Annotated in this window: 100 protein-coding genes and 3 pseudogenes (1 of these 103 running past the window's edge); 48 read left to right on the forward strand and 55 right to left on the reverse strand. The window is 56.1% G+C overall.

Annotated elements, in window-relative coordinates; genetic code table 11:
* Positions 1–38 precede the first annotated feature (38 nt).
* Both ACOTYN_RS13600 and ACOTYN_RS13605 read left to right on the forward strand, forming a co-directional pair.
* Positions 39–1,493, forward strand: a complete 1,455-nt coding sequence (locus ACOTYN_RS13600) for a tagaturonate reductase (protein ID WP_421634754.1) — start codon at positions 39–41, stop codon at positions 1,491–1,493.
* A gap of 201 nt (positions 1,494–1,694) precedes the next feature.
* Entirely contained in the window at positions 1,695–2,609 is a 915-nt protein-coding gene (locus tag ACOTYN_RS13605; protein WP_014883840.1) for a bestrophin family protein, read from the forward strand.
* Here the strand turns inward: ACOTYN_RS13605 and ACOTYN_RS13610 are convergent.
* Positions 2,597–3,145: a GNAT family N-acetyltransferase gene (locus ACOTYN_RS13610; RefSeq protein WP_071922236.1), complete on the reverse strand. Its 549-nt coding sequence runs from the start codon at positions 3,143–3,145 to the stop codon at positions 2,597–2,599. The two genes, ACOTYN_RS13605 and ACOTYN_RS13610, sit on opposite strands and share 13 nt — an antisense overlap.
* 134 nt (positions 3,146–3,279) lie before the next feature.
* Between ACOTYN_RS13610 and ACOTYN_RS13615 the strand changes: the two genes are divergently transcribed.
* The 6 genes and pseudogenes from ACOTYN_RS13615 to ACOTYN_RS13640 all read left to right on the forward strand — a co-directional run bounded on the left by ACOTYN_RS13615 (position 3,280) and on the right by ACOTYN_RS13640 (position 8,901).
* Positions 3,280–3,864 (forward strand): hypothetical protein, encoded by a 585-nt coding sequence (locus tag ACOTYN_RS13615; protein WP_071922235.1) that lies wholly within the window; start codon positions 3,280–3,282, stop codon positions 3,862–3,864.
* Between the two features lie 52 nt (positions 3,865–3,916).
* Positions 3,917–4,353: pseudogene (locus tag ACOTYN_RS13620) on the forward strand (GNAT family N-acetyltransferase).
* Positions 4,354–4,499: 146 nt separating this feature from the next.
* Complete coding sequence (locus tag ACOTYN_RS13625; protein ID WP_071922234.1) at positions 4,500–5,495, forward strand: alpha/beta fold hydrolase; 996 nt, start codon at positions 4,500–4,502, stop codon at positions 5,493–5,495.
* Between the two features lie 44 nt (positions 5,496–5,539).
* Entirely contained in the window at positions 5,540–6,280 is a 741-nt protein-coding gene (locus ACOTYN_RS13630) for a response regulator (protein ID WP_014883845.1), read from the forward strand.
* Positions 6,277–7,575 (forward strand): ATP-binding protein, encoded by a 1,299-nt coding sequence (locus ACOTYN_RS13635; RefSeq protein ID WP_071922233.1) that lies wholly within the window; start codon positions 6,277–6,279, stop codon positions 7,573–7,575. The genes ACOTYN_RS13630 and ACOTYN_RS13635 overlap by 4 nt, the downstream gene beginning before the upstream one ends.
* Before the next feature lie 135 nt (positions 7,576–7,710).
* Positions 7,711–8,901: a cytochrome c biogenesis protein/redoxin gene (locus ACOTYN_RS13640; RefSeq protein WP_071922232.1), complete on the forward strand. Its 1,191-nt coding sequence runs from the start codon at positions 7,711–7,713 to the stop codon at positions 8,899–8,901.
* Between the two features lie 8 nt (positions 8,902–8,909).
* On the opposite strand, the gene tam is transcribed toward ACOTYN_RS13640, so the two are convergent.
* Positions 8,910–9,668, reverse strand: coding sequence for a trans-aconitate 2-methyltransferase (gene tam / locus ACOTYN_RS13645; protein WP_014883848.1), 759 nt, complete (start codon positions 9,666–9,668; stop codon positions 8,910–8,912).
* A gap of 83 nt (positions 9,669–9,751) precedes the next feature.
* On the reverse strand, positions 9,752–10,336 hold the full coding sequence (locus ACOTYN_RS13650) for a GDP-mannose pyrophosphatase nudK (protein ID WP_014883849.1): 585 nt from the start codon (positions 10,334–10,336) through the stop codon (positions 9,752–9,754).
* A gap of 86 nt (positions 10,337–10,422) precedes the next feature.
* Between ACOTYN_RS13650 and ACOTYN_RS13655 the strand changes: the two genes are divergently transcribed.
* Positions 10,423–11,184 (forward strand): DeoR/GlpR family DNA-binding transcription regulator, encoded by a 762-nt coding sequence (locus tag ACOTYN_RS13655; RefSeq protein WP_213784301.1) that lies wholly within the window; start codon positions 10,423–10,425, stop codon positions 11,182–11,184.
* A 32-nt stretch (positions 11,185–11,216) separates the two neighbouring features.
* On the opposite strand, the gene ACOTYN_RS13660 is transcribed toward ACOTYN_RS13655, so the two are convergent.
* Both ACOTYN_RS13660 and ACOTYN_RS13665 read right to left on the reverse strand, forming a co-directional pair.
* Entirely contained in the window at positions 11,217–11,579 is a 363-nt protein-coding gene (locus ACOTYN_RS13660) for a DUF4406 domain-containing protein (RefSeq protein WP_023330429.1), read from the reverse strand.
* A gap of 149 nt (positions 11,580–11,728) precedes the next feature.
* The gene (locus ACOTYN_RS13665; RefSeq protein WP_058690774.1) at positions 11,729–12,172 is read right to left on the reverse strand and encodes a PACE efflux transporter; all 444 of its coding nucleotides are present in this window, start codon (positions 12,170–12,172) and stop codon (positions 11,729–11,731) included.
* A gap of 381 nt (positions 12,173–12,553) precedes the next feature.
* Here ACOTYN_RS13665 and ACOTYN_RS13670 point away from each other — a divergent pair, with 381 nt between their 5' ends.
* A complete protein-coding gene (locus ACOTYN_RS13670) occupies positions 12,554–13,123 on the forward strand; it encodes a hypothetical protein (protein WP_071922231.1) in 570 nt (189 codons plus the stop codon).
* Between the two features lie 42 nt (positions 13,124–13,165).
* Here the strand turns inward: ACOTYN_RS13670 and silA are convergent, their stop codons facing one another.
* Genes silA through ACOTYN_RS13690 form a run of 4 tightly spaced genes read right to left on the reverse strand, consistent with a single transcriptional unit; the run spans position 13,166 to position 19,334 of the window.
* The gene (gene silA / locus ACOTYN_RS13675) at positions 13,166–16,306 is read right to left on the reverse strand and encodes a Cu(+)/Ag(+) efflux RND transporter permease subunit SilA (RefSeq protein ID WP_332957969.1); all 3,141 of its coding nucleotides are present in this window, start codon (positions 16,304–16,306) and stop codon (positions 13,166–13,168) included.
* A gap of 10 nt (positions 16,307–16,316) precedes the next feature.
* Positions 16,317–17,567: an efflux RND transporter periplasmic adaptor subunit gene (locus ACOTYN_RS13680; protein WP_071922229.1), complete on the reverse strand. Its 1,251-nt coding sequence runs from the start codon at positions 17,565–17,567 to the stop codon at positions 16,317–16,319.
* Positions 17,568–17,578: 11 nt separating this feature from the next.
* Positions 17,579–17,920, reverse strand: a complete 342-nt coding sequence (gene cusF, locus ACOTYN_RS13685; protein ID WP_063861368.1) for a cation efflux system protein CusF — start codon at positions 17,918–17,920, stop codon at positions 17,579–17,581.
* A gap of 28 nt (positions 17,921–17,948) precedes the next feature.
* Positions 17,949–19,334: an efflux transporter outer membrane subunit gene (locus ACOTYN_RS13690; protein ID WP_071922228.1), complete on the reverse strand. Its 1,386-nt coding sequence runs from the start codon at positions 19,332–19,334 to the stop codon at positions 17,949–17,951.
* Between the two features lie 162 nt (positions 19,335–19,496).
* Here ACOTYN_RS13690 and ACOTYN_RS13695 point away from each other — a divergent pair, with 162 nt between their 5' ends.
* Positions 19,497–20,180, forward strand: a complete 684-nt coding sequence (locus ACOTYN_RS13695; RefSeq protein WP_014883860.1) for a copper/silver response regulator transcription factor — start codon at positions 19,497–19,499, stop codon at positions 20,178–20,180.
* A complete protein-coding gene (locus tag ACOTYN_RS13700) occupies positions 20,170–21,624 on the forward strand; it encodes a Cu(+)/Ag(+) sensor histidine kinase (protein ID WP_047027006.1) in 1,455 nt (484 codons plus the stop codon). The genes ACOTYN_RS13695 and ACOTYN_RS13700 overlap by 11 nt, the downstream gene beginning before the upstream one ends.
* 4 nt (positions 21,625–21,628) lie before the next feature.
* Here the strand turns inward: ACOTYN_RS13700 and ACOTYN_RS13705 are convergent.
* A pseudogene (locus ACOTYN_RS13705) lies at positions 21,629–22,529 on the reverse strand (LysR family transcriptional regulator).
* 117 nt (positions 22,530–22,646) lie between these two features.
* Here ACOTYN_RS13705 and ACOTYN_RS13710 point away from each other — a divergent pair.
* Positions 22,647–24,065: an MFS transporter gene (locus ACOTYN_RS13710; RefSeq protein ID WP_332957964.1), complete on the forward strand. Its 1,419-nt coding sequence runs from the start codon at positions 22,647–22,649 to the stop codon at positions 24,063–24,065.
* Between the two features lie 79 nt (positions 24,066–24,144).
* Here ACOTYN_RS13710 and ACOTYN_RS13715 read toward each other — a convergent pair whose 3' ends face one another.
* From ACOTYN_RS13715 to ACOTYN_RS13725, 3 genes are read right to left on the reverse strand one after another with little or no spacing between them, the layout of a single operon-like run.
* Positions 24,145–25,140 (reverse strand): DUF2891 domain-containing protein, encoded by a 996-nt coding sequence (locus tag ACOTYN_RS13715; RefSeq protein ID WP_071922226.1) that lies wholly within the window; start codon positions 25,138–25,140, stop codon positions 24,145–24,147.
* A 9-nt stretch (positions 25,141–25,149) separates the two neighbouring features.
* On the reverse strand, positions 25,150–26,136 hold the full coding sequence (locus ACOTYN_RS13720; protein ID WP_023330441.1) for a DUF979 domain-containing protein: 987 nt from the start codon (positions 26,134–26,136) through the stop codon (positions 25,150–25,152).
* The gene (locus ACOTYN_RS13725; protein WP_014883866.1) at positions 26,133–26,855 is read right to left on the reverse strand and encodes a DUF969 domain-containing protein; all 723 of its coding nucleotides are present in this window, start codon (positions 26,853–26,855) and stop codon (positions 26,133–26,135) included. Before ACOTYN_RS13725 ends, ACOTYN_RS13720 begins: the two co-directional genes overlap by 4 nt.
* Before the next feature lie 198 nt (positions 26,856–27,053).
* Here ACOTYN_RS13725 and ACOTYN_RS13730 point away from each other — a divergent pair, with 198 nt between their 5' ends.
* Positions 27,054–27,599: a winged helix DNA-binding protein gene (locus ACOTYN_RS13730; protein ID WP_014883867.1), complete on the forward strand. Its 546-nt coding sequence runs from the start codon at positions 27,054–27,056 to the stop codon at positions 27,597–27,599.
* A gap of 2 nt (positions 27,600–27,601) precedes the next feature.
* On the opposite strand, the gene glgX is transcribed toward ACOTYN_RS13730, so the two are convergent.
* From glgX to treZ, 3 genes are read right to left on the reverse strand one after another with little or no spacing between them, the layout of a single operon-like run.
* Positions 27,602–29,677, reverse strand: a complete 2,076-nt coding sequence (glgX, locus tag ACOTYN_RS13735) for a glycogen debranching protein GlgX (RefSeq protein WP_071922224.1) — start codon at positions 29,675–29,677, stop codon at positions 27,602–27,604.
* A gap of 15 nt (positions 29,678–29,692) precedes the next feature.
* Positions 29,693–32,161, reverse strand: coding sequence for a malto-oligosyltrehalose synthase (gene treY, locus ACOTYN_RS13740; RefSeq protein WP_088126735.1), 2,469 nt, complete (start codon positions 32,159–32,161; stop codon positions 29,693–29,695).
* Positions 32,158–33,945 carry a malto-oligosyltrehalose trehalohydrolase gene (gene treZ / locus ACOTYN_RS13745; protein WP_071922222.1) on the reverse strand — a complete coding sequence of 596 codons (1,788 nt, stop codon included), beginning with the start codon at positions 33,943–33,945 and terminating at the stop codon, positions 32,158–32,160. The genes treY and treZ overlap by 4 nt, the downstream gene beginning before the upstream one ends.
* A 132-nt stretch (positions 33,946–34,077) precedes the next feature.
* On the opposite strand from treZ, the gene ACOTYN_RS13750 reads away from it, so the two are divergent.
* Positions 34,078–34,605 carry a GNAT family N-acetyltransferase gene (locus ACOTYN_RS13750; RefSeq protein WP_023337318.1) on the forward strand — a complete coding sequence of 176 codons (528 nt, stop codon included), beginning with the start codon at positions 34,078–34,080 and terminating at the stop codon, positions 34,603–34,605.
* 60 nt (positions 34,606–34,665) lie between these two features.
* Positions 34,666–35,652, forward strand: coding sequence for an MBL fold metallo-hydrolase (locus ACOTYN_RS13755; RefSeq protein ID WP_023330446.1), 987 nt, complete (start codon positions 34,666–34,668; stop codon positions 35,650–35,652).
* A 13-nt stretch (positions 35,653–35,665) separates the two neighbouring features.
* Here the strand turns inward: ACOTYN_RS13755 and ACOTYN_RS13760 are convergent, their stop codons facing one another.
* Entirely contained in the window at positions 35,666–36,550 is an 885-nt protein-coding gene (locus tag ACOTYN_RS13760) for a LysR substrate-binding domain-containing protein (RefSeq protein WP_071922221.1), read from the reverse strand.
* A gap of 112 nt (positions 36,551–36,662) precedes the next feature.
* Between ACOTYN_RS13760 and ACOTYN_RS13765 the strand changes: the two genes are divergently transcribed.
* The 3 genes from ACOTYN_RS13765 to ACOTYN_RS13775 all read left to right on the forward strand — a co-directional run bounded on the left by ACOTYN_RS13765 (position 36,663) and on the right by ACOTYN_RS13775 (position 39,866).
* Positions 36,663–38,150, forward strand: a complete 1,488-nt coding sequence (locus ACOTYN_RS13765; protein WP_332957957.1) for a UbiD family decarboxylase — start codon at positions 36,663–36,665, stop codon at positions 38,148–38,150.
* Positions 38,151–38,278: 128 nt separating this feature from the next.
* A complete protein-coding gene (locus ACOTYN_RS13770) occupies positions 38,279–38,566 on the forward strand; it encodes a VF530 family DNA-binding protein (protein ID WP_014883875.1) in 288 nt (95 codons plus the stop codon).
* A 7-nt stretch (positions 38,567–38,573) separates the two neighbouring features.
* Complete coding sequence (locus tag ACOTYN_RS13775) at positions 38,574–39,866, forward strand: glycoside hydrolase family 10 protein (protein ID WP_071922219.1); 1,293 nt, start codon at positions 38,574–38,576, stop codon at positions 39,864–39,866.
* A 42-nt stretch (positions 39,867–39,908) separates the two neighbouring features.
* Here the strand turns inward: ACOTYN_RS13775 and dsbG are convergent, their stop codons facing one another.
* From dsbG to ACOTYN_RS13845, 14 genes are all read right to left on the reverse strand, one after another.
* Positions 39,909–40,667, reverse strand: a complete 759-nt coding sequence (dsbG, locus tag ACOTYN_RS13780) for a thiol:disulfide interchange protein DsbG (protein ID WP_014883877.1) — start codon at positions 40,665–40,667, stop codon at positions 39,909–39,911.
* Positions 40,668–40,708: 41 nt separating this feature from the next.
* Positions 40,709–41,320 (reverse strand): DsbA family protein, encoded by a 612-nt coding sequence (locus tag ACOTYN_RS13785; protein ID WP_071922218.1) that lies wholly within the window; start codon positions 41,318–41,320, stop codon positions 40,709–40,711.
* Between the two features lie 7 nt (positions 41,321–41,327).
* Complete coding sequence (locus tag ACOTYN_RS13790; RefSeq protein ID WP_071922217.1) at positions 41,328–43,352, reverse strand: protein-disulfide reductase DsbD family protein; 2,025 nt, start codon at positions 43,350–43,352, stop codon at positions 41,328–41,330.
* 48 nt (positions 43,353–43,400) lie between these two features.
* Positions 43,401–43,769 carry a hypothetical protein gene (locus ACOTYN_RS13795; RefSeq protein ID WP_014883880.1) on the reverse strand — a complete coding sequence of 123 codons (369 nt, stop codon included), beginning with the start codon at positions 43,767–43,769 and terminating at the stop codon, positions 43,401–43,403.
* An 87-nt stretch (positions 43,770–43,856) separates the two neighbouring features.
* A complete protein-coding gene (locus ACOTYN_RS13800; protein ID WP_014883881.1) occupies positions 43,857–44,417 on the reverse strand; it encodes an RNA polymerase sigma factor in 561 nt (186 codons plus the stop codon).
* A 5-nt stretch (positions 44,418–44,422) separates the two neighbouring features.
* Complete coding sequence (locus ACOTYN_RS13805; protein ID WP_220419653.1) at positions 44,423–44,842, reverse strand: hypothetical protein; 420 nt, start codon at positions 44,840–44,842, stop codon at positions 44,423–44,425.
* Between the two features lie 198 nt (positions 44,843–45,040).
* Positions 45,041–46,591 (reverse strand): methyl-accepting chemotaxis protein, encoded by a 1,551-nt coding sequence (locus tag ACOTYN_RS13810; protein ID WP_071922215.1) that lies wholly within the window; start codon positions 46,589–46,591, stop codon positions 45,041–45,043.
* Between the two features lie 89 nt (positions 46,592–46,680).
* Positions 46,681–47,697: a LacI family DNA-binding transcriptional regulator gene (locus ACOTYN_RS13815; RefSeq protein WP_047027019.1), complete on the reverse strand. Its 1,017-nt coding sequence runs from the start codon at positions 47,695–47,697 to the stop codon at positions 46,681–46,683.
* 28 nt (positions 47,698–47,725) lie between these two features.
* Positions 47,726–49,132 (reverse strand): sucrose-6-phosphate hydrolase, encoded by a 1,407-nt coding sequence (locus ACOTYN_RS13820; protein WP_014883885.1) that lies wholly within the window; start codon positions 49,130–49,132, stop codon positions 47,726–47,728.
* Positions 49,132–50,502, reverse strand: coding sequence for a sucrose-specific PTS transporter subunit IIBC (locus ACOTYN_RS13825; protein WP_014883886.1), 1,371 nt, complete (start codon positions 50,500–50,502; stop codon positions 49,132–49,134). Before ACOTYN_RS13825 ends, ACOTYN_RS13820 begins: the two co-directional genes overlap by 1 nt.
* Positions 50,503–50,569: 67 nt before the next feature.
* On the reverse strand, positions 50,570–52,087 hold the full coding sequence (locus ACOTYN_RS13830; RefSeq protein ID WP_023338338.1) for a carbohydrate porin: 1,518 nt from the start codon (positions 52,085–52,087) through the stop codon (positions 50,570–50,572).
* 173 nt (positions 52,088–52,260) lie between these two features.
* Positions 52,261–53,151, reverse strand: coding sequence for an aminoimidazole riboside kinase (locus ACOTYN_RS13835; RefSeq protein ID WP_071922213.1), 891 nt, complete (start codon positions 53,149–53,151; stop codon positions 52,261–52,263).
* An 89-nt stretch (positions 53,152–53,240) separates the two neighbouring features.
* A complete protein-coding gene (locus tag ACOTYN_RS13840) occupies positions 53,241–54,452 on the reverse strand; it encodes a diguanylate phosphodiesterase (RefSeq protein WP_023338340.1) in 1,212 nt (403 codons plus the stop codon).
* Positions 54,453–54,542: 90 nt separating this feature from the next.
* Positions 54,543–56,024: an alpha/beta hydrolase gene (locus ACOTYN_RS13845; RefSeq protein ID WP_332957947.1), complete on the reverse strand. Its 1,482-nt coding sequence runs from the start codon at positions 56,022–56,024 to the stop codon at positions 54,543–54,545.
* A 266-nt stretch (positions 56,025–56,290) separates the two neighbouring features.
* Between ACOTYN_RS13845 and ACOTYN_RS13850 the strand changes: the two genes are divergently transcribed.
* The 7 genes from ACOTYN_RS13850 to ACOTYN_RS13880 are packed head-to-tail and all read left to right on the forward strand — an operon-like array spanning position 56,291 to position 63,124.
* Positions 56,291–57,145, forward strand: a complete 855-nt coding sequence (locus tag ACOTYN_RS13850) for a MurR/RpiR family transcriptional regulator (protein WP_014883891.1) — start codon at positions 56,291–56,293, stop codon at positions 57,143–57,145.
* A gap of 12 nt (positions 57,146–57,157) precedes the next feature.
* Positions 57,158–57,733, forward strand: coding sequence for a D-alanyl-D-alanine dipeptidase (gene ddpX, locus ACOTYN_RS13855; protein ID WP_014883892.1), 576 nt, complete (start codon positions 57,158–57,160; stop codon positions 57,731–57,733).
* A 15-nt stretch (positions 57,734–57,748) separates the two neighbouring features.
* Entirely contained in the window at positions 57,749–59,281 is a 1,533-nt protein-coding gene (locus ACOTYN_RS13860) for an ABC transporter substrate-binding protein (protein WP_048996757.1), read from the forward strand.
* A 22-nt stretch (positions 59,282–59,303) separates the two neighbouring features.
* Positions 59,304–60,326, forward strand: a complete 1,023-nt coding sequence (locus tag ACOTYN_RS13865; protein WP_014883894.1) for an ABC transporter permease — start codon at positions 59,304–59,306, stop codon at positions 60,324–60,326.
* A complete protein-coding gene (ddpC, locus tag ACOTYN_RS13870; protein WP_014883895.1) occupies positions 60,323–61,219 on the forward strand; it encodes a D,D-dipeptide ABC transporter permease in 897 nt (298 codons plus the stop codon). Before ACOTYN_RS13865 ends, ddpC begins: the two co-directional genes overlap by 4 nt.
* Positions 61,216–62,202, forward strand: coding sequence for an ABC transporter ATP-binding protein (locus ACOTYN_RS13875; RefSeq protein ID WP_332957945.1), 987 nt, complete (start codon positions 61,216–61,218; stop codon positions 62,200–62,202). The genes ddpC and ACOTYN_RS13875 overlap by 4 nt, the downstream gene beginning before the upstream one ends.
* Positions 62,195–63,124, forward strand: coding sequence for an ABC transporter ATP-binding protein (locus ACOTYN_RS13880; protein ID WP_332957943.1), 930 nt, complete (start codon positions 62,195–62,197; stop codon positions 63,122–63,124). The genes ACOTYN_RS13875 and ACOTYN_RS13880 overlap by 8 nt, the downstream gene beginning before the upstream one ends.
* Here ACOTYN_RS13880 and ACOTYN_RS13885 read toward each other — a convergent pair.
* A complete protein-coding gene (locus tag ACOTYN_RS13885) occupies positions 63,121–63,870 on the reverse strand; it encodes an SDR family NAD(P)-dependent oxidoreductase (protein ID WP_047624928.1) in 750 nt (249 codons plus the stop codon). The genes ACOTYN_RS13880 and ACOTYN_RS13885 overlap by 4 nt on opposite strands.
* 133 nt (positions 63,871–64,003) lie before the next feature.
* On the opposite strand from ACOTYN_RS13885, the gene ACOTYN_RS13890 reads away from it, so the two are divergent.
* Positions 64,004–64,909 (forward strand): LysR family transcriptional regulator, encoded by a 906-nt coding sequence (locus tag ACOTYN_RS13890; protein WP_332957939.1) that lies wholly within the window; start codon positions 64,004–64,006, stop codon positions 64,907–64,909.
* 23 nt (positions 64,910–64,932) lie between these two features.
* On the opposite strand, the gene ACOTYN_RS13895 is transcribed toward ACOTYN_RS13890, so the two are convergent.
* On the reverse strand, positions 64,933–65,361 hold the full coding sequence (locus tag ACOTYN_RS13895) for an OsmC family protein (protein ID WP_014883900.1): 429 nt from the start codon (positions 65,359–65,361) through the stop codon (positions 64,933–64,935).
* Positions 65,362–65,436: 75 nt separating this feature from the next.
* Positions 65,437–66,318: a LysR family transcriptional regulator gene (locus tag ACOTYN_RS13900; protein WP_332957937.1), complete on the reverse strand. Its 882-nt coding sequence runs from the start codon at positions 66,316–66,318 to the stop codon at positions 65,437–65,439.
* 110 nt (positions 66,319–66,428) lie between these two features.
* On the opposite strand from ACOTYN_RS13900, the gene ACOTYN_RS13905 reads away from it, so the two are divergent.
* From ACOTYN_RS13905 to adhP, 6 genes are all read left to right on the forward strand, one after another.
* Positions 66,429–67,280, forward strand: coding sequence for a Vmh family MBL fold metallo-hydrolase (locus tag ACOTYN_RS13905; RefSeq protein WP_032628979.1), 852 nt, complete (start codon positions 66,429–66,431; stop codon positions 67,278–67,280).
* 232 nt (positions 67,281–67,512) lie between these two features.
* Positions 67,513–67,728 (forward strand): biofilm-dependent modulation protein, encoded by a 216-nt coding sequence (gene bdm / locus ACOTYN_RS13910; protein ID WP_014883903.1) that lies wholly within the window; start codon positions 67,513–67,515, stop codon positions 67,726–67,728.
* A gap of 95 nt (positions 67,729–67,823) precedes the next feature.
* The gene (gene sra, locus ACOTYN_RS13915) at positions 67,824–67,961 is read left to right on the forward strand and encodes a stationary-phase-induced ribosome-associated protein (protein WP_008501714.1); all 138 of its coding nucleotides are present in this window, start codon (positions 67,824–67,826) and stop codon (positions 67,959–67,961) included.
* 176 nt (positions 67,962–68,137) lie between these two features.
* The gene (locus ACOTYN_RS13920; protein WP_023330463.1) at positions 68,138–69,835 is read left to right on the forward strand and encodes an NAD-dependent malic enzyme; all 1,698 of its coding nucleotides are present in this window, start codon (positions 68,138–68,140) and stop codon (positions 69,833–69,835) included.
* Positions 69,836–70,179: 344 nt separating this feature from the next.
* On the forward strand, positions 70,180–71,889 hold the full coding sequence (locus tag ACOTYN_RS13925) for an ABC-F family ATP-binding cassette domain-containing protein (RefSeq protein ID WP_047624934.1): 1,710 nt from the start codon (positions 70,180–70,182) through the stop codon (positions 71,887–71,889).
* Between the two features lie 196 nt (positions 71,890–72,085).
* Entirely contained in the window at positions 72,086–73,096 is a 1,011-nt protein-coding gene (adhP, locus tag ACOTYN_RS13930; RefSeq protein ID WP_023330465.1) for an alcohol dehydrogenase AdhP, read from the forward strand.
* Positions 73,097–73,136: 40 nt separating this feature from the next.
* Here the strand turns inward: adhP and araJ are convergent, their stop codons facing one another.
* Positions 73,137–74,312, reverse strand: coding sequence for an MFS transporter AraJ (araJ, locus tag ACOTYN_RS13935; RefSeq protein WP_045133992.1), 1,176 nt, complete (start codon positions 74,310–74,312; stop codon positions 73,137–73,139).
* A 166-nt stretch (positions 74,313–74,478) separates the two neighbouring features.
* Between araJ and ppk2 the strand changes: the two genes are divergently transcribed.
* Entirely contained in the window at positions 74,479–75,297 is an 819-nt protein-coding gene (gene ppk2 / locus ACOTYN_RS13940; protein ID WP_332957934.1) for a polyphosphate kinase 2, read from the forward strand.
* 60 nt (positions 75,298–75,357) lie between these two features.
* Here the strand turns inward: ppk2 and fdnI are convergent, their stop codons facing one another.
* From fdnI to fdnG, 3 genes are read right to left on the reverse strand one after another with little or no spacing between them, the layout of a single operon-like run.
* A complete protein-coding gene (fdnI, locus tag ACOTYN_RS13945) occupies positions 75,358–76,014 on the reverse strand; it encodes a formate dehydrogenase-N subunit gamma (RefSeq protein ID WP_014883910.1) in 657 nt (218 codons plus the stop codon).
* A complete protein-coding gene (gene fdxH / locus ACOTYN_RS13950) occupies positions 76,007–76,891 on the reverse strand; it encodes a formate dehydrogenase subunit beta (RefSeq protein WP_023338350.1) in 885 nt (294 codons plus the stop codon). The genes fdnI and fdxH overlap by 8 nt, the downstream gene beginning before the upstream one ends.
* An 11-nt stretch (positions 76,892–76,902) precedes the next feature.
* On the reverse strand, positions 76,903–79,950 hold the full coding sequence (fdnG, locus tag ACOTYN_RS13955) for a formate dehydrogenase-N subunit alpha (RefSeq protein WP_100246819.1): 3,048 nt from the start codon (positions 79,948–79,950) through the stop codon (positions 76,903–76,905).
* A 221-nt stretch (positions 79,951–80,171) separates the two neighbouring features.
* Here fdnG and yddG point away from each other — a divergent pair, with 221 nt between their 5' ends.
* From yddG to ACOTYN_RS13970, 3 genes are all read left to right on the forward strand, one after another.
* Positions 80,172–81,050, forward strand: a complete 879-nt coding sequence (yddG, locus tag ACOTYN_RS13960; protein ID WP_071922209.1) for an aromatic amino acid DMT transporter YddG — start codon at positions 80,172–80,174, stop codon at positions 81,048–81,050.
* A 589-nt stretch (positions 81,051–81,639) separates the two neighbouring features.
* Complete coding sequence (ompC, locus tag ACOTYN_RS13965; protein ID WP_014883915.1) at positions 81,640–82,722, forward strand: porin OmpC; 1,083 nt, start codon at positions 81,640–81,642, stop codon at positions 82,720–82,722.
* Between the two features lie 77 nt (positions 82,723–82,799).
* Positions 82,800–83,240, forward strand: a complete 441-nt coding sequence (locus ACOTYN_RS13970; protein WP_014883916.1) for a GFA family protein — start codon at positions 82,800–82,802, stop codon at positions 83,238–83,240.
* 34 nt (positions 83,241–83,274) lie between these two features.
* Here the strand turns inward: ACOTYN_RS13970 and ACOTYN_RS13975 are convergent, their stop codons facing one another.
* A complete protein-coding gene (locus ACOTYN_RS13975) occupies positions 83,275–84,762 on the reverse strand; it encodes an MFS transporter (RefSeq protein ID WP_071922208.1) in 1,488 nt (495 codons plus the stop codon).
* A 116-nt stretch (positions 84,763–84,878) separates the two neighbouring features.
* Here ACOTYN_RS13975 and ACOTYN_RS13980 point away from each other — a divergent pair, with 116 nt between their 5' ends.
* From ACOTYN_RS13980 to narI, 6 genes are all read left to right on the forward strand, one after another.
* Positions 84,879–85,454, forward strand: coding sequence for a TetR family transcriptional regulator (locus ACOTYN_RS13980; protein WP_014883918.1), 576 nt, complete (start codon positions 84,879–84,881; stop codon positions 85,452–85,454).
* A gap of 210 nt (positions 85,455–85,664) precedes the next feature.
* A complete protein-coding gene (locus tag ACOTYN_RS13985; protein ID WP_071922207.1) occupies positions 85,665–87,044 on the forward strand; it encodes a NarK family nitrate/nitrite MFS transporter in 1,380 nt (459 codons plus the stop codon).
* 73 nt (positions 87,045–87,117) lie between these two features.
* Entirely contained in the window at positions 87,118–90,858 is a 3,741-nt protein-coding gene (locus ACOTYN_RS13990) for a nitrate reductase subunit alpha (protein WP_014883920.1), read from the forward strand.
* On the forward strand, positions 90,855–92,399 hold the full coding sequence (gene narH, locus ACOTYN_RS13995; protein ID WP_032636429.1) for a nitrate reductase subunit beta: 1,545 nt from the start codon (positions 90,855–90,857) through the stop codon (positions 92,397–92,399). Before ACOTYN_RS13990 ends, narH begins: the two co-directional genes overlap by 4 nt.
* Entirely contained in the window at positions 92,399–93,094 is a 696-nt protein-coding gene (gene narW, locus ACOTYN_RS14000; protein ID WP_071922204.1) for a nitrate reductase molybdenum cofactor assembly chaperone, read from the forward strand. Before narH ends, narW begins: the two co-directional genes overlap by 1 nt.
* Positions 93,091–93,771, forward strand: coding sequence for a respiratory nitrate reductase subunit gamma (gene narI / locus ACOTYN_RS14005; RefSeq protein ID WP_014883923.1), 681 nt, complete (start codon positions 93,091–93,093; stop codon positions 93,769–93,771). Before narW ends, narI begins: the two co-directional genes overlap by 4 nt.
* A gap of 87 nt (positions 93,772–93,858) precedes the next feature.
* On the opposite strand, the gene ACOTYN_RS14010 is transcribed toward narI, so the two are convergent.
* Entirely contained in the window at positions 93,859–94,308 is a 450-nt protein-coding gene (locus tag ACOTYN_RS14010) for a hypothetical protein (RefSeq protein ID WP_047344336.1), read from the reverse strand.
* Positions 94,309–94,400: 92 nt separating this feature from the next.
* Positions 94,401–95,246 carry an N-hydroxyarylamine O-acetyltransferase gene (gene nhoA / locus ACOTYN_RS14015; protein WP_071922203.1) on the reverse strand — a complete coding sequence of 282 codons (846 nt, stop codon included), beginning with the start codon at positions 95,244–95,246 and terminating at the stop codon, positions 94,401–94,403.
* 107 nt (positions 95,247–95,353) lie between these two features.
* On the opposite strand from nhoA, the gene ACOTYN_RS14020 reads away from it, so the two are divergent.
* Positions 95,354–95,926 carry a flavin reductase family protein gene (locus ACOTYN_RS14020; RefSeq protein WP_023330480.1) on the forward strand — a complete coding sequence of 191 codons (573 nt, stop codon included), beginning with the start codon at positions 95,354–95,356 and terminating at the stop codon, positions 95,924–95,926.
* 35 nt (positions 95,927–95,961) lie between these two features.
* Here the strand turns inward: ACOTYN_RS14020 and fusA are convergent, their stop codons facing one another.
* Positions 95,962–98,061, reverse strand: coding sequence for an elongation factor G (gene fusA, locus ACOTYN_RS14025; protein WP_071922202.1), 2,100 nt, complete (start codon positions 98,059–98,061; stop codon positions 95,962–95,964).
* Positions 98,062–98,222: 161 nt separating this feature from the next.
* Between fusA and ACOTYN_RS14030 the strand changes: the two genes are divergently transcribed.
* Positions 98,223–98,522, forward strand: coding sequence for a helix-turn-helix domain-containing protein (locus ACOTYN_RS14030; protein WP_332957921.1), 300 nt, complete (start codon positions 98,223–98,225; stop codon positions 98,520–98,522).
* 62 nt (positions 98,523–98,584) lie between these two features.
* Here ACOTYN_RS14030 and ACOTYN_RS14035 read toward each other — a convergent pair whose 3' ends face one another.
* Complete coding sequence (locus ACOTYN_RS14035; protein WP_023337343.1) at positions 98,585–99,040, reverse strand: GNAT family N-acetyltransferase; 456 nt, start codon at positions 99,038–99,040, stop codon at positions 98,585–98,587.
* Positions 99,041–99,204: 164 nt separating this feature from the next.
* Here ACOTYN_RS14035 and ACOTYN_RS14040 point away from each other — a divergent pair, with 164 nt between their 5' ends.
* Positions 99,205–100,701: a PLP-dependent aminotransferase family protein gene (locus ACOTYN_RS14040; protein WP_014883930.1), complete on the forward strand. Its 1,497-nt coding sequence runs from the start codon at positions 99,205–99,207 to the stop codon at positions 100,699–100,701.
* Between the two features lie 82 nt (positions 100,702–100,783).
* Here ACOTYN_RS14040 and ACOTYN_RS14045 read toward each other — a convergent pair whose 3' ends face one another.
* From ACOTYN_RS14045 to ACOTYN_RS14095, 11 genes and pseudogenes are all read right to left on the reverse strand, one after another.
* Positions 100,784–101,785, reverse strand: a complete 1,002-nt coding sequence (locus ACOTYN_RS14045; RefSeq protein WP_023337344.1) for a Kdo(2)-lipid IV(A) acyltransferase — start codon at positions 101,783–101,785, stop codon at positions 100,784–100,786.
* Positions 101,786–101,978: 193 nt separating this feature from the next.
* Positions 101,979–102,209, reverse strand: a complete 231-nt coding sequence (pptA, locus tag ACOTYN_RS14050) for a tautomerase PptA (RefSeq protein WP_014883932.1) — start codon at positions 102,207–102,209, stop codon at positions 101,979–101,981.
* A gap of 37 nt (positions 102,210–102,246) precedes the next feature.
* Complete coding sequence (locus ACOTYN_RS14055; protein ID WP_071922201.1) at positions 102,247–102,864, reverse strand: glutathione S-transferase family protein; 618 nt, start codon at positions 102,862–102,864, stop codon at positions 102,247–102,249.
* 41 nt (positions 102,865–102,905) lie between these two features.
* Entirely contained in the window at positions 102,906–103,793 is an 888-nt protein-coding gene (locus ACOTYN_RS14060; protein ID WP_023330487.1) for an ABC transporter substrate-binding protein, read from the reverse strand.
* A 9-nt stretch (positions 103,794–103,802) separates the two neighbouring features.
* Positions 103,803–104,576 carry an amino acid ABC transporter ATP-binding protein gene (locus tag ACOTYN_RS14065; RefSeq protein ID WP_071922200.1) on the reverse strand — a complete coding sequence of 258 codons (774 nt, stop codon included), beginning with the start codon at positions 104,574–104,576 and terminating at the stop codon, positions 103,803–103,805.
* Positions 104,560–105,486, reverse strand: coding sequence for an amino acid ABC transporter permease (locus tag ACOTYN_RS14070; protein WP_071922199.1), 927 nt, complete (start codon positions 105,484–105,486; stop codon positions 104,560–104,562). Before ACOTYN_RS14070 ends, ACOTYN_RS14065 begins: the two co-directional genes overlap by 17 nt.
* 9 nt (positions 105,487–105,495) lie before the next feature.
* Positions 105,496–106,005, reverse strand: a complete 510-nt coding sequence (locus ACOTYN_RS14075; RefSeq protein WP_014883937.1) for a GNAT family N-acetyltransferase — start codon at positions 106,003–106,005, stop codon at positions 105,496–105,498.
* A 9-nt stretch (positions 106,006–106,014) separates the two neighbouring features.
* Positions 106,015–108,278, reverse strand: a pseudogene (locus ACOTYN_RS14080) (NtaA/DmoA family FMN-dependent monooxygenase).
* 17 nt (positions 108,279–108,295) lie between these two features.
* On the reverse strand, positions 108,296–109,417 hold the full coding sequence (locus ACOTYN_RS14085) for an amidohydrolase (protein WP_332957907.1): 1,122 nt from the start codon (positions 109,415–109,417) through the stop codon (positions 108,296–108,298).
* Positions 109,414–110,415 carry an LLM class flavin-dependent oxidoreductase gene (locus ACOTYN_RS14090; RefSeq protein ID WP_023330493.1) on the reverse strand — a complete coding sequence of 334 codons (1,002 nt, stop codon included), beginning with the start codon at positions 110,413–110,415 and terminating at the stop codon, positions 109,414–109,416. Before ACOTYN_RS14090 ends, ACOTYN_RS14085 begins: the two co-directional genes overlap by 4 nt.
* Before the next feature lie 110 nt (positions 110,416–110,525).
* The gene (locus tag ACOTYN_RS14095; protein ID WP_071922196.1) at positions 110,526–111,065 is read right to left on the reverse strand and encodes an AAA family ATPase; all 540 of its coding nucleotides are present in this window, start codon (positions 111,063–111,065) and stop codon (positions 110,526–110,528) included.
* 417 nt (positions 111,066–111,482) lie between these two features.
* On the opposite strand from ACOTYN_RS14095, the gene ansP reads away from it, so the two are divergent.
* Positions 111,483–112,979, forward strand: coding sequence for an L-asparagine permease (gene ansP, locus ACOTYN_RS14100; RefSeq protein WP_014883943.1), 1,497 nt, complete (start codon positions 111,483–111,485; stop codon positions 112,977–112,979).
* Between the two features lie 93 nt (positions 112,980–113,072).
* On the opposite strand, the gene ACOTYN_RS14105 is transcribed toward ansP, so the two are convergent.
* Positions 113,073–114,134 (reverse strand): YncE family protein, encoded by a 1,062-nt coding sequence (locus ACOTYN_RS14105; protein ID WP_045135531.1) that lies wholly within the window; start codon positions 114,132–114,134, stop codon positions 113,073–113,075.
* Positions 114,135–114,377: 243 nt separating this feature from the next.
* On the opposite strand from ACOTYN_RS14105, the gene pqqU reads away from it, so the two are divergent.
* On the forward strand, positions 114,378–115,343 hold the 5' portion of the coding sequence (gene pqqU, locus ACOTYN_RS14110; RefSeq protein WP_248180365.1) for a TonB-dependent receptor PqqU. 1,149 nt of this gene lie beyond the right edge of the window; 966 of the gene's 2,115 nt are visible here — the first part of the coding sequence; it begins with the start codon at positions 114,378–114,380; its stop codon lies off the right edge, out of view.

Below are 115,343 nucleotides of genomic sequence, written 5' to 3' on the forward strand. Positions count from 1 at the left end.
CGGGCATCGTTAACTTAAGATACAAAAGCTGTCCGGAAATGGCGGGTCAAGATCACCGTCGTGATTTTCCCGGTGCTCAATACCCTGAACGCATCATCCAGTTTGGTGAAGGCAACTTCCTGCGTGCGTTTGTCGACTGGCAAATTGACCTGCTAAATGAACATACCGATCTCAATGCCGGTGTGGTTATCGTTCGCCCCATTCAGAGTGCTTTCCCGCCCTCGCTGAGCACCCAGGATGGCCTCTATACCACCATCATTCGCGGCCTGAATGAGCAGGGCGAAACGGTAAGTGAGAGCCGTCTTATCCGCTCGGTTAACCGGGAGATCGACGTCTACAGCCAGTACGATGCGTTCCTGAAACTGGCCCACAACCCCGATATGCGTTTTGTCTTCTCGAACACCACCGAGGCTGGGATCGGCTATCACGCGGGTGACAAATTCGACGATGCGCCTGCCGTGAGCTATCCTGCGAAACTGACGCGCCTGCTGTTTGAGCGCTTCAGCCACTTCAATGGTGCGACCGATAAGGGCTGGATCATCATTCCGTGTGAGCTGATAGACTACAACGGAGACGCCTTGCGTGAACTGGTCTTGCGTTATGCGCAGGAGTGGGCGCTGCCTGCCGCTTTCATCCAGTGGCTAAATGAAGCAAACCATTTCTGCTCAACGCTGGTTGACCGTATTGTGACCGGTTACCCGCGCGATGAAGCGGCCGCGCTGGAAGCTGAGCTGGGATATCACGATGCATTCCTGGATACGGCAGAACACTTCTATCTGTTTGTCATTCAGGGGCCTGCATTCCTTGCTCGAGAACTGCGTCTGGATAAGTATCCGCTTAATGTGCTGATTGTGGATGACATCAAACCCTACAAAGAACGTAAAGTCGCCATCCTGAATGGTGCGCATACGGCACTGGTGCCGGTCGCGTTCCAGGCGGGGCTGGATACGGTCGGTGAGGCGATGAATGATGCCGATATCTGTGCTTTCGTCGAAAAAGCGATTTATCAGGAAATTATTCCGGTCCTCGATCTGCCACGTGATGAACTGGAATCTTTCGCCAGCGCGGTAACAGGGCGTTTTCGGAACCCTTACATCAGACACCAGTTGCTCTCGATTGCGCTCAACGGCATGACTAAATACCGCACCCGCATTCTGCCGCAGCTGTTGGCCGGGCAGAAGGTCAGGGGGCAGTTACCATCCCGTCTGACGTTTGCGTTAGCGGCCCTGATTGCGTTTTATCGCGCGGAGCGTAACGGGGAGGGCTATCCGGTACAGGATGATGCGAACTGGCTGGAATGTTATCAGCAGTTATGGGCGCGGCACCGCGATAATCAGATAAGTACCCGTGAACTGGTGCAGGCTGTGTTGAGCGAGAGAGAGCACTGGGAGCTGGACCTGACGCAGGTGAACGGCCTGGTGGACCAGGTGACACTGGATCTTGATGCCATTCTGCTGATGGGAATGCGCGCAGCGGTGAAACCACTTTGCTAATCACGTCACCCGGCTGCGGCCGGGTTTAAATAGAATCTATTTTAGTTACAACATACTATTGACTCAGTTTTTAAAAAAGAAAATCAGCACCGTGCATATTTCGCTTTGCAGATGGGAAAATGCAATGTCCCGTTAACATGCTTGCAACCGTGAGGGGGATCACGTTTAATAGCCACGCTCTTTTCTTGCCTGAAACTCACTATGATTGTTCGTCCTAAACAGCACTGGCTACAACTGATTTTTGTCTGGCACGGTTCGGTACTTCCCAAAATCTATACCCGACTGCTGCTCAACTTCCTGCTTTCTATCGCCGTGATCCTGATGCTGCCGTGGTACACCTCGCTGGGCATCAAATTTACCGTCGCGCCCTTCAGCATTCTCGGCGTGGCGATCGCTATCTTTCTGGGTTTCAGAAACAACGCCTGTTATTCACGTTACGTCGAGGCTCGACTGCTCTGGGGGCAGTTGATGATAGCGGCACGCTCGCTGTTTCGCGAGGTAAAAAACACCTTGCCTGACGATAAACATCTGGGTGAGTTTGTTCGCCTGCAGATTGCCTTTGCCAACTGCCTGCGTATGACCTTGCGCCGGGAACTGAACGCTGAAGAACTCGCTCGTTATCTTGCTGCGGATGATTTACGGCACGTGATGGCTGCCAACTCGCCGGCCAACCGTATTCTACTGATCATGGGGGAGTGGCTTGCCGTGCGGCGGCGTAACGGACAGCTTTCGGACATTCTTTTCCATAGCCTGAACAACCGCTTGAACGACATGTCCATCGTCCTTTCCGGCTGCGAGCGTATCGCGACGACGCCAGTGCCCTTTGCCTATACGCTGATTTTGCACCGCACGGTATATCTGTTCTGCATCATGCTGCCGTTCGCGCTGGTTGTGGACCTGCATTACATGACACCGTTTGTCTCCGCGCTGATCTCTTACACCTTTATCTCGCTGGATACCCTGGCAGAAGAGCTGGAAGATCCGTTTGGTACGGAAGATAACGACCTGCCGCTGGACGCCATCTGCAACAATATGGAACGCGATCTGCTGCAGATGAACGATGAAGAGAACATTCCTGAAAGGCTGATGCCAGATAAGCATTATCAGCTGACCTGACGGGCGTTCCACTCGTCGCGGGTGATCTCCCACAGTTCGGAGTCAAGCATACCGCTGACGTAGGCTTTCTTTTCCATTCTGACAAGCCGCATGCCGCTGCTGTCTGAAATACGACGTGAGCGGCTGTTGGCGGCGGCCTTCGGCGCACGCAACACCGCTTTGTTCAGCGTATTGAACCAGTAATCCGTCGCCGCAATGCTCGCCTCCCGCATATAGCCTTTACCCTGAAACTCCGGTGCCAGCCAGAATCCGCGGTTGTTATCTTCAATATCGTACAGGCAGATAATACCCATGAGTTCATCCGGTATTTCGCGACGCCGGATGCTCCAGAACCAGGCAATCCCTTTTGCCATATCGGGCAGCGCCACGTTGTTAACATAATTTTCCGCACCGTTATCCGGGTAAGGCCAGGGCACCGAAGAGACCATATAACGCACGATCTCCCAGCGCGGATATAGCTTCTGTATCTGGACAGCATCTTCGGCAACCAGCGGTTTTAACAGTAAGCGTTCAGTCGTGAGCGTAGGTATTGTCATCCGCGGATCTCCGTATTTAAGCGTTATGTTTTTGTTTGGGTTCTGGTATTTTTATCTCTATCACATTCCAGTGCGCTGCGCTGTGGTTATTGACCACCAAAATCGTTTCCTTTTATTTGATGGTGATATTTTTGATGAGATTGCTGCCACTTTTAAACGGACGCGTTTTCTGTGATCTCCTGCATCATGGCTGGGAGATTGAGAAGACTATCGCCCGAGGCGAGGCTCATCTATTGAACCATTCCACTCCCGAGCTTGAACGTTATTTTTCCCGGCCACTCAATGAGCTTCCACGTCAAAACCTTTATCCGGTCGCGGTGCTGCTTCCTCTGTTTTTAGTGGCTTTTGCATTTAATCTTCTGCCTTTTCTCCATGCGTTTCCGGGCTTATCACCTTTACACCATGCACTGAGCTTTTTCTTACCGTCATTGGTCATGATTGGCGCGCTCATCATCACAAGCGTACTTCTGGCTCGGGGATTAACGTCAGGGTTAGCGGGATTTCTGGCGCTGTTCTTTATTTTGCTGATAATAACCGTCGTTCAGGCGGTATATCTCTTGCTTGCCCATCACGGAAGTAGTTGGCCACTGGTCATTGCCTTCTTCGCGTTGGTACTTTGCAGATTGGTGATGAATGGAAGAGGGTTCGTGCTCTTTACGCTCTACTGCCGTACGCAGCGTCTTGCCCGTCTGGCCCGCAAAATGCGATTAAAAAGGTGATACGACCCTACGCTGTTTCGATATGGCAATTAACAGGTATTGCGAGGAACATATGGCAGTTACGGTAAGACCGCTACGCGAAGATGATTATTCTCAATGGCGACCGTTGTGGGATGGCTATACCCATTTCTATGAGTGCTATCTTGAGGAATTACCGCATCAACCTGGGAAAGGGCGCTCTCAGCGCAATCGTCGATGTTCTGCCGCGTGGTAGAGAAGGACGAAAAAGTGATCGGTTTCGCAATGTGTATTCTGCACGAAGGTACCTGGTCAACAGCGCCCATTTGCTACCTGGAAGATCTGTTTGTTGATGCTGCTGAGCGCGGCGCGGGGGCGGGCAAAGCGCTTATAGATGCCCTGATTGCAGAAGGTAAGCGTGAAGGGTGGTCAAAACTGTACTGGGTCACCCGGGAGAATAACCCGGCGCGTAAACTCTACGATCAATACGGTGAGGCCGACGATTACGTTCGCTATCGCCTTTCCCTTTAAGGCTAAAACGCCTGTGTTTGTATCACACTGTATCTGTTTTCCTGATACATACACAGGCTTGCAATAAACCCGCTTTCGCACATATCCGCTATACATTGAGGTGTTGTTATATCCCCGTGAATTGAACTCAATCGGAGACACCAAATATGTTCAGCAAACTCGCTTACTCGACCCTTGCTCTGACCATTTCTCTTGGCACCGTGATGTCCTGTCAGGCCGAAGTCACCGGCACCAGCTTCACGGCAGCCTTTGACCACCCGCAGCAAATTAACGCCGGCGATCTTAACGTCGGGTATGTCGACATTGGCCCGAAAGACGGTCAACCGGTCATTTTATTACACGGCTGGCCCTACGATATTCACAGCTATGCTGAAGTCGCTCCCGCACTGGCGGCAAAAGGTTACCGTGTCATTGTGCCTTCTCTGCGCGGCTACGGTACCACTCGCTTCCTGTCAGCTAAAACCCCGCGCAACGGCCAGCCGTCTGCGATGGCGAAAGATATTGTTAATCTGATGGACGCCCTGAATATTAAACAGGCCGTATTTGCAGGCTACGACTGGGGTGCCCGCACCGCGGATATCGTTGCGGCGCTGTGGCCAGAACGCGTTAAGTCGCTCGTTTCGGTGAGTGGGTATCTCATCAGCAGCCAGCAGATTGGCAAACAACCGTTGCCGCCAAAAGCAGAGCAGCAGTGGTGGTATCAGTTTTACTTCGCCACCGAGCGCGGTGCGGAAGGCTACGCTAAAAACACGCATGACTTCGCCCGTTTGATCTGGTCGCAGGCCTCACCGGACTGGAAATTTAGCGATGCAACCTTCAACGCCAGCGCCAAATCGCTCGATAATCCGGATCACGTCGCGGTGACGCTCAGCAATTACCGCTGGCGCTTAGGGCTGGAAAAAGGTGAGCGCAAATACGACAGCTACGAGCAAAAACTGGCCGCGCTGCCGAATATCACCGTACCAACGATCACCATTGAAGGCGGAAACAACGGGGCACCGCATCCGGCACCACAGGCCTACGCGGGTAAATTTACCGGTAAGTATGAACACCGCACCTTTGGGGCGACAGTGGGTCACAATCCACCTCAGGAAGATCCGCAGGATTTCGTTAACGCTGTGGTCGACGCAGATAAACTCTGAAATGTGCTATTTTCAATACGTTAACCTTCAGTCTGGAGATTTCGGTGGAGCATATTGACCATATCCTTGTCGTCGATGACGACAGGGATATTCGTGAACTGATTGTCGACTATCTCGTTAAGTCCGGTTATCGCGCCTCCGGCGCGGCCAACGGCAAGGAGATGCGCGCCGTGCTGGATAAACAGCATATCGACCTGGTGGTGCTGGACGTCATGATGCCCGGCGATGACGGTCTTACGCTGTGTCGGCAACTGCGTGTCGGCAAACATAAAGATCTGCCTATCCTGATGCTGACGGCGCGTAATGAGGAGACGGACAGGATCCTGGGGCTGGAGATGGGGGCGGATGATTACGTTGTGAAGCCTTTTGTTGCGCGCGAATTGCTGGCGCGAATCAAAGCGATTTTACGCCGTTTTCGTACAATGCCGCCCAATTTACAGGTAACAGAAGCAGGGCGACTGGTGACGTTTGGTGAATGGGAGCTCGATACCGTTGCCCGCCACCTGATAGACCCGGAAGGTGTGATTGTGGCGCTCAGCGGGGCGGAGTATCGCCTGCTGCGCGTTTTCCTCGATCATCCTCAGCGCGTGCTGACTCGCGATCAGCTGCTCAACCTGACGCAGGGGCGCGACGCCGAACTGTTTGAACGTTCTATCGATCTGCTGGTCAGCCGGGTACGTCAACGCCTGAATGAAGATGCGCGTACACCCGCCTATATTAAAACCGTGCGCAGCGAGGGCTATGTGTTTACCATGCCGGTCACGATCAAAGAGGCGAACGAATGAGGTTCTGGCCACGCTCACTGTTGGCCCGTTTGCTGATCATTGTGCTTCCCGGCCTGTTGCTGGCCAACGCCCTGAGCCTGACGCTGGTCATGATAGAACGAATGCACAGCGCCCGCACGGTGATGCTCGGTAACCTGGAATACGATGTCGCGACCAGCGTGGCCATTTTAGACCGCTTGCCGGCCACTGAACGGGCGGCCTGGCTGCCGCGCCTTGAGCGGGGTAACTATCGTTATATCCTCGGTCCGGGTGAGCCGGGCAACGCACCGACGGATAAGCGTTCCCGGGATGCCATCCGTACCCTAAAAGCGACACTGGCAGCACAATACCCGCTCAGCTTTACGGCTGTTCCTGGCGCCATTTCACATATCCAGGCGCATCTTACGTTACACGACGGCGCGCCGTTGACCATTGATCTGATCCCGCGCATGCCACCGGTCGCCAGCTGGCTGCCCGTTGTTCTCATCCTGCAACTGTTGCTGCTCGCGGCCTGCTCCTGGTTTGCCGTGCGGCAGGTAGTGCGGCCTTTTTCACAGTTTACCCGCGCGGTTGACGCCCTGGATCCGGCGGCCAATACGCCAATGACCGAGAAAGGGCCGCTTGAGGTACAACGGGCTGCCCATGCCTTCAACGCCATGCAGGCACGTATTCAGTCTTATCTCCGGGAACGTGCGCAGATTCTGGCCTCCATTTCGCACGATCTCCAGACGCCGATTACCCGCATGAAGCTGCGGGTCGAAATGGCGGAACACCCTGAACTGCGCGACAAGCTCATGGATGACCTTGATAATATGTCGCGTCTGGTGCGCGAGGGAATTGCCTATGCCCGGTCATCAGAATCACTGGAAGAGACATCGCTGAAGCTGGAACTTAATGCCTGGATAAACAGCATCGCCTGTGATTATCAGGACATCGGTAAAAACGTGCAATTTCAGGCGGGCGAATCCCGTTTGCCGATTGTCACGCGTCCGCAGGCGCTTCGCCGGGTGATGACCAACCTGCTGGATAACGCCCTGAAATTTGGCGAGCGCGCCAACATTGTCATTGATGATTCATCCGCCAGTGAGGTGGTGATCCACATTATTGATGGCGGCCCGGGAATACCCGATGCCGAACTGGAGGCCGTATTGCAGCCGTTTTATCGGGTTGAAACATCGCGCAACCGTGATACCGGTGGAACCGGACTGGGTCTGGCAATTGCTGCGCAACTGACCGCACAGCTGGACGGCAAGCTGAAGCTGGCGAACCGCGCCGAGGGCGGGCTGGATGTCTCCGTTACGCTCCCACGACGTTAATTGTATGGCTTTGTATCTGCCTTCCGGGAAGATACAGAGCCAGACAAAACCCGCGCTTTTACACATATCCTGAACACATCCGCACGATGAAATAGCCTCACTGCAGCGTCGCAGGACTTGTATCGTGAGGTCTCTATGTTTTTGATAATTGCTTTTCTGGGCGGGATGATAAGCCTGCTCAGTCCATGTACGCTCCCGGTTATTCCCCTCCTGTTTGCCGGTTTTCAGGGGCAAAGACGACATATTATGGCACTGCTCGCGGGGATGATCGTGATGTTCACCCTGGTTGCGATGGTTGTCACCGTCGCCAGCGAGTGGATAGCTGAAGCCACCGTCGTTGGACGCTGGATCGCGCTTATCATTCTGGCTACGGCCGCGCTGGCGTTAATTTTTCCCTCCTTTGCCCAGCGAATTGCCGGGCCAGCAGTCAGCGCGGGAAACGTCCTGAACACCCGAAGCGGACAAATACGCGGTATGGCATCTGCTTTTCTGGCCGGGCTGGCAGTCGGGTTGCTCTGGTCCCCCTGCGCAGGTCCCATTCTGGGGGCGATATTCAGCCTTAATATTGCGGGACATTCAGCCATCGCGACAGGGGCGTTACTTGCCGCCTACGGCAGTGGATGCGCGTTAATGCTGGGTTTACTCGTTCTCGGAGGCCGCACGCTGATGGCACCACTGAGAGCAAAATCGGCGCTGATGGCGAAGCTTCGCCAGGGAGCTGGCGTGGTGATGTTAGCGGCTGTCGTCTTTAACGCGACTGGGATGACGTCTGTTCTGAAAGGCGCAAATGGGGTGGCGGACCGTCTTGAAACCACGCTGCTGAATCTGGCAAAACCCGCCACACAAGCGGTGAAGCTCCAGCCGGTGGTGATGACCGAGCCGAGTAGCCAGCTGCCGTCGTTGAGCGGTGGAACAGGGTGGATAAACGGTGACACTGTCACGTCTGAATCACTGCGCGGGAAGGTGGTCCTGATTGATTTCTGGACCTGGGACTGCATTAATTGCCAGCATACGCTTCCGCATGTGCGCGACTGGGCCACAAAGTATCAGTCGCAAGGTCTGGTCGTGATTGGGGTTCATACCCCGGAATATCCGTGGGAGAAACCGATTTCGTCGGTAAAAAATGCGGTGAATAAATGGCAGCTGCCGTATCGGGTTGTGACGGATAATAATTACCAAATCTGGAATGCTTTCGGCAACCAGTACTGGCCAGCGCATTATTACTTTGATGCTAAAGGGCAGCTGCGCTACACCTCCTTTGGGGAGGGAAATTACGATAAACAGGAACAGGTGATTCAACAGCTGCTGAAAGAAGCCCGTTCCTGATTACCGCCTCAGGGTTGACGCTGAGCAACCATAAACAACCGAGGAAAAGCCAGCAGTATCTGCCCGTTTTCCTGGAGCGGATACTGCTCTTCCAGTAGTTCATGGTAGCGTTTCAGGAAACGTTTCTGTTCGTGCTCGTTCAGTTCCTGGAGCCATGGGCGTAACCCGGTGGCGCTGACCCAGTCAATGATGGCCTGATGCGAGCGCATTTTATGGAAATAGGTCGTCCGCCAGATATCCACCTCACACCCGGCTTCGGACAAAATGTCATAGTAGGCATGGACCCCAGGCAGCGGTTCTCTACCGCGGTCAGGATAGTCTTGCTCCAGGGCCACTTCGCGCATGGCTACGTGAGTAGGCTCAAGCCAGTTGTCTGGCATCTGGATCGCCAGGACGCCATTAAGCGCGAGGAGAGAAACAAGGTGAGGCAGAAGATCGTAATGGTCTGGAACCCATTGCAATGACGCATTGGCATAAATCAAATTCAGCGCCTGGTCCGGCTTATACTGGCGGATATCGGACTCAACAAATCGGCAGCCCGGCAGCGCACTGCGCGCCTCTTCCAGCATGGCAGGCGAGTTATCGACCCCGGTAATCTGTGCGTTCGGCCAGCGATGGCGCAACAGCGCCGTGCTGTTTCCCGGACCACAGCCCAAATCGGCGAGGGTGGCGACGTCATCCAGTGGGATTCTGGCGAGTAGCTCAGCGGCAGGACGCGTGCGTTCAGCACCGTATTGCAGATAAAGAGAAGGGTTCCAGTCGGCCATCTTTAGATCTCCTTTTTGCGTGTACCAGCAAGGATAGCACAGGCCGGCACCTGCACCGGGACAGGTGCCGCAACAAGGTCAGATTACAGAATGCCTTTCAGTGCAACATGATAGAGCAGCATGATGGTTTTCCCGTCAACAATCATGCCCGTTTCAATGCCCCGCAAAGCGTCCTCAAAGGGGAGCTCCAGCACGTCGATATCCTCACCCTCCGCTTTGATACCGCCGCCTGCGCTGGTTTTATCCTTTGGCTGATATTCGGCAAGGTAGAAGTAGAGTTTCTCCGTAACGGAACCCGGACTCATATAAGCTTCAAAGATTTTCTGCACGCTTGACACCTTAAACCCGGTCTCTTCTTCCGCTTCTGCCTTTATTCGGCTCTCTGGATCCATATTGTCGAGCAGGCCCGCAGCAGCCTCGATCAGATCACCCTGATGACCATTGATAAAGACCGGGAAACGGAACTGGCGAGTCAGAATCACCGTTTTTTTATCACGGTTGTAGAGCAGAATAGTCGCGCCATTCCCCCGGTCATAGACTTCACGTGTTTGTCGCTGCCATTCGCCATCGCGTCGTTGATGGTCAAAGGTATATTTTTTGAGTAAGTACCAGTTATCTGACAATATTTCATCGTTAATGATGCGCACATCTGCACGTTTCGATTGCACGTTTTGTCCTCCTTACGTAGAGTAACGATCAATAACAGCATTAACGTGCAGTTTCAAGATTTATCATGCAATATCAGGAATCCAGAATGCTCACCAGTCAGCGAAAACAATTGATACTTGAGAAGCTCGGCGCCGAAGGCCAGGTCCAGTCTAAAGCGCTCAGCATTCTCTTTGATGTCTCTGAGGACACCATCCGGCGTGATTTACGCGAGCTGGCGGCAGAAGGGCGTTTACAGCGTGTTCACGGCGGTGCGCTGCCGTCGTCTTCCGCTATTGTGCCTTTTGCGGAGCGTCAGTCCGTTAAAATGGATGCCAAAAGAAAGGTGGCGCAGAAGGGCGCGCAGCTGATTTCTTCGGGCCAGGTAGTGATCATTGACGGTGGAACAACCACCTCTGAACTGATTACTTTCTTACCGCCTGATTTGCGTATTACCGTGGTGACGCACAGTCCGAACATTGCTCTGGGGCTGGTTAATCATCCCGCTATTGAAGTGATTCTGATTGGCGGCCGTTTGTATAAACACTCGATTGTTGCAGTCGGCGCGGCGGCCATCGAAGGTATCGAAAACATTCATGCCGATCTGTTCTTTATGGGCGTGACCGGGATCCATCCGGAAGCAGGGCTGACCACGGGCGATTTCGAAGAGGCGTGCATCAAACGTGCATTTTCCGGCAGAGCGGCCGAGACGGTTGTTCTGGCTTCACCGGAAAAAATCAATACGGCGTCATCGTTTGTGATTGGGGACGTATCCTTAGCGAATACCCTTGTCGTCGAAGACGATACCGATCGTGGCTGGGTGCATACACTATCCGAAAAAGGGGTATCGGTCGTACTGGCTTCCTCATGAGCCAGTCAGATGACTGACTGGCACGGTCATCGTTAAGCCTGAGGAATGCTCTCCAGCGTAGTATAAATCGTGAGGCCAAGTTCCCTGGCCACTTCAATGTCCATATCCGCCCCCTTAGACGCACCGGCAATCCGATAAATCGCATCGCATTTTGCGATGAGCCGGTGAGCTACAGGGTAAAGCATTGATTCTGCGATGTCATCTCCCAACGATGTCGAGCCCGCGGCCTTCGCCAGCGGCAGAGCCAGCCATTCGCCAATGACCGGAACGTGACCACGCTGGTATACGGCTAATGCGGCGTTTTCGAGACGCGCAAGATTCTCATCAATGCGCGCCTGAAGGCCATCGGTGCCGCTTCGATAGGGACCGGCAATTAAAATGAGCTGTTGTGTCATAGATACCTCTGTCAGTGTGATTGCATGAAGTTGCACGTTTGTAGATGATATCTTACGAGATTACCGCCGCGTTATGAAATGTTTTCGTGCATTCTCGTGCAAAAACATGCATGGCAAAGCATGTAATCACTTAGGCAGAAGGGCTATTGCTACGAAGCCGAACGCCTCCGTCCAACGAACATCCAACGCAGGTAATCGTATAGCCAGTTAAACAGCATTGTGTATGGCAGGAAAAACAGCACCAGTCCAATCTCAACGAAAAATGCCTCAGTGATGGGTAAATCCAGCATAACCATCGCAACGGGCATTAAGGTGATGATCAGTCCTGTTTCAAAACCCACCGCATGGATAGCACGAACAAGGAAGGTTCGTTGAAAGCGGTATTTTTTCTGCAGCGAGTCAAAGAGTTTATTAAAAACAAAATTCCATGCCGTCGCGGTCAGTGCAGATATCACGGACAGCGAGCCAGACTGGAGTATCGAAACGTTCATCAACCAGGCAAGCGACAGCGCGATGATAACGTTAGCTATGACTTCAAAAATGACAGCATGGAAGATTCGTTCTTTAACGCTTTTATTTAATTCAATTTCCATTTGCTCAGGGCTGCGTTTTCCAAAGCTGAAGTATATCAGGCATCGTTTAACTTTTTCTAAACATGCAGGATTGAAACTCTGAGCAAAAGCGGAAGGCACTGTGAGATGGTCAACGGAGACGCTTTCAGAGGGTATCAGCATTCAGGTCAACGTAGCCATGAAACGCCAGATTTCGCCTTACTTAATGCAAGTGCGCATAATGTATATTATGTTAAATTGAATGTGAGGCCCGTAATGAAGCCAACAAAACCTTCATAGTTGCCTTCCCTTCTACTATCGCTTATCGAGAAACTTATTAAAAAATGCCGTGATGCTCTTGAACGGAATCTTTTCCATACGATCATATAAATCAACATGTGTGCCTAATCGCTGAGTATTCAAATGTTTAATGTTTTATCCCGTCGACTGCAACACTGTAACGAGGTGGCCGTCAACATAAACAATGCCGCCCCGGCGCAGCTGCAACAGATCAAGACGCAGCTGGCCGAAGAAATGGGTAAGTCTGTAGGCCTACATACCATGGGTATTCCGGCGGCGGTCAGTACGCTCGGGGTGATTGTCAGTTTCGCCATTCCGCAGCTGTGGCTGGGTTACGGCATACTCACCGCACTCGACCAGCCAGCCGAGCGCGTATTCGTGTGGGTTGTGCTGGTTGCCCTGCTGTTCGCTGGCCTTAACGGTGTGACGATGTTTATGATTGGCAAAGGCAGCATGCGCGCTGTGCGGTTACATTTTACGCTGGCGGTGATAAGCCTTTTGTTAACAGCAGCTTATCTGCTTGCCGCGCTGAGCGAGAGTACTTCTCCGGGCGTCAGTCTGACCGCGGCGCTAGTGAGTATCGTCATGTTACTGCTTAGCGGCAGCTGTATTTTTTCCACCGCCTTTTATAAGATGCTGCTGTTTACTCTGCATAACAGAGCCTGGCGCAAGCTTATCAGCCAGGCGCGTTAAGCATTCATCTCGTAAAAATCCCGCCATTACAGCGGGATTTTTTTATGGCTTTTTATGCCTGCGCAACCAAATCAACTTGTAAGCCGCTGGAATGATAAACAGCGATAACAGCGGCGCTGTGATCATCCCGCCGATCATGGGTGCCGCCATCCGGCTCATAACTTCCGAACCGGCACCAGTCCCCCAGAGTATTGGCAGGAGGCCCGCAATGATCACCGCGACGGTCATGGCCTTTGGCCGCACACGGAGCACGGCACCATGATAAAGTGCTTCATCAAGCCCTTGTTCTGTGAACGTTTCCCGATGGGACAGTTCCGGTTGCGCTTCAATGGCATGACGTAAATACATCAGCATAACGACCCCAAATTCCGCTGCGACCCCGGCCAGGGCGATAAATCCGGTTCCGGTTGCGACTGACATATGGAAACCCTGCCAGTAGAGAAACCATATTCCACCGACCAGGGCGAACGGCAGACTCATCAGGATCAGCATTGCTTCATCCACGCGACGGAACGCCAGGTACAGTAAAATGAAGATGATCATCACCGTCATCGGTACCATCAGTTTTAGCTTCTTATTGGCATGTTCGAGAAGCTCAAATTGTCCGGAGAAAGACACGCTGGTACCTGGCATCAGCTTCACGTTCTGACTGATGGCCGTCTTAATGTCGTTCACCACCGATACCATATCCCTGCCCCGTGCATCGATGTAAATCCAGCTGGCTGGCCGGGCATTCTCCGTTTTCAACATCGTGGGGCCGGAAACAACCTTAATATCAGCCACATCGCCCAGCGTGATCTGCTGTTTCATCGGCGTCAGGATAGGCATCTGTTTTAACGCATTCGGGCTGTTCCGGTAGTCCTGAGGATAACGAATATTGATCGGGTAGCGGGCGACGCCTTCCACCGTTTCACCTACCGTTACGCCGCCAATGGCCGAAGAGACAAACAGCTGCACATCGCCCACCGTCATTCCGTAGCGGGCGGCTTTTTCCCGGTTAATATCCACATCAATGTAACGCCCGCCCTCCAGGCGTTCCGCCAGAGCAGACACCACGCCGGGCACCGTTTTGGCGACCGCCTCGATGCGCTGCGCCGTGGCGTCGATATCAGACAGAACGGTACCGGACACTTTGATACCTATCGGGCTTTTGATCCCGGTGGAGAGCATATCAATGCGGTTACGAATAGGCGGAACCCACAGGTTAGCCAGGCCTGGCAAACGAACGGTGTTGTCCAGTTCGTCAATTATCTTGTCAATCGTCGTGCCGGGCCGCCACTGATCCTCTGGTTTGAGCTGAATCGTAGTTTCCACCATTTCAAGCGGTGCGGAATCCGTTGCCGTTTCTGCCTTACCTGTCTTGCCGAAAACAGACGCCACTTCAGGCACCGTTTTGATGAGTTTGTCCGTGGTTTGCAGGAGCGCCGCTGCTTCTGCCGGAGACACACCGGGCAAGGTCGAGGGCATATACAGCAGGTCGCCTTCGTTGATCTTCGGTAAAAACTCACCGCCCACCTGGCTCAGCGGCCAGATAACCGTGAAGATAGATAAGGCTGCAACCAACAGGGTGGCTTTTGGCCAGTGGAGAACCCTGATCAGCAGCGGATGATAGGCGTTAATCAGCAGCCGGTTCAGCGGGTTACTGTTCTCTGCGGGGATTTTTCCGCGGATCCAGAAGCCCATCAGGATGGGGATAACGATGATGGCGAGCATGGCCGCCCCCGCCATGGAGTACGTTTTCGTGAAGGCCAGTGGACCAAACAGTCGCCCTTCCTGTCCCTCAAGGGTAAAGATGGGAATAAACGATAAGGTGATGATCAGCAGGCTGATAAACAGTGCGGGCCCCACTTCCACAGAGGCATTGGTGATCACCTTCCAGCGGGTGGCGTTGTCGATCTGCTCTTCCGGATGCTGATGATCCCACTCTTCCAGCCGTTTGTGCGCGTTTTCAATCATCACAATGGCCGCATCCACCATCGCACCGACGGCAATGGCAATGCCCCCCAGCGACATGATGTTGGCGTTCAGTCCCTGAAAATGCATCACAATAAAGGCAATACACAGGCCGAGCGGCAGAGAGACAATCGCCACCAGCGCAGAGCGGACATGCCAGAGGAACAGCGCACAGACGATGGCCACCACGATAAATTCTTCAATCAGCTTGCCGCTCAGGTTATCGATAGCTCTGTCGATTAACTGGCTGCGATCGTAGGTCGTCACAATCTCGACGCCTTCCGGCAGGCTGGCCTTCAGCGTCTCCAGCTTATCCTTCACCGCCGTAATGACTTCACGCGCATTTTTGCCCGAGCGCAGGATCACCACGCCACCCGCCACTTCCCCCTGCCCGTTCAGCTCAGTAATACCGCGGCGCATTTCCGGCCCCGTTTGTACGCGAGCAACATCGCGCAGGTAAATAGGGACACCGTTCGCACCGGTTTTCAGCACGATATTATTGAAATCGTCTATCGTCTGTAGGTAGCCGCTGGCCCGGACCATATACTCTGCTTCCGCCATTTCAACCGACGATCCCCCTGCTTCCTGGTTCGACGACGCAAGGGCCTGCTTAACCTCCGACAGGCTTATGCCGTACTGGGCAAGTTTTAACGGATTGACCTGGATCTGATACTGCTTAACCACACCGCCAACCGATGCCACTTCAGCCACGTTGGGGATGGTTTTTAACTCAAATTTCAGGAACCAGTCCTGCAATGAGCGCAATTCTGCGAGATCGTGCTTACTGGAACGATCGACCAGCGCATATTCAAATATCCAGCCCACCCCCGTGGCATCCGGGCCAATTTCTGAACTCACGCCAGCAGGCAGTTTGCCCTGAACCTGGTTCAGGTACTCCAGTACGCGCGACCGGGCCCAGTACAAATCAGTACCGTCTTCAAAAATGACATACACATACGAATCACCAAACTGAGAAAAACCGCGCACGGTTTTGGCACCGGGTACCGACAGCATGGTGGTAGTGAGCGGATAGGTCACCCGATTTTCAACTATCTGCGGGGCCTGGCCAGGATAGCTGGTTTTGATAATCACCTGAACGTCAGACAGGTCGGGCAAGGCATCGACCGGTGTGTTGATGATGGTCCATGCGCCCCAGATGCTAAGAAACAGCGCCCCCATCATCACCAGGAAACGGTTTGCGACGGACCGCCGAATAATCCATTCAATCATCATCGTCCCCTTAATGACCTGAATGCGTGTTGTCTGCTGTTTCAGCGTGACGCATGCGCTCCAGCGCGCCGGTAATATTGGCCTCGGAGTCAATCAGGAACAGACCGCTAACTACCACCGTCTCCCCTTCGTTGAGGCCTGAACCAATACCGGACTGCTGCTGAGATTCATGCAGAACGTGGATCGGTTTCGGCACAAAATGCCCCTCTGCATCGACGGTAATCACGCGCTGTTCCTTTCCGGTATCAATAACGGCCTGGGACGGGATCAACAGCATCTCCGGACTTTGCGTATTCAGTTTGAGATATGCATTCATGCCCGGTTTCAGACGCTCGTCTTTGTTGGAGACCTGCAGGCGCACCTGCAGCGTACGGGTGCTGGGATCCACGCTCGGCAGAAGGTTCCATTTTTCAACCGGGAAGGATTTATCAGGGTAAGCGGGTACTGAAATCTCAAACTGCGACGTGTCTTTCAGCAGATAAGCAATAGACTCAGGGACCGCCGCGCCGATCCAGACCGGATCCATCCCCTGAATTTGAGCGACCACCTTATCTTTTGAAATATTCATGCCGGTGCGCAGGTCAAACGCCGTGATAACCCCGTCAATGGGAGCCTTGATGGTAAATCGGGTCTGGATAGTGCGGGTCGCCCGTAGCTTCTGAATATCTTCATCCGGCATCCCGGCCAGCCGAAGACGTTCAAGTACGCCTTTGATTTGCACAGGCGTTCCACCGGTACCGGATAACAGCAAAAACTCACTCTGCGCCTCTACCCAGTCCGGAATGGTGATATCAATCAGCGGCGTGCCTTTCCTGACATGGTCGCCGATCGTCAACGGGTATACTTTCTCAACGAAACCTTCCGCGCGCGCCTGCACAATAACAAACTGATAGTCGTTATAACTGACATTGGCTGGGATCGTCTGGCTATAATTCAGCGTTCCGCGAGTGACTTTTTGCGTTTTTAACCCCAGGTTCTGGACCTGCGTGGGGTCAATGCGTATTCCGGCACCGCTTTTATCATCATTTTCATCCGCATATTTTGGCACCAGATCCATATCCATAAACGGTGATTTGCCAGGTTTATCGAATTTAACGTCTGGCTTCATCGGGTCATACCAGAAAAGTACCTTTCTTTCAGAAACCTGATTTTCAGGTTTTGCAGAGGTGTGAATATGCTGCCATGCCGTGACGGATATCAGCCCTCCTGCAATAAGGCTGCTGACTATCATGGCAGCGTATTTTATTTTTAAAGATGCCATGCTACTTCTCGCTATTTAATGCTCTTCAGTAAAGAGATATTGCCCTGCTGGACAAACGAAAAATCAACGTGGCTACCGACTTTCAGGGCCGAAATACTCTCGTCAGCCTGAAGAAAGGTGAAGCGCATCGTCATCGCGGGCCAGCCCACCGCCGGGATAGCATCATGGGCAATAGTGACTTTTTTACTCGTGAGATCAATATCCTTGATAATGCCGGTCCCCTTAATAATCTGCTCTGAGGTTCTTTCACTGGCAATATTCATTCCTGCGTGCTGATGAACCTCGGCCTGAAGGCTGGCAGAAAACATTACGGCGATCGCACCGAGGACAACGGTTTTAAGTGAATTACGCATTTTTACTTTCCTGTTTAATTAAATGAATTTATTCGACCCAACCGCCACCCAGTGCGGTGAAGAGCGTAATTTCATTCACCTGTCGGGCATAAATAAGGTCGAGAAGAGTTTGCTGCGTGGAGAACAGAGAACGTTCTGCATCAAGCACTTCGATATAGCTCACCGCACCGCTGGAATATAACCCTCTGGCACGTTGCAGGGTGATATTTAGCGAATCAAGATACCGCTGCTGGGCATTAATTTGCTGGTTAATGCTTTCCCGCAGCGCGAGCGCGTCAGCAACCTGTTTAAAGGCGGACTGAATTTTTTGTTCGTAATTCACAACCGACTGCTGCTGGCGAATTTCAGCCAGCTTCAGGTTGGCTTTATTTCTGCCTGCATTAAACAGGGGGATATCAATTTTAGGGATAAAATTCCACATCCCACTGCCCGTTGTGAAAAGGCTGGAGAGTTCCGTGCTGCCCGTTGAAAGTCCGCTGGTCAGTGAAATGGACGGGAAAAAGGCAGCACGTGCCGCACCGATATTCGCATCGGCCGCTTTAAGCTGATACTCCGCCTCCATAATATCCGGGCGCTGCAGCAGTATCGCTGATGAAAGATGAGGCGGCAGCCTGACCGGCGCAATATCGCTGGCGTTCATGCCGCTGTTGCCCGGCAGTGCGCGATACGTTCCGAGGACCAGCTGCAGGGCATTATTGGCCTGCGCCAGTTCACCCTCTCTTTTGGCTATCTCTGCCTGAGTGCTTTCAATCTGCCCCCGGGCCTGCTCCAGCGCCAGGACGTTTGTGCTGCCGGTCACCAGCTGTTGCTCAACGAACGCGTAAGACTGCTGGTAATTCTTCAGCGTCTCCTGCGCAATACGGCGTTGTTTATAGGCCAGCTGCTGGTTGAAATAGCTCTGCGACACGTTAGAGATGAGCAGAATATGCACCGCTCGATGGGCTTCTTCGCTGGCAAAAAAGTTTTGTCGGTCCGCCTCGCTCATGTTCCTGAGCTTGCCGAAGAAATCGAGTTCATAGCTTACTGCAAGACCTGCGTCGTACTGCTGCGAGGCAGGTTTGTCACTTTTCAGACCGCCGCTATAGGTGATACCCGAGGAGGCATTCAGCTGAGGATAACGATCCGCATCCGTCACCGTGAACTGCGCCCGGGCTTCTTCAACCTTCAGGGCAGCCATTTTTAAATCGCGGTTGTTTTCCAGGGCTTCGCTGATCAACCCAACGACCTGGGGGTCGACAAAAAAGTGACGCCAGCCGGTATCCTGATACCCCACCACCGCAGGTGTCAGGCCATTTCGGGATAACGAAAACTGCTGGGGCACCGGTGACACGGGTCGCTGGTACTCAGGCGCCAGCGAGACGCAGCCTGTCAGGAAAAATACCGTACTGATGCTAAGTCGTTTTAACAGGAACATAATGGTTCAAATGAAGTCCAGAGTATTTTTAGGGTCACTCTACTGAACGCATCCTGTTTGACGGGTGACAGGATAATGACAATGTTGTCATTTTTAACGTAAGTCATTGTTAACGGCCGCGAGCACAATAGAATGTCGTCAGCAGCCAGTCAGGGGAGCAAGATGAAAATACTGATCGTCGAAGACGAAATGAAAACCGGTGAATACCTCAGCAAGGGGCTGACTGAAGCGGGGTTTATCGTGGACCACGCTGACAATGGCCTCAACGGTTACCATCTCGCCATGACTGCGGAATACGATCTGCTGATTCTGGATATTATGCTTCCCGACGTGAACGGCTGGGATATTGTCCGCATGCTGCGTTCGGCCGGGAAAGGAATGCCCATACTGCTCCTCACTGCGCTCGGCACCATTGAACACCGGGTCAAAGGGCTTGAGCTGGGTGCGGATGATTATCTGATTAAGCCTTTTGCCTTTGCTGAACTTCTCGCCCGGGTAAGAACGCTGCTGAGGCGCGGAAATACGGTGATTGCGGAAAGCCAGCTTCAGGTGGCTGACCTGACGGTTGACCTCGTGTCGAGAAAAGTGAGCCGGGCGGGGAATCGCATCCTGTTAACCAGTAAGGAGTTCAGCCTGCTGGAGTTTTTCCTGCGTCATCAGGGAGAAGTGCTGCCCCGCTCCCTGATTGCCTCTCAGGTGTGGGACATGAACTTTGACAGCGATACGAACGCCATTGATGTGGCGGTAAAACGGCTTCGGGCAAAAATCGATAACGATTATGAACACAAGCTGATCCAGACGGTGCGCGGTGTGGGCTATATGCTGGAGGCGCCGGATGCGCATTAAGCCTTTCAGGCGCCCTTTTTCGCTGGCTCTTCGGCTGACCTTTTTTATCAGTCTCTCCACGATCCTGGCGTTTTTCGCCTTCACGTGGTTTATGGTGCATTCCGTTGAAAAGCATTTTGCTGAGCAGGACATCAGCGATCTGCAGCAAATCAGCACCGCGATGCACCGTATCCTCCAATCTCCTGCCGAACCCGAGCGGAAGAAAATCAGTAAACTCAACGAGTCGATCGCCAGTTACCGCAACGTTGCCGTTCTGCTTGTGGATCCGCAGGGAAATACCCTGTTCAGCTCGGCACACGGGGCAACATTACGCCCTGCGATGAATACACCGGATTTTAACGTGCACCGTCGCACCCAGGATGTCTTTCTGTGGACGGTGGAGGACTCTGCTGCTTCCATGCACGCGGGACCCGACATGAAAATGGACACGTACCGGATTATCGCCTCGTCAGGCACGGCGACATTGCAGGGTAAATCGCAGGACTACGTGATGCTGATTGGCCTCTCCATTAATTTTCATCTGCACTACCTGGATGCCCTGAAGAAGAATCTCTTCGCGATTGCCGCGGCAATCAGTCTGCTGATTATTGTTGTCATTCGTATTGCGGTACGCCAGGGCCATCTGCCTCTGCGTAACGTCAGCACCGCCATTAAAAATATCACCTCAGAGAATCTCGACGCGCGACTTGAACCGTCCCGCGTGCCCGTTGAGCTGGAACAGCTGGTGATCTCTTTCAACCATATGATTGAAAAAATAGAAGATGTCTTTACCCGCCAGGCCAATTTTTCCGCCGATATCGCGCATGAGATCAGAACGCCTGTTACCAATCTGGTGACGCAAACGGAAATTGCGCTGAGCCAGAACCGTTCTCAGAAGGAGCTGGAAGATGTGCTGTATTCCAGCCTTGAAGAGTACAACCGAATGACCCGGATGGTCAGCGACATGCTGTTCCTGGCGCAGGCGGATAATAATCAGCTCATCCCGGACCGGGCGATCTTTGATTTGCGCGCTGAAGTCATGAAAGTGTTCGATTTCTTCGAAGCTTGGGCGGAAGAACGTAACGTCACGCTGAAATTTAACGGAATGCCCTGCCTGACAGAAGGCGATCCGCAGATGTTCAGAAGGGCGATTAACAATCTGTTATCCAATGCCCTGCGCTATACGCCGGAAGGAAAAGCGGTGACCGTCTCACTCCGAGAGCAGGAAAACAATGTTGAACTGGTGGTTGCCAACCCCGGCGCGGCGATCCCGGAAGAACATCTGCCAAGGCTGTTTGACCGCTTTTACCGGGTGGATCCATCAAGACAGCGTAAAGGCGAAGGCAGCGGCATCGGCCTTGCCATCGTGAAATCCATCGTCAGCGCCCATCACGGAAAAATCCGTGTGGAATCCGATGCGGTATCGACGCGCTTTATACTTTCCGTGCCGAAGAAAACCGTTTAAGCGGTCAGCGAACCGGCCGACATACTTCCAGCACCTTCTCCCTGAGCCACCGGTGCGCGGGATCCTTTTCCATGCGCGGATGCCACATCTGTGAGACGGTAATGCTCCGGGTTTTAAACGGCAGTTCAAAGACGTGTACGCGTTCTGACATGGGCTGATTGAGCAAATACAGCGCCGGGACCATGGCAATCAGATCGGAGGCCAGCGCCACGGATAACGCCGTCGGGAAACCAGGCACAACGCTGGCGACGTTACGTTTCATCCCGCGTTCCGCCAGCGCGTCATCGACAAAACCGTGTAACGATCCGTCGGGCGAGGCCACCACATGCCCCCAGGAGATATAATCCTGCAGGCTAACTGACGGGCGCGAAGCCAGTGGATGCCCCTGGCGCACTGCGCCAACAAACCTGTCCTGAAACAGCCGTTGCAGACGTATTTCAGGCCCCATATTGCTCTGCACGCCGATTTCCAGATCGACAAGCCCCTCTCGCAGATAGCGCGATGTTTTTTCAGGTTTCGGGGAGAAACGGATACAAACGTCGGGGGCAACACTCGCGACTGCGGCAATAAGCAATGGCCCAAACGCCACCACAAAACCGTCGTTGGCTCTGATGGTGAACAGGCGCGCCAGATTCTCGACCTTCAGCGTATCGCTGGAGGGCTGGAGCACCGCCCTCGCCTCGTGTACGGCGTTGCGGGCGCGATCCCGTGTGGCTTCCGCCCAGGGGGTCAGCACCATCTGACGACCCGCCCGAACCAGAATAGGATCGCCAGTGACCTCCCGCAGCCTGCTCAGGGTTCGGCTCATGGCGGAGGAGCTCAGGTTTAAGCGCCGCGCCCGCCACGCTGGCTTCGGCCAGCAGGACATCGAGCGCGACAAGCAGATTAAAGTCAGGATCGGTCACGAGGAATCCTCAGATAAGGCGTTATATGCAACGATTAAGTGCAAATGCTGCGTCTTCCGCCCTGTATACCTGATGATTATAGTTTCGTCATTACTATTCTTTTCTGGAGTAACGACGATGACGCTATTTTCAAACCTGCCCGGCGATGAAGGTTTATCCGGGTATGAGCGCGCCCGGGTCCTGGCCGCCGTGATGACCACCACGCTGATGGGGGTCTTTGACGGAACGATGATCAACATCGCGCTCCCCTCCATGGCAAGCGCAATGCAGGTTCCTGCCAATGTTGCTGTCTGGTTCGCCAACGGTTATTTGCTGTCAGCGGCCATGACCCTCGCCATCTTTGCCGCGCTGGCGGCGCGCGTGGGCTATCGCCCGGTGTTTCTGGCCGGGCTTGCCACCTTTACGCTTACCACTCTCGGCTGCGCGCTGGCGAAGACCCCGGATGTGCTGATCGGAATGCGTATTCTGCAGGGCATCGGCGGTGCGGCCACCCTGAGCATCGCCCCGGCAATCCTGCGATCCGTTTTTCCCGGCAGACTACTTGGCCGCGTTCTGGGGCTGCACGCCCTGCTCATCGCCTCCAGCACGGCGATAGCCCCGGTGCTGGGCGGAACGATTCTGAACGCGCTGAGCTGGCAATGGCTGTTCGCCATTAACCTTATTCCAGGCTGCATCGCCCTGCTGCTGGCATGGCGCGCTTTACCGAAGGAATCAGCGGGTGATAAATCCTCCTTTGATGCGCCAGGCGCAGTGCTCTCCGCAACATTTCTGGGAGCCACGATCATGACGGCCAACAGTCTTCAGCGCGTCACGCAGCACATTAATCACGAAGCCATCAGCTGGGGACTTCTCGCGCTGATGAGCGCCCTCGCCTTTATCTGGCGGATTCGGCGGGCAAGTCACCCTTTATTTCCGCCCGTCATATTCAAAAACGGACGCTTTACCCTCGCTGCGCTAACCTCGCTGGCCTCGTTTGTGAGCCAGGGCATCACCTTTGTCGCGCTGCCGTTCCTGTTTCAGAGCGTGTATGGCTACAGTCCGGTGGTTTCTGCGCTGCTCTTTACCCCGTGGCCGATAGGTATTGTGCTGATTGCGCCGCACGCGGGGCGTTGGGCTGATACGATTTCCGCGCCGCTGATTTCGACCCTTGGGCTGATGATATTTGTCGGTGGGTTGGTTCTGCTGGCGACCCTGCCTGAAAGCCCATCCGTATGGAACATCTGCCTGCGCAGCCTGGTTTGCGGGATAGGGTTTGGCTGCTTCCAGAGCCCCAATAACCGGGAAATGCTCGCTAACGTGGCGCGAGACTATGCCAGCTATGCCTCCGGCGTGTTGTCTATCGTCAGGACATTCGGCCAGTGTCTCGGCGCCGCTACGGTGGGCGTGCTGCTGGCGGCAACAACCGGCCAAACCCTTGATGACCGGATCGTGCATGTTGCGCTGTGGATCGCCGTCATAGCCTCGACGGGCGCCGTGTTGTTTAGCGCGAGCAGGCTGCGCCCGGCGGCGCTACGCTTGCACGGGCCTACAAGATAATATGCAATATATTGATTTTAATGAACAATGTAGGCCGGGTAAGCGCAGCGCCACCCGGCAAGAAAGGCGTATCGTTTATTTACTCCAGCGCCAGCAGCGCAAAGCTCGCCAGCCAGTGCCCGCCGCTGTAGTGGCTGCCGACAACATGCTCTACGCTTGCCATCAGGTGTTTCGCCACCGAATCACGCAGCGCCTGCTGCGCCGGATGGTTTGCGGGAAGCGCTTTTGCGATATGCTTCATACACCAGGCGCGGCTTAGGTTTAACCCGTCCAGATGGGCAATTTTCGGGTCGGTACGGTCACTCACTTGCGCCGGGCTCATCAGGGCTGCAACGGCGCCCACCTCCGGCAGAAACGCGTCGAACCAGGCCGGGAAGTCCTCTGCCACCTTGCTCATCAGCAACGCTTCTGTCAGAGCACCGGAAATATACTCATCACCGCCGGGCTCGTAGTGCGCCGGGTAGCGCGTGTCGGCGAGATAAAACCGTTCCGCTGATGCCAGAATAGCCTGCTCAAGCCCGCTGTCACTCACTGTATGCGCATAGTCGAGCGCCAGCGCCAGAGCAAACGCCGTGTTGTAATGCGTCCCGACGCGGATCGGATAGGTGAGCTTGCCGAGGTAATCCACCAGACGATTGCGAATATCCTGCGTTAACGGTTCAAGCGTCTGATACCAGCCTGCGGCCTGCGGCAGCGACGACTGTTTCAGTTCCTGGGCCAGCGCCAGCAGCCAGCCGTAGCCATACGGGCGCTCAAACGAGGCGCGGAACGGCGCAGTAAAATAGGCCAGTTCCTTAGCCACGTTCTCTTCGGTCAGGTGCTCGTCGAATAGCGCGACGATTTCATCCCGGCACGGCAATTCGGGATAGAGACGCACGCAGCGCAGCAGCAACCAGTAGCCGTGCACGGCCGAGTGCCAGTCAAAACAGCCGTAGAAAATCGGGTGCAGTTCGCGAGGCGGCAGAACATCACCATCATCATTCAGCAGGTGCATGATGTGGTTCGGGTATTCCTGGCGCAAATAGGTTAAAGGCATTCGGGCAAACGCGTCAGCCTGTTGTTGCGTTAATTTCATAACCGCTCCTTAGCGAAAAACGAGGAAATACATTAAGAACACGTTCACCACCAGCAAGGTTAACGCGGTCGGGATCTGGATCTTGATCACCTGATATTTGTCTTTCAGCTCCAGCAGCGCGGCGGGCACGATATTGAAGTTCGCGGCCATCGGCGTCATCAGCGTGCCGCAATACCCTGCGTACATGCCAATCGCCAGCAGCGGCGCCGGGTTACCGTGATGCACGTTAATCAGGAACGGTAAGGCGATACCGGCACTCAATACCGGGAAAGCGGCAAAGGCGTTACCCATGATCATGGTAAACAGCGCCATCCCCACGCAGTAAATCACCACCAGCATGAAGCGGTTATCCGGGTTCACAAACAGGCTCACTACCTTTTGTACGGAGTCACCGGTATTGGCCGCCACGAATACCCCACCCAGCATGGCCAGCATCTGCGGCAGGATCACCGCCCAGCCGATGGTATCGACAAGACGGCGAGACTGGCGAATCGCGTGCAGCGGCGTGCCCTTCGTCAGCCACCAGCCGGTGAGGATCGCCGCGACGCAGGCCACGCACAGCGCCGCAAGGGTGAGCTGTTTCTGGTCGAGAAGATAAACGCCGCCAATCGACACGCCCTTTAGGAACAGCGTCCCGATCACCGTCACCACGGGGATCATCAGCGCGGGCAGGAACAGCCAGTTTTTGAGGCGGTTTGACGAGGCAACCCGTTCCTCATCGGAGGCCATTTTGTAGTGCCCCTTTCCGACGAGACCAAAGCCCGCCAGCAGCGCGATAACGATAACGCTGCCGCCGATGATCCGGTACGCCAGCGATTTGCCGAGCTCCTGAACCATCAGATCACCGAACAGGAAAATCCCACCAAATAAAAACCAGAAAAGCGCGGTGGTGAAACGCTTCGGATTCGCACGATCGCGCAGGGTCATGACCACCAGCAACATCACGACGAAGCCAATCAGGTAGTACACGCGGTTAATGGTGATAAGCGTCATCATTGCGCGGCCCCCTGCGTTGCCTGCTCTGCACGCCAGGCCATCACGTCACGACGGATACTGGCATCCAGGCGCAGCAGGCGTGTCATATGAATAATCAATGCCGCAATGGCCGTCGGAATGGCCCACAGGCCGATATGCAGCGGTTCAATCCCCTGAATGCCGTTCTCTTTCAGGAACGCGTCAATCAGCAGCACTGCACCAAAGGCGATAAAGATGTCTTCCCCAAAGAAGACCGCGATATTGTCACACGCGGCGGCATGGGCTTTGATTTTGTCGCGGATATGCTGCGGCAGTTCACCATACTCGTTCAGAGCGGCCCCTTCAGCCATCGGCGCCAGCAGCGGGCGTACCGTCTGGGCATGCCCGCCCAGCGACATCAGCCCTAACGCGGCCGTGCCTTCACGGGCGACAAAGTAGAGCATCAAAATACGCGCCGAGGTGGCGCTGGCGATCTTCGCGACCCAGGCCTGGGCGCGCTCTTTTAGCCCGTAATATTCCAGCAGACCAATGACCGGCAGGATCAGAATGAAGGTCGCGAGCGATCGGCTATTGACGAACTTCTCGCCAAAGGTCTCGAGCAGCATGCCGAAATCCATACCGACCAGCAGACCCGTCGCCAGCCCCGCCACCACGACCACCAGTAGCGGGTTGAAGCGCAAAGCAAAACCAATAACCACGATCGGTATCCCGATCAGCGGCAACAGCGTAGAACCGTCCATAACGTTTACCCTATCGAAAGTGAGCGTTGCGCGCCGACGGCTATTTTTTTAATTTGCGGCGAGCGATGTTGTGTTTTCGTCAGGCTTTGCAAAACCTGCGCTAAAAAGCTATATCTGAACCTCAAAAACATGTAAACAATTTATCAATAAAATGTTCTTATTTTATCGATGAGTTTACATTTCTGACTAAGGAACGTTATGACCTCAGAAAAGCGTGCTTCACCCCATCACGACGACATCAACGATGGCCGGATCGTCTCGTCCCGCCATCTGGTGTCCGAGCGCTGCGCGGAACTGTCAGAGCTGGAATACGCGCTGATCATGACCAGCAACGCGTTCAACAAATGGATGGTGCGCTGCATGACGGCTGCCGGCGAGCCCGATATGGGCGCCTTTGATGTCTCACTTCTGCACCATGTGAACCACCGCGACCGCAAGAAAAAGCTGGCTGATATCTGTTTTGTTCTCAACGTGGAAGATACGCATGTGGTGACTTATGCCCTGAAAAAGCTGGTTAAAGCAGGCTACGTGACAAGTGAGAAAGCGGGTAAAGAGCTCTTTTTCTCCACCACGGAGGAAGGTAAAGCGTTATGTATGAAATACCGCGACGTGCGGGAGGCGTGTCTGATCGCGATACATGCGGAGAGCGGCATTGCCGGAAAATCCATTGGCGAAACCGCGCAGCTGTTACGCACGATTTCCTCTCTGTACGACACCGCCGCCAGGGCGGCGGCATCACTGTAAACTCAGGGCCGTCGGAAAAGAGTAATGCTGCGTCCGGCCAGCTCGAATTCTACCGCTTCGGTGATCGCCTTCCCGGTCACGGCGTCATCGGCTGTAGACAGCTCCAGCACCCATCCCCCTTCACCAAACTGTGGGATCTGGAATGCCACGCTGCCTTCAAACGGGTTGAACAGCATGAGCACATCGTGCCAGATCCCCTCTTCCTGTTTGAGATCGGGCCTGCTGATGGACACCCCGAGCGTCGAGCCCTCATCCCACTGCTCTGCCTGCTGCGGACCGCCGCCGGCGTTAAACCAGCGGATCTCCAGCCCGTCGCGCCAGCTTTCACGACGCAATAACGGTTGCGCGGCACGAAGCGCAATCAACCGTCGGGTAAACTCGCGCAGCGCAGCGTCGTTCTCGGAGAGTCCTTTCCAGTCGATCCACGAGATCTCACTGTCCTGGCAGTAGCCGTTGTTGTTGCCCTTCTGCGTGCGGCCAAACTCATCGCCGGCCAGCAGCATTGGCGTACCATGGGAAAACAGCAGCGTGGTCAGGAAATTACGCTTCTGCCTTTCGCGGGTAGCAATAATATCCGGGTTCTCCGTCGGCCCTTCTTCGCCATAGTTGTATGAACGGTTATCGTTATGGCCATCATTATTGTCTTCCCCGTTGTCGGCGTTATGCTTCTCGTTGTACGACACCAGGTCATTCAGCGTAAAGCCGTCATGGGCGGTGATGAAATTAACGCTGGCCCAGGGGCGACGCCCGCGCAGATCGTACAAGTCACCGGATCCCAGCAGACGGGCGGCAAAGTCGTTAGAGACGTTATCCCCCTTCCAGTACTCGCGTACGGTGTCGCGGTATTTGTCGTTCCATTCACCCCAGCCTGGCGGAAAACCGCCCACCTGATAGCCGCCGGGGCCGATATCCCAGGGTTCACCAATTAGCTTCAGTCGGGATAAAACCGGATCCTGGGTCATGGCGTCGAAAAAGCCGCCGCGCGGATCAAACCCTTCCGGCTCGCGGCCCAGTATCGTTCCCAGGTCGAAACGGAAACCGTCAATATGCATCGACTCCGCCCAGTAGCGCAGCGAATCCATCACCATCTGCAGCACACGCGGGTGAGAGGTATTGACCGTGTTCCCCGTTCCGGTGTCGTTGATGTAATACCGGTGCTGGTCAGGCAGCGTGCGATAATAGCTGTAGTTATCAATGCCTTTAAACGAGAGCGTGGGGCCAAGCTCATTGCCTTCCGCCGTGTGGTTATACACCACGTCGAGAATCACTTCGATGCCCGCATCATGATAAGCGCGCACCATATCGCGAAAGCCCAGGATCCCCGCCGGGCCGAAGTAGCGCGACGCCGGCGCAAAAAAGCCCAGCGTGTTATAGCCCCAGAAGTTTTTCAGACCGCGGTCGAGAAGATGTTGATCGTCCGGGAACCAGTGAACCGGGAGCAGCTCAACCGAGGTGATGCCGAGACTTTTGATGTAGTCCACGGAGGCTTTATGCCCCATTCCCTCAAAGGTGCCCCGCAGTTCGGGAGGAATTGCCGGGTTCATCTGGGTAAACCCTTTTACGTGGCTTTCATACACCACGGTGTTCGGCCAGGGGATAGTGGGTCGGTTAGTGTCCTGCCAGTCACAGGCGTTCGGGTCGATAACCTTACATTTTGGCGTGAACGGCGCGCTGTCACGGGTATCAAAACTCAAGTCTAATTCGTCATGCCCCAGCGCATAGCCGAAATGGGCCTCGTTCCAGTCGATATCACCCACCAGTTCGCGGGCATAGGGGTCGATAAGCAGTTTATGCGGGTTGAAGCGATGACCGTTTTCCGGGTCATAGGGGCCGTAAACGCGATAGCCGTAAAGCGTACCGGGCTTCAGATCCGGCACATAGCCGTGCCAGACTTCGTGGGTATATTCAGGAAGCTCGAGCCGGGCGATTTCCGTTTTCCCGGAGGGGTCAAACAGACAGAGCTCCACCCGCTCAGCGTGAGCGGAGAACAGCGCGAAGTTGACCCCCTTCCCGTCATAATTTGCACCCAACTGCTGGCCATGACCGGCCCGAATTTCAAACGTTGTATCCTTTGCCATTTTCGTTCTCCACGATTATTCGCAGGTAAGCAGAACCAGTACACATCCCTTTTCCGACGTTAAATCCAGCGTCTCTTGCAGCATGCGGCTTTCACCGCTGAACAGATCCCGATAGCGTTTTCCTGCCAGCGCCTCGGGTATCGCCACCGTGGTATTGCCCCACAGCGTGCGGTTATCGGTGACGCCAAAAACCAGTCGCGGCACGGCAACAATCAGCACCTCGCCGTCTTTCACTCGCGCATAGACAATCAGATGCTCCTCCCGCTCGCCGGACACTTTAAGCGGCAGCCAGTCGCCATAGCGAAACAGCCCGGGATAGTGTGGCCGCAGGCGCAGGAGCGTAGCGGTGACAAACTGCTTCACCCTTCCGTCCTGCCAGCACGCCGGGTTTTCAAACATACCGGCATTCGCCACGCTGAGGTTTTGCACCAGCGTCGGAAAGTCCGGCTCGCGGCGGTTATCCGGATCGACAAGGCTAACGTTAAGCGCCTCGCTGCCCTGATAGATATCCGGCACGCCGGGCGCCGTCAGCTTAATCACCGTCTGGCTGAGGCTGTTCATCAGTCCGGCGCGGATAAAGGGCCGCATGGACTCGCTGAAATCATGCAGAAACAGCGTGTTGTCCGGTGAAAGCAGGTGCCGGGCATAGCGCAGCACCACGCTCTCATAGCTCTCGTTGCTGTCGATCCAGTCGGTGCGCTGTTTCGCCTCGCGCAGCGCTTTTTCGAGGAAAGCGATAAAACGCGCCTCCAGCGAGGCAAGCCCGTCGGCGTCGTCCGGCGACAGCGTGGCGGGCCAGACGCCTGCCAGCGCCTGATAGATCATCCACGTGTCGGCGGCGTTTGGCGCGGTACCGTCATTGAGAAACCGCACCTGGGTCTGGTTCATCTGGCGCCAGCGGGCCAGATTTTCGCCCCACTGTTCCGGGGCCTCCGTCAGGGTGTAAAGCCGGGCCCGGGCATCTTCCCCGCGCTTGGTATCGTGCGTGGAGGTGCCCAGCAGCGCATCGGGCTGACGGGCCAGACGAATGCGCATCTCCTGATGAAAGCGGGATAGCGAGAACGCGCGCGGCGTCGGGTCGGCGCCCACTTCATTAAGCGCCAGCTCCAGGTTATGACGAAAGAACAGCGTGTCTTCAACGGACTTCGCCATCAGCGGCCCGGTCAACTGCTGAAAGCGGGTTCTGAAAAGCGCGGCGGACTCGCGGCACTCTTCCGGCAAATCGCCGGTAAGAATGCGGACTATCAGGCTCAGGGCGGCTTCGGATGTCTCGACGCTAGCGACCACGCGGTTAAGCAGCGCGACATCTGGCGGGGTTAACCCCTCCCGGGTGCCGTAGGTGCGGTACACCGGAAAGGCGATAAGCAGCTCGCGTAACGCGTGGTGAATATCATCGCGCTGCAGCGCAACGTCATTGCGGCGGGCCAGATCGTCTGCAAGATTAAGCAGCGTGGTGAACTCGCCCTCAAAATTACGATCGGTCATCAGGCCTTTCGCATCGCGCAGTTCCGCGTGGCGATCGACCGTTACCCCCAGCGTCTCGTCGTGAATTTTTTCCAGACGCGACAGGATATCGTCGTCGACCAGCACTTCCGCCAGCGAAGCGATAAATTCGTACCCGGTAGTACCGGAGACGGGCCACTCGGCGGGAAGCTGTTCTCCTTTAGCGAGAATTTTCTCGACCGTGATATAACAGTCCGGTCCGGTTGCCTGCCGCAGGCGCTGCAGATAGCCCAGCGGATCGGCCAGACCGTCGATATGGTCGATCCGCAGACCATCCACCACACCCGCGTGAACCAGTTCAAGGATGAGGCGATGCGTATCGTCGAATACCGCGTCATCTTCAACACGCACGCCCACCAGACCGGTAATCTCAAAGAAACGTCGCCACGAAAGCTGTTTCGGCGCTTCCCGCCAGGACATCAATCGCCAGCTTTGTGCTTCGTGCAGTTCCGCAAGGCTCTTATCCTCGCTGAACGTGCCCGGGTTGAGCGGATATGCGGTGTCGTAATAGATCAGAGCGGCTTTGTTTGTGACAGGGTCACGTTTTAAAGTAATGGCTCCCTTCTCCAGCTCCGCCTCAAAGGTGTCCCCGAGAAACGGCAGCGTCAGCGGGCGAGACCCGTCGATATCGAAATAGCGGAAATAGCGGCTCTGCTGTCCGTACTCAATCACGTCCCGCCACCAGGTATTTTCCAGAGAGGTCGACATATGGTTAGGGACAATATCCAGAATCAGCCCCATGCCGGCCTGCTTAAGCGCCGCGGACAAGCGGTCGAAACCTTCGCGTCCGCCGATCGCAGGGTCTATTTCATTCGGGTTGGTGACGTCATAGCCGTGCGTGGAATCCGTTGTGGCAGTAAACACCGGGGAGGCATAAAGGTGGCTGATGCCGAGGTCTTTCAGATAGGGTACCAGCCCGACAACGCGATCGAAGGTCATGCCATTACGGAACTGTATACGGTACGTGGCGGAAGGGATCATAACGATGCTTCTCCATCAGCAAAGCGAACGACAATACTGTTCGGCGGCAAAATGTCGGTTACCTCCGGCCAGGCGAAGCGCGTCTCCCCCGAAAGAGCGGGCGGTTTGACAGATTTATTGCCGATATTGAGCGCCAGCGAAAGCGTTCCGGACGGGAAGCGCCAGCTTACGGCCACCATACCGGGTGCCGTCCCGATCACCTTGCCCTCGACGCGGCTCCCCTCATGCAGAAGCGGAACGATATAACGATGACGCAGCGTAAGCAGATGGCGCGTGAAGCGGAGCCACGTTTTGCCGTCGTCGGTGGCAATTTTATTCCAGTCAAGCTTTGAGCGGACAAAGGTGTTCACGTCATTCGGGTCCGGGACAGCGTCATCGTGCCCGGCATGGCCAGTAAACTCTTTTGCGCGCCCTTCCCGCACCGCGTCGGCCAGATCGCCGTGAAAATCGGTGAAGAACAGGAACGGATGTGATTCACCAAACTCCTCGCCCATAAACAGCAGCGGGATATGGGGGGAAAGCAGCAGTGCAGCAAGCAGCACACGGGTTTTATTGGCGCCCGCGAGGGTGATAAGCCGCTCACCCTGGGCGCGATTCCCGGTCTGATCGTGGTTCTGAATAAAATCAACGAAGAACTGCGGTGGCTGCGTGTGACACTCCACCCCGCGGGACTGGCCGGTTTGCAGCGAAACCTCGCCCTGGTAGACAAACCCTTCTGCCAGCGCCCGGGCGAATTTTTTCTCTGGTTCAAACGCAAAATCCTGGTAGTACGCGTGCGTCTCACCGGTGGCAAACACGTGAGCCGCGTTGTGGAAATCATCATTCCACTCAGCGGTAAACAGCGGCGTATTGCCGTGCTCATCATGCGGATGCAGGAAAATGACGTTGCGGCTGTCTTCCGTGGTCAGGTGAACATGACGGTTCGGGATCGCCTCACGGATCTTCTCTGCAATTTCCTGGAGAATATGCGTCTTCGAGCTGTCTTTAATCTGGTCGATGGCATCAAAACGCAGGCCGTCCAGGCGGTACTCGGTCAGCCAGTAGAGCGGCGCATCGGTAATGTAATGTCTTACCGGCTCGCGCTCGTAGGCGATCCCGTTGCCCCAGGGCGTCATCCGCTCTGCATCGAAAAAGGCAGGCGACAGCAACGGGAGATAGTTGCCTTCCGGGCCGAAGTGGTTGAGTACGATATCCAGCACCACGGAAAGCCCAAGACCGTGCGCGGCATCGATTAACGCGCGGAAATCCTCTGGCGTACCGTATGCGGCGTGCGGAGCATAAAGCAACACACCGTCGTACCCCCAGCCGCGGGATCCGCCAAACTGAGAGACGGGCATAACTTCAAGCTGGGTTATACCCAGTTCTGCCAGGTAAGGGAGTTTTTCAATGGCGGCCCGGAAGGTCCCCTCCGGGGTAAACGTGCCGATGTGCAGTTCATAGATAACCGTCTCTTCCCACGGCCGCCCTGACCAGTCCCGGTTAACCGGCTGATAACGTCGGGGATCGATAACGATGGAGGGGCCGTTAACGTCTCTTGCCTGTGCGCGAGACGCGGGATCGGGCACCGTCATGCCGTCCTGCAGGACAAACTGATACTCTGTGCCGTGCGTAACGCCCGGAACGTCTGCCTGAAACCAACCGTTACCCACTGCCGTCATCGGCACGTCGGTGACGGCCAGACGTAGCGTCAGCGCTTTCTGTCCTTCTGCCCAGACGCGAAAACGTACAACGTCATCGGAAATAAACTCAGCACCCCACTGCTTTTGAAATGTCCTGAATTCCATTCATTGTCCTCGAATGACCCACATTTTACGCGGAACGAAGTACAAGCTTAGTTCAGGATTAAAAGTGTGTTGGCTCAGCGGATTTAACCGCTTCGTCTATTCTTTATGAACTCACTCACTACCGGGAATATTATGCAGATTCGAAAAGGATTAAATACCGACCTCGTACGCCTCGAATGTTGTGACTTCTCTTTCACCGTTAACCACATTGCACGAGAGCCTTTTCTCCATTGTGATTTGCATATTGAAGCTATCGCCGAGCCCTGGATAAAAACCTACGAGCTCGATATCCAGACACTTGAAAATCATTGTGTTAACCCGGACGCCATATTTCTTGTTGCAGAAACGAACGAGGGTGAAATAGCCGGTTTTATTACTGCATCAATTGGCTGGAATAAGTTTATCTCGGTGGATTACATAGCCGTAGATCGTACAAAACGCAGAACCGGCGCAGCACAAAAATTGATGGCCGCCGCGCACGTGTGGGCGCGAAGCGTAAACGCGCCGGGACTGCGGCTTGAAACCCAAAATGTGAACGTCTCGGCCTGTCTGTTTTACCGAAACTACGGTTTCACCCTGGGCGGATACGACCGTTATCTGTACAACGCTTTACCGGAAAAAGACGAAGTTGCCCTGTTCTGGTATTACATGCTGGTGTAGAGGAAACTCGCTGCTCTACGGCCGCTATGAGTAAGATGAGCACTTTCAAAGGAGACGCGTATGCTTACCATGAAAAAACTTGCTCTTTCCACGCTGATGTCCAGTTCACTGCTTTTCTACCCTGTGCTGCAGGCTTCGGCAGAAACGCCCCAGCACGTCGTTAAACAACCGGCGGGCGGTTACCGCGTGCAGGTCGGCGATGTCATTGTCACGTCTTTTACCGACGGAACCGTCGCGCAGGATCTGCATAAGCTGCTGCGCCGGACAACGCCGCAAAAGATTGATGCGCTGCTCGCGAAAAATTTCCAGACCAACCCGGCCGAGGTCTCCATTAACGCGTTCCTGATTGCGATCCCCGGACATAAAATTCTGGTGGATACCGGCTCGGGCCAGCTCTTTGGTCCTGATGCGGGTGGACGCCTGGTTGAAAGCCTCGCCACGCAAGGGGTTAAACCCGAGGACATTACTGAAGTCCTGCTGACCCACGCCCACTCCGATCACGCGGGCGGTCTGGTCAAAGACGGCAAGGTGGTATTCAGCAACGCACGCGTTTTCGTTGGCAAACCCGACGTCGACTTTTTCTTTAACGACGATAATCAAAAGAAAACCGGCTACGGCAAGAACTACTTTGACGTCGCGCAGAAGACCTTAAAGCCCTATCTTGACGCCGGTAAAGTGGTGCCTTTTAGCGGCACGGCTGAGATTCTTCCGGGGCTGACCGGCACGGTTCATCCCGGCCATACGCCGGGTTCAGCCTTCTACACGCTGACAAGCAAAGGCGAGAAGATCACCTTTGTCGGCGACATCATTCATGCCGGGGCGGTCCAGTTCCCGCAGCCTGGTGTGACCATCACCTACGATGAAGATCAGAACAAAGCGGCAAGCGTGCGCGAACAGGCGTTTGCGGACTTTGTGAAAAACAGAGACCTGATTGCCGCGCCCCATCTGCCGTTCCCGGGTATCGGCTATGTCACCAAAGGTGAAAACGGTGGCTATGCCTGGGTTCCCGTCACCTATACCAACCGGGACGCCAGCAGCGTGAAATGAGCGGATGACGCCGTCAGGTGCGGTCGAGGGTAACCAGAAATTTTTTAAGCACTTCTGAGCGAATAATCCGGTGGCACACCAGCGTCAGTTCGCTTTCCCTGAGACGGTCGAGAATGTCCACGTAAACGACATTCTCGACACTCACTGCCTTTGCGGACGCAGGCAACAGCGCCAGACCAAAGCCCGCGGAGACCAGGCTTATCACCGTGGGAACATCCGTCGCATTCTGCACTACGTCCGGCTGGAAACCCGCCCCGCTACAGACGTCATAAAAGTACTGCTCCAGCCCCATGCCCTCCGGATCGCGCAGCGAGATCCATTTTTCATCCTTCACTGACGCGAGCGTCAGGGCGGAAGAGTCGGCCAGAGGATGCTGGCGATACAGCGCCAGCACCGTTTTTTCTGAGGTGAACGGCCGGCTTTGCAGATCGTCAGGCAGCGATGGCAGCGGTGCCCGAATAATCGCCACATCCAGCTGGTTACTTTGCACGGCGGCGTAGAGCGTCTGCACATTGCCCGTCATCAAAGACATGGTAATCGCCGGCCAGCGGCTGTGCATCTGGCGCAGTGCAGCGGGCAGCTTGCCGTCGAACATTGCACTCGACACACATCCCAGGTTTAACACCCCCTGCTCGCCTCTCGCCGTTTGCCTGGCGTCCAGCACCGCCTGCTCGGTCAGGGAGATGGCGAGCCTGGCCTTCACCAGAAACGCGTCGCCCGCGGGCGTCAGGGTTAAGCGACGGTTCGCCCGGCTAAAGAGCGTGACGCCTAAACGTTCTTCCAGCGCCTTTATCTGCTGGCTCAGCGCCGGTTGCGCCATGTTTAAACGCTCGGCGGCCCGGTGCATGTGGAGTTCTTCGGCAACGACAATGAAATGGCGCATCTGACGAAACTGCACGGGAGACTTCCTTTTTTGATAATAAATTAATTATCAATTTAGCAGTAATGATGCAATTGATGCTATGGGTCATTGTCGTAAAAATGGAGGTATTCAACCGAGGGAGGAAAATATGGAAAACCCAGTCAACGATCTCAGAAGTGCCATCGCCTTACTGAAGCGCCACGAAGGCCAGTATATTGAAACCGATCATCCCGTCGATCCTAACGCAGAGCTGGCAGGTGTGTATCGTCATATTGGCGCGGGCGGTACGGTAAAACGCCCGACCCGCACGGGGCCGGCCATGATGTTCAACAGCGTGAAGGGCTATCCGGGCTCGCGCATTCTGGTAGGCATGCACGCCAGCCGTGAACGCGCGGCACTTTTGTTAGGCTGTGCGCCTTCTGAACTGGCAAAACATGTCGGTCAGGCGGTGAAAAAACCGGTCGCACCCGTTGTCGTCCCGGCCTCGCAGGCCCCTTGTCAGGAGCAGGTCTTCTACGCTGAAGATCCGGACTTCGATCTGCGCAAACTGCTGCCAGCACCAACCAATACGCCGATTGATGCAGGCCCGTTCTTCTGCCTGGGACTGGTGCTGGCAAGCGATCCGGAGGACAGCTCGCTGACGGATGTCACCATCCACCGCCTTTGCGTGCAGGAGCGCGATGAGCTATCCATGTTCCTGGCCGCCGGTCGCCATATTGAAGTCTTTCGCAAAAAAGCGGAAGCGGCCGGAAAACCGCTGCCGGTGACGATCAACATGGGGCTCGATCCCGCTATCTATATCGGCGCGTGTTTTGAGGCCCCCACCACACCGTTTGGTTACAATGAGCTGGGCGTCGCCGGGGCGTTGCGCCAGCAGCCGGTCGAGCTGGTACAGGGCGTGGCGGTAAAAGAGAAAGCCATCGCGCGGGCGGAAATTATCATTGAAGGCGAACTGCTTCCCGGCGTGCGCGTAAGAGAAGATCAGCATACCAACACCGGCCACGCGATGCCGGAATTCCCGGGCTACTGCGGTGAGGCGAACCCGTCTCTGCCCGTGATCAAAGTAAAAGCGGTGACCATGCGCCATCAGGCTATCCTGCAAACGCTGGTGGGCCCCGGAGAAGAACATACCACCCTGGCCGGTTTGCCGACGGAGGCCAGCATCCGCAATGCGGTTGAGGAGGCGATTCCGGGCTTCCTGCAAAACGTCTATGCGCATACCGCGGGTGGCGGTAAATTCCTGGGTATTTTGCAGGTGAAAAAACGCCAGCCGTCAGATGAAGGACGCCAGAGCCAGGCAGCACTTATCGCGTTAGCCACCTATTCGGAGCTGAAAAACATTATCCTTGTCGATGAAGACGTGGATATTTTCGACAGCGACGACATCCTGTGGGCGATGACCACCCGTATGCAGGGCGATGTCAGCATCACGAATATTCCGGGGATCCGCGGTCACCAGCTGGATCCGTCTCAGTCGCCGGATTACAGCAACTCAATTCGCGGAAACGGCATCTCCTGCAAGACCATCTTTGATTGCACGGTGCCGTGGGCGCTGAAGGATCGCTTCGAGCGCGCGCCGTTTATGGAGGTGGATCCGACACCGTGGGCACCTGAACTGTTTAAAGACAAAAAGTAAACGAACGTTTCTCTTTCTTCACCCCTCGGGGGTGAAGAATTTCACGCTTAAATTGCCGCTTCCCCTGCTTTCTTGTACCCTTTCACCGGTAACTCCACCCCCACAAAAATTGAGACATCCGGACACCTATGACTGCACACATTTCTAACGATCCTTTGCATGGCGTTACGCTGGAGATGATGGTCAACGCCCTGGTGGCGAAATATGGCTGGAGCGAGTTGGGTGACCGCATCAAAATTAACTGTTTCAGAAAAGACCCCAGCGTTAAATCGAGCCTGAAATTTCTGCGCCGTACCCCGTGGGCACGCGCGGAGGTCGAAGCCCTGTATCTGGATTCCCTCCACGACGAGGGACATAAAGAACAGGAGGCGCCCGCCTTTAATCCCTGGGCTAACAGTCGGATTATCAAGAGCTAATACGCAAATGACGCGACACGTAAAACGGATCGGTGCGCTGGCTGGCTGCGCACTTTTACTTGTAAGCTGCTCCTCAAAACCACCAAAATCATTAGTTACCCCGCTCCCCATCGTCAGCAAACCGACCCAACAGGCAAACGAGCCGATGCGCGGGATCTGGCTTGCGACCGTCTCTCGCCTCGACTGGCCGCCGGTGGCCTCGGTGAATGGCACCAGCGCTGACCAGCGCATCGCAATGCAAAAGCAGGCGCTTATCGCCAAGCTCGATAACCTTAAGCACCTTGGGATTAACACGGTGTTTTTCCAGGTAAAGCCGGACAGCACGGCACTCTGGTCATCAAAAATTTTACCGTGGTCAGATATGCTGACGGGCAACATCGGCGAATATCCGGGATACGATCCGCTTCAGTTTATGCTGGATGAAGCGCACAAGCGCGGTATGAAAGTCCATGCCTGGTTCAACCCGTACCGCGTGTCGACCAACACGAAGCCGTCAACCATCGCTGCCCTGAACCGGACGGCGTATCAGACCCCGTCCAGCGTCTATGTCCAGCACCCGGAGTGGGTACGCGTCTCGGGCGATCGCTTCGTACTCGATCCCGGCATTCCGGAAGTGCGCGACTGGATAACCCGTGTCGTCACGGAAGTCGTGGCGAACTACCCGATAGACGGCGTGCAGTTTGATGATTACTTTTATGCCGAATCACCGGGATCCGCGCTGAATGATTCTCAGACTTACCGGCAGTACGGACAGGGATTTGCCTCTAAGGCCGACTGGCGAAGACACAACACGCATCAGCTGATCGTTCAGGTTTCCCGCGCGATAAAACAAACCAAACCCGATGTTGAGTTTGGCGTCAGCCCGGCTGGCGTGTGGCGTAACCGCTCCTTTGACCCAGCAGGCTCGGACACCCGGGGTGCCGCCGCCTATGATGAATCCTACGCCGATACGCGTCAGTGGGTGCAGCAGGGCCTGCTGGACTACATCGCCCCGCAAATTTACTGGCCCTTCTCCCGGGATGCCGCGCGCTATGACGTGCTGACCAAATGGTGGGCCGACGTCGTGAAGCCGACCCACACGCGTCTGTACATCGGCATCGCGTTCTACAAAGTGGGCGAACCGTCGAAAAATGAGCCGGACTGGACGGTTCAGGGCGGCGTGCCGGAACTGAAAAAACAGCTCGATCTCAATGATTCACTGCCCAACGTCAACGGCACCATCCTGTTCCGGGAAGATTACCTGAACAAGCCGCAGACGCAGCAGGCGGTCAACTATCTCAAAGGACGCTGGGGTAGCTAACCGGACGGCCGGGCAGAAACGTCCTGTTTCTGCCTGCGTTCTTTACGGCTTCGGCCCGAACATCGCTTCAAGCTGCTGCGCGTCCGGCATCCCGACAACCTGCTGCAGCTCGTTTTCCGCGTTCATATAGTAAATGGCCGGGGTGGCGTTGGCCCCCAGACTGTCCATCAGCGCCTGGTGTTTCTGCAGGATCGCTACCGTTTCGCGAGACCCTTCCCCCTCAGGCTTCGGTAACTTTTTGCCACCGGAGAGCTCGTACTCGCGCCAGGCCGAGACCGGATCTTTCGCATTCAGGATCGCGGCAGCGTTACGTCCGCTGTTAGGGTTAAGAAACGCCACCAGCAGCGTATTCAGCTGGACCTTGCCCGCCTTGACCCACGGCTGCGCCTCTGACCAGAACTGCTTGCAGTACGGACAGAACGGATCGGCGAAGACGAAGACTTTGCGCGGCGCGTTATCCGCCCCTTCCTTCAGGGGATGCGCCGCGTTGAGCGTCTTCCACATTTCGCGTCCCATCGGGGCATAGATCTCTTTCTGGAAATACCCCTCGCTGAGGTTTTTCCCTTTGTCATCGTACAGATAGCCCGAAATCACGTGCTTGCCGTCCGGGGTTAAAAAGAGCGTCACCCCCATGTCCTGATATTGCCCCAGCCAGGCCGGCGCGCCGCCGGGAGCATCCAGCTTCTTGATGATTGTAATGTTCTGCTGCTCACTGAAGTGCTTAACCACATCCGGTATAGCGTCAGCAGCCTGGACCAGCCCTGAGGTCGCCAGTGCCGAAAGTAACAGTAATTTTTTCATATCCCTCTCCGGTTTATCGGGGGCATCACGCCCCCTTCAGGTTAGCGGTTTTTCAGCGCGTCGCTGACGATTTCATCGAACTGTTCAAAAGGCACCCAGCCGGGCAGCAATCCCTCACCAATCAGCGTGGCGGGCGTACCCTGAATGCCCATTTTTTCCGCGACAAGCAGGCTGCGCTTGATCGTCATCAGACTCTCCTCATCAGGCGTGGTAACGCTGACCCCTGCCCGTTTTTGCGCTTCCTGAATGCTGGCGTCATCGTGGTACCCCTTTTTGGCCATCAGGGTATGGTTCAGTTTCATAAACGCCCCGGGATCCTGACGCCAGAGCGTGAGCGCATCGCGCGCGGCGGTCAGCGAACTTTCCGAGCGGTAAGGTAAAAACTTAAACACCACGGCGACATCGGGATGTTTTTCTACGATCTTCTCCAGATAGGGGTCGAATTTCTTGCAGTACGGGCAGTTGTAGTCGGTAAACACCACAAGGGTGAGCTTTGGATTTTTCGCGCCGATACGCGGGGAATTCGGATCGTTAAACAGAAAATCCGCGATCATCTTCTGCGCACGTTGCTCCTGGTCTGGCGTCAGCGGCTGAGCGGCCATCGCCTGAGCCGAGGCCAGCAGGAGCATCAGCGTGAAAAGGAATTTTTTCATAATACGTTTAGCCTTTTGCGTTGTTCAGGGTGGTGACCAGGGTGCGTTTATCCAGCAGCGGCGAGAGGATTTCGCCCTCCGGCAGACCAGGGCCATATACCGCATTAAACGGAATAGCGTAGCGGTTTCGCTTCGCCAGAAAATCCGCGATAAAGGCGGACGGCTGGCTCCAGTCACCGCGCAGCGCCACTACGTCCGGCTGACTCAGCGCGGCAATGATGTCTGGCTGATTCAGGACCCGATGCTCGTTAACTTTGCAGGTCACACACCAGTCCGCCGAAATATCCACAAACACCCGTTTCCCCTGAGAAAGCGCCTGCTGGATGGCGTCTTCACTCAGTGGCTGCCACGGGATGGCCTCAGCGATATGTTGCGCCGGAGCGTCCGGCGGCGAGGTAAACACTCCGCGCAGCTGATACCCGCCAAACGCCGACAGCGCGATGACCACGATCCAGAACAACGGCGAGGAGGTTTGCCCCTTCAACGCGAACAGCACCAGCGCGACAACAATCAGCACCAGCACCACGATCTGACTCACCATTGCCCCCAGATGCAGGCTCAGCAGCGTCGCCAGCCAGAGGCTGGAGGCCAGCATCATCAGGCCCAGGATCGCTTTAAGCGTGTTCATCCAGCGGCCAGGCTTCGGCAGCAGCATGGCCGTTTTGGGCACCAGGGCGACAAACAGCCACGGCAGGCTCATGCCCACGCCGAGCATCAGGAAGATGAGCCACAGGGCGTGCAGCGGCGCGCCAAGGGCAAAGGCAACTGCGGTACCGAGGAACGGTGCGGAGCACGGCGTGGCTAGCAGCGTAGCAAACATCCCTTCGCAGAAACTGCCGCCAAGCCCCGCCCCGCCTGCCGTAGCCAGTCGCCCGGTAGCGGCAGAAGGCAGCAGCATCTCAAACGTTCCAAACAGGTTCAGCGCAAAGAGGAAGGTCACGGTAACCATCAGCCCGATAAACCACGGGTTCTGGAACTGAATGCCCCAGCCCAGGGACGCCCCGGCCAGCTTCAGCCCGGTCACCATGGCGGCCAGCAGCATAAAGGAGGTGAGGATCCCGGCGCTGGTTGCCAGGAAGCGCAGCCTGATGACGCGTCTGTCCGACCCCGCCTGCAGAATGCTGTTAAGCTTCATCCCCATCACCGGCAGTACGCACGGCATCAGGTTGAGGATCAGCCCGCCCAGCAGGGCAAAGAGCACCATTTTGCCCGTTCCGCCTGGGGCGGAAGTCTCGGCGGGCGTAGCGCCAACGGTCATCGTGGTTTGCTGTGCGTCACTGCCATTGGTCAGCACAAATGACAGCCTCTTGCCTTCCAGCGACGTGGGCTTATCGCCCCATTCGTCGGTGACGGGCACCGTGACCCGAAGCGTATTGCCATCGTGCTTAATGGCCGGCTCGCCGGGCAGAATATCCCCCTCCAGCGGGTCAAAGTAGATCCCCGGATTATCCCATTTCCCGTCGGTCGTTCCCGTCACCACCAGGTTGCCGTCAGAGAGCCAGGCCGACAGATCGGCGGAAACGCCAGACGTGCCCGGCACGGCCTGCATCGCGCGGTCAAAGGCGTGACGGAAACCGTCATCCACCGGCTGTGTAAAATCGAGGTGCAGCGGGTAGTCCGTCAGCAGACAAACGTTACTGCACGTGGAGAGCGTGAGCGTGCCGTCGAGCGTGTCGCCCTTCACGCCGTCGAGCACGATGGGGATCGTGACCTTATCGTGATAGCCCTGCGTGGTCATACCGGAGATATCGAATCGCGACGGTACCGGCCAGGACCAGCTATCCGTAACGCCCTGCGGCCAGCTGATTTTTGGCGCGACGCCACCCTCGCCCGGCGACCGCCAGTAGGTTTTCCAGCCGGGCTTTAGCTCAACGGTGAGCAGGCCTTTAATGTGCGTTTGTTCCCTTTCCGCCTGAAAGCGGATGCGGGCGTGATCGTTTTGTGGGGAGACCAGCCAGCCTGTGTCCGCCGCATGGACAATTCCGATGCAGGACAGCCACAGGAAGACGAATCCCCTGAAGAGGTTAACCATGTTTTACTCCGTGAACAGTGAAAAATTATCGTGTGATGACGATGATTTTCATTCACGGAAAACGCAGTTTTTAAGGTGTATTCGGGGAGGCGGTGCCTGAACGGGCTGTTCCACGGGCGCAAATGCCCGCCCTTGCGTAAACAGCTGCAGCAGCGCGAAGAAGATAATAATGGCCGGCAGCGCGCCGTCGAAGAACAGTGGCTGCGCGCAAAGCAGGGAGTGCGCGCCTAGCTGACAGGGTGAAGGCCCAGACTCCCCGGCGTTGCTTTGCGACGGGGCGTCTGCACTCAGGGCGATCTGCGGCTCCAGTCCCTGTAAAAAATGGTTGAGCATGACCGCACGCTGCACGAGGCAAAGCGCCATCGCGAGACAGGTAACGATCAAAAGCCATTTTCCGAGGAGCTGACGGTTGCGCATAACATTCCAGAGTGACAAGACGCCCCGATCATAAACGATAGTGATGAATCTACAAGTACCGGAAGTGTAAGGTTTTGTCTGAGGCCGCTATTCGCCCGTCAGGGCATCATAGATATCCCGCAACCGCGTGCGCAGAAACAGCACCGCCTTGTGCTTGCGGGATAACAGCGCCTGTTCGCTGGCCCCCGTCTCCTCTGCCAGCATTTTAATGCTGTAGCCGTGAAGCTCGGTCTTTTCAAACACCTCGCGCTGCGGCGGCGGCAGTTCAGACAGGGCCTGCCCCAGCTCTTCCCACAGCAGCGTTTTGAGATACTCCTCTTCCGGCGTCTGCGGGACACCGAACAGGGTTTCGGCCAGCTCGTCCTCCGGGAAGCCCTCCTCCTCTTCATCCGTAAAATAGCCGGAGAGCGACACCTCGCGTTTCTTACGCGCCCGGTCGGTCATCTCGTTACGCGCCGCGCGGAACAGCCAGGCGGCGACGTTTTCGACCGGCTGCTCCACCTTCATCAGCTGATAGGTCACTTCCTGCAAAATGTCGTCGGCGTCGTCGCGCACGGACGTTCGTCCGCGAATGAAGGCCTTCAGCCGGGCGCGGCAGGCGTTGAGCGCCGACATCAACAGGGATCCGCCCACCTCTCCGGCTTTCATCTCGCTCACTCTGCGTCCGGCGCTTTTGGCATAGCGTCATCGCGCTTATCGTCACGATGACCGTGCCAGCCGCAGTGGCCGCGCCCGTGGCGACCAAAGCCTTCGCGGCGCTGCTGAATAAACGCCTCGCGCTGCTCGGGCGTCATGTTCATCCAGCGCTCGTGCATCCGGCGGTGCGCGCCAAACATGCCGGGACGGAAGCCCAGTCCGCCAAACAGAATGCGGCTCAGCACCAGAATGCCCAGCGCCTGCCAGAAACCAATGGCTTTCACGCCAAGGATTGCCGGGAGCAAGGCGTTCCACAGGGACATCACCAGCAGGCCGAGCACGATGAAAATCACCGCGCCGATGACTAAGCCCTTGCCCATACGGTGACGACCGAATCCGCGCCCGTGACCTCTGCCGTGCAGTTCAAAATCTCTCATGGTGTTTACCTCGTTTATCGTAACTGATTATGGCTTGTGATGAGGTAGACGGATGAGGGAGGGAAATATTGCTGAGGGGAATGAAATAATTTTACGGATGCGCAATCGCAGCGAGTGCCCGGCGGCGCTAACGCTTGCACGGGCCTACAGATTTCGTAGGCCGGGTAAGCGTCAGCGCCACCCGGCAGATTTAAAGAATTACGCCTGCACCGGCAACCTAAAACTCGAAATACTCCGTGAAAGCTGCTGCGCCTGCTCTTCCAGCGAGGCAGCCGCCGCAGCGGACTGCTGCACCAGCGCGGCGTTCTGCTGGGTCACGCCGTCCATTTCGGTCACCGCCTGCCCGACCTGGCTGATCCCACGGCTCTGCTCTTCCGAAGCCACGGAGATCTGCTCCATCAGCGTATTCACTTTGTTCACCGATGAAATAATCGAGTCAATCACCTCGCCCGAGCGGTTTACCAGCTCCGCACCGTTTTTCACGCTGGAAACCGACTGCGCAATCAGGCTTTCAATGTCTTTGGCCGCCACCGCGCTTTTCTGTGCGAGGGTGCGCACTTCACTGGCCACTACCGCAAAACCGCGGCCCTGCGTACCGGCGCGCGCCGCTTCCACCGCTGCGTTCAGCGCCAGAATGTTGGTCTGGAAGGCAATGCTGTTAATCACGCTGGTAATGTCTTCGATGCGCTTCGAATTCGCCGCGATGGTATTCATCGTGTCGATCACCTCGCGGGTCACCGCTTCGCCGGTATGGGCATTGTGCACCGCGTCCTGCACCAGTTTTCCGGCCTGATACACGTTATCGGTATTGTTCGCCACCGTCGCGCTCAGCTCTTCCATGCTTGCCGCCGTCTGGGTCAACGCGGAAGCCTGCTGCTCGGTACGTGATGCGAGGTCGATATTGCCGGAGGCAATCTCCTGCGCTGCGTGCGTCACGGTATGGCTCGCATCGCGCACCTGAGCAATAGTGGCCAGCAGTGCCTGACGCATCTGCTCCATCGAGCCCATCAGGTGGTCGATTTCATTATGCGAACTCCCCTTCACCGGCACCGGAATGTCGAGCTTGCCCGCGGCGATCTGGCTGCAGTGCTCGCGCGCCAGGTTGACCGGCGCAAAGACTAAGCGCTTCATGAAGAGGCTGACGGCAACAATTACCAGCACAAACAGGCAGGCGATAACGGCAATCATCACCAGGCCGGAGACGAAATTACTGCTCGCGTCTTCGTTCAGGCTTTTGGCGTATTTCTGGTGGACGGAAAGGACCTGGTCGAGAACGATTTCGTACTGGCGGTCGAGGCGGGAAACTTCCGGGATCAGCGCGTTAAATTTAGCAACATCGTGTGCCTCAGCGGCATCGATCAGCGGCGCCAGCCCCTGGTTGCGGTAGTTTTGCCAGGCATCCTGATAGGCACTCACCAGCGGCGCTTCATCCGTGAGTCGCGGCGAAGCCATAAAGGCCGCAAAGGCGTGGTCCGCTTTGGTCAGCGCCTCTTTTACTGTAGCAAGCTTCGCCGCCCCGTCTGCCGAGTTGCCCGCTTCCACCATCTTCACATACTCCATCACGCGAACGCGCAGCGTACGGCTATGGTTGATGGGGTCAATAATCGACAGCACAACCTGGATCTCTTTGTTGACGTTATCCAGGGAATTATTACTTTTAATGATGAGGCCAACGCTGGTGACGGTGCTGACCACAAAGAACAAAAGCAGTGAGAACAGGACAATCAGGGATGACTTTTTCAACGACATAAACCAATACCTCAAGGAGAATTATTCCTTATGGTTATCGGCGCATCCAAAACTTAAATTAATTAAAGTTATTGATGTATCGAACGAGGCTATACCGCTGACTTATAGCGCCGCTGCAGGGAGGCATTGAGCTTGCGCTGCAACGGCTGCGGCGTCTCCCCTTCGATCAATTTGCCAATCAGATCAAAGCAATGCCACGCCAGCTGGCGATTGTCCTGGCGAATGGTATCCACCGGGATCGTCAGCGAATCGTAGAGATAGTGATCGTCAAAGCTGGCTAATCTGATATCACTTTGCATCAGGTTATGTTGACCCATATAGCGCAGTACCCCTTCCAGCAGCCCGCAGGCGGCGGTGAACAGGGCTTTCGGTGGGCGTCCCAGACGGGCGCAGAGTTCGGCGAACATTTCGTAGCCGGAGCTCGGGTGGTAGTTGCCGTGAATGATCCACTCGGGGCGCAGTTCCACACCGGCCGCTCGCAGACCTTGCTTAAACCCTTCCAGACGGTCGCGAGTCGGAGAAAGGCGCGGCTGTCCGCCCAGAAAATAGAATTCATCCGGATGCTGGCGGGCAATATCCGCCACCAGTTCCGTCGTTGGGGTGATGGAATCGGTGATCACCAGCGGCAACGTGCTGTCGTTCATATGGCGGTCAAAAAGCACCACGGGCAGCTGCTCGCTGAGTTTCAGGTAGTCCGCATCATTAAGCATGCTGGAGGCGACAATCAGTCCGTCGACCTGACGCGCCACCATGTTGTTGACGACCACCGTCTCCTGCCCCGGATTTTCATCGCTACAGGAGATCAGCAGCTGGACGCCCGCCTCGCGGCACAGCGTTTCCAGCTCGTGAGAAAAGACGGCAAAGCCGTAGTTGGTGATCTCCGGCACCACCAGACCAATGGTGTGGCTACGGTTATCGCGCAGTGACCGGGCGTGAATGCTGGGCTGATAATGGTGCTCTTTCGCAATCGCCAGCACGCGTTCACGCGTCTCTTCCGCCACGCGAAGCTCTTTGCTGCGCCCGTTCAGGACCAGGCTGGCGGTGGCTTTTGACACACCCGCCAGCTCCGCGATGTCTTTAATGGTGACGCGTTTTGTTTTTCTCACAACGACTTAGATCCGGCTGCCAAAACCCTCATTCTATCATGCAGGCGCGCAGCGACCAGTAGCGTAATGTGATATCGGACGCACCTTCGAAGCGCACCCAGGCCGGATGGTCAGGAAAATAGCGGCTGCTCATCACCCCTTCGCCATGATTGATGAAAATTTCAACGCTGGAGCGGTCGCACAGGACGCGTAAATGGTGGACGTCCCCCTGCCAGTAGCGGGTCAACGTCTCACCGGTTTTCAGGCTTGCGCGTTCCAGCCGCACGCCCTGCTCATCAACCGTGAGGCGCAGCGCGCCCGCAAAATCGACGTTCACCTGCGAGGCGCTTAACTCAAACTCCAGTCGCGCGGCATCCAGAACGGGCGCATCGCTGGCACGTCCCTGCCAGTGCTGCTCCTCTTCACGCAGCGCCGCCAGCTCACGCACCGGAGTCTGCCAGAGCTTGCCGTCGCGATACTGCAATTCGCGCGGGCAGGTCATCTGGTGCATCCAGCCGTGCGACCGCGTCGGCTGAAGCATCTCTTCCCCGTCCGGTACGCCCATCCAGCCAATCAGAATGCGTCGTCCATCTTCCGCCAGCGTCGTTTGCGGGGCGTAAAACTCAAAGCCCGCGTCAAGCTCGTGCAGCTCGCCGTGCGCAAACGTGCCGCGTTCATAGCTAAACGCCCCACTCATCCAGGCGGCCGGATAGGTGTTGAGATAGCGATACGGCTCGCGCGCCAGCCCCTGCGGACAGCAAATCAACACGTGCGTACCGTCGAGCGCGAACAGGTCCGGGCACTCCCACATATAACCTGCGTCCTTCAGGCCGTTGACCCCGTGACCAGCGATTTCACCGCAGGAAGCCCAGGCATGTAAATCAGCGGATTTAAACAGCAGCACTTTGCCGCGCTTTTGCAGATCCTGCGCGCCCAGCACCATGTACCACAGCCCGTCGTGTTGCCACACTTTCGGGTCACGCACATGACCGGTGTAGCCCTCCGGCAGCGCCAGCACCGGCCCCTGCTTTTTAAAGGTGCCGTCCGGCTGTTCCTCGGCCAGGCACTGCCAGGCGGTACGGCTGCCGTCATCGAACTTGACGTTGCCGGTATAGCACAGCGTCAGCACGCCCTGGTTATCCACGGCGCTACCGGAGTAGCAGCCGTTGCGGTCATACTCTTCGTCGGGCATCAGCGCCAGCGGCTCATGCTGCCAGTGGACCAGGTCCGCAGAACTCCAGTGCCCCCAGCATTTAAAACGATGCTCACAGTCCAGCGGATTCCACTGATAGAACAGATGGTAGCGACCGGCAAACCAGATAAACCCGTTGGGATCGTTCATCAGCCCCGTCACCGGCGCGGCGTGCCATTGCGGATAATGGCTGTCAGCCTGCGCGCGCGGCTGCCCTTTCATAACGGCCTGCAGAATCGCAGGCCAGCGGGAAGGTAACGTCATTATTCAGAGTCCGTTTTATATTTCAGCAGCAGCGAGACGGTAAACGCCACGCCGAAGGCAATCACCATGCCGATAATATAGTTGAGCAGCGAGCTGGCCTGCACGATGGCCATACCCGGAATGGCGGTCAACCCGACGGCAGTCATGTAGACATGCACAGAGACCACCCAGGCGCCCCCCACCGCGCCACCAATCAACGCGGCAATAAACGGCTTAACGAAACGCAGGTTGATACCAAAAATAGCCGCCTCGGTGATGCCCAGCATCGCAGAGAACGCCGACGGTAACGTAATGGCTTTGATTTTGGCATCGTTGGTTTTGAACCACACCGCCAGACAGGCTCCGCCCTGCGCCACGTTCGCCATGGCCCAGATCGGCAGCAGGAAGTTCACGCCAATCGACGGGTTGCCCAGCAGCCCCGCTTCAATCGCGTGGAAGCTGTGGTGAATACCGGTGATCACAATCACCGAATACAGTCCGCCAAACAGCAGCCCGGCCAGCCAGCCCGCGTGGGCGATAAGCGTGCTCAGGATAAAGGAGATACCATCCCCTAAGGCGCGTCCCGCCGGACCAATAATCAGCAAGGCGATAAAGCCAGAGATCACAACGGTGAGGAACGGCGTCAGGATCAGGTCCAGCGCATCCGGAATCACGCGGCGCAGGTTTTTCTCCACGATGCTCATAAACCAGACGGCCAGCAGCACCGGAAATACCGTGCCCTGGTAGCCAATCATCGCGATCTCCAGGCCGAAGAAGTTCATGGTGTGGAAACCGGACGCCACGCCCCAGGCGTTAGTCAGCGCCGGATGGGTCAGGATGCCGCCCAGCGTCGCGCCCAGGTACGGGTTACCGCCAAACTCCCGCGCGGCGGTAAAGCCGATCAGGATCGGCAGAATGATAAACGCCGCCGAACTGCACATGTCCAGCATGATATAGATAGCGTTGTCCGCATTGACCCAGCCGTAGGTTTTCACCATGCCGAGCAGGCCCATCAGCAGGCCGGACGCCACAATCGCGGGAATGATCGGCACAAAGATATTGGAGAGCAGACGCGCAATGCGCTGGAACGGGTTCAGCTTGCGCGCCGCCAGGTCCGCCGCCTCAGACTTGCTGGACTCGCTAATCCCCGCCGCCTGAATAAACGCGGCGTAGACTTTATTCACCACGCCCGTACCAAAAATCACCTGCATCTGCCCGGCGTTACGGAAACAGCCTTTAACGCCGTCGACCTTGCCGATCGCCTGTTGATCGGCCAGCGCGTCATCAACCAGCACCAGACGAAGACGCGTTGCGCAGTGCGCCGCGCTGGCGATATTTTCCTTGCCACCCAGCAGCGGAATAAGCTCGCGGGCGATTTGATTAAAATCCATAGATACCTCTGCCTGACTTCTTTTTTATGATGTGCGAAACGCCCCCGCCAGGCGGGAGCGTGATGGGTTAAAACCAGGTTTCCATCTGGACCCCAAAGTTCCATTCCCCGCCGGCGTTGAAACCGCTGCTGCCAAAGGCATCATCGCTGGCGTAATTATCCAGTTTGCTGCTCCAGTCCATCCAGGTGGCGAACAGGCGAAGCTCCGGACGGCTGAAGAAATCGCCGATTTTGCTCGCTTTTAACGTCGGAGCAAAGGTCAGCTTGTAGAAACTGCCGTTGACGGCGTTTCGGTCTTTATAACCTTCCGGGTTTAAGTCCATGTACTGATAGCTTCCCTCAAACGCCAGCGCGAAATTCTGGGTCACCTCTTTAATCAGGCGGGTGTTGAGCGTGACCCACTCATAGCTGTCGCCTTTGACGTAGCGATCTTTACTACTCTGCGCCAGAACGGCAGGCGCAACGCTCCAGCCACCGCCAATTGGCGTGACACCGTAACTTGCAAAGCGCCAGGTATCCGCCTCGGACAGCAGTGCGCCATCCGAGCCGATGCTTTTCACTTCCGCCCCCAGCCCGTGACCATACAGCAGCGCGGTTTTGGCCGTCCCCTCCCGCAGGCCGTAGAAGCTCTCGTTGTGCAAGCCCACCAGGGCATGAACGCCCGTGTTAGCGGCATCCGTTTTGATGAGATCGCCGTTCGCGTCTTTACGATCGTCATTATCTTTAGCCCGCAGGCCGCTCACCATCAGCTGGAGCGGCCCGGCGAAGTGGTTCATGCTGAGGATATAGTTCTGAACGTTATTGTCGGTCTGCTCCACGCTGCCGAAGTTGCGGCCATAGAGGGAGAAGTTACTGCGCAGCGAATCGTTCCATTTCACGTCGTAGACGCCACCACCGGTACCGGCCAGGAACACCACGTCGGAATCCAGCCAGTGAATATCAAAGTTATCGCGGTCGAAACGTTTACCTGCCCAGAAGGTACTGCCCTTCAGCGCGCCGGTGAAATCAGGGAGATTGCCCAGCTCGGCAAAGGCCTGACGAATATTGAGATCGCTGGTATCAGCTGACCAGTCGTTATAGGTTCTCTGGCCGTCGGCCAGCATCGCTTTAAAGCGCGTCGTCGCCCCGTTATCCAGGGTCTGTTTGTGCTCCAGGTTCAGCTCAACGTAGGTGTCGGCTTCATTGCCCAGACGCCCTACTGCACCACCGGTTTCGCCGGCTGGGGTCAGATAAGGACCGCTTTTGCTGCTGGAGGCCGCGTCATTCATCAGCAGGCCGGAACGAGCGTAGCCGTGGAACTCAAACCCGCTGCTTTGATCCGCTTTCTTCTCCAGCGCAGTGGTGCGCTGCGCCACCGCCTGGGTTGTCGACTGCGTCTGCTGCTGCGCGGCAACGAGCTGCTGCGTTTTTTGTTCTGCTTCCGTGGCGCGTTTCTCCGCCCTCTGCGCGCGCGTCTCTGCGTCCTGAAGGCGTTGTTCCATTGCGGCAAGCCGCGCTTCGATACTTGTCATATCCGTTTGGGCAAAAACAGAGGTACTTCCGGCCAGCATGCCTATCATCACGGCAAGTCTGCGTTTTTTATACATTTTGTCGCATCCCTCAAAGAAGTCATTAAACGTGCTAAATTGTTAAACCGGTTTAGGTTGCTGATACTAAACTGGTGAATTTTGGATCGGCAATCTTTTTTGCTAAACCGTTTTAGTAAGTGTGATCGGGGCGACAATTCAGGCCGTCGACCGACGGCCTGTAAAGGGAGAAATTAAAGGTCGTGCTGCCAGGGCAAGGCGGTCATCGCCCCTTTCGCAGTGGTGGCTAGCGCGCCGCAGCGCTGGGCTAAGGTGATGGCGGGAACCAGTTCAAGACCGGCGGCCAGCCCGTAGAGCAGTCCGGCGACGAAGGCATCCCCCGCGCCGGTGGTATCGACACACTTAACCGGGGTTGCCGGATAGTGGTTCACGGTGCCTTCATGCCAGGCAATAACGCCCTCTTTACCCTGCGTGACGAGCACCCGCCGCGCCGGACAGCGGCGCATGAGTGCAGCCAGACCGGCGTGCACCTGCTCCTCGCCGGTTAAAAATGCCAGTTCCTCGACGGAGAGTTTCACCACATCAGCACGTTGCAGCGCCTCTTCAAGGCTGCGACGAAGTGCGGTTTCATCCGGCCAGAGATCCGGGCGTATATTGGGGTCAAAACTGACGTAACCGCCCGCCTTCCTGATGGCATCCATCGCCTGAAAGGCCGCACTGCGGCTGGGTTCAGCGCTTAGCGCGATGGAGCAGACGTGCAGCCATTCACCCTTGCTGAAGGTAGGCAGATCGGCAGGTTCCAGAAACAGATCGGCGCTCGGGCGCACCATAAAGGTAAACGAACGTTCGCCCTGTTCGTCGAGATCGACCACCACCGTTGAGGTGCGGTGTGCCGGGTCAAGGCGCATCCACTGCACATCGACCCGCTCGTCAGCCAGTGTGTGAGCCATAAAGCGCCCGAAAGGATCGTCTCCAACTCTGCCGATAAACGCGCTACGCCCCCCCAGGCGGGCAATACCGACCGCAACGTTTGCCGGGGCGCCACCCGGACATTGCAGTAATCTCCCTTCTCCATCAGGCAGCAGATCCACCACCGCATCACCCAGTACCCAGATTTTTTCCATGTGAACCTCGAAGCTAAACTATGTTAAACCGTTTTAGCTATTTAAGCACAGGCAGGACGACGGGGAAATAACGCGAGTGGAAAATTGCCTTAACGCACCAGGTGCGGCCAGTGAATATCACCGACGCCGTTAAGCAGCGGGCGGGCAAACAGGAAACCCTGGAAGCGGCGGATCCCGGCAGATTCGAGCCAGCACCACTCCTCTATTTTCTCGATACCTTCCGCCACTAGGGTGATTTCGAGATCGGAGCAGCAGCTAATAATCGAGCGTACAATCGCCTGTTTCGGACCGCTCAGGTGAATATCGCTGATAATCTCGCGGTCAATCTTAATTTTATCCGGCTGGAAGCGCGTCAGCAGAGAGAGACCGGCATAGCCGGAACCAAAATCATCAATCGCCATGCCAACCCCCTCACCGCGAAGTTGTTTAATGGCGCTGTTGAACTGATTCAGTCCGGATATCATCTCGTTTTCAGTGATTTCCAGCACCACCTGCTCTGGCTGAAGCCCGTGTTTTTTAATCTCACCGACCAGAAATTCCACTGCGCCAGGGACATTCACCAGCGACATCGGCAACAGGTTGACCGCAATTTTGTGGCTGCCAATCCCCAGCTTTTCCGCCAGCGCAAAGGCATAGGCTTTCGTCTGGAGATCGACCTGATAGAGGGTGTCCGGGTCAAGGGCGCGGAAGAACTGCTCCGGACTGCCGCCGTCATTGCTGCGGATAAGAGCTTCAAGGGAGCTGATCTTGCCTTCCGAAGGCTCAACAATCGGTTGAAGCGCAAATTGACAGGTTTGCCCGGCAATCAGGCCCAGAGACTCGCCAAAGGGTAAGGTTTCGGGTTCGAGCGCCCACTTTGCCGGATCGTAACGTCCACCGGATGGGTTCGGACGCTTATCTGTAATAAACGTCTGAATAAATTTGAATACGCGGTCATCGGAGGCCAGGTAACTGTCGAGTTTGCTGTAACGCAGCACCGATTGCAGCACCTCTTTCGGCGACTGCGTCTGCAGATCGAACAGCAGCATCCCGACGTTTTCGAATCGTCTGCGCGGGCCATAATCCCGCATCAGTTCAACCACTCCGCTGTGCCGCTTGTCATCACGGATTTTATTGAACAGCCTGACCACGCCCTCTTCGGAACCTTCAAGAATTTGCAGAACGTCATCCCCTTTAGAGAGGAGCACACCGGTTATATTCAGCTTCGCGTTACGGCGTCTGGCGCGCTCCACCACCTCCCGGAGTTCGGTTGACGGGTGGGATAAATTCAACTGGCTTCGGTAAATGAGAGTCGTCAGCACAAAACGGGTTCCGATGAGAGAGGTGCCTTGAAGGTATTATTTAACATACTTAATCATTGCGACCTAACATATTCACACAACAGAAGAACGTTACTTTTTCTCATCCCCGATTCGGCTGTTGATCCTCTCCTCCATGTAGCCGTAGAACGGGTTTGAGGTGACCCGCATAAGCGCCTCTTTCCCGACGCTCAATACAGAGGTTTCCCCCCAGAGCGCTATCGTCCCCAGGCTAATGCCGTAGCGGTTTTTCACGTCAGGCTCCCGGCCATAGAGATCGTCATTCGGCGGGAACGGCACCGCAACGTGCGACAGGGAATAGACATCCTGCGGCCAGGACTGCCCAAGCGGCACGACCGTCTCGTGAGTGCTTCCTGCCGGGGTGATTTTCGCTACCGTTGAGAAACTGTGTTCATTCGCATTGGTAATAACCGTGACAGTGTAACGTCGTTCAACAGTAGGCAGCAGCGCTGAGGTGGCCGTCCAGGACGAGGGCTTGAACAGCGGACGGAAGCTCGCCGCCTGGTTGATATCAAATACCACCAGCTCGCTGCCATTTGCCGGAAGCTGATCAAACAAGCCGCTCACCACCGCGCGGGTGCTGACGGTGGAATCCATCACCGACTGGAATGCCAAAACCGGCGGCAGCGTTGCCAGCCTGTTTTCCCGCGCCTCCCGGCCAATCTGCTCCTGCAGCGCCTTCGTCAACAGCCACGACTGGCGGGCGGCGTTCACCGGGAACGAGTTGTATTTATACGGGTTATATTCCGGGGAAATATTCAGCCACGCCGCTTTGGCAAACGCCGGGAGCAGCGCCGGTAACCCGGCGAAACCGGCGAATCGCGCGAATGCCGTCACGCCGATCATCGGCGACAGCAGCACCAGTTGCTGCGGCTTACGCAGCGATGGCACGTCAAGTGCATCGAGGGCATATTTCATCGCCAGCGCCCCGCCGTTGGAATAGCCCACCAGATGCAGGGGCACATTTTCTCCCGCCAGACGCGTCGCTTCCCGAACGGCAAGGCGCGTCGCCGCCAGCCACATCTCCCAGTCAACGTCCGTCAGCGCGCCAGGCGCGGTGCCGTGTCCGGGCAGGCGCGGAACCACGGCCACAAAGCCGTGGGCCTGATAATTCTGAGCAAGATGTCTGACGCTATAGGGTGAATCCGTCAGTCCATGGAGCAACACCACCGCGCCGCGCGGCTTTCCGGCTGGCATGAGTACAAAAGAGCGGTTGGCATCCGGTGAAAACTGACCCGGCCAGACCAGGCTCTGGCGGTAATAGCGGTTTAGCGGCGTTTGTTCCTCATGCTCTGTTTTTGCCGTCACCGCGGTATTAAGATCGGCGAAAATGGCATTTTCGCGGGCAACATACCCGGCAAAGTCGGCGCCATCGAGCTCGCGTACGGACATCTCATCTGCCCGCCAGGTATGCCAGAGATGCAGTTCAGGCCCCTGCTGCGAGAGATAGACCCGCACTGCCAGCAGGACGACCAGTACGATCCCCACCACCATCGCTATTTTCTTAACAAGCACCATCAGATGCTCGCTGACTCGCCAGGGCCAATTCGCCATGCCGGGATCCCTTTCATGTCTACTGTGTTTCTATCTTATCAAAAATGTGAACGGGCTGACGTATTCACCAAATTCATACGTGCAGATTCTGTCACTGCACCAAAAGTGAACTACGCTGCACAAATGTTGATCATACGTTAACTAAATATTGCATGAAGTTTGCGGCAGAGCAGGCATTTCCTCGCCTGTGATCATGGCACGCGTCATGCATTGTTAACGAGGTAACACTAGATCGGCTTTTGACAGCGTGTTAACAGCGAGGCGGTATGACGACGAAACCTGAGATGTTGAGCCGTATCGAAACGATGTTTAGCCAGTTCACGCCCAGCGAAAAACGGGTCGGAAGCTGGTTGCTTGCCCACGCCGCGCAGATACCGTTTGAAACGGCTGAAAGCGTCGGTCAGGCGAGCGGGACGAGCGGGATCACCGTGGGACGCTTTCTGCGCAAGCTGGGCTACCGCAACCTGGAGGATGTCAAAAAGAGCCTGCGCGATCCGTATCAGCCCTGGGGTATGAACGAACGTCTGGACTCCTGGCAACAGCAGCGCCCCCTGCCCAACCGCCTTCAGCACGCCCTGTCGCTGGAAGTGGATGCCATCACGCAGGTGTATCAGCTCGCGCAAACGGACGTCTTCCGCCAGGTCGTACACAACCTGGCCCATGCGGATGCGGTGTTTGTGCTGGGGATCCAGTCCACCCGCGGGATCGCCAACGCCTTCTTCAGCCACCTTGAGTACCTGCGCCCGCGCGTGAGCTATTCGGAGGGGGCATCCGGAAGCTGGGTGGAATCCCTCAACTCGGGGTTTTCGCACCCTTATGTCGTGCTGACCGATACGCGCGCCTACTCCGCGATGGCCCGCCAGTACTGCCGCGTCGCGAGCGAAAAAGGCATTCCGCTGGCCTTAATCACCGACATCTGGTGCCCGTGGGCGCGGGATTATCCGATGGACTTACTGCAGGTGAAAACCGATACCGGTCATTTCTGGGATTCACTTGCCCCCGTGAGCTGTTTGTTCAACCTGCTGCTGTCGGGCGTGGTGGAAGCGTTGGGTGATGCGCTCCCGGCACGTCTGGCGGTAAACCGGCAATTACAACAAGAGTTTGGTCAATTCGAACGCTAAAGGAGCGGAGCTATGCCCGAAGAGAGTGAACTGATTGATGTGGCGAAGACATTTCCCACGCTGCATATCGATCTGAAGTACGCCACTGCCGACAACATCACCGGTCGCCCGATCTACCAAGAGGCGCTGTGCCTGCTGCATACCGACGCCGCCACCGCGCTGGCAAAAGCCATCAGCATTGCCACGCTGGCCGGGCTGAAGCTGGTGGTGTACGACGCCTACCGACCGCAGCAGGCGCAGGCCCAGCTGTGGGATGCCTGCCCGAACCCGGAGTATGTGGTCGACGTGGCGATTGGCTCCAATCATAGTCGCGGCACGGCCATCGACGTCACGCTGATGGACGAACACAATACCGTGCTGGATATGGGCGCCGGTTTTGACGAAATGCACGACCGCTCGCATCCGTATCACCCTTCCGTACCGCCGCACGCCCAGCGCAACCGTCTGCTGCTGAATGCCATCATGTTCGGTGGCGGTTTTGTCGGTATCAGCAGCGAATGGTGGCACTTTGAACTGCCGAACGCCGCCAGCTACCCGCTGCTTGATGACCGTTTTGCCTGTTTTCCACTGACGCACACCCCTCTTTAAACCTGGAGCACTACCATGAAAACATCGCTTCTCACGACCCTGATCGCCGCCACGCTGGTAATGAACGCTCCGCTGGCGCTGGCTGCCGTCCCGAAAGACATGCTGGTGATTGGTAAAGCCGCCGACCCGCAAACGCTCGACCCTGCCATCACCATTGATAACAACGACTGGACCGTCACCTATCCGTCCTATCAGCGTCTGGTCAAGTACAAGCCAGGCTCTACCGAGGTGGAAGGCGATCTCTCGACAGGCTGGAAAGCGTCCGACGACCAGAAAGAGTGGACCTTTACCCTGGCGGATAACGCGAAATTCTCCGACGGCACGCCGGTCACCGCCGAAGCGGTAAAACGCTCTTTTGAACGCCTGCTGAAGCTCGGCCAGGGGCCGTCTGAAGCTTTCCCGAAAGATCTGAAAATTGATGCGGTAGATGACCATACGGTGAAATTCACCCTCAGCCAGCCGTTTGCCCCCTTCCTTTACACGCTGGCAAATGACGGGGCATCCATCATTAACCCGGCAGTGCTGAAGGCAAATGCCGCGGACGATGCGCGCGGTTTCCTGGCGCAAAACACCGCCGGTTCCGGGCCGTTTATGCTCAAAAGCTGGCAGAAAGGCCAGCAGCTGGTGCTGGTGCCTAACCCACACTGGCAGGGTGAAAAACCGCACTTTAAGCGTGTATCGGTAAAAATTATCGGAGAGAGCGCCTCCCGCCGATTGCAGCTTTCCCGCGGCGATCTGGACATTGCCGACTCCCTGCCGGTCGATCAGCTCTCGGCCCTGAAGCAGGAAGGAAAAGTCGCCGTCGCGGAATACCCGTCCCTGCGCGTGACCTATCTCTACCTCAACAACAGCAAAGCGCCGCTCAATCAGGTGGATTTACGTCGAGCCATTTCATGGGCGACGGACTACCAGGGGATGGTGAAGGGCATTCTGAGCGGCAACGGCAAGCAGATGCGCGGCCCGATCCCGGAAGGCATGTGGGGCTTTGACGCCACGGCAATGCAGTACAGCTATGATGAGGCCAAAGCGAAAGCGGCCCTGGAGAAGGTCAAAGACAAGCCCGCCAGCCTGACCTTCCTTTACTCGGATAACGATCCGAACTGGGAGCCTATCGCCCTCTCAACCCAGGCCAGCCTCGGCAAGATCGGCATTAACGTCAAGCTGGAGAAACTGGCGAACGCCACCATGCGCGACCGCGTCGGTAAAGGCGATTACGACATTGCGATCGGTAACTGGAGCCCGGACTTTGCCGATCCCTATATGTTCATGAACTACTGGTTCGAATCAGACAAAAAAGGGCTGCCGGGCAACCGTTCATTCTATGAAAACAAAGAGGTCGACTCGCTGCTGCAGGCCGCGCTGAAAACCACCGTTCAGGCAGAACGCACCAAAGATTACCAGCAGGCGCAAAAAGTGGTGATTGACGAGGCGGCCTACGTTTATCTGTTCCAGAAGAACTATCAGCTGGCGATGAACAAAGAGGTTAAAGGCTTCACCTTTAATCCGATGCTTGAGCAGGTGTTCAACATCGCCACCATGAGTAAATAACGAATTCGCCGGGGGAAAGTGTATGACGTTCTGGAGCATCGTGCGCCAGCGCTGCTGGGGATTACTCCTGGTGGTGGCCGGTGTCTGTATCATTACCTTTATTATTTCACACATGATCCCCGGCGATCCGGCCCGTCTGCTGGCCGGAGACCGTGCCAGCGACGACATCGTGCAAAACATCCGCCAGCAACTGGGGCTGGATCAGCCGCTGTATATCCAGTTTGGTCGCTACGTCGATGCTCTCGCCCATGGCGATCTCGGCACGTCCATTCGTACCGGACGTCCGGTTGCACAAGACCTGAAGGCCTTTTTCCCTGCCACGCTGGAGCTGGCCTTTTGCTCCCTGCTACTGGCGCTGGTCATCGGCGTGCCGTTGGGGATTTTGTCGGCGGTCTATCGCAACCGCTGGCTGGATCATCTGGTGCGATTAATGGCGATGACCGGCATTTCCACACCAGCCTTCTGGCTCGGTCTGGGCGTTATTGTGCTTTTCTACGGGCACCTGCAGATCCTGCCGGGCGGCGGCAGACTGGACGACTGGCTCGATCCGCCGACGCACGTCACCGGGTTTTACCTGCTGGATGCCCTGCTGGAGGGCAACGTCGAGGTCTTTCTCAATGCGCTTCAGCATCTGATTTTACCCTCGCTGACGCTGGCGTTTGTTCACCTGGGCATCGTGGCGCGTCAGGTGCGTTCCGCGATGCTGGAGCAGCTTAGCGAGGACTACATCCGCACGGCGCGCGCCAGCGGCCTGCCTGGCTGGTATATCGTCCTGCGTTACGCTCTGCCCAATGCGATGATCCCGTCGATTACCGTGCTCGGGCTGGCGCTGGGCGATTTGCTGTACGGTGCAGTACTGACCGAAACCGTCTTTGCCTGGCCGGGGATGGGTGCCTGGGTGGTGACGTCCATTCAGGCGCTCGATTTCCCTGCCGTGATGGGCTTCGCTGTCGTCGTCTCTCTGGCCTACGTATTGGTGAATCTGGTGGTCGATCTGCTTTATCTGTGGATTGACCCGCGAATTGGGCGCGGAGGTGCCGAATGATGTTAACGCAGGAAACGCCCGTCCCGGTTAAAACTGCAAGACAACGTATCAACTGGGCAAAACTGTTCTGGATGCTGCGACAAAGCCCACTCACGATAGTTGGCGGCGTGATTATGATTGCGATGCTCCTGGTGATGGTGACCTCACCGTGGATTGTGCCGCATGACCCGAACGCGCTGGATCTGACCGCCCGTCTGCAGGCACCGTCCGCACAACACTGGTTTGGTACCGATGAAGTGGGACGCGATCTGTTCAGCCGCGTCCTGGCAGGCAGCCAGCAGTCGATCGCCGCCGGGCTGGCGGTGGTGGTGATTGCAGGCGGCATTGGCTCGCTGCTGGGCTGTTTGTCCGGCGTACTGGGTGGGCGCGGTGACGCCATCATCATGCGGGTGATGGACATCATGCTCTCTATACCCTCTCTGGTGCTGACCATGGCGCTGGCTGCCGCGCTCGGCCCGAGCCTGTTTAACGCCATGCTGGCGATCGCCATTGTCCGCATTCCGTTTTACGTCCGTCTGGCGCGCGGCCAGACGCTGGTGGTCCGCCAGTTTACCTACGTGCAGGCCGCCCGCACGTTTGGCGCATCGCGCTGGCATTTGATCCGCTGGCATATTCTGCGCAATGCCCTGCCGCCGCTGATTGTGCAGGCTTCGCTGGACATTGGCAGCGCTATTCTGATGGCCGCGACGCTGGGGTTTATTGGTCTGGGTGCACAGCAGCCGACCGCCGAATGGGGGGCGATGGTGGCCGTTGGCCGTAACTACGTTCTCGACCAGTGGTGGTATTGCGCCTTTCCCGGTGCGGCCATTTTGATTACCGCCGTGGGTTTTAACCTGTTCGGTGACGGTATCCGCGACCTGCTGGATCCGAAGTCAGGAGGGAAACAGTCATGACCGAATCGGTATTACGCATTGAAGACCTGCACCTGAGCTTCCCGATTTTTCGCGGTGAGGTCCACGCGCTGAATAACGTCTCGCTGGAGATCAAAAGGGGTGAGATCGTCGGCGTGGTGGGCGAATCGGGATCGGGGAAATCCGTGACCGCAATGCTCGCCATGCGGCTGCTGCCGGAAGGCAGCTACCGGATCCATCAGGGCCAGGTGATGCTACTGGGTAAAAATGTCCTCGCGGCATCTGAGAAACAGCTCCGCCAGTGGCGCGGCGCCAGAGTGGCGATGATTTTTCAGGAGCCGATGACCGCCCTCAATCCGACGCGACAGATTGGCAAACAGATGGTGGAGGTGATCCGCCAGCATCGACCACTTTCCCGGCGGGAGGCGCAACAAAAGGCGATTACCCTACTGGAAGAGATGCAAATCCCGGACGCGCACCAGGTGATGGCGCGTTATCCTTTCGAACTCTCCGGCGGCATGCGCCAGCGGGTGATGATCGCCCTTGCCTTCTCCTGCGAGCCGGAGCTGATCATTGCCGACGAACCGACCACCGCACTGGACGTTACCGTCCAGCTGCAGGTACTGCGCTTGCTGAAGCATAAGGCGCGGGCCAGCGGCACCTCTGTGCTGTTTATCAGCCATGATATGGCCGTGGTATCCCAGCTCTGCGACAGAATGTATGTGATGTATGCCGGTAGCGTGATAGAGAGCGGCGCCACGCAAACGCTGATCCATGCCCCTGTTCATCCCTACTCCATTGGCCTGCTGAAGTGTGCGCCGGAGAACGGTCAGCCGCGCGATCTGCTCCCGGCCATCCCCGGCACCGTCCCCAACCTCAGCCAGCTTCCGCAGGGATGCGCATTCCGCGACCGCTGCTTTGCCGCCGGGGCGAAATGCAGCGAAACTCCGCGCTTACACCCCCATGGCGCAGAAGGTCAACAGGCCGCCTGCTGGTATCCGCAACAGGAGAAACCCCATGTCTGATGTGCTGCTGGAACTGGATAGCGTACACGTAAACTTTGCGGCACGTAAAAACTGGCTGGGCCGCGTCACCGAGCAGGTGCATGCGCTCAACGGACTCGATCTGCAGATCCGCCGGGGAGAAACGCTGGGCATTGTCGGGGAATCCGGCTGCGGTAAAAGCACGCTGGCCCAGCTGCTGATGGGCATGCTTAAGCCCAGCGCCGGGGCATACCAGCGGGTAAACCACGCGGGCGGCATGCAGATGGTGTTTCAGGACCCGCTCTCGTCGCTCGATCCGCGCTTGCCGGTCTGGCGCATCATCACCGAGCCGGTGTGGGTGCAAAAACGCAGCCCCGAACGGGAACGCCGACAGATGGCGGAAAACCTGGCGTTGCAGGTTGGCATTCGTCCGGAATATCTCGACCGGCTACCGCACGCCTTTTCCGGCGGCCAGCGCCAGCGCATCGCCATCGCCCGGGCTCTCTCGTCCGATCCGGACATCATCGTGCTCGACGAACCGACCAGCGCGCTGGATATCTCCGTGCAGGCGCAAATCCTCAATCTGCTGGTGACCCTGCAACAGCAACGTAATCTGACTTATGTGTTAATTTCGCATAACGTATCGGTGGTCCGACACATGAGTGACCGCGTGGCGGTAATGTACCTCGGGCAGATTGTGGAGCTGGGCAGCGCCGCCCAGGTGCTGGGGGAACCGCACCATCCTTATACCCGTCTGTTGCTCGATTCGGTTCCCCGCACCGGTGAACCGCTGGATGAAACGCTGGCGTTACGCAAAACGGAGCTTCCCGGAAACCGTCATCTGCCCAAAGGCTGCTTTTTCCGCGACCGTTGCCCGCTGGCCACGCAGGGGTGTGAAGATCCCCAGGCTTTACAGCCCTCTCACGAGGGCCGTCACGTTCGCTGCTGGCGCAGCCTGGGTTAGATTTGCGCCATCCCGCCGTCCACAAACAGCTCGGTGGCGTTAATAAAGCTGGCCGCATCGGAGGCCAGGAACGCCACCGCTTTCCCTACTTCACCCGGCGCGCCTAAACGTCCGAGCGGGACCTGCGCGGCCAGCGCATCGTACAGCCCCTGACGGTGTTCTTCCGGCACCAAATCACCGAGACCCGGGGTTTTGATTGGGCCCGGACTCACCACGTTGACGCGGATCCCGCGGCCCTGCAAATCCAGCGCCCAGGAGCGGGCAAAGTTGCGAACGGCGGCCTTACTGGCGCTGTAGACGCTAAAGTTTGCCGTCCCCTTAATGGAGACCGTCGAGCCGGTCAGAATAATCGACGATCCGGCGGATAAGAGCGGCAGCGCCTTCTGCACCGTAAAGAGCACGCCGCGGACGTTAGTACCGAAAATACGGTCAAACTGCTCTTCGGTGATCGCGCCCAGCGGCAGCATATCACCGCCCCCCGCATTGGCGAACAGGATATCCAGACGGCCTTCCTCTTTTGCAATCCGGGCATAAACCTCATCCAGATCGCCGAGTTTAGAGACATCCGCACGAATGCCCACTGCCGTTGAAGCAATTTCAGCCACCGCCGCGTCCAGCTCGGCCTGACGACGTCCGGTGATGTACACCTTCGCCCCCTGAGCCGCCAGCTCCTGCGCCGTGGCAAGACCAATACCGGAGCTGCCGCCGGTTACCAGTGCAATTTTTCCTGAAAGAGTCGTGTTCATGTCATTTACCTTTTGTTGGGTTTGATTTGCGCGCTTTCGCTCGCGTTGAACAAACTTTAGCCCTTGCAGCATTAATGAAAAATGGGCAAAAATGAAAATGACTATTCACATACAGAAATAATCAGAGGGCCTGATGGACCAGTTAATGGCAATGCGTGCCTTTACGCGGGTGGTGGAATCCGGCAGTTTTACACGCGCGGCGGATTCGCTGAATATGCCGATAGCCACCCTGAGCAAGCTGGTGAAATCTCTCGAAACGCATCTTGAGATCCGCCTCCTGCACCGCACCACCCGCCGGGTCGTCACCACGCCTGAGGGGGCGGAATACTATGAAAAAGCACTCAGGGTGCTGATTGATATCGAAGATATTGACACCTCTTTTCGCGTTTCTCGCGCGACGCCAAAGGGGCATTTGCGCGTCGACATCGGCGGCTCCACCGCCCGCGACCTGCTCATCCCCCTGCTACCAGATTTCATGCAGCGCTACCCGGATATCCGGATCGATCTTGGGGTGGCCGACCGGCCCGTAGACTTAATCAGCGGTAACGTAGACTGTGTTATTCGCGGCGGCCCGCTGAACGACTCAACACTTATTGCCCGACATCTCGGCAATGCTGAGATGGTTACCTGCGCGACGCCGGGTTATCTGAAGAATCATGGCGTCCCGGCCTATCCGCAGGAGCTGCGCAACGGCCACAAATTGATAAGCTATCTCTCTCCGGTCACCGGGCGGGCCTTTCCGTTTCGCTTCAGACAGGATGGTGAGGCGCTGGAAATCAGCATTCCACACTATCTCGGCGTCAATGAAAGCAATGCCCATCTCGCTGCTGCCGCGGTGGGACTTGGGATTGTTCAGACTTTTGAGTATTCGGCAAAGCACTATTTGCAGACGGGAACATTGACGGCAATCCTGAGCGACTGGCGCCCTGCTGCCTATCCGTTTCATGTGGTTTACCCCCAAAACCGGCATTTAACGCACCGCCTGAAGGTATTTATTGCCTGGCTGGCGGAGGTATTCCCCGCCGCGCTGAAGGGATAGCCGGGCGCGAGCCCGGCTGGGGCTTAGTTAAGTTTGTAATCGAGCGTGATGTCGGCTTTCAGCAGCTGCGACACCGGGCAGCCTGCTTTCGCTTTCTGAATGATGCCGTCAAACTGCTGAGGCGCGATGCCGGGAACAGTCACCTTGCTTTTCAGCGCAACCTTTGTGATGGCAAAACCGCCGTCGGTTTTATCCAGCGAGACGTCTGCAGTGGTATCAATGGAATCGGCGGTATAGCCCGCCTCACCCAGCATCAGCGAAAGCGCCATCGAGAAACAGGCGGCGTGTGCCGCGCCAATCAGCTCCTCAGGGTTGGTCCCCTTTTCACCCTCAAAGCGGGTGTTAAAGCCATAAGGCTGCTGATTGAGAACGCCGCTCTCGGTAGAAACCGTTCCTTTCCCGCGTTTAATGTCGCCAGACCAGTGTGCTGAACCGTGCTTATGAATAGTCATTCTTGCTCTCCTTTTGGCTTACAAAGGGTTAAGTATAGAATGCTACTCAGATTCTGCGGCGAAGACAGAAGAGTCTTAGCCACTGAACATATGTTGCGCCAGTGCATCAAGGAATGCGCGCAGTGCGGCAGGTTGATATTCCCGGGACTGGTAAATGCCATGGATGGCAAGCGGTTTCGGCTCCAGCACGCTCAGAACCGGCACCAGTAATCCCTGCGCCAGCGCGTCAGATGCCTCACGCTCCGGCAACATGGCGATACCGCAGTGGTTAATCGCGGCGTCCATCAACAGCGATGAGATGCTGGCGCTCAGGTTGCCGCTGACGGCCACGCTCAGGCTTTCACCTTCCGGCGTAAGAAAATGCCAGGACTGCCCGGCGAAAAAGCTGTAGTGCAGGCAATTATGCTGCGCTAAATCTTCGGGACTGACGGGCGTTCCGTGCTGAGCAAGATAGTCCGGCGAGGCGCAAAGGACTGAACGACACTCCCCCAGTCGGCGGGCGATCATGCCCGGTTCGGGGGTGTCGGTAATGCGTACGGCGACATCAATACGCTCCCCTACCAGGCTCACCGGGTGGTTGTTCACATCCAGCTCGATGCGCAGCTGCGGGTAGCGCGCGAGCAGCCCGGGGAGCACCGGCGCAATCAGGTGCATGGCGGTAAAGTGTGCACAGGCGACCCGCAGCGTGCCTGACGGCAAATCTTTCTCCGACTGGCCCTCAATCTCCTGCGAGAGCTGCGAAAGCGTCCGCGTTTTCTGCAACACTTTTTCGCCGGCTGCCGTCAGCGTCAGCTTGCGCGTGGAGCGGTTAACCAGCCGTGTTCCCGCCCACTTTTCCATTTGTTCCAGGTAGCGGCTCACCATCGGTCGCGAGATCCCCAATGCGCGGGCCGCCGCGCTCAAACTTCCCAGCTCGCATATCCGGTTGTAGACCTGAGCGGCAATAACGCGATCCATATACGCTCCATTTGCTCGATTTATGAAACTAAGCATGTCTTGTTTCAGGAATTCTGGCAAATACAAATATCCGTACAATAGAGACTTTCCTGAACCACAGAGACATGATGATGAAGCTTACTCGCCTTGCATTGCTTTGCGCCCTTTTCACACCGGCTGTTTTTGCCGCGCCGTTGACGATTGACACGTATAACCCGCAGGAAAAAGGCATTTTCGCGGTCTCTTCCACGCTGGTCTCTGGCCCGAAAGAAGCCGTTCTGTTTGACGCTCAGTTCAGCGTGAAAGATGGCGAAGCGCTGGTGGAGAAAATTCGCCGCAGCGGTAAAACGCTGAACAAGATTGTGATCACTTCCGGCGATCCGGATTTCTATTTTGGTCTGCAACCGCTGGTAAAAGCCTTCCCGAATGCCAAAGTGGTGGCCACGCAGCAGGTGGTTGACCATATTAAGGCCACCAAAGACGCCAAACTCGCCTTCTGGGGCCCGCAGATGAAAGACGGCGCGCCAACGACGCTGGTCGTTCCGCAGGTGCTCGCCTCAACCACGTTTATGGTTGACGGGGAAAAGATCGACATTGAACAACCAGACAGTTACGCGGCTTACGTGTGGATCCCGTCTGCGAAAACGATCCTCGGTGGCACCGGTGTCTCCTGGGGTATTCACGTCTGGACGGCAGATACCCAGACGCCTGCTCGCCGCCAGCAGTGGCAGCAAACCCTGGACAATATGGCTGCGCACAAACCTGAACGCGTGATCCCGGGTCACTATCTTGGGACTCCGCCTGCCGGAACGGGCGCGATTGATTTTACGCGTGGCTACCTGCAGCATTTTGAACAGGCTTTATCCGCACACAAAGACTCCGCGGGCGTTATCGGCGCGATGAAAAAACAGTACCCGGATCTTGCCGAAGAGAGCTCCCTGGAATTAAGTGCCAAAGTAAATACCGGCGAAATGAAGTGGTAAGTTAAAAACGGCTCCTGCTATATTTCCCCCATAGCAGGAGCACCGCCCAAATATCCTCGTTGCCCAACGTCCATTTATCCCCACGATTTAAAAGTGCATAAAAGCATGCACTTATGACATTTTCGTTTCTAAGATGAATCTTAGCCACAACGGGTAAAATATTTGCCATTCTGTTTATGAATTACATTTTTTGCGAGCCGTACCATTAAACAGACAACGACACGGAGGCAGCATGTTTACTTATTACCCGGCTAATACTACAGCAGCACAACCTGAGCTCGTTAACGCGATTGCGCAGGGTCTTCACGCCGAACACGGTGCTGTGACTGAAGATGACATTTTGATGGAACTGACCAGGTGGGTGGAATCCACGGATAATGACATCCTCAGTGACATCTACCAGCAGACCATTAACTACGTCGTCAGCGGGCGAAACGCACCTTTGTAAAAACCTGCTAAGCTGGATCTGCAACCTAAGGGGTTACATTTCGTTTGCGTAAGCAAACTGGTCCTTAAAACTATCAACAGGATTGAGGAGTTAACATGAAATCGAACCGTCAGGCACGCCACATTCTGGGACTGAACTACAAGCTTTCTAATCAGCGTAAAGTGGTGATTGAAGGCGACCACGAAACGCAAGTCACTCACGCCACCGGCAGAAAACGCCACGCGGGCAAGTAAGTTCCAGACTGAGACAGAGAACACCATCGGCAAAACCGATGGTGTTTTTGTTTATGTGTTGCGGTAATTAATATTCAGCTCCTTTATAATACCGCCCGACCGCACCCCATCGCACAGGCCAGAAAGATGACAAACAGCAGTGTCAGGGACGGATCTTCAAAAAAAGAGTGAGTGACATGGACAACAAACTGAAAAAACATCGTTCCTTATATATCCCTTATGCCGGACCGGTTTTACTCGAATTCCCCCTGCTCAACAAAGGTAGCGCCTTCAGCATGGAAGAGCGCAGCAGCTTCAACCTGCTGGGTTTACTGCCCGAAGTGGTTGAAACCATCGAAGAACAGGCAGAGCGCGCGTGGATCCAGTATCAGGGCTTCAAAACCGAAATCGACAAGCACATCTACCTGCGCAACATTCAGGACACCAATGAAACCCTCTTCTACCGCCTGGTGCAGAACCATCTGGAAGAGATGATGCCGGTAATCTATACCCCGACCGTGGGTGCTGCCTGCGAGCGTTTCTCTGAGATCTACCGTCGCTCCCGCGGGGTATTCATTTCTTACCAGAACCGTCACAACATGGACGATATTCTGCAGAACGTGCCTAACCACAACATCAAAGTCATTGTGGTCACTGACGGTGAGCGCATTTTGGGTCTGGGTGACCAGGGCATCGGCGGGATGGGTATTCCGATCGGTAAGCTGTCACTGTACACCGCCTGTGGCGGCATCAGCCCGGCGTATACCCTGCCTGTGGTGCTGGATGTGGGTACCAATAACCAGCAGCTGTTGAACGATCCCCTGTATATGGGCTGGCGTCATCCGCGTATTACCGACGAAGAGTACTACCAGTTTGTCGACGATTTCATCCAGGCCGTGAAACACCGCTGGCCGGACGTGCTGCTGCAGTTCGAAGACTTTGCGCAGAAGAACGCGATGCCGCTTCTGAACCGCTATCGCGATGAGATCTGCTCCTTTAACGACGATATCCAGGGCACCGCAGCCGTGACCGTGGGTACGCTTATCGCCGCCAGCCGCGCAGCCGGCAGCCAGCTAAGCTACCAGAAAATCGTCTTCCTCGGGGCAGGCTCCGCAGGCTGCGGTATCGCCGAACAGATTATTGCCCAGACGCAGCGTGAAGGCCTGAGTGAAGAGCTGGCCCGCTCCCGCGTGTTTATGGTTGACCGTTTCGGCCTGCTGACCGACGGTATGCCGAACCTGCTGCCGTTCCAGACCAAACTGGTGCAGAAACGCGAGAACCTGAAAAACTGGGATACTGACAACGAAGTCCTCTCCCTTCTTGACGTGGTGCGCAACGTGAAGCCGGATATTCTGATCGGCGTTTCCGGACAAACCGGCCTCTTCACGGAAGAGATTATTCGTGAGATGCACAAGCACTGCGAGCGCCCTATCGTGATGCCGCTTTCCAACCCGACCTCCCGCGTAGAAGCGACGCCGCAGGACATCATCGCCTGGACCGAAGGTAACGCGCTGGTTGCGACCGGCAGCCCGTTCGATCCGGTGGTATGGAAGGATAAAACCTATCCGATTGCCCAGTGCAACAACTCCTATATTTTCCCGGGTATTGGTCTGGGCGTGATCGCCTCCGGCGCGTCTCGCATTACCGATGAGATGCTGATGTCCGCGAGCGAAACCCTCGCGGGCCACTCGCCGCTGGTCAATGATGGTGAAGGGCTGGTACTGCCTGAGCTGAAGGACATCCACAAGGTGTCGCGCGCTATCGCGTTTGCGGTAGGTAAAATGGCGCAGCAGCAGGGCGTGGCAGTGAAAACCTCTGCCGACGCGCTGCAGCAGGCTATTGACGATAACTTCTGGATGCCTGAATACCGCAGCTATCGCCGTACCTCGATTTAATTCGCTCCGACCGTTCCCTCTCCCCGTGGGAGAGGGTTAGGGTGAGGGCATCAGACCGCATCATCGAATCCCACTAGCCAAACCCCCTTTCCCCCGCTACACTCCTTTCATCCATTAACCTACTGAATATATAAGGAGGCCAATTATGCTGTACTGTGAAATTTTCAATGTTTCACATACATTTGGTGATCGCACCCGCTCAAGCGTTATCGGTATCGTGCTGCGATAACTTCTGCTTGAGCGAAGACACCAACCCCTGAAATCCCTTCTCTCGGGCTTACTGAGTTATCGTCAGCGATGTTTGACGAGGCATAAACATGCCTGTAACTCTTGGGTAAGCAACAATGAGCACTTTACTCACTGCACAATCTTTACGTGTTGATACGGCGTTTGGCACGCTCTTCGACTCCCTTTCTTTTACGCTGAAAAAAGGCGACCGCATTGGCCTGCTGGGCGATAACGGCTGCGGAAAAAGTACGCTTTTAAAGGTGCTGGACGGCACAGACTCCCCCGCCGCCGGTACGGTAGCGCTGGCCGGGCACTGCCTAATGGCGCGCGTTGAGCAACATCTTCCGGACGCTATTTTCCCGCTGACCATGCTGGATGCCGTACTCGCACAGCTGCCTTTAGCTGAGCGCGATAGCCTGCGCTGGAAAGCCGAAACGCTGCTGGCCGGCATGGGCTTTACCCCGCAGGATATGACGCTGCGCTCCGCCACGCTGAGCGGCGGGCAACACACCCGGCTGCTGCTGGCGCGGGCGTTGATTCACGAGCCGGATCTGCTCCTGCTGGATGAACCCAGTAACCACCTCGATTTGCCGACCATGCTCTGGCTGGAACATTTTTTACAGAACTGGTCAGGCAGTTTCGTGCTGGTCTCGCACGACCGACAGTTGCTGGATGCCGTCACAAACGGCAGCTGGATCCTGCGCGATAAAACGCTGCACTACTTTGCCCTTCCCTGCACGGCCGCACGCAAGGCGCTTGAAGCAAAAGATGAAAGCGACGCGCAGCGCCACAAGGCGGAGCAAAAGGAGATCGACCGCGTGACCGCCAGCGCGAAGCGGCTGGCGACCTGGGGCAAGGTTTACGATAACGAAGACCTGGCCCGGAAAGCCAAACAGATGGAAAAACAGGTCGAACGGCTGAAGGAGAGCCAGACGGCGCTTACGGCTGGCAGCCAGTGGACGTTAACCCTGCGCGGCGATGCGCTTCGCGCCGACCGACTGCTGGAAATAGAAAACCTCGGCGTGCCGCCTGCGCCGGGGCTTTCTGAGCTGTTTAACATCGACATCGCGCGTCTGAAAAGCGGCGATCGCGTGGCGATTGTGGGTCGTAACGGCTGCGGAAAATCGTCTCTGATGAAGCTTATCTGGCGCTGTTTTAGCGATGAGCAGAGCGATACGGGGCTGAAACTTCATCCACGCGTGTCAGCTGGCTATTACGATCAGACGCTGAACCAGCTGCCGGATGACGCCACGCTGTTTGACGCGCTGGAGCCGTTCGCGCCCGACCCGCAACACAGAAAAATGGCGCTCATCAGCGCCGGATTTCCGTGGGCGCGTCACGGACAAAACGTCAGTACGCTCAGCGGTGGCGAACGCTCTCGACTGCTGTTTGTCGGCCTGACGCTTGCCCGCTATAGCCTGCTGATGCTCGATGAGCCGACCAACCATCTCGACATGGAGGGCAAAGAGGCGCTGGCGCAAACCCTGCAGCAGTTTGAGGGCGGCGTCCTGCTGGTCAGCCACGACCGTCAGTTAATTAGCCAAAGCTGCAACCGTTTCTGGTTAATTGAAGAGGGAAAGCTGAGCGAATGGCATGATGCAGAAGCGGTATTCGAGCGGCTGCGTGAAAGCGCGGGACTGGTAACATCCCCAGCTCCCGTCGACGCCACGACCATGCCTGTATCCCCCTCTGACGATCTGCTTGAACGGCTTGTCGCGCTGGAAACATTGCTGGAAGACGATCTCGCGCGGAAGCCAAAGCATCAAAAACCGCAGCTACAGGCACAATGGCGTAAAGAAATTAAGGAGATAGAAGCACAGCTGTAACGCTGCGCCCGGCGAGCCTCTCGTCGGGCCAGTATTTTCCCCCTTAATTATTAGAGGAACATCCTTTTCTTAATCTGAAATCACCTTAAATGATGACATTATGTTGCGGGCACCTTGCATTACAGCGCTTAAGCATTAATCCTTGAGGAGTATTACACCTGCTATGCAGATACTCATCATGAACAAGGAGATACACATGAAGGCTGCTGTTGTTACTCAGGATCATCAGGTTAACGTTACCGAAAAAACCTTGCGCCCGCTCAAGCACGGGGAAGCCCTGCTGAAGATGGAATGCTGTGGCGTATGCCATACCGATCTTCACGTAAAGAACGGTGACTTTGGCGATAAAACCGGGGTGATCCTGGGCCATGAAGGGATTGGCATCGTCAAAGAAATCGGCCCTGGCGTGACGTCGCTGAAGGTCGGCGATCGCGCAAGCGTAGCCTGGTTCTTTGAGGGCTGTGGTCACTGTGAATACTGTAATACCGGCAACGAAACCCTGTGCCGCGATGTAAAAAATGCCGGTTACTCCGTTGATGGCGGCATGGCGGAAGAGTGCATCGTCACCGCCGACTACGCGGTAAAAGTACCGGATGGCCTGGATTCTGCTGCCGCCAGCAGCATCACCTGCGCAGGTGTCACCACTTACAAAGCGGTGAAGATCTCAGGTATTAAACCGGGCCAGTGGATTGCCATTTATGGTCTGGGTGGACTGGGCAACCTTGCGCTGCAGTATGCTAAAAACGTCTTTAACGCCAAAGTCATCGCGCTGGATGTTAATGACGAACAGCTGAAGCTTGCCGCCAGCATGGGTGCGGATTTGACCATCAACTCCCGCAGTGAAGATGCCGCTAAAATTGTGCAGGAAAAAACCGGCGGCGCACATGCTGCTGTCGTCACTGCCGTCGCAAAAGCGGCCTTCAACTCCGCGGTGGATGCCGTGCGCGCCGGTGGTCGCGTGGTCGCGGTTGGTCTGCCACCGGAAGCGATGAGCCTGGATATTCCGCGCCTGGTGCTGGACGGCATTCAGGTGGTGGGTTCACTGGTTGGTACCCGTCAGGATCTGCAGGAAGCGTTCCAGTTTGCGGCGGAAGGTAAAGTGGTACCGAAGGTGACAATGCGTCCAATCGAAGATATCAACGCCATCTTCAAAGAGATGGAACAGGGTCAGATCCGTGGCCGTATGGTGATTGATTTACGCTCATAAGCGCTCATCATTTATCACCGCTCCCGAAAGGGAGCGGTTTTCATACAGCCGTACGAGCCTTAACGTGTGACTGTCTTGTCCGCAGATATCCGTACAACAGCAATGCGCTCATGGCCGAGAACGAGAGTATCGCCGCTGGTAGCGTGACGTAACGCCAGCTAAAGCCAAGGGTAATCATCATCCCGCCAAAGTACGCGCCAATCGCACTGCCGAGATTAAATGCCATCTGTCCCCCTGCCGCCCCCAGCATCTCACCGCCCTTCGCATTTTGCAGAAGCAGGATTTGCAGCGGCGCAGAGAGCGCAAACAGCCCGGCACAGCAGATAAAGCCCATGACCAGCGAGGCCGTTTTCTGTTCGCCAGTGGCAAAAAGCAGCAGCAGTGAGGCGACAATCACCATATCGGTGGTGGCGGCAATGCGCAGCGGGCTAAAGCGACCAGAGAGTTTACCGCTTAACAGATTGCCCAACACCATCCCAAGACCCATCAGCATCATGATGGCGGTCATCACCCCTTCCGAAAAACCAGAGACGTTAACCATAAAGGGCTTAACGAAGCTGAACCACGCAAACACACCGGCGTTACCAAACATAGTGGCGGCAAAAATCAGCCACGGTTCTGGTCTTTTCAGAAACTGGAACTGCTCGGTCAATTTGATTTCTGATCTGTCATGGAGGTGTGGCACCCAAAGGATAACCGACAGGATCACCAGCGCATCGAACACGGCAATCAGGAAAAAGGTATAGCGCCAGCTAAATGCGTGCCCCAGCCAGGTACCCAGCGGGACACCGACCAGGTTAGCCACGGTCATACCGGCGATCATCCCGGCCACGGCAACCGTTACCTTTCCCGGTGGTGCTATTTTAGAGAGGATAATCGCCCCGACGCCAAAAATGGCCCCGTGCGGAAAACCAGAAATTAAACGCCCCAGCGCCAGCCAGAAATAGGACGTGGAGAAAGTAAACAGAGCATTGCCGACAGCGCACATTGCCACCAGGAACAACAGCGTGGTTTTTAACGAGAACTTGCCCGAAAAGAGCGCCACAATCGGGGCACCAATCACCACGCCGAAAGCATAAAACGAAATCATATTCCCGGCCGAGGGAATAGAAATGCCGGTGTCGTGCGCCAGTTCGGTGAGCACACCCATAATGCCAAATTCAGCCATCCCCAGGCCAAACGTGCCAAGCGCCAACGAAAAAATTGTCTTTTTCATACCACGACCACAGGTTAAAAACTCGCGACGGGCATTATTGAACAAACTTGTATGGTGAGCCAGTTCAAATCAGCTGGCTGACACGTTAATCCATTAATTCAGGTGGATTACACTTCATAGTGCGGCCTCGCTTTTTCCCGCGCCGGACAACCTGAGGATGACAATCATGGGAAGCAAGAAGAAAACCAGTGTCGCTGTTGATGTCGAAAAAAATGCACCGCTGAAAACCAAAGAGTACGAAAAAGAGCTTCGCCGTCTCCACGTTGAACTGGTGAAGCTCCAGCAGTGGGTCGTCGCCAAAGGATTAAAAGTGTGTATCGTTTTTGAAGGGCGCGATGGCGCCGGTAAAGGCGGCACCATAAAAGCGATCACCGAGCGCGTCAGCCCGCGCGTTTTCCGCGTTGTTGCCCTTCCCGCCCCCACCGAGAAAGAGAAAACCCAGCTCTATTTTCAGCGTTATGTTCCCCATCTGCCCGCTGCCGGGGAGATCGTGATATTCGACCGAAGCTGGTACAACCGCGCGGGCGTCGAGCGGGTCATGGGGTTCTGCACGCCGGAACAGGTGGAGAAGTTTCTCGACGGTACGCCGGTGATGGAAAAAGCGATGGTTGATGACGGGATTATTCTGCTGAAGTACTGGCTTGAGGTGACACCCAAAGAGCAGGAACGCCGTTTACGTGACCGTATTAACGACGGTCGTAAAATATGGAAGCTCTCACCGATGGATATTAAATCGTTTAACCTGTGGGATGAATATACCGTAGCGCGCGATGCCATGTTTGCGGCAACCGATACCGCCTGGGCACCGTGGTATGTGGCCCGTTCGGAAGATAAGAAACGCGTGCGGCTGAATATTATTTCGCATCTCCTGACGCAGATCCCGTATAAAGAAATTCACGTTGAAAAGGTGGAATTACCGAAACGTAAAATTGGCAAAGTGAAACCGACGAAATACCCGTTCCGTTATGTGGAAGAGCGGTTCTGATATCATTCTTGTAGGCCCGCGCAAGCGCAGCGCCGCCGGGCAAAGCCGACGGCGCAGGTCTTACTTCATCCCTTCCGTACTTTCCTGTTTCGCTTCCAGTCGTTCCACATCGCGATACCAGCGCGGGTGATGTTTCTGCGCCCAGCGACGACTCACCTTCCCTTCAATCATCCCTTTAATCGACCCCTTCACCCAGAACGCCATATACATATGGATCAAAATGGCATGGATCAGAATAATGGCTGAGGTGGCGTGGATCAGCAGCGCGTAGCGCACCACCTGAATCGGGAAATACGAGGCAAAATACGGACGCCAGATAATGACGCCCGTCACCAGCAGCACAAAAATCATGCTCATGATGGTCCAGAACATCATCTTTTGTCCGGCATTATATTTGCCTACTTTCGCCACTTTATGCTCGTTGCCCTTCAGCACTTCGACAATTCCTTTTAGCCACGGAATGTCCTGCTTATCCGGGATATTGTGATGGACGAAGCGCACGAACATAAACATCAGCACCACGAAAATCAGCACGCCGAAGAACGGGTGCAGAATGCGTCCCATCTGCGGGGTGCCGAAAGTTTCCGTCAGCCACTGGAGCGTAGGGAAGAAAAACGAGATGCCGGAGACCGCCACCAGGAAGAAGCAAATGACCACCGTCCAGTGACAGGCGCGGTCGACAAACTTCGTGCGCACGATCATTTTCGACTTACTCATGATGCTCCTCCTCGTCGTCATCCACCTCTTTATTTGGCCCGATACCAATGTAGTGATAAATCAGCCCGGCAAAGGTGGCGATAAAGCCCGCTGCAGAGAGCGGTTTGAGCGCCCCTTTCCACAGGTTGATTGAGGTGTCGATCGCCGGATCTTTCGGCAGATTGTGATACAGCTCCGGCTGGTCGTTATGGTGCAGCACGTACATAACGTGCGTACCGCCCACGCCCTGCGGGTTATAAACACCCGCCTTGTCGTAGCCGCGCGCTTTGAGTTTGTCCACCCGCGCCTGCGCCACATCAAGCATCTCTTTCTTGGTGCCGAAGTGAATCGCCCCGGTCGGACAGGTTTTCACACAGGCAGGCTCCTGCCCGACGCTCACGCGGTCCACGCACAGAGTGCATTTATAGACCCGGTTATCCTCTTTATTGAGGCGCGGAATATTAAACGGACAGCCCGCGATGCAGTACCCACAGCCGATGCAGTTGTCCTGCTGGAAGTCGACGATCCCATTGGCATACTGAATAATCGCCCCCGCGGACGGGCACGCCTTCAGACAGCCCGGATCCTCACAGTGCATGCAGCCGTCTTTACGGATTAACCACTCCAGCTTGCCGTTCTGCTCGGTCTCGCTAAAGCGCATCACCGTCCAGGATTTGGCGCTCAGATCCGCCGGATTATCGTAGACCCCGACGCAGTGCCCCACCTCGTCGCGGATATCATTCCACTCCGAACAGGCCACCTGGCAGGCTTTACAGCCCACGCAGGAAGAGACATCGATAAGCTTAGCGACTTCTGCCTTATAGTCCCGCGCACGAGGCGCGGGGGTAATCGGGTTGGTCGCGGAGCGTTTAATAATGTCTTGTGTTTCCATCGCCATTTAATCGCTCCTTACGCTTTCTCGATGTTGACCAGAAACGCTTTGTACTCCGGCGTTTGCGAGTTGGAATCGCCAACGTTTGGCGTCAGGGTATTGGCGATGTAGCCTTTCTGCGCCACCCCTTCAAAGCCCCAGTGCAGCGGAATACCGACCGTCTCCACCTGCTGACCATGAACGTTCAGGCTCTGCAGACGACGGGTCACCACCGCCACCGCGCGGATAAAGCCACGCTTGCTGCTCACCTTCACGCGGTCACCGTTGGCAATCCCCTTCGCTTTCGCCAGCGTTTCGCTTATCTCCACAAACTGTTCCGGCTGGGCGATGGCGTTAAGCCGCGCGTGCTTGGTCCAGGTGTGGAAATGCTCGGTCAGGCGATAGGTTGTACCCACATACGGGAATTTGTCCTTTTTGCCTAAGCGCAATACGTCGTCTTCATAGATCCGCACCACCGGGCTGGAGACCACGTTCGGGTGCAGCGGGTTAGTGCCGAGCGGCGTTTCCATCGGCTCGTAGTGTTCCGGGAATGGCCCTTCTGCCAGCTTGTTGAGCGCAAACAGGCGACCCAGCCCTTCCGGCTGCATGATAAACGGCCCGGTGTTGCTGCCCGGCGCGGCGGTGTTGTAGTCCGGGATATCATTCCCTGCCCACTTCGAGCCGTTCCACTGGATCAGCATGCGTTTTGGATCCCACGGCTTGCCGTTCACGTCGGCGGAGGCGCGGTTATACAGCACGCGGCGGTTCAGCGGCCACGCCCAGGCCCAGCCCAGCGTATTGCCCAGCCCGGACGGGTCGGCGTTATCGCGGTTCGCCATCTGGTTACCCTGCTCCGTCCAGCTGCCGGTGTAGATCCAGCAGGAAGATGCCGTGGTACCGTCATCACGCAACAGCGCGAAGCTGTTCAGCAGCTGGCCTTTTTTCGCCACCAGGCTGCCGTTGGCATCATAAATATCCGCCAGCGCAACGCCGTTGTTCTCTTTCGCCACTTCTTCTGACTCTGGACGATCCGGCTGCTTATAGTTCCAGCGCATTTTCAGCAGCGGCTCAGCGCCTTTACCGCCCTCGGTGCGATACATTTCGCGCAGACGATGGTAAATCCCGGCCAGGATCTCACCGTCATTCCGCGCTTCACCCGGCGCCTCCTGGCCTTTCCAGTGCCACTGCAGCCAGCGACCGGAGTTGGCAATGGAGCCATCCTCTTCCGCAAAGCAGGTGGACGGCAGGCGGAACACCTCGGTCTGAATCGACGCCGGATCGACATCGTTCGCTTCACCGTGGTTCTGCCAGAAGGTCGAGGTTTCGGTCACCAGCGGGTCGATGACGACCATGTACTTCAGCTTGCTCAGGCTGCGAACCACTTTGTTCTTGTCCGGGAAGGACGCTACCGGGTTAAAGCCCTGGCAGATATACCCCGTGACATTCCCCTTATCCATCATATTGAAATACTTAATGACGTCGTACGCCTGGTCCCACTTCGGCAGCCACTCGAAGCCCCAGTCGTTCTCTTTCTGCGCCGCGTCGCCGTAGAAGGATTTCATCAGGCTGACGTAGAACTTCGGATAGTTGCTCCAGTAGTTCACCTGATCCGGCAGCGTCGCTTTTGGCGTGTTGGCCTCAAGATACGTTTGCAGATTTGCCTGCTTTTCCGACGGCAGCGTCAGGTAACCCGGCAGGCTGGTGGAGAGCAGGCCGAGGTCGGTGAGTCCCTGAATATTGGAGTGACCGCGCAGCGCATTTACGCCGCCCCCTGCCATCCCCATGTTGCCGAGCAGCAGCTGGATCATCGCCATGGTGCGGATGTTCTGCGCACCCACGGTGTGCTGCGTCCAGCCCAGCGCATACAGGAAGGTCGTTGTTCTGTCTGCCGCGCTGGTGGAGGCCAGCACTTCGCACACTTTCAGGAAGTCCGCTTTCGGCGTACCGCAGATGTTCTCCACCACGTCCGGCGTATAGCGGGAAACATGCTGCTTCAGCAGGTTCCACACGCAGCGCGGGTGCGTCAGTGTTTCATCGCGCATCGCATAGCCGTTTTCGTCGAACTGATAGTTCCACGAGGACTTGTCATACTGGCGTTTTTCCGCGTCATAGCCGCTGAACAGCCCGTCGTCGAAGGCAAAGTCATCCCGCACCAGCAGGTTTGCGTTGGTGTAGTGCTTAACGTATTCCGCGTTAATTTTGTTGTTTTCGATCAGGTACAGCAGTACGCCGGACAGGAACGTAATGTCCGTGCCGGAGCGGATCGGCGCATAGATATCGGCCACCGAAGCCGTGCGCGTAAAGCGCGGATCGACGACGATCAGCGTCGCATCGTTGTTGTTTTTCGCTTCCATCGCCCAGCGGAATCCCACTGGATGGGCTTCAGCGGCGTTACCGCCCATTACCACCACGACGTTAGCGTTTTTGATATCAACCCAGTGGTTGGTCATCGCACCGCGACCAAATGTTGGAGCAAGACTTGCTACCGTTGGTCCGTGTCAGACGCGCGCCTGGTTATCAACCGCCAGCATGCCGAGAGAGCGCACAAATTTTTGCGTCAGCATGCCGGTTTCATTACTGGCCGCAGAGGCACATAACATACCGGTGGAAAGCCAGCGGTTGACCGTCACCCCCTCTGCATTCTTTTCAACAAAGTTGGCGTCGCGGTCGGCTTTCATCAATTTTGCAATACGGGAGAAGGCCTCATCCCAGGAAATACGCTGCCATTTGTCCGAACCTGGCGCACGGTATTCCGGATAACGCAGGCGGTTTTCGCTGTGAACGTAGTCCAGCAGACCCGCGCCTTTCGGGCATAACGCCCCGCGGCTCACCGGATGATCCGGGTCCCCTTCAATATGATAAATCGCTTCTCTGGCGTTCTTCGCGCCATCACCCAGGCTGTACATCAAAAGCCCACAACCCACGGAGCAGTATGTGCAGGTGTTACGGATCTCTTTCGCGCGCAGCAGTTTATAGTTGCGTGCCTGAGCCAGCGCCATTTTAGGAGCGAATCCCAGCATAGCGGCTGTTGTTCCGGCCATACCGCCCGCGCAGATTTTAAAAAATTGTCTGCGGCTGACGTCCATTGTTGTCCTCGTGTTCAAATAAGACTTCGCGCCGCAAACTAACAGCAAAACCCCTTTTTTTTTTGCGTCAAATCAAGGTCGCGTGACTTCGCCCTCTTAATGGTCACCGCTCGCGCCTTCAAATAATCCTTTAGGGTTAAACACATGCGAGAATAATTCGCAACAGCGTCAGGATTAATGCTATATCTTTTTCCTTTGATTTTTTTAGCGATGAAGACGTAATGGACAGAAAGAGAGCAACGCTTATCGGGCTGGCAGCGATTCTGTTGTGGAGCACAATGGTGGGCTTGATTCGTAGCGTGAGTGAGGGGCTGGGGCCCGTCGGCGGTGCGGCGATGATATACACCCTCAGCGGATTATTGTGTCTGGTAACGGTGGGATTTCCTGATATTAAACGCTTTTCACCCAGGTATCTTATTGCCGGCAGCGTACTGTTTGTCAGTTACGAAATTTGCCTTGCCCTGTCGTTAGGCTATGCCGCCACGCGAGCGCAGGCCATTGAAGTGGGAATGGTCAATTATCTCTGGCCGAGCCTGACGATCGTCTTTGCTATTTTGTTCAACGGACAAAAATCAACGCTGTGGGTTATCCCCGGCTTAATCCTTGCACTACTCGGTGTATGTTGGGTACTAGGGGGTGATCAAGGATTACACCCTGATGAAATAATGCGCAATATCGTATCGAATCCACTCAGCTATACGTTGGCTTTTGCCGGGGCATTTATCTGGGCCGCCTACTGCACGGTAACCCGTAAATTTGCTAACGGGCAAAACGGCATTACCCTGTTTGTTTTGCTGACGGCACTGAGCCTGTGGGTGAAATATGCGCTGAGCGATCAGCCGGAAATGGTCTTCACTGTTCCGGTTGTCGTGAAACTCGTTATGTGTGGTGTGGCGCTAGGGTTAGGTTATGCCGCCTGGAATGTTGGCATTCTGCACGGTAACGTCACGGTGCTGGCCGCCGTATCCTATTTTACTCCCGTACTCTCTGCCGCGCTTGCCGCCGTGCTGCTGAGTTCCCCCCTCTCTTTCTCGTTCTGGCAAGGCGCGCTGATGGTCTGCGTCGGGTCATTGCTTTGCTGGTACGCCACCAAAAAATAATTCCGGGTCAGCTGTCGGGTAATATTCATCCCGACAGCAAAAAATTAACATAAATTTAATATTTGGGCGCGCGTTTAACTTCTGTTTATATTACCTTCTTTTCGTAAATTTGCGTCTCTTAATATTGACACAAACTGACACCGCTATGTGATTAATTGCCGTCAAATACTCACAATATTAATAGCACAAAGTGCAATAGTATGTTTCTGTGTGTTTCTGTCTAAGCAACGGAATTTCCGTGCAATTAAGGGCGCAAGGCCGCCCTTTTCGGGTAAATACACTCTGTCACCCCAACCAAAAGAACGGCATTACCGATAATTAACATATTTTATAACAACCTAATGAAACTATATTGACGGAAATAAACCCCACCCAAAATTGATTAAATACTCATCATTTCAGGCTATTTTTAGGCCATTTATCCGATCTCGATCACACTAAATGAAATTATTATTAATATTTTGAAACTTATTATTGAAAGAGTACTACAAGATTTTTAAAAATAACGTGCCATTGACGAGCGGCCTCGTTTAAAACTCGTTCAAAGTGGCTCAGGAAATACCTAAGAAAATTATAAGGAATATTTAAGATGAAACTTAAATTAGTTGCAGTGGCAGTGACTTCCATGTTGGCAGCAGGCGTTGTAAACGCGGCTGAAGTTTATAACAAAGACGGTAACAAGCTGGATCTGTACGGTAAAGTAACAGGTCTGCACTATTTCTCTGATGACGCTGGCAACGACGGCGACAAAACTTACGTTCGTCTGGGCTTCAAAGGTGAAACTCAGATCAACGATCAGCTGACCGGTTACGGCCAGTGGGAATATGAGTTCAAAGGCAACCGTTCTGAATCCCAGGGCACTGACGGCAGCAAAACGCGTCTGGCCTTCGCAGGTCTGAAATTCAACGAATTCGGTTCTTTCGACTACGGTCGTAACTACGGTGTTGCTTACGACATCGGCGCATGGACTGACGTTCTGCCAGAGTTCGGTGGTGATACCTGGACGCAGACTGATGGCTTTATGACTGGCCGTACGACTGGCGTTGCAACCTACCGTAACACCGACTTCTTCGGTCTGGTTGACGGTCTGAACTTCGCTGCTCAGTACCAGGGTAAAAACGATGACCGTAACATCACCGAAGCGAACGGTGACGGCTGGGGTCTGTCTTCTACCTATGAAATGGACGGCTTCGCTGTTGGTGCCACCTACGCGAAATCTGACCGTACTGACCGTCAGGTTGCTGCAGGTCGCGTAGCCAATACCGTTAACGCTGGCGGTGAAAACGCTGAAGTTTGGGCTGCTGGTCTGAAATACGATGCGAACAACATCTACCTGGCAACCACCTACTCTGAAACCCGCAACATGACCAACTTCGGTGACGGTTATATCGCGAACAGAGCTCAGAACTTCGAAGTTGTTGCTCAGTATCAGTTCGACTTCGGTCTGCGTCCATCCATCGCTTACCTGAAATCCAAAGGTAAAGATCTGGGTTCATACGGCGACCAGGATCTGGTTGAATACGTTGACGTTGGCGCGAGCTACTACTTCAACAAAAACATGTCTACCTATGTTGATTACAAAATCAACCTGGTTGACGACAACAGCTTCACCAAAGCAACTGGCGTTGCTACCGACAACATCGTTGCTGTCGGCCTGACCTACCAGTTCTAAGATTTGTCACGCTAAAAAGCCAGCCCATGTGGCTGGCTTTTTTTATACGGATTTCTGGCGTCAAAAAGGAGAACGCCATGCACCTGTTCAAAGGACGCTGCTTATGCGGAATGAGTCAGTTCAGCGTGAGCCTCAACCATTTTGATGTATATGCCTGTCACTGTACGCAATGCCAGAAGTGGTCAGGCGGCATTGCCATGTATCTTGAGACGCAGGGCGAGCCGCTTGTGGAGCAAGATTCCATTGCTCCGTCTCATTTCGCCTCATCCGCACGCGGAGAACGCTGGTTTTGTCCAGGCTGCGGCTGCCCGCTGTGGTTCAAACTGACCGCAACGGCGCGCTATTTTATTCCCTGGACGCTGCTTGAGATGAGCGAAGATGAACGACGCCGGCTGGTACTTGCAGCAGAAATCTATACTGAAACCCAACCCGCGTTTTTTGGCCTGACCGGGCAATACGCACGCTACAGCGGTTCGGAAATTGAAGCACGAGATGAACACTGCCTGCTAACGCCGTAAACTGCTGCCCGGCCAGCCTGCGCACCAGGCTTGTTTACTGCTTTGGCACCTTCGCCAGGCTAAACCACATTCCTGCCGCCAGCAGCAACAGCATGCCCCCCGCACTCCCCAGCGCCACGCTGTGGGAGGTAATAAACGCACTTTTCGCCGCCTCCGTCACCGAAACCGCCAGTGCTGGCGTGAGATCCTGCACCACCTTCATCGCCTCGCCGATGGATGACGAGGCTTTGTCGACGAGAGACGCATTCAGCCCCTGCGGCAAATCAATCGACGCAGAGAAACTGCGGGTCAGCAGCAGACCAAAGATAGCGATCCCAAGCCCGGCCCCCAGTTCATAAGACATGGTTTCAATCGCCCCGGCAGCGGCGGCCTTTTCTTTCGGCGCGGCGGCCATGATTGCAGAGGTCGAGGCCAGCAGCGCGCTGGCGGCGCTGAAGCCCAACAGCACCATCAGGCTCCACGCCTGCCACTGCTGCGTGCTGAAATCGAGCATCGAGAGGCCAATGAAACTGACCGCGCTGAGCCCCATGCCACCCGCAGCGACAATGCGTAGCCCCAGACGCCCCACCAGCACTCCGGCGATCGGCCCGCTAAACCCGCTCGCCACCATGACCGGAAGCATAAACATGCCGGCTTCGAATGGCGTAAAGCCGTGAACGAATTGCAATTCCTGCGCCATCAGCAGCTCAAAGCCCACCAGCGCGATCATCGCCGTCATTGCCATCACCACACCGCTGAGAATGATGCGGTGACAAAACAGGCGCATGTCGATCATTGGCACGCGGGCGCGCAGTTGAATACGCACGAAAATCAACAGCATCACAGCCCCGGTAAGTAACGTACAGGCTACCAGCCACGGCGACAGCACGCCTTTCAACGCGGTTTTGGCGCTGTAGACCAGCAGCAGGATCGCAACAATTAGCATGATGGCATGGCTGATATTCAGCGGCTGCTCAGGACGCCCCTGTTGACGGGGTACAAAACGCGCGGCCAGCGACACCACCACCAGCACGATCGGGACGTTGATCAAAAACACCGCTCCCCAGTAGAAATGCTCAAGCAGGATACCGCCAATCAGCGGACCAAATGCCGCCCCACCTGAACCCACGGCCGCCCAGACGCCAAGCGCGATATTACGATCCCGCGCGTCGGTAAACAGCGTGCGGATCCCGGCCAGCGTGGCCGGAATGATCATTGCCGCACCGATTGCCAGCGAGGCGCGCGCCGCAATCAGCCACCCGGCTGACGGCGCAAAGGCTGCCGCCAGGGACGACACCCCAAACAGCATGCTGCCGATCATTAACAATCGTTTAAACCCCATGCGGTCACCGAGTGCGCCCATCGGCAGCACCATACCCGCCATCACCAGCGAGTAGATGTCGATAATCCACAGTAATTCGTTACCGCTGGCGCCCAGCGTCATGCTCAATGTCGGCGCCGCCACGTGCAGCACCGTCGCGTCGATCGCGACCGGGATATAAACCAGCACGATAATCACTAACGCTAACCACTGACGAAACATAAATTTCCTTTTCATTTTAAACATGGACACATGTCCAGGATGCGATCCTACGTAAAGTTGAACGAGTGTCCAGCTTTTTGTTACACTCGTTTCATTCCCATTGAGAGTGAGTAAACATGCGATATCTGAGCAAGGATGAACGGCGGGAAGCAATCTTACAGGCCGCCATGCGCGTGGCGCTCGCCGAGGGGCTGGCGGCGATGACGGTGCGGCGCATTGCGACTGAAGCGGGCGTCGCTACCGGGCAGGTTCATCACCACTTTGCCTCCGGCGGTGAGTTGAAATCGCTGGCATTCGTTCGCCTGATCCGCGAACTATTAGATGCCGACGTAGCGGATGAACGTGCCACCTGGCGGGAACGGTTGCACAGCATGCTCGGCAGCGACGACGGTAAGTTTGAGCCTTATATCCGACTGTGGCGGGAAGCGCAAATTCTCGCCAGCCGGGATCCCGAGATCAAAGCGGCTTATGTCCTGACCATGGAGATGTGGCATCACGAGACGGTGGTTATTATCCGTGCCGGGGCGGAAGCAAGGGCATTCACACTCACCGATCGGGCGGAAAATATTGCCTGGCGTTTGATAGGGCTGGTTTGCGGCCTGGATGGGATCACCGTATTAAATATGCCGGAAATGGACGATGCGGCGCTAAATAAACATCTCGACAAACTTATCACGCTGGAATTGTTTTAATACTCCTTCCGGAGTATTAATTCCCGCAACACTTACAATTGGTAACATATTAAGCGCTCCGCAATTTCCATTCTCACCTCAGTGGCGCGCTTTTTTATCTATCCTTTCAGATGTATCCCAAAACATCCAATAAATCCAACAGTAAATTCTCACTCATCTTTTTGTTTTTACTTCTTTTTTTCTTTCCATTAAGGTAAGCAAGAGGGCGCTATGTCGCAACAAAGTGAAAAGAATAATCCGCATCTGTTGAGTAACTGGAAACCTGAAAACGCGCAATTCTGGGAGAATAAAGGAAAACATATCGCACGAAGAAATCTATGGATTTCTGTGGCTTGCCTGCTATTAGCGTTTTGCGTCTGGATGTTATTTAGCGCCATCGCCGTCAACCTGAATAAAGTCGGATTTAATTTCACCACCGATCAGCTTTTTATGCTAACAGCATTACCTTCTCTCTCCGGTGCGATATTGCGCGTCCCCTACTCGTTTATGGTACCGATATTCGGTGGGCGTTACTGGACGGTATTGAGTACCGTCATCCTGATTATCCCCTGCGTGTGGCTGGGAATTGCCATTCAAAACCCCGCGACGCCGTACTGGATCTTTATCATCATCGCCCTGCTCTGCGGTTTTGCTGGCGCTAACTTCGCATCTAGCATGGGCAACATCAGCTTTTTCTTCCCGAAATCCAGACAGGGCAGCGCGCTGGGCATCAACGGCGGGCTGGGCAACCTGGGCGTCAGCGTGATGCAGCTGGTTGCGCCGCTGGTCATTTTCCTCCCGATGTTCACCTTCCTCGGCGTGCACGGCGTGCCACAGGAGGATGGCTCGACGATGTGGCTGGCAAACGCGGCCTGGATCTGGGCCCCCCTCCTGCTGCTGGCAACCATTGCGGCGTTTTTTGGCATGAACGATATTGCCAGCTCAAAGGCCTCCATCGCCAGCCAGCTTCCGGTCCTGAAACGCTTTCACCTCTGGCTGCTAAGCCTGCTCTATCTGGCGACCTTCGGCTCGTTTATCGGTTTCTCGGCGGGCTTTGCCATGCTGTCGAAAACCCAGTTTCCGGACGTGAACATCCTGCACCTCGCCTTCTTTGGCCCCCTGATCGGCGCGCTGGCCCGCTCGGCGGGCGGGATGATCTCCGACAAACTGGGCGGCGTGCGGGTGACGCTGATCAACTTCGTCTTTATGGCGATTTTTAGCGCCCTGATTTTCCTGACGCTTCCGGGCTCAGGTTCAGGCAGTTTCTTCGCCTTCTATCTGGTGTTTATGGGGCTGTTCCTCACTGCCGGGCTGGGCAGCGGTTCCACCTTCCAGATGATTGCGATTATTTTCCGCCAAATCACCCTCGACCGCGTCAAAAAGCAGGGCGGCACGGACGAGCAGGCGCAGCATGAAGCGGTGACCGAAACAGCGGCCGCGCTGGGCTTTATCTCTGCCATCGGCGCCGTGGGCGGCTTCTTCATTCCCAAAGCGTTTGGCACCTCGCTGGCGATGACCGGATCGCCGGTCGGGGCCATGAAAGTGTTCCTCGTGTTTTACATCGTCTGTGTCCTTGTCACCTGGCTGGTGTACGGCCGCAAATCGTCATAAAAATAATAACGACCTCTTTGCCGGAGCGGGATGCCCCCCCCTCCGGCCATGCTATCGAAGCAGGAGAAATGTCATGAGCAAACTGTTGGACCGCTTTCGTTACTTCAAAACCAAAGGCGACAGTTTCGCCGATGGGCACGGGCAGGTGTATCACACCAACCGCGACTGGGAGGACAGCTATCGTCAGCGCTGGCAGTTCGACAAGATTGTGCGCTCCACCCACGGCGTGAACTGTACCGGCTCCTGTAGCTGGAAGATTTATGTCAAAAATGGCCTGGTGACCTGGGAAACCCAGCAAACCGACTATCCACGCACCCGCCCTGACCTGCCCAACCACGAACCGCGCGGCTGCCCGCGTGGCGCAAGCTATTCCTGGTATCTCTACAGCGCCAACCGTCTCAAATACCCGCTGGTGCGCCGCAGGTTAATTGAACTCTGGCGAGAAGCGCTGGCGCAGCATACCGATCCGGTGCTGGCCTGGGATGCCATTCAGAACGATCCGCAGAAAGCGCAGAGCTACAGGAAAGCGCGCGGAAAAGGCGGTTTTATCCGCTCAAACTGGAAAGAACTGAACCAGCTGATTGCCGCCGCCAACGTCTGGACCATCAAAAATTATGGCCCCGATCGCGTCGCCGGTTTTTCCCCTATCCCGGCGATGTCGATGGTCTCTTACGCCGCCGGGACCCGCTATCTCTCGCTGCTGGGCGGCACCTGCCTGAGCTTTTACGACTGGTACTGCGATCTGCCTCCGGCCTCCCCAATGACCTGGGGTGAGCAGACCGATGTGCCGGAATCAGCAGACTGGTATAACTCCAGCTACATCATTGCCTGGGGCTCGAACGTGCCGCAGACGCGTACCCCGGACGCCCACTTTTTCACTGAGGTGCGCTACAAAGGCACCAAAACCGTCGCCATTACGCCGGACTTCTCGGAAGTCGCGAAGCTGAGCGACCAGTGGCTGGCGCCTAAACAGGGCACCGACAGCGCCCTCGCCATGGCAATGGGCCATGTGATCCTTAAAGAGTTCCACCTCGATAACCCGAGCGACTACTTCCTCAACTACTGCCGCCGCTACACCGACATGCCGATGCTGGTCCTGCTGGACGAACAGGCCGATGGTCGCGTCGTACCGGGGCGGATGCTGCGGGCCTCAGACCTTGTCGACGGGCTGGGTGAAGCCAATAATCCTGAATGGAAAACGGTCGCCTTTGATATTGCCGGGAACCTGGTGGTGCCAAACGGTTCCATCGGCTTCCGCTGGGGAGAAAAAGGCAAATGGAACCTGGAGCCCCGGGCGGCAGGCCATGAAAGCGAGCTGACCCTCTCCCTGCTGATTACGCACGATAGCGTCGCAGATGTCGCCTTCCCCTACTTTGGCGGTAATGAGAACCCGCATTTTCGCAGCGTGAAGCAGGAGCCGGTGCTGACGCGCCGCGTACCGAGCAAAACCCTGACGCTCGCCGACGGTCGCGAGAAACGGGTGGTCAGCGTTTACGATCTGGTGCTGGCGAACTACGGCCTCGATCGTGGTCTGCAGGACAGTAACGCCGCAGACAGCTATGACCAGATCAAAGCCTACACTCCCGCCTGGGGAGAGCAGATCACCGGCGTACCCGCGTATCTGATTGAAAAAATCGCCCGCGAGTTTGCCGACACGGCGCACAAAACGCACGGGCGGTCGATGATTATCCTCGGTGCCGGGGTGAATCACTGGTACCACATGGACATGAACTACCGCGGGATGATCAACATGCTGGTCTTCTGCGGCTGCGTCGGGCAGAGCGGTGGCGGCTGGTCGCACTATGTGGGCCAGGAGAAACTGCGTCCGCAAACCGGCTGGCTGCCGCTGGCCTTTGCGCTGGACTGGAACCGCCCGCCACGTCAGATGAACAGCACGTCATTCTTTTACAACCACGCCAGCCAGTGGCGCTATGAGAAGCTGACTGCGCAGGAGCTCCTCTCCCCGCTGGCGGATGCCACCCAATTCACCGGGCACCTGATCGACTTCAACGTTCGCGCCGAGCGCATGGGCTGGTTGCCCTCGGCGCCGCAGCTCAACCTGAACCCGTTGCACATTAAGGCACGTGCCGATGCGGCGGGCATGACGCCGCAGGACTACACCGTTCAGGGGCTAAAATCGGGTGACGTTCGCTTCGCCTGCGAGCAACCCGATAACGGCAAGAACCACCCGCGTAACCTGTTTGTCTGGCGCTCTAACCTGCTTGGCTCGTCCGGGAAAGGTCACGAGTACATGCTGAAATACCTGCTCGGCACCGAGAGCGGCATTCAGGGTGAAGATTTGGGTTCCACAGACGACGTGAAGCCTGAAGAGGTCGAATGGCAAACTGCTGCCATCGAGGGCAAGCTCGATCTGCTGGTGACGCTCGACTTCCGCATGTCCAGCACCTGTCTGTTCTCCGATATCGTCCTGCCGACTGCCACCTGGTACGAAAAAGACGATATGAATACCTCGGACATGCACCCGTTTATTCACCCGCTCTCCGCCGCCGTCGATCCGGCGTGGGAATCGCGCAGCGACTGGGAGATCTACAAAGGCATCGCCAGGGTCTTCTCCGAGGTGTGCGTCGGTCACCTGGGCAACGAAACCGACGTGGTTCTGCAACCGTTGCAGCACGACTCTCCGGCGGAACTCTCTCAGCCGTTTGATATCCAGGACTGGCGCAAAGGTGAATGCGATTTGATCCCCGGCAAAACCGCGCCAAACATTGCGGTCGTTGAGCGAAACTACCCGGAAACTTACGAGCGCTTTACGTCTCTTGGCCCTCTGATGGACAAGCTCGGTAACGGCGGAAAAGGCATATCGTGGAATACTCAGAACGAGGTCGATTTCCTCGGCAAGCTCAATTACGTCAAGCCCGACGGCCCGGCAAAAGGTCGTCCGCGGATTGAAACCGCCATTGACGCTTCAGAGGTGATCCTCGCCCTCGCGCCGGAAACCAACGGTCAGGTGGCGGTTAAGGCCTGGCAAGCGCTTGGGGAGTTGACCGGACGTGACCACACGCATCTGGCGCTGAACAAAGAAGACGAGAAAATTCGCTTCCGCGACATCCAGGCGCAGCCGCGCAAAATCATCTCCAGCCCAACCTGGTCCGGTCTTGAGAGCGAGCATGTCTCCTATAACGCGGGTTATACCAACGTTCATGAGCTAATCCCCTGGCGCACCCTTTCCGGTCGTCAGCAGCTGTACCAGGATCACCCGTGGATGCGTGCTTTCGGGGAGAGTCTGGTGGCCTACCGTCCGCCGATTGATACCCGTAGCGTGAGCCATATGCGCGAGATCCCGCCGAACGGCTTCCCGGAAAAAGCGCTTAACTTCCTGACGCCGCATCAGAAATGGGGCATTCATTCCACCTACAGCGAAAACCTCCTGATGCAGACCCTGTCGCGCGGCGGGCCGATTGTCTGGATAAGCGAAACCGACGCGCGTGAGCTGGGAATTGAGGACAACGACTGGATCGAAGCCTTTAACGCTAACGGCGCCCTCACCGCCCGCGCGGTAGTCAGCCAGCGCGTGCCGCCGGGCATGACCATGATGTACCACGCTCAGGAGCGCATTCTGAACATTCCGGGCTCTGAAGTGACCGGCCGGCGCGGGGGGATCCACAACTCCGTCACCCGCGTCTGCCCGAAACCGACGCACATGATCGGCGGCTATGCGCAGCTGGCGTACAGCTTTAACTATTACGGCACCGTCGGCTCGAACCGCGACGAATTCATCATGATCCGCAAAATGAAAAACATTAACTGGCTGGATGGCGAAGGTCGGGATCAGGTACAGGAGACGAAAAAATGAAAATACGCTCACAGGTTGGCATGGTTCTGAATCTCGATAAATGCATCGGCTGCCACACCTGCTCGGTCACCTGTAAGAACGTCTGGACCGGGCGTGAAGGCATGGAATATGCGTGGTTCAACAACGTCGAAACCAAGCCGGGCATTGGCTATCCAAAAAACTGGGAAGACCAGGATGAGTGGCAAGGCGGCTGGATCCGCGGGATCCACGGCAAACTGACCCCGCGTCTCGGCGGCAAAATGGGCGTTCTGTCGAAAATTTTCGCTAACCCTGTTCTGCCGCAAATTGACGATTACTATGAACCCTTCACCTTTGATTATCAGGACCTGCATCGCGCCCCGGAGGGGGATCATCTCCCTACCGCTCGCCCTCGCTCGCTGATTGACGGCAAGCGGATGGATAAAATCGTCTGGGGGCCTAACTGGGAGGAGCTGCTGGGCGGTGAGTTCGAAAAGCGCGCCCGCGACCGCAACTTTCAGAAGATCCAGAAGGAGATGTACGGCCAGTTTGAAAATACCTTCATGATGTACCTGCCGCGCCTGTGCGAGCACTGTCTGAACCCGAGCTGCGTCGCCACCTGCCCGAGCGGCGCCATCTACAAGCGCGAAGAGGACGGCATTGTGCTGATCGATCAGGACAAATGCCGCGGCTGGCGTCTGTGTATCAGCGGTTGTCCGTACAAGAAAATCTACTTCAACTGGAAGAGCGGTAAATCCGAGAAATGCATCTTCTGCTACCCGCGCATTGAGTCCGGCCAGCCGACCGTTTGCTCAGAAACCTGCGTCGGGCGTATTCGCTATCTCGGCGTGCTGCTGTACGACGCGGACCGCATTGAAGAAGCGGCCAGCACCGAGCACGAAACCGATCTGTACGAACGTCAGTGCGACGTGTTCTTGAACCCGCACGATCCGGCGGTCATCGAAGAAGCGCTGAAACAGGGCATTCCGGCGAACGTCATTGAGGCAGCGCAAAAATCGCCTGTTTATAAAATGGCGATGGACTGGAAGCTGGCTCTGCCGCTGCACCCGGAATACCGCACCCTGCCGATGGTCTGGTACGTGCCACCGCTGTCACCGATTCAGTCCTACGCGGATGCCGGCGGCCTGCCGCAGAGTGATGGCGTACTGCCTGCTGTCGAAAGCCTGCGCATCCCGGTGCAGTATCTGGCAAATATGCTTAGCGCAGGTGACCCAGGCCCGGTGCTGCGTGCTCTGAAACGTATGATGGCGATGCGCCACTACAAACGCTCCCAGACCGTGGAAGGCGTGACCGATACTCGCGCCATCGAAGAAGTCGGCCTGACCGAAGCGCAGGTTGAGGAGATGTACCGCTATCTGGCTATTGCGAATTACGAAGATCGCTTCGTGATCCCCACCAGCCACCGTGAAATGGCGCGCGACGCGTTCCCGGAGAAAAACGGCTGCGGCTTCACCTTTGGTGACGGTTGCCACGGCTCCGACACCAAATTCAACCTCTTCAACAGCAGCCGCATCGATGCCATCAACATTACCGAGGTGCGCGAACATGGGGAGGGAGAATAATGCAGATCCTCAAGATCGTCGCGCTGCTGATTGAGTATCCCGATGACACGCTGTGGGAGAACCTTGATGAAGCGCTCTCGTTGATTGCGCAGGACGCGCCCATGCTGCTGCCGTTTGCCCGACAGCACCTGAGCGCCCCGCTGCTGGATAAACAGGCCGAGTGGTGTGAAGTGTTCGAACGCGGGCGCGCGACCTCGCTGCTGCTGTTCGAGCACGTTCACGCCGAATCCCGCGATCGCGGCCAGGCGATGGTTGACCTGATGAGTCAGTATGAAAAAGCGGGCCTGGTGCTGGACTGCCGTGAACTACCGGATTACCTGCCGCTCTATCTGGAATATCTCAGCATCGTAACCGACGACGAAGCGCGTGAGGGATTGCAGAACGTCGCGCCAATCCTCGCCCTGGTTGGCGGTCGTCTGAAACAGCGCGGCGTGGCGCATTATCAGCTGTTTGACGCCCTGCTCGCCCTGGCCGGAAGCCGCCTTTCAAGTGACAGTGTCACTCAACAGGTGTCAGGCGAGAAACGCGACGACACCCGTCAGGCGTTGGATGCCGTGTGGGAAGAGGAACAGGTGAAGTTTATCGAAGACAACGCCACATCGTGCGACAGCTCGCCGATGCAGCACTATCAACGACGCTTTAGCCAGGACGTCGCGCCGCAGTACGTGGACGTCAGTGCCGGAGGCCCAAAATGACACATTACCTGAACGTGTTTTTCTATGACATTTACCCCTACATCTGCGCCACCGTTTTTTTCCTCGGCAGCTGGCTGCGTTACGACTACGGGCAGTACACCTGGCGCGCCTCGTCGAGCCAGATGCTCAGCAAACGCGGTATGAACTGGGCTTCTAACCTGTTTCACATCGGGATCCTGGGGATTTTCTTCGGCCACCTGTTCGGCATGTTAACCCCGCACTGGATGTATGCCTGGTTTTTGCCCGTCGCGGTTAAACAGCAGTTGGCTATGATTGCGGGCGGGATTTGCGGCGTGCTGACACTCATCGGTGGGTCAATGCTGCTGATCCGCCGCCTGTTCAACCAGCGCGTGCGTGCAACGTCCACTACGCCGGATATCATCATCATGAGTATCCTGCTGATCCAGTGCATTCTTGGGCTGTCGACCATTCCGTTCTCCGCTCAGTATCCGGACGGAAGCGAGATGATGAAGCTGGTCGGCTGGGCACAGGGGATCGTGACGTTTAAGGGCGGCTCGTCGGAGATGTTAAGCGGCGTCGCACCGATCTTCCGCGTACATCTGGTGCTGGGGATGACGATCTTCCTTATCTTCCCGTTCACCCGCCTGGTCCACGTCTGGAGCGCGCCGTTTGAGTATTTTACCCGGCGGTATCAGGTGGTGAGATCGCGCCGCTGAGTGTGTCGGGTGGCGGCTACGCCTTACCCGACCTACGTTCGATCCCTTCCAGGCCCGGTAAGGCGTAGCCGCCACCGGGCTATAAGGTCAGAACGGAGTGCTTCCGCTTATGATTGAAACAACTAACATCAGAACTAAAACCGCAATGATGAGACCAAAAGCCAGTAACGCCGCATGAAAAGCGATCGTGGCCCCGGAAAAAAAGAGTGCCCCACTCACGGTCCATTTGTTCTCTTTACGCAGGCCACTAATGAAAGCAAGTCCAAGGGACATGACAGACAACACTATTCCGCTGGCGATCAGTAACCGGTCGATATCTACCGGTTTCTTTTTCGTCTCAACGATCGGCTGCTCTCCTTTTAAACCAGCCATTATTCCTTTTTTTACTGCCGAAACCTTTTCAGCCACAACAACTTCCAGCACTGTCGACTTTGAAGAAAACGGACCGAGGGTGAACTGAGCTAAGGAGAGAAGCAGCGCAATAACACCGAGCAACATTCCCACAGAACTAAATTTATTCCGAATCAAGATTTCCATATCAGTATGCCTTTTATGTTGTCGGGTGGCGGCGCCTCACCCGACCTACGTTTGAACCCATGTAGGCCCGGTAAGGCGTAGCCGCCACCGGGCTATTTTCCTGCCTGCGGATGCGTATCAAACCCCGCCATCACCGCCGTCAATTCTGCTAGTGTAAAGCCGTGCTTCGGATCGTCAACCCCAAGACCAAACCGCGACTGCATCAGCTGATACAGCGCCTCTGCATCCGGCAAATGGATCTGCTCCTCCACATGGCCATTCTGCCAGTGGGTGAAGTTGAAGTTGGTCAGCGTCAGCTTGCCGCCGTCCGGCAGATGGCGGCACATCAACAGATGATGGCGGAAATGCGATTGCGGCCAGTGCGCCGACCAGAAGTTCCCCATAACATAATCACTGAAATATTGCGTCGTCAGGTCAAAGTGATACATCGACTGCCAGTGTTCATGATGGCGGAACTGCAGCACCCAGTCGTTCCCCTCGCTCAGCAGACGATACTGCCCGTGCGGCGTTTCCTGTTCTTCGTTAGCCAGCAGACGAATCGGCGCCGTCAGCGTCTGGCCGCCAAACCCAACGTCAGCAATCCAGCGTTCACCGTTAAGCTCGACCAGCAGCAGGCGGTGCGTACGCGGCGGCATCTGCGACGGATTCGCCAGGACCACGCGCCCGAGCACGCTGCGCACCGTAAACCCGACGTCACGCAAGACTCGCTCAAACAGGCCGTTTTGCTCAAAGCAATATCCCCCGCGGCGCGCGGTCACCAGTTTGTCCTCCAGGCATTGATCTTCAAGATGAATTTCGCGCGGCAGGACGACATCAATATTTTCGAATGGAATGGCGCAGTTGTGGTGTAAATGCAGCGCGCGCAGGGTATCGATATCTACCCGTGTGGGTTGCGTCCAGCCGATACGCACGAAATAGCCAGTCAGAAATGGGGACATGCATCAGTTTCCTTTGAGGGTGATGTTCTGTTTATAAACTAATTTTACGCATTCATTTTGATTTACGTGCTTTTTCGCCATACTCATCGTGTAGATGAGGAGATCCTATGAGCCACTTTCGCCCTGTTGAATTGCGTCATGCCAGCCGCCTGCTGAACCACGGTCCTACCGTACTGATTACCAGTCGGGACGAATCTCTCGACAGACGCAACGTGATGGCCGCCGCATGGTCAATGCCCGTGGAGTTTGAACCGCCGCGCATCGCTATCGTGGTGGACAAAAGTACCTGGTCGCGCGAGCTGATTGAGCGCAGCGGGAAGTTTGGGATTGTCATTCCCGGCGTAGCGGCGGCCAACTGGACTTACGCGGTCGGCAGCGTCAGCGGGCGCGACGAGGACAAATTCAACTGCTACGGCATTCCGGTCGTAAACGGCCCTGAACTCGGCCTGCCGGTTATCGAAGAAAAATGTCTGGCGTGGATGGAGTGCCGGTTATTACCCGTTACCTCCGCGGCGGAAAAATATGACACATTGTTTGGCGAAGTGGTTTCGGCGGCAGCAGATGAGCGCGCGTTCGTCGCCGGACGCTGGCAGTTTGACGGGGATAAACTGAATACGCTGCATCATCTTGGGGCCGGGACGTTTGTGACGAGCGGGAAGATGGTGAAGGCTCTGGATTGAAAAACCCTCTCCCCATAAGAGAGAGGGTTGACGTACTACTTCGCGCGCTTCGAAATAATCTCATCCGCAACATTCCGCGGTGCTTCCGCAAAATGATGGAACTCCATCGTATACGTCGCGCGTCCCTGGGACATCGAGCGTAATGTCGTGGCGTAGCCAAACATCTCGGCCAGCGGCACGTCAGCGCGGATAATCTGGCTGCCGTACTGCTCTTCCATGCCCTGCACCATGCCGCGTCGGGAGGAGAGATCGCCCATGATGTTACCGGCGTACTCTTCCGGTGTTTCCACCTCCACGTGCATGATCGGCTCAAGAATCACCGGATCCGCCCTGCGAGCGCCCTCTTTGAAACCAAGGATTGCCGCCATGCGGAACGCCATCTCAGACGAGTCGACATCGTGGTACGAGCCAAACGTCAGCGTCGCTTTAACATCGACAACCGGATAGCCCGCCAGCACACCGCTGTTCATCGCCTCCCGCAGCCCTTTCTCAACGGACGGGATATACTCGCGTGGCACCACGCCGCCCTTTGTCGCATCCTCAAACGTAAAGCCACTGCCAGGTTCTGTCGGCTCCAGGCTCAGGACAACATGGCCGTACTGCCCTTTACCACCGGACTGACGGACAAACTTACCTTCGATATCCTTCACCGCCTTACGCAGGGTTTCACGGTAGGTCACCTGTGGACGACCAATGTTCGCCTCGACGCCAAACTCACGCTTCATACGGTCGACGATAATCTCCAGGTGTAACTCACCCATTCCGGAAATAATGGTCTGACCGGACTCTTCGTCAGTATGCAGACGGAACGACGGATCTTCCGCAGCCAGACGCTGCAGCGCGATCCCCATTTTCTCCTGGTCGCCTTTGGTTTTCGGTTCGATCGCCAGCGAGATAACCGGATCCGGGAACTCCATGCGTTCAAGCGTGATGACGGCGTTCGGGTCGGTGAGCGTATCACCGGTGGTCACGTCTTTCAGCCCAACGCAGGCTGCGATGTCCCCGGCGCGCAGTTCATCCACCTCGTGACGGTCGTTGGCGTGCATCAGCACAATACGCCCGATACGCTCTTTTTTCCCTTTCACCGGGTTATAGACCGCATCGCCTTTACGCAGCACGCCAGAGTAAACGCGGATAAAGGTCAGTTGCCCGACATACGGGTCGCTCATCAGCTTGAACGCCAGGGCGGAGAACGGCTCATCATCGCTCGGATGACGCTCCGCGTGCTGCCCTTTTTCATCCACGCCATCAATGGCCGGCACGTCCAGCGGCGATGGCATGAGCTCAATCACCGCATCAAGCATGCGCTGCACGCCTTTGTTTTTGAACGCGCTGCCGCACAGCATCGGCTGGATTTCGCCAGAAATGGTGCGGATACGCAGGCCTTTGATAATGTCAGCTTCCGTCAGATCCCCCGTTTCGAGGTACTTATCCATCAGCTCATCGCTGGCTTCCGCCGCGGCAGAGACCATTTTTTCCCGCCATTCCTGGGCGGTACTGACGAGATCATCCGGCACGGGTGCATAGGTAAACACCATGCCCTGAGTGGCATCGTCCCACAAAATGGTGCGCATCTTGATGAGATCCACCACGCCAGTGAAGTGCTCTTCCGCGCCAACCGGAATCACAATCGGCACCGGGTTGGCCTTCAGGCGTTCCTGCATCATCCGCACCACGCGGAAGAAATCTGCCCCCGGGCGGTCCATTTTGTTAACAAACGCAATGCGAGGAACTTTGTATTTGTTCGCCTGACGCCAGACGGTTTCCGACTGTGGCTGCACGCCACCCACGGAGTCATACACCATGACCGCGCCGTCGAGCACGCGCATGGAACGTTCGACCTCAATGGTGAAATCCACGTGCCCCGGGGTGTCGATGATGTTGATCCGGTGCGGTTCAAACCCTCTGTCCATGCCTGGCCAGAAGCAGCTGACCGCTGCGGAGGTAATCGTGATCCCGCGCTCTTGCTCCTGCGCCATCCAGTCAGTGGTTGCCGCGCCATCGTGTACTTCACCCAGCTTATGGCTCATCCCGGTATAAAACAGGATGCGCTCAGTGGTGGTTGTTTTACCGGCATCGATATGCGCGGAGATACCGATGTTGCGATAACGTTCGAGAGGGATGGGTCGGGGCATACTATTTCCTTAAGTCTTTCTGACTTGTCTGTGACGACCGGGATGGTCGTGTATTCGTTCGTTTGCTATAATAGTCCTATTGTACGAGTATTATCGAACTATTTTTTACGGGTTGACCTATTGTTGATATAGCTCAATCTGACGCCATACGCAGGAAAACGATGATCCCAAACCACCCTGAAACTGAACAAATACTGCTGGAAAATGTGCTGTTTGCCCTCGGCAACCCGCTCCGGCTGTCAATTATCCGCCGACTTGCCGACGGCGACGAACTCAGCTGTAACGCGCTGCGCCCGGAAGATGTGGTGAAATCCACCATGACCCACCACTGGCGCGTATTGCGGGACAGCGGCGTAATCTGGCAGCGTCCGCAGGGACGAGAAAACATGATTTCTTTGCGAAGAGACGATCTGGATACCCGTTTTCCAGGGCTGATGGAGATACTTATGCAGGCTAAATGATAAGAGTACGTCAGGTTTAATGCCCCTTAAAAATTTAAGGGGCACACGGACAGCGAAGGGATTTATCTTACGTGCATACGATATTCAATCATCCCGCTTTTTTTCGCAATCCAGTCGTACAATCGTTGCGCGCGATAATTGGCTTCATGCGTATGCCAGTAAAGATGGCTGGCGTGATGTTTTCTTGCTTCTCTCTGCACATATTCTATTAACTGTTTGCCCGTGTGTTTGCCCCTTGCTGCATCGCTGACATATAAATCTTCGAGGTAGCAATAATCGCTCTCGGACCAGGTCGAACGGTGAAAAAGATAATGCGCAAACCCCACCACCTCTCCATTGCATCGTGCCACTACGCAGAATACTGGCTCAACGGGGCTGAAAAATCGTTGCCAGGTTCGTTCTGTCACTGCCCCGGATAGATCGACGTTGTAAAATTCCTGATATTTTCTCCATAGTGGCATCCAGCTTTCAAAATCACGTTCTTTAACTGCCTCAATGGTCACGCTCGTATTATTCATATTGCCTCTGTGCTTATCCCGTATTTGTTTCAGGAAGAGTGTATTCGCTGAATGGCCCGTTTTGCCCCGCCAATTCTCATCATAAAGGCAGACCAATTTTTCATCCTGCTACATGCACTATTGCTTTAGAATCAAGGGATACAGAGGGAAAAGTGGACAACATAATGTTTAAGCACGCGCAGCTTGAAACGGTTAAGGCATGGATTTCCGACCCTGCAAACGGTTCACTACCGCTTCATGAAAGGATCCAGAGAGCGATACGCACATTGATACTTGAAGGGACCTTGTCGCACGGTAAGGCGCTTCCTGCTTCACGTGCGCTGGCTACCTCATTGAATGTTTCGCGGGATACGGTTGAAGCAGCCTATTCCAGCCTGCATGCAGAAGGTTTTATTGAGCGGCAAACAGGCAGAGGGAGCTTCGTCTCTTCCAGCGCCCGGTTTTTAAAACCACGTATCCGACAGCATCCGCCAACCGCGGAAACACGAAAAGCAAAACTTAGCGCCCGTGGAAAGGTCATCTATGAAAGTGGCGGGATCCGCGAGTTTTCTTCGCCACGTCCGCTGGCGCCCGGTATCCCCGAAACCCGCCTGTTCCCCATTCCAACCTGGGAGCGTCTTCAGCGGCAGGTCCTGAAGGAATATCAGCACAAAATACTGGAGCAAAGTCCACCGCAGGGCATGGAGCGCTTACGGCGGGCCATCGCGGAATATGTCAATCTTGAGCGCGGGACACGTGCGAGTGCAGAACAGGTGATCGTTCTGACAAGTTCTCAACAGGCGCTAGCGCTCTGTTCACACGTGCTGCTGGACAACGGGGAGAGTATTGTCATTGAAGATCCCACCTATCAAGGGGCACACAAAGCGTTTAAGGCTGCCGGACTGCACCCTGTCCCGGTTCCTCTTGATGAAAAAGGCATATCCGTTGACGCACTTAATTCGCTAACCGAACCTGCCAGAGCTATCTACCTTACGCCTTCTCATCAGTATCCAACCGGGGTGACGCTCTCTCTTGACCGACGACTGGCCGTCATTGACTGGGCAAACCGTCACGCCGCCTGGATCATTGAGGATGACTATGACAGTGAGTTTCACTATGAAGGAAAGCCTATGGCCTGCCTTCAGGGGCTGGATGCTTACAACCGGACAATTTATATCGGCACGTTCACCAAGTCGCTGTTCCCCGGGCTACGTATTGCGTACATGATCGTCCCCTCAGAACTGACCGAGCCCTTTACCATGGCCAGGACATTAATGGACGGCCATACCGCATCAATAACTCAACTGACGCTGGCTAAATTTTTGGAGGGTGGCCATTTTGGTGCCTATATTCGCAAGATGAGGAACGTTTATGTTGCTCGTCGCGACAAACTGGCCAGCCTGATGGACGAGTATCTTTCTGATTATGTTGTGTACGCAACGCCAGCGGGTGGCATGCAGATGCCTTGCCACCTGAGGCACGGGTTATCCGAGAAGGATATTGCCGCCGCGGCCCGTCGCGCTGATATTGATATATTAGGACTTACCGGCTTATATGCAGTCAGCCCGGTATCCACCGGTTTTTTAATGGGATTTGCCGCTTACACCGAAAGGGAAATAGAAGACGCGGTAAAAAAGCTGGCCGCAATTTTCCGGTCATGTTGTTATCTCTCGCCACTGTAGATACTCGACAGCAGCCCTGGTGGCCTGCGGACTATGCGCCGTACCGCAGGCCCTCACCGCATGGTGAGGGCAGGATGCTCCCTTAGTGCTGGACGCCCGAGCGGTCAGTAAGCTCGTCGGCGGAGAGAATATCAGCTCGCGATGCCACGCTCTTGCGGCGGGCGTACCTGTCCGGCTGGCCTTCCGGGCGCGTTTTGAAGCGTCGGTGGAGCCACATATACTGCTCCGGTGCCATCAGCACGGCTCGCTCGATAGCCCTGTTCATCTGCGTTGCAACCGTCTCTTTGTCAGCACCCTGCAACGACGCGCTGATATCCTCAAGAATAATAAGTTCGTAACCGGTACCGTCCGCCCTGCGACGCGGCACGAACGGAATCACGGCGGGCTGAGCGCTTTTTACCAGCATATAGCTCCCTGCCGTGGTTGCGGCATCCGGGACAGCAAAGAAGGGTGCAAACACGCTGTTAGCCTTGCCATAGTCGTGATCCGGGGCGTACCACAGAATCTCATTCTGCTTCAGGGCGCGGATCATCCCTTTTAAATCATGACGGTCCAGCATGGTTTTATTAGAACGCAGACGCCCGCGCGTCTGAAGCCAGTCCAGCAACGCATTATTATTCGGACGATAAACCCCAATCCCCGGGTTGAGCATGCCAAAAATCCGCGCGCCCAGTTCAAGGGTGAGAAAATGCATGCCAACCAGCACCACGCCCTTTCCTTGCGCCCTGGCCTGCTCCATATGCTCATACCCGCGCACGGTAAAGCATTTACGCACCCGCCACTCGGGCCAGAACCACGCCATGCCGGTTTCAATTACCCCCATCCCCACGGATTCAAAGTTACGCTGCAGCAAGGCTTCACGCTCCTCTGCTTTCATCTGCGGGAAGCATAGCTCAAGGTTGCGGCGGGCAATCGCCACGCGGCGAGGGAGAAGGCGCATAGCCAGCCGCCCGAGGCGATGTCCAATTCTGAATAACAGCGGATAAGGCAGTAGCATAATGAGCCATAGCGCGGCGATGCCTGTCCAGCTTAGCCAGTATCGAGGATGGAAAAAGGCAGGTGAAAACCGGGGTAATTTTGTCATGAGAAAATTATCCTTTAACGTTGCTGTCCTTAATTGATTCTGTTGTCGATCTTTCCTAAGGATTTATAAAATGTCAGTCAGGAACGTAAAGTGTACCGGATAAGATTAAACTTATTTTTATCGTTTTTTGCGGAAAGAAGGCTGGAGAGGCAGACAAAGCCGGGTAAGACGAAGCGGCCACCCGGCATAAAACTTACATTGAATATCCCGGTTTCTTAATCAGGTCATCCATCTTCGGGGCGATCTCGGTATCCCAGACCTGTGCTTTCCAGTCTGCTTCCTGAACTTCATTCAGCGCTACCGAAATGGAACGATCTTTACTGTTAAGATGGCGCGTAATCACTTCGGCAATATCGGCCGCCAGCGCGGTTTTTTGTTCGTCGTTGAGATCGCGGGGAAAGTATTTGATATCTACGTGTGGCATATGCAGGTTTCCTGTTGTGGTTGAGCGCTTCACGTTATCAGATAATAGTATTTGCCTTTAACACCTTGTGCAGTTCTGGCAGCTGACAGACGGTATCGGCGATCGCCGTAAATTTCGGGGTATTGGCAGCAAACCAGTCGTGACGAGGCCCCCAGGTGCGCGCCACGGCAATATACACATCCAGCAGCGTCAGCCGTTCCCCTAATGCAAACGGCGCGGCTTTAAGCTGACTTTCGAACCATAAATAGAGGGATTTCCGGTACGCAATGCAGTTTTTCTGCAACTGTTCCGGTGCGTCGGGCGCCCAGCGTTCGGGATAATCTGCAAACGTAAAAGTGGGATAGACGTTAGCTACAAACCAGATAAGCAAACGCTGAAACTGCTGGCGTTCGGCCTGCCCCACGGGCGGCGCAAGATCGGGACAACGGTCGAGTACCATCAGCGCAATCGCCGCCGTTTCGGTCATGATGGCGCCATTTTCCAGCACCAGCGTGGGCACCTGACACAGCGGATTGAGCTTTTGCAGCAACTCACGCTGCAGACCAGGCTGGTCAAACCCGTCCACGTTCACAAACTGATAAGGGATATCGGCCAGGGTCAGCATCACTTCACTGATTGCCGAGCCCCAGCCGGGTACGCCATAAAGTTTCATCATGTTGCCCCCTCAGGGATGAAAACCCTAAGTGTAGAGCACCATTAGTAGGTTATCCCAGGCGGGTTGACCTCCGATTGCGTGACCGCTTCGCCCTGTTCACCCCAGCGCGCCAGCACCTTCTGGTACTCTCCCCGCGCAATCGCCCCGTCCAGCGCGGCCTGCAGAGCGTACACCAGCCCATTCCCCTTTTTCGTGGTCGTGGCGACAAAGGCTTTCTTTGGGCCTAACCCCACGACGCGCGTTTTTCCGGTGAGCGCCGCTTTCCAGGACGAAACCGACTGCGGACCAAAGAACACATCCGCCCGGCCAGACTGAATATAGAGATTGCCCGAGGCATCGTCGTGGAGATAGACCGGCAGCGCAGGTTCGCGTCCCGCCTTTTTGTTCTCCTCGTTCCAGCCCAGCAGGATGCGCTCCTGATTGGTGCCCGAGCCAACAATCACCTTTTTCCCGGCCAGATCTTCCGGGCTTTTGATCGACTGAATCTCGCTGGTGGATTTCACCGAAAACGCCAGCGAATCGACGCGGTAGGTCGCAAAATCAAACTTCTCTTTACGCTGTTCGGTCACCGCAATGTTCACCAGCGCCACGTCGTAGCGTCCGGAGGCGATCCCCAGCGGCCAGTCTTCCCACGCCGTCGGTATCAGCTTCAGCTTGAGCCCCAGGCTACCCGCCAACAGGCGGGCGATATCCGGATCGCTACCGATGCGCGTGCGATTGTCGCTGGCCAGCAGCGCCAGCGGTGGAGAGTTCAGCATGGAAACGGCAACCGTAAGCGTTCCCGGCTCAACAAACCTGTAGTTTGCGGGGATCTTCGCCACCGCCTGCCGATCCACCGTCACCGGCAGCGGCTGCTCGTTGGCCTGCACATCAATCCCGGCGTGGCTCACCGTCGTGAAGAACAACCCAACCAGACATCCATATTTCATCTGCGCTCCTTACAGCACTTTAGCGAGGAACTGGCGCGTTCGCGGGTGCGACGGACGGTTTAAAACGTCGTCGCTGTTGCCCTGCTCCACAATTTTCCCGTCGACCATAAATACCACCTGATCCGCCACTTCCCGGGCAAAGCCGATCTCATGCGTGACCACCACCAGCGTGGTGCCAGAGCGGGCCAGCTTTTTGATGACGTCCAGGACTTCCCCCACCAGCTCCGGATCCAGCGCCGAGGTAGGCTCGTCAAACAGCATTACGCGCGGACGCAGCGCCAGCGCACGGGCAATGGCAATGCGCTGCTGCTGGCCGCCGGAGAGATGGCGGGACCAGGCGTCCGCTTTATCCCTCAGCCCCACCACATCCAGCAGGCTATATGCCCTTTCCACCGCCTCTTTCCTGCTGAGCTTTTTATGCGCGATGGGCGCCTCAATCAGATTTTCCAGCACCGTGAGATGCGGAAAGAGATTGAAGTTCTGAAATACGTAGCCCACGTTGACGCGCTGCTTGAGGATCTCGTTCTCTTTCAGTTCGTAAAGCCTGTCACCCTGACGACGGTAGCCAATATAGTCCCCGTCGATCTGGATGAAGCCTTCGTCGACGCGCTCCAGGTGGTTAATGGTGCGTAGCAGCGTCGATTTACCCGAGCCGGACGGCCCGAGGATCACCGTTACGGAGCCCGGCGGGATCTCAAGCGTGACGTTGTCGAGCGCTTTATGGCGGCCAAAATATTTGCTGACGCCGGTAATTGAAATATGTCCTTCAGGAGAGGCTTGCATGGACAGGCTCCTGTGCTGGCGTGGTGGTGACAGCGCGGCTACGACGGATGGCGCTGTTCTGGTTCACGGCGGAGCGGCGTTCGCTGCGGGCGAGCCCGCGCTCAACACCATACTGGATAGCGGACAGAACGGTGGTGATCGCCAGGTACCACGCGGCACCGACCATCAGCAGCGGGATCACCTCCTGCGTGCGGTTGTAGATCATCTGGATGGTATAGAACAGCTCCGGCATCGCCAGGACATACACCATCGCCGTACCCTTGGCGAGACTGATAATTTCATTGAACCCCGAGGGCAATATGGTACGCAGCGCCTGCGGCAGAATGATCCGCACCGTGCGACGCCATGCGGGCAGGCCGAGCGCGGCGGCAGCCTCATACTGGCCGTGATCGACCCCGAGGAATCCGCCACGAATGATCTCGGCGGTATAGGCACTCTGAACGAGGGTTAACCCCACCACCGCGGTAGAAAATTGCCCGAGCACGTTGATGGTTTCAAAACTGCCCCAGGTGATGCGGGTGAACGGTACGCCGAGCGAGAGCGTGTCGTAGAGATAGGAAAAGTTGTAAAGGATGATCAGCACGACTATGAGCGGCAGCGAGCGGAACAACCAGATGTATCCCCACGCCAGGCTGCTTAACAGCCAGGAGGAAGAGAGTCTCGCCAGGGCCAGCAGGCCGCCAATCACCACGCTCAGCGCAGTGCCGATCAGGGTCAGCAGCAGGGTCTGCCCGACACCTGCGAGGATCACCGGGTCAAAGAACCAGCGGGCAAACACCGCCCACTCCCAGCGCGGGTTAAAGGCCACGGACTGGATCACAACGGCCAGGATAAACAGGGCCACCACGGCGCCGACAGTCCGCAGCGGATAACGCGCCGGGACCACCTTAATGGTTTCAATGTTGCTCATCGTCGTTCCTCATGCGGTTTTACTGAACGCTTCACGTACCAGCGTTTTGGTGAAACGCAGCCGACCGTCAAACGGCGGCTGGCTGTACTCTTCCGGGTCACGGGTGAGATCGAACTGCGGCTGGTATCCCTGGCTGAGATAGAGCCGCACCGCTTCCGGCTGACGAAAACCGGTCGTCAGGTAGATCTGGCTGTAACCCGCCTGCACCGCCCTGCGCTCCAGTTCCTGCACCACGCGGGCAGCAAGCCCCTGCTGACGCAGGGATTTGTCCGTCCAGATGCGTTTAATTTCGGCGGTCCGTTCATCAAAGGGTTTGTACGCACCGGTGGCGATAATCTTCTCGTCACGTTCCAGCACGATAAACAGCCCCTGTGGCGCTAAATACCACGCCGTGAGCTCCACTTCCGCGTCCTTAGAGAAGTAGTCGCCGTAGCGGGCGGCATATTCACCGAACAGCCCCTCGATAATCGGCTGCAGTTCGGCATCTTCCGGCGAAACATCACGAAATTGTTCACGCATAGCGCCTCCTTAATCTCCCAGACCTGCCGGGTTTACCTCGGAATGAGCAATGCGCTCAACCCCTTCTCCCCAGCGGTTTAGTACTTTGTCGTAATCGCCGTTTTTGATTACGCCATTAAGCGCGGTTTGCACCGGCTCGACCAGGCCGCTGCCTTTTCTCAGCGTGACCGCGATATGCGCCGCTTTCGGCCAGCCGCCGTCAACGCTGCCGACGAGTTTGGTTTTGCCGTTGAGCGCCGCTTTCCACGCGCCAATCACGTTCGGGCCAAAGTAGGCATCCGCGCGCCCGGACTGCAGCGCCAGCGTTTGCGCCGCATCGTCTTTGGTGTAGATCGGAGTAAAGGGTTTCAGCCCTTTCCTGAGGTTCTCGGCATTCCATGCCAGCAGAATGGCTTCCTGATTGGTACCGGAGCCCACAATAATCCTGAGCCCGGCGATGTCCTCTGCTTTTTTAAGCGAGGTAATCGGGCTGGTCGATTTCACGTAGAAACCGAGGGAGTCCTTACGGTAGGTGGCGAAATCAAACTTCTCTTTGCGCGCTTTGGTGACGGTAATATTGCTGATGGCGGCATCGTATTTTCCGGACGCCACGCCCAGCGGCCAGTCTTCCCACGAGGTCGGCACCACGTTCAGCTCCAGCCCGAGGCTGTCAGCCACCAGGCGAGCGACGTCGACCTCGCTTCCCAACAGCGTTTTGTTGTCATCGGAGAAAACCGTAAGCGGCGGTTGATTCAGCCCCGCCACCGCCACGGTAAATTTCCCGGGCACGGCAAAGCGATAATCCTTCGGTAGCTGCGCCACCGCATCACCGTTTTTGACGGTGTTGATCGGCGTTTTATTGGCCTCAATACTCACGCCAGTGCCGTTAATCGTGACATTCTCTGCCCGGACGACAGGGGTAAAGGCCAGCGCGAGCGCCAGAATAAGCGATGTTTTCTGCATAGCGGTGTTCTCTTTTATTGTTGTGTGAACGTGTTTTTCGGTTGATCCAGACCTAAGCTGTCGCGCAGCGTGGTGCCGGGATAGTCGGTACGGAACAGCCCGCGGGCCTGCAAAACGGGCACTACCAGGTCAACAAAGCGCGGGAAGGTATCCGGCGTGCCGCCCTGAATGATGAAGCCGTCTGCGGCATAGCCTTCAAACCAGGCCTGAAGGCCGTCTGCAACCTCTTCCGGCGTGCCGGAAAAACGCGGGCGCGGCGACGCGGCTTCCAGCGCCACCTGGCGCAGGGTTAAGTTGCGTTCGTGGGCGTTACGCTTAATTTCATCGGTGGTGCTGCGGAAGCTGTTTTTGCCTAGATCGCCGATATCCGGGAACGGCTCGTCGAGCGGGTACTGACTAAAATCGTGATGCTCAAAATAACGTCCAAGGTAATTAAGGGCATCGTGAATCGACACCAGCGCCGCCGTAGTCTGGTACTGGTTTTCAGCGTCTTCTGCATCGTTTCCAACGATGACGCTGACGCCCTGGAAAATCTGTAAGTCAGACGCGCGCCGACCGTTCGTTTCCAGTTGCTGTTTCACGTCACGATAAAACGCTTTCGCTTCTTCGAGGGTCTCGTGATGGGTAAAAATGGCGTCGGCATGTTTTGCCGCCAGTTTTTTCCCGTCATCCGACGCACCGGCCTGAAAGACAACCGGACGTCCTTGCGGCGTGCGACCAATATTGAGCGGCCCGGCGACCCGGAAGAAATCCCCGTGATGATTCAGGGTGTGCAGTTTAGCCGGGTCAAAAAACTGACCGCTCTCTTTATTACGGATAAAGGCATCCTCTTCCCAGGAGTCCCAAAGTCCTTTCACCACGTCCAGATACTCATCGGCAATGCGATAGCGCAGCGCATGTTCCGGGTGTTTTTCGCGGGAAAAGTTCTTCGCTGAACCTTCCAGCGGCGAAGTCACCACGTTCCAGCCCGCACGTCCGTTGCTCAGGTGGTCGAGGCTGGCGAACTGCCGCGCCGTGGTAAAGGGCTCGCTGTAGGAGGTGGATAAGGTTCCCACCAGCCCCAGGCGCGAGGTAATACTTGCCAGCGCAGATAACACCGTTAAGGGCTCAAACCGGTTTAAAAAATGCGGGATCGATTTTTCGTTAATATAAAGACCGTCGGCAACGAATAAGAAATCGAGTTTGCCCTCTTCCGCTTTTAATGCCGTCTCTTTAACGAAATCAAAATTGATACTGGCATCCGCGACGGCCGCCGGATGACGCCAGGCGGACATATTTCCGGATGCGCCATGCAAAATGGTCCCGAGCCGCAGTTGACGATGTGCAGACATATTTACCTCATGATTAATCAGACGTGTTGCAGGGCGTGTTCCGCAAGCTGGGCAAAATAGCGGGCAGCGGGTTCAATTAAGGCTTCATCCGGATTAAATGCCGGGTGGTGTAAACCAAACGGACTGTTGCTGCCGATGCTGACAAACGCGCCGGGCACAGACTGGAGATAGACTGCGAAATCTTCTCCGCCCATATGTAGCTCGGCGTGATGGGTTTCATACCCCGCTTCACGGGCGACCGAGGTGGCGAAATCGGCCCAGCGTTGGTCATTGACCAGCGCAGTGGGCCCGGCAAACCAGGTGATATCAATCTGCGCGCTAAAGGCACTGGCAAAACCGGCCGCAATTTCCCCCACGCGGGCCTTCACGTTCTGCTGCACTTCCGTGCGGTGAGTGCGTAGCGTACCTTCCAGCTCAACGCTTTCCGGCAGCACGTTCCAGGTGTTGCCCCCGGCGATGCGCGTCACGCTCAGCACCACCGAATCCAGCGTATTCACATTGCGGCTGGCGACGCTTTGCAGCGCGGTCACCAGCTGGCTGGCCAGGAGAATAGCGTCGTTGCCTTCATGCGGGCGCGCGGCGTGCGCGCCTTTACCGGTAATGCGGATCGCGAAGCGGTCGACGTTGGCATAGAACGGCCCGCCACGGGTCGCGAACTTCCCCACCGGCAGGCCGGGCTCGTTGTGCATCCCAAAAATCGCGCTGACATCCCGCAGGGCACCGGCCCGCACCATGCTCTTCGCCCCCCCAAAGTTCTCTTCGGCTGGCTGAAACAGGATACGCACCCGCCCCTTAAGCGAGGCTTCCCGCGCTTTCAGTTTTAACGCTGCACCGAGGATCACGCTGGTATGGATATCGTGTCCGCAGGCATGCATCACGCCGGGCTGCTGCGAGCTAAACGGCACGCCGCTGCGCTCCTCAATGGGCAGGGCATCAATGTCTGCCCGCAGCGCGATCAGTTTGTTACCGGTCCCGATCTCCGCCACCACACCGGTCGGCAGGTCGTAAGGCAGCGGCGTGATGCCCGCGGCTGACAGCCACCGGCGCAGGCGAGCGGTCGTTTCCACTTCCTGGCCGGACAGCTCCGGGTTCTGATGCAGCTCGCGACGCCAGGCAATCAGTTGTTCACTAAAGCTCATACGGTAACCTCCCTGTTCAGACGCGCCTCGGCCAGCAAACGCAGGGACTGCACGCGCGTTGCCCCCTCCGCAACCGGCGTGTCGATGATAAATTCGTCGATCCCCCACTGCGCGTGTAGCGCGTTCAGCTGTTCCAGCACCGACTCCGCCGTCCCCGCCAGCAGCGACTGGGCGCGACGGGCGATGCGCACCGGCTCACTCCCGGCCTGACGCGCAAAGGCATAGGCCTGATCCTCGCTGGCGACGGTCACGCGCTGGCCGTTTGCCAGCTCAACACCCCACACTTCGACCTTCTGCGCCAGGGCTTCGGCCTCAACCTGGGTCGGCGCGATAATCGCCTGCACCGCCACTATCACCTCCCGCGCGCTGTTCTTGCGCCAGGTCGAAACCACCTCGCGTAACAGTTCCGGATCTCCGTTCAGATGCGCGGCAAAGACAAAGTGCCAGTCGAGTGATGCGGCGAGCAGCGCGCTTTCCGTGCTGGCGCCCAGCAGAAAACCCTGTGCAGGTACCGGCGGCTGCGGCGTGGCGCGAACGGCTTCCTCCGCAGAGTGGTTTTCAGGGCGGATCCAGCGATCGAGCTGGGCCAGCTGTTCGGCAAAGCTGCCCTTTTCCTGCTGATCCAGCCCCTGCTGCAGCGCGCGGGTCGAGAGCGGTAATCCCCCAGGCGCTTTTCCGACACCAAGATCCACGCGGCCGGGCGCCAGCGCGGCCAGCACGTTGAAATTCTCGGCGACTTTATAAGGGCTGTAGTGCTGGAGCATGACGCCCCCGGAACCGACCCGGATGCGCGTTGTTTGCCCGAGGATCCAGGCAATCAGCAGCTCCGGCGAGGGACTGGCAAGCTGAGGGGTATTGTGGTGTTCGGCAATCCAGAAGCGGTGATAGCCCAGATTTTCTGCCTGCTGCGCCAGCGCTAACGTACGCGCCAGTGCATCGGCAGCCGTTTCGTTTTCAGCGATGGGGCTTTTGTCCAGAATGCTGATTCGCCATGACATGTTGCGTTCTCGTTTGACTTAACATGTCGACATTATTAAAGGCGTATTTCACCACTGAGAAACAATTAATTTACATTTAGTTTTCTGGAAATCAGATATACAGCGCCCTGCTAGGGATGAGTTTTCAGCGAAGCAATCAGCGCATCCGCCTCCTGGCGATGGGTGATGCGAACAAACTGAATGTGGGCGTATTGCGGGTTTTTCATATCAGCGTCGTAACGCTCGCGGTTAATGCGCCAGGTTTTAAGGGTCCAGATGATGATGGATTCCCGGCTGAAAAATGAGCGGCGGAAGCTTTCGCAGTTTCCGGTGCCAGGCCACAGTTCCTGTTGGTGCCATGCGCGTTTAAACGCGCGCGTCACCGCCTGCCAGAGCGTACGGATAAAACCGCAGTCCACCCACACGACCAGATCAACCTCACGCCATTTCACCGGGCGCGTGCGGTTGTAGTTGCCATCAAGCACCCAGCCGGGTGTGGCAGCAAGCGTATTTGCCAGCGTCTCCAGTAGCTCCTCATCGGGCGTTCCCTTCCATTCAGGGCGCCAGTAGAGCCTGTCCATCTCAATATAAGGGAGCGACAGTTCCGTCGCGATGCGCCGGGCAAGCGTACTCTTTCCGCTCCCGCTGGTACCGATAATATTGATTTTCACCGTTCCGCCTGGCCATGCTGAAGAAAACATTTCGGATCATATCGTTTTATTTTTGTTAATGAAATGCCCGTGACGCGCTGCCTCATTGCGCGCTACCTCAACGTAATTATTAAGGATTTCTGATGATTAAAGCAGCACTTCACTATTAGTTCTGTCTAAAAACTCGCCACGATTCAGCGTGTTGTAATCCTCATCTGCTCTGACCACACGATTTCCTTCGACCTGCATCACTTTCGACACGGTTATATTTTGCGTCGCTTATGAATTGCAGGTAGGATGCCTCGCCATGTTTCGCCTTATCCATACGCAGAATGACTGGGAAGGCGACATGTGTTTGCGCAGAAGCAATCGTTTGTATCGCTCTCTGCCAGGCAGGACTATCACGATAATGGTTCAGACAGGCAAACAGGTAACTCAATGAAAACAAGCAATAAAAGCGCAGCCGATCATCACGCTGCTAAACGTCGCTGGTTGAACTCCCACGAAGAGGGCTACCACAAAGCGATGGGCAACCGTCAGGTGCAAATGATCGCCATCGGCGGCGCTATCGGAACAGGTCTGTTTTTAGGTGCTGGTGCGCGTCTGCAAATGGCTGGCCCGGCTCTCGCCCTGGTGTATCTGGTGTGCGGGATCTTCTCTTTCTTCATTCTTCGCGCACTGGGTGAACTGGTGCTGCATCGTCCGTCCAGCGGGAGTTTTGTTTCATACGCCCGTGAATTCCTCGGTGAAAAAGCGGCCTACGTGGCAGGCTGGATGTACTTCGTCAACTGGGCGATGACCGGTATCGTCGATATCACCGCCGTTGCGCTCTACATGCACTACTGGGGCGCGTTCGGTGACGTGCCGCAGTGGGTCTTTGCCCTTGGTGCGCTGGCGATTGTCGGCACCATGAACATGATCGGTGTGAAGTGGTTCGCCGAAATGGAGTTCTGGTTTGCGCTGGTAAAAGTGCTGGCGATTGTGATTTTCCTGGTCGTCGGGACCGTGTTCCTCGGCAGCGGTAAGCCGCTGGATGGCAATGCCACCGGCTTCCACCTGATAACAGATAACGGCGGTTTCTTCCCGCACGGTCTGCTGCCTGCGCTGGTTCTGGTTCAGGGCGTCGTGTTTGCCTTTGCCTCTATCGAACTGGTCGGTACCGCAGCGGGTGAATGTAAAGACCCGCAGACCATGGTGCCGAAAGCCATTAACAGCGTGATCTGGCGTATCGGTCTGTTCTACGTTGGTTCCGTGGTGCTGCTGGTTCTGCTGCTGCCGTGGAATGCCTATCAGGCTGGTCAGAGCCCGTTTGTCACCTTCTTCTCTAAGCTCGGCGTGCCTTACGTTGGCAGCATCATGAACATCGTGGTACTGACGGCGGCACTCTCCAGTCTCAACTCCGGCCTTTACTCTACCGGTCGTATCCTGCGCTCTATGTCGATGGGCGGTTCTGCGCCGAAGTTCATGTCGAAGATGAGCAAGCAGCACGTACCGTATGCCGGTATTCTGGCGACCCTGGTGGTGTATGTCTTCGGTGTATTCCTGAACTATCTGGTGCCGTCTCAGGTTTTCGAGATCGTTCTGAACGTGGCCGCACTTGGGATTATCGCCTCCTGGGCCTTTATCGTGGTTTGCCAGATGCGCCTGCGTAAAGCCATTAAAGAAGGCAAAGCCGCAGACGTCAGCTTTAAGCTGCCGGGCGCACCGGTGACCTCATGGCTCACCCTGCTCTTCCTGTTTAGCGTGCTGGTACTGATGGCGTTCGACTACCCGAACGGTACCTATACCATCGCCACCATTCCGCTGCTGGCCGTATTGCTGATCGCAGGCTGGTTCGGCGTACGTAAACGCGTTCACGAAATTCACAGCACCGCGCCGGTTCATCCTGATGATGAAAAACACGACGCACCGCTGGTGGAAGAGACCTCGCGTTAATAAAAAAGCCGGGTGGCGGCTTCGCCTTACCCGGCCTACATATTATCGTTTTTGTAGGCCCGGTAAGCGCAGCGCCACCGGGCAATTCCCACATTAGAGTGCAATACGAATCACATCGTCAGGCTGAGTGGCTTCCTGCTGGCGAGTTGATTTTTGTTTCACCGTCACGTACAGGATTTTGCCATCGGCAGACAGCGCCAGGCTGTTCGGGTAGACAGGCGTGTCGAAGGTTTTTGTCACCTTATAAGACTTCGCGTCAATCACGCTCACTTTACCGGCTTCACGGTGCGTCACGTAGGCTTCATTGCGAGCCGGGTTAAACAGAACCGCCAGTGATTCAGGCGCCGCAATTTTCTCAATCACGCTGCCGTCTTTCAGGCTCACCACCAGCACTTCCGGCTGTTTTGAGTCGGTCAGGAAGGCACGCTGACCGGCGGTGTCCAGGCTCAAATTCAGGTAGAAGTGTTCTTTGCCGTCGTCCTGCACTTTTTTGCGGCTGAGGATGGTGTTGGTGGCGGTATCAATGGTGACCAACTCGCCGTCCGCATTCGTTGTATAAAGGCGTTTCGCCCTGGCATCAAGTGCCAGCCCGGTGCTGTAGGTACCCGTATTTGCGATGGTTCCTTTCAGCTTCAGCGTGGCGCCATCCACCACCCAAATCACGCTCTCTTTGCCCACCCCGGTGATGTAAATCGTGTTGCTCGCGTCATCCGCCACCAGCTGTCGCGGCTGCAGCGGTTTCACCGTTTCGCTGCGCTGGCGACTATCGAGCACCAGACGCCCTTTCACGTCGCCCGTTTTCGCATCAATGGCCGTCACCGCACCGTTGATCGTGTTACCCAACCACAGGGTTTGCGTCGCGCCGTCGAGGGTTGCACCAAAAGGTTTGAGATCGCTATGAATGGCCTGCGTGACCTCCAGCGTGGCAGGATCAAGACGATAGATAATCCCACCCTTGTCAGTTTTACGGCTTTGCGACGTCGCAACCCACAGCGCATTCTCCTGCTGGCTGACCGCCATTTCATAGGCACCTTTACCCACTGCTTTACGCAGCATCTCTTCGGCGGCATGCACCTGGAAGGTTCCGGCAAACAGTAAAGCGGCAGACAGCAGAGAGGTGCTCAGTCGCGGTGAGCACAGATGGCGTAAAGACATAACAATTCCTTTTTTGAAAAATGGGAGTACGGCTGACATCGCTTCCGGCTGGCAACGTCATGGCGTCGCCGTTATGATAATGAGAATAGTAATCATTAATGAGTTAAAAGTGGAGTTTTTCTTTCCCTTCTCGCCTTTCATTAACGCAATGTGCGGTTATAGTTTTCAAAACATTTACAAAACCTTTAACATGTATGGACATGTTCCATTTGGTTCGTTTACACACCACAACCGGTTTTACTCATGAAAATCATTTCTGCCCGTAAGGCATCTCTCCCGCTGCTGCTGGTCCCCGTTGTTTTTGTGCCGCTTAGTGCGATCGGCGCAGAGGAACAAACCATGATCGTCAGCGCCACGCCGCAAATCGTATCAGAGCTTGATACCCCGGCGGCGGTCAGCGTCGTGAATGGCGATGATATGCGTCATGCCACGCCACGCATTAACCTCTCTGAATCGCTTGGCAGCGTTCCCGGGCTGCAAATCCAGAACCGGCAGAACTATGCCCAGGATCTCCAGCTTTCAGTGCGTGGGTTTGGTGCCCGATCAACGTTTGGCGTGCGCGGCATTCGCATGTATGTCGACGGTATCCCTGCCACCATGCCGGACGGACAGGGCCAGACGTCTAACATCGATCTCTCCAGCATTGACAGCGTTGAAGTGCTGCGTGGCCCCTTCTCTGCCCTGTACGGTAACGCCTCTGGCGGCGTGATTAACATGACTACCCAGACCGGGCAGCAGCCACCGACCCTTGAGGCGAGCAGCTATTACGGCAGTTACGGTACATGGCGCTATGGAATGAAAGCCACCGGCGCCATGGGGGACGGAACGCATGCGGGAGACGTGGATTACACGGTTTCGACTACCCGCTTCACCACCAAAGGCTTCCGCGACCACAGCGGCGCGCGGAAGAATCTGGCTAACGCCAAACTGGGTGTACGCATTGACGACGCCAGCAAGCTGACGCTGATTTTCAACAGCGTGGACATGAAAGCCAACGATCCGGGCGGACTGAGCTATCAGGAATGGCAAAACAACCCACGTCAGTCTCCGCGCGGCGATCAGTACAACACGCGCAAGACCATCAAGCAGACCCAGGCCGGTCTGCGCTATGACCGCCAGCTTAGCGCTCAGGACGATCTGAGCGTGATGATGTATGCCGGTGAGCGTGAAATGACGCAGTATCAGTCGATTCCTTATCAGCCGCAGCTG

This window comes from Enterobacter cloacae complex sp. IR5458, from assembly GCF_049238025.1.
Taxonomy (GTDB): Bacteria; Pseudomonadota; Gammaproteobacteria; order Enterobacterales; family Enterobacteriaceae; genus Enterobacter; species Enterobacter kobei.

Coding starts and splice junctions, on each gene's coding strand:
- ACOTYN_RS13800 (WP_014883881.1), bottom strand. CDS start 44,417: ATGAAAGCCGGAGAGGTGGGCGGATCCCTGTTGATGTCGGCGCTCAAC.
- ACOTYN_RS13890 (WP_332957939.1), top strand. CDS start 64,004: ATGGACCAGTTAATGGCAATGCGTGCCTTTACGCGGGTGGTGGAATCC.
- ACOTYN_RS13990 (WP_014883920.1), top strand. CDS start 87,118: ATGAGCAAACTGTTGGACCGCTTTCGTTACTTCAAAACCAAAGGCGAC.
- ACOTYN_RS13700 (WP_047027006.1), top strand. CDS start 20,170: ATGCGCATTAAGCCTTTCAGGCGCCCTTTTTCGCTGGCTCTTCGGCTG.
- ACOTYN_RS13710 (WP_332957964.1), top strand. CDS start 22,647: ATGACGCTATTTTCAAACCTGCCCGGCGATGAAGGTTTATCCGGGTAT.
- treZ (WP_071922222.1), bottom strand. CDS start 33,945: ATGGAATTCAGGACATTTCAAAAGCAGTGGGGTGCTGAGTTTATTTCC.
- cusF (WP_063861368.1), bottom strand. CDS start 17,920: ATGCGTAATTCACTTAAAACCGTTGTCCTCGGTGCGATCGCCGTAATG.
- ACOTYN_RS14040 (WP_014883930.1), top strand. CDS start 99,205: ATGTTTAAGCACGCGCAGCTTGAAACGGTTAAGGCATGGATTTCCGAC.
- ACOTYN_RS13875 (WP_332957945.1), top strand. CDS start 61,216: ATGACCGAATCGGTATTACGCATTGAAGACCTGCACCTGAGCTTCCCG.
- ACOTYN_RS13640 (WP_071922232.1), top strand. CDS start 7,711: ATGTTTTTGATAATTGCTTTTCTGGGCGGGATGATAAGCCTGCTCAGT.
- ACOTYN_RS13795 (WP_014883880.1), bottom strand. CDS start 43,769: ATGCGCAACCGTCAGCTCCTCGGAAAATGGCTTTTGATCGTTACCTGT.
- ACOTYN_RS13820 (WP_014883885.1), bottom strand. CDS start 49,132: ATGACGTTACCTTCCCGCTGGCCTGCGATTCTGCAGGCCGTTATGAAA.
- ACOTYN_RS13885 (WP_047624928.1), bottom strand. CDS start 63,870: ATGAACACGACTCTTTCAGGAAAAATTGCACTGGTAACCGGCGGCAGC.
- ACOTYN_RS13750 (WP_023337318.1), top strand. CDS start 34,078: ATGCAGATTCGAAAAGGATTAAATACCGACCTCGTACGCCTCGAATGT.
- pptA (WP_014883932.1), bottom strand. CDS start 102,209: ATGCCACACGTAGATATCAAATACTTTCCCCGCGATCTCAACGACGAA.
- ACOTYN_RS13900 (WP_332957937.1), bottom strand. CDS start 66,318: ATGGATCGCGTTATTGCCGCTCAGGTCTACAACCGGATATGCGAGCTG.
- ACOTYN_RS13775 (WP_071922219.1), top strand. CDS start 38,574: ATGACGCGACACGTAAAACGGATCGGTGCGCTGGCTGGCTGCGCACTT.
- ACOTYN_RS13770 (WP_014883875.1), top strand. CDS start 38,279: ATGACTGCACACATTTCTAACGATCCTTTGCATGGCGTTACGCTGGAG.
- ddpC (WP_014883895.1), top strand. CDS start 60,323: ATGATGTTAACGCAGGAAACGCCCGTCCCGGTTAAAACTGCAAGACAA.
- ACOTYN_RS13605 (WP_014883840.1), top strand. CDS start 1,695: ATGATTGTTCGTCCTAAACAGCACTGGCTACAACTGATTTTTGTCTGG.
- ACOTYN_RS14020 (WP_023330480.1), top strand. CDS start 95,354: ATGAGCCACTTTCGCCCTGTTGAATTGCGTCATGCCAGCCGCCTGCTG.
- ACOTYN_RS13805 (WP_220419653.1), bottom strand. CDS start 44,842: ATGAGAGATTTTGAACTGCACGGCAGAGGTCACGGGCGCGGATTCGGT.
- ACOTYN_RS13865 (WP_014883894.1), top strand. CDS start 59,304: ATGACGTTCTGGAGCATCGTGCGCCAGCGCTGCTGGGGATTACTCCTG.
- adhP (WP_023330465.1), top strand. CDS start 72,086: ATGAAGGCTGCTGTTGTTACTCAGGATCATCAGGTTAACGTTACCGAA.
- silA (WP_332957969.1), bottom strand. CDS start 16,306: ATGATTGAATGGATTATTCGGCGGTCCGTCGCAAACCGTTTCCTGGTG.
- fusA (WP_071922202.1), bottom strand. CDS start 98,061: ATGCCCCGACCCATCCCTCTCGAACGTTATCGCAACATCGGTATCTCC.
- ACOTYN_RS13920 (WP_023330463.1), top strand. CDS start 68,138: ATGGACAACAAACTGAAAAAACATCGTTCCTTATATATCCCTTATGCC.
- glgX (WP_071922224.1), bottom strand. CDS start 29,677: ATGGCAAAGGATACAACGTTTGAAATTCGGGCCGGTCATGGCCAGCAG.
- ACOTYN_RS13720 (WP_023330441.1), bottom strand. CDS start 26,136: ATGATGACGCTTATCACCATTAACCGCGTGTACTACCTGATTGGCTTC.
- ACOTYN_RS13670 (WP_071922231.1), top strand. CDS start 12,554: ATGTTTAATGTTTTATCCCGTCGACTGCAACACTGTAACGAGGTGGCC.
- narH (WP_032636429.1), top strand. CDS start 90,855: ATGAAAATACGCTCACAGGTTGGCATGGTTCTGAATCTCGATAAATGC.
- ACOTYN_RS13790 (WP_071922217.1), bottom strand. CDS start 43,352: ATGGTTAACCTCTTCAGGGGATTCGTCTTCCTGTGGCTGTCCTGCATC.
- ACOTYN_RS14085 (WP_332957907.1), bottom strand. CDS start 109,417: ATGAGCTTTAGTGAACAACTGATTGCCTGGCGTCGCGAGCTGCATCAG.
- ACOTYN_RS14055 (WP_071922201.1), bottom strand. CDS start 102,864: ATGATGAAACTTTATGGCGTACCCGGCTGGGGCTCGGCAATCAGTGAA.
- ACOTYN_RS13600 (WP_421634754.1), top strand. CDS start 39: ATGGCGGGTCAAGATCACCGTCGTGATTTTCCCGGTGCTCAATACCCT.
- fdxH (WP_023338350.1), bottom strand. CDS start 76,891: ATGGCGATGGAAACACAAGACATTATTAAACGCTCCGCGACCAACCCG.
- ACOTYN_RS13660 (WP_023330429.1), bottom strand. CDS start 11,579: ATGACACAACAGCTCATTTTAATTGCCGGTCCCTATCGAAGCGGCACC.
- ACOTYN_RS13655 (WP_213784301.1), top strand. CDS start 10,423: ATGCTCACCAGTCAGCGAAAACAATTGATACTTGAGAAGCTCGGCGCC.
- treY (WP_088126735.1), bottom strand. CDS start 32,161: ATGATCCCTTCCGCCACGTACCGTATACAGTTCCGTAATGGCATGACC.
- ACOTYN_RS13925 (WP_047624934.1), top strand. CDS start 70,180: ATGAGCACTTTACTCACTGCACAATCTTTACGTGTTGATACGGCGTTT.
- ACOTYN_RS13625 (WP_071922234.1), top strand. CDS start 4,500: ATGTTCAGCAAACTCGCTTACTCGACCCTTGCTCTGACCATTTCTCTT.
- araJ (WP_045133992.1), bottom strand. CDS start 74,312: ATGAAAAAGACAATTTTTTCGTTGGCGCTTGGCACGTTTGGCCTGGGG.
- ansP (WP_014883943.1), top strand. CDS start 111,483: ATGAAAACAAGCAATAAAAGCGCAGCCGATCATCACGCTGCTAAACGT.
- ACOTYN_RS13695 (WP_014883860.1), top strand. CDS start 19,497: ATGAAAATACTGATCGTCGAAGACGAAATGAAAACCGGTGAATACCTC.
- ACOTYN_RS14070 (WP_071922199.1), bottom strand. CDS start 105,486: ATGAGCAACATTGAAACCATTAAGGTGGTCCCGGCGCGTTATCCGCTG.
- tam (WP_014883848.1), bottom strand. CDS start 9,668: ATGGCCGACTGGAACCCTTCTCTTTATCTGCAATACGGTGCTGAACGC.
- ACOTYN_RS13905 (WP_032628979.1), top strand. CDS start 66,429: ATGAAGCTTACTCGCCTTGCATTGCTTTGCGCCCTTTTCACACCGGCT.
- ACOTYN_RS13895 (WP_014883900.1), bottom strand. CDS start 65,361: ATGACTATTCATAAGCACGGTTCAGCACACTGGTCTGGCGACATTAAA.
- ACOTYN_RS14090 (WP_023330493.1), bottom strand. CDS start 110,415: ATGTCATGGCGAATCAGCATTCTGGACAAAAGCCCCATCGCTGAAAAC.
- ACOTYN_RS13850 (WP_014883891.1), top strand. CDS start 56,291: ATGACGACGAAACCTGAGATGTTGAGCCGTATCGAAACGATGTTTAGC.
- ACOTYN_RS13785 (WP_071922218.1), bottom strand. CDS start 41,320: ATGAAAAAATTCCTTTTCACGCTGATGCTCCTGCTGGCCTCGGCTCAG.
- ACOTYN_RS13835 (WP_071922213.1), bottom strand. CDS start 53,151: ATGGAAAAAATCTGGGTACTGGGTGATGCGGTGGTGGATCTGCTGCCT.
- ACOTYN_RS14075 (WP_014883937.1), bottom strand. CDS start 106,005: ATGCGTGAACAATTTCGTGATGTTTCGCCGGAAGATGCCGAACTGCAG.
- narI (WP_014883923.1), top strand. CDS start 93,091: ATGACACATTACCTGAACGTGTTTTTCTATGACATTTACCCCTACATC.
- nhoA (WP_071922203.1), bottom strand. CDS start 95,246: ATGTCCCCATTTCTGACTGGCTATTTCGTGCGTATCGGCTGGACGCAA.
- ACOTYN_RS13690 (WP_071922228.1), bottom strand. CDS start 19,334: ATGTTCCTGTTAAAACGACTTAGCATCAGTACGGTATTTTTCCTGACA.
- ACOTYN_RS13725 (WP_014883866.1), bottom strand. CDS start 26,855: ATGGACGGTTCTACGCTGTTGCCGCTGATCGGGATACCGATCGTGGTT.
- ACOTYN_RS13830 (WP_023338338.1), bottom strand. CDS start 52,087: ATGTATAAAAAACGCAGACTTGCCGTGATGATAGGCATGCTGGCCGGA.
- sra (WP_008501714.1), top strand. CDS start 67,824: ATGAAATCGAACCGTCAGGCACGCCACATTCTGGGACTGAACTACAAG.
- ACOTYN_RS14105 (WP_045135531.1), bottom strand. CDS start 114,134: ATGTCTTTACGCCATCTGTGCTCACCGCGACTGAGCACCTCTCTGCTG.
- ACOTYN_RS13610 (WP_071922236.1), bottom strand. CDS start 3,145: ATGACAATACCTACGCTCACGACTGAACGCTTACTGTTAAAACCGCTG.
- ACOTYN_RS13975 (WP_071922208.1), bottom strand. CDS start 84,762: ATGTTTCGTCAGTGGTTAGCGTTAGTGATTATCGTGCTGGTTTATATC.
- ACOTYN_RS13765 (WP_332957957.1), top strand. CDS start 36,663: ATGGAAAACCCAGTCAACGATCTCAGAAGTGCCATCGCCTTACTGAAG.
- ACOTYN_RS13970 (WP_014883916.1), top strand. CDS start 82,800: ATGCACCTGTTCAAAGGACGCTGCTTATGCGGAATGAGTCAGTTCAGC.
- ACOTYN_RS13635 (WP_071922233.1), top strand. CDS start 6,277: ATGAGGTTCTGGCCACGCTCACTGTTGGCCCGTTTGCTGATCATTGTG.
- ACOTYN_RS13980 (WP_014883918.1), top strand. CDS start 84,879: ATGCGATATCTGAGCAAGGATGAACGGCGGGAAGCAATCTTACAGGCC.
- ompC (WP_014883915.1), top strand. CDS start 81,640: ATGAAACTTAAATTAGTTGCAGTGGCAGTGACTTCCATGTTGGCAGCA.
- ACOTYN_RS13665 (WP_058690774.1), bottom strand. CDS start 12,172: ATGGAAATTGAATTAAATAAAAGCGTTAAAGAACGAATCTTCCATGCT.
- ACOTYN_RS13880 (WP_332957943.1), top strand. CDS start 62,195: ATGTCTGATGTGCTGCTGGAACTGGATAGCGTACACGTAAACTTTGCG.
- yddG (WP_071922209.1), top strand. CDS start 80,172: ATGGACAGAAAGAGAGCAACGCTTATCGGGCTGGCAGCGATTCTGTTG.
- ddpX (WP_014883892.1), top strand. CDS start 57,158: ATGCCCGAAGAGAGTGAACTGATTGATGTGGCGAAGACATTTCCCACG.
- ACOTYN_RS14010 (WP_047344336.1), bottom strand. CDS start 94,308: ATGGAAATCTTGATTCGGAATAAATTTAGTTCTGTGGGAATGTTGCTC.
- ACOTYN_RS13825 (WP_014883886.1), bottom strand. CDS start 50,502: ATGGATTTTAATCAAATCGCCCGCGAGCTTATTCCGCTGCTGGGTGGC.
- ACOTYN_RS14035 (WP_023337343.1), bottom strand. CDS start 99,040: ATGAATAATACGAGCGTGACCATTGAGGCAGTTAAAGAACGTGATTTT.
- ACOTYN_RS13615 (WP_071922235.1), top strand. CDS start 3,280: ATGAGATTGCTGCCACTTTTAAACGGACGCGTTTTCTGTGATCTCCTG.
- ACOTYN_RS13860 (WP_048996757.1), top strand. CDS start 57,749: ATGAAAACATCGCTTCTCACGACCCTGATCGCCGCCACGCTGGTAATG.
- ACOTYN_RS13985 (WP_071922207.1), top strand. CDS start 85,665: ATGTCGCAACAAAGTGAAAAGAATAATCCGCATCTGTTGAGTAACTGG.
- ACOTYN_RS13730 (WP_014883867.1), top strand. CDS start 27,054: ATGACCTCAGAAAAGCGTGCTTCACCCCATCACGACGACATCAACGAT.
- ACOTYN_RS14065 (WP_071922200.1), bottom strand. CDS start 104,576: ATGCAAGCCTCTCCTGAAGGACATATTTCAATTACCGGCGTCAGCAAA.
- ACOTYN_RS13755 (WP_023330446.1), top strand. CDS start 34,666: ATGCTTACCATGAAAAAACTTGCTCTTTCCACGCTGATGTCCAGTTCA.
- ACOTYN_RS14045 (WP_023337344.1), bottom strand. CDS start 101,785: ATGACAAAATTACCCCGGTTTTCACCTGCCTTTTTCCATCCTCGATAC.
- ACOTYN_RS13680 (WP_071922229.1), bottom strand. CDS start 17,567: ATGGCATCTTTAAAAATAAAATACGCTGCCATGATAGTCAGCAGCCTT.
- ACOTYN_RS13715 (WP_071922226.1), bottom strand. CDS start 25,140: ATGAAATTAACGCAACAACAGGCTGACGCGTTTGCCCGAATGCCTTTA.
- ACOTYN_RS14030 (WP_332957921.1), top strand. CDS start 98,223: ATGATCCCAAACCACCCTGAAACTGAACAAATACTGCTGGAAAATGTG.
- ACOTYN_RS13810 (WP_071922215.1), bottom strand. CDS start 46,591: ATGTCGTTGAAAAAGTCATCCCTGATTGTCCTGTTCTCACTGCTTTTG.
- ACOTYN_RS14060 (WP_023330487.1), bottom strand. CDS start 103,793: ATGAAATATGGATGTCTGGTTGGGTTGTTCTTCACGACGGTGAGCCAC.
- dsbG (WP_014883877.1), bottom strand. CDS start 40,667: ATGAAAAAATTACTGTTACTTTCGGCACTGGCGACCTCAGGGCTGGTC.
- bdm (WP_014883903.1), top strand. CDS start 67,513: ATGTTTACTTATTACCCGGCTAATACTACAGCAGCACAACCTGAGCTC.
- ppk2 (WP_332957934.1), top strand. CDS start 74,479: ATGGGAAGCAAGAAGAAAACCAGTGTCGCTGTTGATGTCGAAAAAAAT.
- ACOTYN_RS13845 (WP_332957947.1), bottom strand. CDS start 56,024: ATGGCGAATTGGCCCTGGCGAGTCAGCGAGCATCTGATGGTGCTTGTT.
- narW (WP_071922204.1), top strand. CDS start 92,399: ATGCAGATCCTCAAGATCGTCGCGCTGCTGATTGAGTATCCCGATGAC.
- fdnI (WP_014883910.1), bottom strand. CDS start 76,014: ATGAGTAAGTCGAAAATGATCGTGCGCACGAAGTTTGTCGACCGCGCC.